General features: G+C 45.4%; 103 protein-coding genes and 1 pseudogene (1 of these 104 running past the window's edge). 45 read left to right on the forward strand and 59 right to left on the reverse strand.

Going from position 1 to position 115,343, the window contains the following annotated elements; genetic code table 11:
- The first annotated feature begins 316 nt into the window (after positions 1-316).
- Together ahpC and ahpF are read left to right on the forward strand one after the other, a co-directional pair.
- Positions 317-886: an alkyl hydroperoxide reductase subunit C gene (gene ahpC / locus GWI56_RS10145; protein ID WP_105250080.1), complete on the forward strand. Its 570-nt coding sequence runs from the start codon at positions 317-319 to the stop codon at positions 884-886.
- A 162-nt stretch (positions 887-1,048) separates the two neighbouring features.
- Positions 1,049-2,620, forward strand: coding sequence for an alkyl hydroperoxide reductase subunit F (gene ahpF, locus GWI56_RS10150; protein ID WP_198572824.1), 1,572 nt, complete (start codon positions 1,049-1,051; stop codon positions 2,618-2,620).
- 71 nt (positions 2,621-2,691) lie between these two features.
- On the opposite strand, the gene GWI56_RS10155 is transcribed toward ahpF, so the two are convergent.
- From GWI56_RS10155 to brnQ, 6 genes are all read right to left on the reverse strand, one after another.
- Entirely contained in the window at positions 2,692-3,132 is a 441-nt protein-coding gene (locus tag GWI56_RS10155) for a GNAT family N-acetyltransferase (RefSeq protein WP_198572825.1), read from the reverse strand.
- A gap of 34 nt (positions 3,133-3,166) precedes the next feature.
- The gene (locus tag GWI56_RS10160; RefSeq protein ID WP_198572826.1) at positions 3,167-3,496 is read right to left on the reverse strand and encodes a hypothetical protein; all 330 of its coding nucleotides are present in this window, start codon (positions 3,494-3,496) and stop codon (positions 3,167-3,169) included.
- A 23-nt stretch (positions 3,497-3,519) separates the two neighbouring features.
- Positions 3,520-5,244 carry a single-stranded-DNA-specific exonuclease RecJ gene (gene recJ, locus GWI56_RS10165; RefSeq protein WP_198572827.1) on the reverse strand — a complete coding sequence of 575 codons (1,725 nt, stop codon included), beginning with the start codon at positions 5,242-5,244 and terminating at the stop codon, positions 3,520-3,522.
- A gap of 94 nt (positions 5,245-5,338) precedes the next feature.
- The gene (gene dsbC / locus GWI56_RS10170) at positions 5,339-6,064 is read right to left on the reverse strand and encodes a bifunctional protein-disulfide isomerase/oxidoreductase DsbC (RefSeq protein WP_105250085.1); all 726 of its coding nucleotides are present in this window, start codon (positions 6,062-6,064) and stop codon (positions 5,339-5,341) included.
- A gap of 140 nt (positions 6,065-6,204) precedes the next feature.
- Positions 6,205-7,107 carry a site-specific tyrosine recombinase XerD gene (gene xerD, locus GWI56_RS10175; protein ID WP_105250086.1) on the reverse strand — a complete coding sequence of 301 codons (903 nt, stop codon included), beginning with the start codon at positions 7,105-7,107 and terminating at the stop codon, positions 6,205-6,207.
- 120 nt (positions 7,108-7,227) lie between these two features.
- Positions 7,228-8,640 (reverse strand): branched-chain amino acid transport system II carrier protein, encoded by a 1,413-nt coding sequence (gene brnQ, locus GWI56_RS10180; protein WP_168824874.1) that lies wholly within the window; start codon positions 8,638-8,640, stop codon positions 7,228-7,230.
- A 528-nt stretch (positions 8,641-9,168) separates the two neighbouring features.
- Here brnQ and GWI56_RS10185 point away from each other — a divergent pair.
- The 6 genes from GWI56_RS10185 (at position 9,169) to GWI56_RS10210 (ending at position 19,510) form a co-directional block, all read left to right on the forward strand.
- Entirely contained in the window at positions 9,169-9,885 is a 717-nt protein-coding gene (locus tag GWI56_RS10185) for a methyltransferase (protein ID WP_198572828.1), read from the forward strand.
- A 236-nt stretch (positions 9,886-10,121) separates the two neighbouring features.
- Positions 10,122-11,381 carry an ATP-dependent RNA helicase SrmB gene (gene srmB, locus GWI56_RS10190; RefSeq protein WP_105250089.1) on the forward strand — a complete coding sequence of 420 codons (1,260 nt, stop codon included), beginning with the start codon at positions 10,122-10,124 and terminating at the stop codon, positions 11,379-11,381.
- 362 nt (positions 11,382-11,743) lie between these two features.
- Positions 11,744-12,955: an efflux RND transporter periplasmic adaptor subunit gene (locus GWI56_RS10195; protein WP_028761617.1), complete on the forward strand. Its 1,212-nt coding sequence runs from the start codon at positions 11,744-11,746 to the stop codon at positions 12,953-12,955.
- Entirely contained in the window at positions 12,955-16,146 is a 3,192-nt protein-coding gene (locus tag GWI56_RS10200) for an efflux RND transporter permease subunit (protein WP_198572829.1), read from the forward strand. The genes GWI56_RS10195 and GWI56_RS10200 overlap by 1 nt, the downstream gene beginning before the upstream one ends.
- A gap of 228 nt (positions 16,147-16,374) precedes the next feature.
- The gene (locus GWI56_RS10205; protein WP_173497324.1) at positions 16,375-17,082 is read left to right on the forward strand and encodes a TatD family nuclease-associated radical SAM protein; all 708 of its coding nucleotides are present in this window, start codon (positions 16,375-16,377) and stop codon (positions 17,080-17,082) included.
- A 190-nt stretch (positions 17,083-17,272) separates the two neighbouring features.
- Positions 17,273-19,510, forward strand: coding sequence for a PAS domain-containing protein (locus GWI56_RS10210; protein ID WP_173497323.1), 2,238 nt, complete (start codon positions 17,273-17,275; stop codon positions 19,508-19,510).
- Here the strand turns inward: GWI56_RS10210 and GWI56_RS10215 are convergent.
- The 3 genes from GWI56_RS10215 to GWI56_RS10225 all read right to left on the reverse strand — a co-directional run bounded on the left by GWI56_RS10215 (position 19,491) and on the right by GWI56_RS10225 (position 22,286).
- Positions 19,491-20,894, reverse strand: a complete 1,404-nt coding sequence (locus GWI56_RS10215) for a hypothetical protein (protein ID WP_028761621.1) — start codon at positions 20,892-20,894, stop codon at positions 19,491-19,493. The two genes, GWI56_RS10210 and GWI56_RS10215, sit on opposite strands and share 20 nt — an antisense overlap.
- Before the next feature lie 95 nt (positions 20,895-20,989).
- Entirely contained in the window at positions 20,990-21,544 is a 555-nt protein-coding gene (locus GWI56_RS10220) for a hypothetical protein (RefSeq protein ID WP_113939813.1), read from the reverse strand.
- Positions 21,537-22,286, reverse strand: coding sequence for a helix-turn-helix domain-containing protein (locus GWI56_RS10225; RefSeq protein WP_105250092.1), 750 nt, complete (start codon positions 22,284-22,286; stop codon positions 21,537-21,539). Before GWI56_RS10225 ends, GWI56_RS10220 begins: the two co-directional genes overlap by 8 nt.
- A gap of 429 nt (positions 22,287-22,715) precedes the next feature.
- Between GWI56_RS10225 and GWI56_RS10230 the strand changes: the two genes are divergently transcribed.
- Together GWI56_RS10230 and GWI56_RS10235 are read left to right on the forward strand one after the other, a co-directional pair.
- Complete coding sequence (locus GWI56_RS10230; protein WP_168824862.1) at positions 22,716-23,537, forward strand: cytochrome C; 822 nt, start codon at positions 22,716-22,718, stop codon at positions 23,535-23,537.
- A 10-nt stretch (positions 23,538-23,547) separates the two neighbouring features.
- Positions 23,548-24,072: a hypothetical protein gene (locus GWI56_RS10235; RefSeq protein ID WP_131525106.1), complete on the forward strand. Its 525-nt coding sequence runs from the start codon at positions 23,548-23,550 to the stop codon at positions 24,070-24,072.
- A 193-nt stretch (positions 24,073-24,265) separates the two neighbouring features.
- Here GWI56_RS10235 and nhaD read toward each other — a convergent pair whose 3' ends face one another.
- The 6 genes from nhaD to tkt all read right to left on the reverse strand — a co-directional run bounded on the left by nhaD (position 24,266) and on the right by tkt (position 32,637).
- Positions 24,266-25,735 (reverse strand): sodium:proton antiporter NhaD, encoded by a 1,470-nt coding sequence (nhaD, locus tag GWI56_RS10240; RefSeq protein ID WP_198572830.1) that lies wholly within the window; start codon positions 25,733-25,735, stop codon positions 24,266-24,268.
- A gap of 232 nt (positions 25,736-25,967) precedes the next feature.
- Positions 25,968-26,705 (reverse strand): DUF481 domain-containing protein, encoded by a 738-nt coding sequence (locus GWI56_RS10245; protein WP_028761626.1) that lies wholly within the window; start codon positions 26,703-26,705, stop codon positions 25,968-25,970.
- Between the two features lie 205 nt (positions 26,706-26,910).
- On the reverse strand, positions 26,911-27,978 hold the full coding sequence (fba, locus tag GWI56_RS10250; RefSeq protein ID WP_028761627.1) for a class II fructose-bisphosphate aldolase: 1,068 nt from the start codon (positions 27,976-27,978) through the stop codon (positions 26,911-26,913).
- Between the two features lie 221 nt (positions 27,979-28,199).
- On the reverse strand, positions 28,200-29,375 hold the full coding sequence (locus tag GWI56_RS10255; protein ID WP_198572831.1) for a phosphoglycerate kinase: 1,176 nt from the start codon (positions 29,373-29,375) through the stop codon (positions 28,200-28,202).
- Positions 29,376-29,509: 134 nt separating this feature from the next.
- On the reverse strand, positions 29,510-30,526 hold the full coding sequence (gene epd, locus GWI56_RS10260) for an erythrose-4-phosphate dehydrogenase (RefSeq protein WP_105250098.1): 1,017 nt from the start codon (positions 30,524-30,526) through the stop codon (positions 29,510-29,512).
- A gap of 116 nt (positions 30,527-30,642) precedes the next feature.
- Entirely contained in the window at positions 30,643-32,637 is a 1,995-nt protein-coding gene (gene tkt / locus GWI56_RS10265; RefSeq protein ID WP_028761630.1) for a transketolase, read from the reverse strand.
- A 445-nt stretch (positions 32,638-33,082) separates the two neighbouring features.
- On the opposite strand from tkt, the gene metK reads away from it, so the two are divergent.
- From metK to GWI56_RS10280, 3 genes and pseudogenes are all read left to right on the forward strand, one after another.
- Positions 33,083-34,234: a methionine adenosyltransferase gene (gene metK / locus GWI56_RS10270; RefSeq protein ID WP_028761631.1), complete on the forward strand. Its 1,152-nt coding sequence runs from the start codon at positions 33,083-33,085 to the stop codon at positions 34,232-34,234.
- A gap of 142 nt (positions 34,235-34,376) precedes the next feature.
- Positions 34,377-34,862 carry a hypothetical protein gene (locus tag GWI56_RS10275; protein ID WP_198572832.1) on the forward strand — a complete coding sequence of 162 codons (486 nt, stop codon included), beginning with the start codon at positions 34,377-34,379 and terminating at the stop codon, positions 34,860-34,862.
- A gap of 77 nt (positions 34,863-34,939) precedes the next feature.
- A pseudogene (locus tag GWI56_RS10280) lies at positions 34,940-35,265 on the forward strand (transposase); the annotation flags it as partial.
- A gap of 123 nt (positions 35,266-35,388) precedes the next feature.
- Here GWI56_RS10280 and GWI56_RS10285 read toward each other — a convergent pair.
- Positions 35,389-37,803, reverse strand: coding sequence for a TonB-dependent receptor (locus GWI56_RS10285; protein ID WP_198572833.1), 2,415 nt, complete (start codon positions 37,801-37,803; stop codon positions 35,389-35,391).
- 158 nt (positions 37,804-37,961) lie between these two features.
- Here GWI56_RS10285 and GWI56_RS10290 point away from each other — a divergent pair, with 158 nt between their 5' ends.
- Complete coding sequence (locus GWI56_RS10290; protein WP_198572834.1) at positions 37,962-38,366, forward strand: GNAT family N-acetyltransferase; 405 nt, start codon at positions 37,962-37,964, stop codon at positions 38,364-38,366.
- A gap of 38 nt (positions 38,367-38,404) precedes the next feature.
- Here GWI56_RS10290 and GWI56_RS10295 read toward each other — a convergent pair whose 3' ends face one another.
- Together GWI56_RS10295 and GWI56_RS10300 are read right to left on the reverse strand one after the other, a co-directional pair.
- Complete coding sequence (locus tag GWI56_RS10295) at positions 38,405-38,755, reverse strand: hypothetical protein (protein ID WP_198572835.1); 351 nt, start codon at positions 38,753-38,755, stop codon at positions 38,405-38,407.
- A gap of 80 nt (positions 38,756-38,835) precedes the next feature.
- Positions 38,836-39,378, reverse strand: coding sequence for a GNAT family N-acetyltransferase (locus GWI56_RS10300; RefSeq protein WP_198572836.1), 543 nt, complete (start codon positions 39,376-39,378; stop codon positions 38,836-38,838).
- Positions 39,379-39,546: 168 nt separating this feature from the next.
- On the opposite strand from GWI56_RS10300, the gene GWI56_RS10305 reads away from it, so the two are divergent.
- Positions 39,547-40,563, forward strand: coding sequence for a GGDEF domain-containing protein (locus GWI56_RS10305; RefSeq protein WP_198572837.1), 1,017 nt, complete (start codon positions 39,547-39,549; stop codon positions 40,561-40,563).
- A gap of 36 nt (positions 40,564-40,599) precedes the next feature.
- On the opposite strand, the gene GWI56_RS10310 is transcribed toward GWI56_RS10305, so the two are convergent.
- Positions 40,600-40,830 carry a hypothetical protein gene (locus tag GWI56_RS10310; RefSeq protein ID WP_028759411.1) on the reverse strand — a complete coding sequence of 77 codons (231 nt, stop codon included), beginning with the start codon at positions 40,828-40,830 and terminating at the stop codon, positions 40,600-40,602.
- A gap of 71 nt (positions 40,831-40,901) precedes the next feature.
- On the opposite strand from GWI56_RS10310, the gene GWI56_RS10315 reads away from it, so the two are divergent.
- Positions 40,902-41,318 (forward strand): META domain-containing protein, encoded by a 417-nt coding sequence (locus GWI56_RS10315; RefSeq protein WP_198572838.1) that lies wholly within the window; start codon positions 40,902-40,904, stop codon positions 41,316-41,318.
- A gap of 73 nt (positions 41,319-41,391) precedes the next feature.
- Here GWI56_RS10315 and GWI56_RS10320 read toward each other — a convergent pair whose 3' ends face one another.
- Together GWI56_RS10320 and GWI56_RS10325 are read right to left on the reverse strand one after the other, a co-directional pair.
- Positions 41,392-42,726 (reverse strand): dicarboxylate/amino acid:cation symporter, encoded by a 1,335-nt coding sequence (locus GWI56_RS10320; protein ID WP_198572839.1) that lies wholly within the window; start codon positions 42,724-42,726, stop codon positions 41,392-41,394.
- Between the two features lie 209 nt (positions 42,727-42,935).
- Complete coding sequence (locus GWI56_RS10325; protein ID WP_113939800.1) at positions 42,936-43,232, reverse strand: hypothetical protein; 297 nt, start codon at positions 43,230-43,232, stop codon at positions 42,936-42,938.
- A gap of 213 nt (positions 43,233-43,445) precedes the next feature.
- Here GWI56_RS10325 and GWI56_RS10330 point away from each other — a divergent pair, with 213 nt between their 5' ends.
- Positions 43,446-43,889 carry a GNAT family N-acetyltransferase gene (locus GWI56_RS10330; RefSeq protein WP_028761639.1) on the forward strand — a complete coding sequence of 148 codons (444 nt, stop codon included), beginning with the start codon at positions 43,446-43,448 and terminating at the stop codon, positions 43,887-43,889.
- Between the two features lie 109 nt (positions 43,890-43,998).
- Here GWI56_RS10330 and GWI56_RS10335 read toward each other — a convergent pair whose 3' ends face one another.
- The gene (locus GWI56_RS10335; protein ID WP_028761640.1) at positions 43,999-45,294 is read right to left on the reverse strand and encodes an aromatic amino acid transport family protein; all 1,296 of its coding nucleotides are present in this window, start codon (positions 45,292-45,294) and stop codon (positions 43,999-44,001) included.
- A gap of 451 nt (positions 45,295-45,745) precedes the next feature.
- A complete protein-coding gene (locus GWI56_RS10340) occupies positions 45,746-48,310 on the reverse strand; it encodes an acylase (protein WP_198572840.1) in 2,565 nt (854 codons plus the stop codon).
- A gap of 258 nt (positions 48,311-48,568) precedes the next feature.
- Here GWI56_RS10340 and yjjX point away from each other — a divergent pair, with 258 nt between their 5' ends.
- The 3 genes from yjjX (at position 48,569) to GWI56_RS10355 (ending at position 52,884) form a co-directional block, all read left to right on the forward strand.
- Entirely contained in the window at positions 48,569-49,129 is a 561-nt protein-coding gene (gene yjjX / locus GWI56_RS10345) for an inosine/xanthosine triphosphatase (RefSeq protein ID WP_028761642.1), read from the forward strand.
- Between the two features lie 4 nt (positions 49,130-49,133).
- Positions 49,134-50,183: a bifunctional helix-turn-helix transcriptional regulator/GNAT family N-acetyltransferase gene (locus GWI56_RS10350; RefSeq protein WP_198572841.1), complete on the forward strand. Its 1,050-nt coding sequence runs from the start codon at positions 49,134-49,136 to the stop codon at positions 50,181-50,183.
- A gap of 238 nt (positions 50,184-50,421) precedes the next feature.
- Positions 50,422-52,884, forward strand: coding sequence for an ankyrin repeat domain-containing protein (locus tag GWI56_RS10355; RefSeq protein ID WP_198572842.1), 2,463 nt, complete (start codon positions 50,422-50,424; stop codon positions 52,882-52,884).
- A gap of 118 nt (positions 52,885-53,002) precedes the next feature.
- Here the strand turns inward: GWI56_RS10355 and GWI56_RS10360 are convergent, their stop codons facing one another.
- A complete protein-coding gene (locus GWI56_RS10360; RefSeq protein ID WP_198572843.1) occupies positions 53,003-54,205 on the reverse strand; it encodes a serine hydrolase domain-containing protein in 1,203 nt (400 codons plus the stop codon).
- A 252-nt stretch (positions 54,206-54,457) separates the two neighbouring features.
- Positions 54,458-54,775 carry a hypothetical protein gene (locus tag GWI56_RS10365; RefSeq protein WP_105250113.1) on the reverse strand — a complete coding sequence of 106 codons (318 nt, stop codon included), beginning with the start codon at positions 54,773-54,775 and terminating at the stop codon, positions 54,458-54,460.
- 166 nt (positions 54,776-54,941) lie between these two features.
- Between GWI56_RS10365 and GWI56_RS10370 the strand changes: the two genes are divergently transcribed.
- Entirely contained in the window at positions 54,942-55,259 is a 318-nt protein-coding gene (locus GWI56_RS10370; RefSeq protein WP_242068386.1) for an ankyrin repeat domain-containing protein, read from the forward strand.
- 119 nt (positions 55,260-55,378) lie between these two features.
- On the opposite strand, the gene nqrF is transcribed toward GWI56_RS10370, so the two are convergent.
- From nqrF to GWI56_RS10400, 6 genes are all read right to left on the reverse strand, one after another.
- A complete protein-coding gene (gene nqrF, locus GWI56_RS10375) occupies positions 55,379-56,596 on the reverse strand; it encodes an NADH:ubiquinone reductase (Na(+)-transporting) subunit F (protein WP_105250115.1) in 1,218 nt (405 codons plus the stop codon).
- A gap of 77 nt (positions 56,597-56,673) precedes the next feature.
- Positions 56,674-57,282, reverse strand: coding sequence for an NADH:ubiquinone reductase (Na(+)-transporting) subunit E (nqrE, locus tag GWI56_RS10380; RefSeq protein WP_105250116.1), 609 nt, complete (start codon positions 57,280-57,282; stop codon positions 56,674-56,676).
- 9 nt (positions 57,283-57,291) lie between these two features.
- Positions 57,292-57,912, reverse strand: coding sequence for an NADH:ubiquinone reductase (Na(+)-transporting) subunit D (locus tag GWI56_RS10385; RefSeq protein ID WP_028761892.1), 621 nt, complete (start codon positions 57,910-57,912; stop codon positions 57,292-57,294).
- On the reverse strand, positions 57,909-58,715 hold the full coding sequence (locus tag GWI56_RS10390; protein ID WP_131523704.1) for a Na(+)-translocating NADH-quinone reductase subunit C: 807 nt from the start codon (positions 58,713-58,715) through the stop codon (positions 57,909-57,911). The genes GWI56_RS10385 and GWI56_RS10390 overlap by 4 nt, the downstream gene beginning before the upstream one ends.
- A complete protein-coding gene (locus tag GWI56_RS10395) occupies positions 58,705-59,937 on the reverse strand; it encodes an NADH:ubiquinone reductase (Na(+)-transporting) subunit B (protein WP_198572845.1) in 1,233 nt (410 codons plus the stop codon). Before GWI56_RS10395 ends, GWI56_RS10390 begins: the two co-directional genes overlap by 11 nt.
- On the reverse strand, positions 59,937-61,310 hold the full coding sequence (locus tag GWI56_RS10400; protein ID WP_198572846.1) for a Na(+)-translocating NADH-quinone reductase subunit A: 1,374 nt from the start codon (positions 61,308-61,310) through the stop codon (positions 59,937-59,939). Before GWI56_RS10400 ends, GWI56_RS10395 begins: the two co-directional genes overlap by 1 nt.
- 454 nt (positions 61,311-61,764) lie before the next feature.
- Here GWI56_RS10400 and GWI56_RS10405 point away from each other — a divergent pair, with 454 nt between their 5' ends.
- The 4 genes from GWI56_RS10405 to GWI56_RS10420 all read left to right on the forward strand — a co-directional run bounded on the left by GWI56_RS10405 (position 61,765) and on the right by GWI56_RS10420 (position 64,827).
- Positions 61,765-62,805 (forward strand): NADP(H)-dependent aldo-keto reductase, encoded by a 1,041-nt coding sequence (locus GWI56_RS10405; RefSeq protein WP_105250120.1) that lies wholly within the window; start codon positions 61,765-61,767, stop codon positions 62,803-62,805.
- Positions 62,806-62,912: 107 nt separating this feature from the next.
- Positions 62,913-63,341: a hypothetical protein gene (locus GWI56_RS10410; protein WP_198572847.1), complete on the forward strand. Its 429-nt coding sequence runs from the start codon at positions 62,913-62,915 to the stop codon at positions 63,339-63,341.
- A gap of 232 nt (positions 63,342-63,573) precedes the next feature.
- Entirely contained in the window at positions 63,574-64,347 is a 774-nt protein-coding gene (ompV, locus tag GWI56_RS10415; RefSeq protein WP_198572848.1) for an outer membrane protein OmpV, read from the forward strand.
- Between the two features lie 21 nt (positions 64,348-64,368).
- Positions 64,369-64,827 (forward strand): hypothetical protein, encoded by a 459-nt coding sequence (locus GWI56_RS10420; protein WP_113939791.1) that lies wholly within the window; start codon positions 64,369-64,371, stop codon positions 64,825-64,827.
- Positions 64,828-65,088: 261 nt separating this feature from the next.
- On the opposite strand, the gene GWI56_RS10425 is transcribed toward GWI56_RS10420, so the two are convergent.
- From GWI56_RS10425 to GWI56_RS10445, 5 genes are all read right to left on the reverse strand, one after another.
- On the reverse strand, positions 65,089-66,381 hold the full coding sequence (locus tag GWI56_RS10425; protein WP_198572849.1) for an ATP-binding protein: 1,293 nt from the start codon (positions 66,379-66,381) through the stop codon (positions 65,089-65,091).
- Positions 66,378-67,082 (reverse strand): response regulator transcription factor, encoded by a 705-nt coding sequence (locus tag GWI56_RS10430; protein ID WP_105250123.1) that lies wholly within the window; start codon positions 67,080-67,082, stop codon positions 66,378-66,380. Before GWI56_RS10430 ends, GWI56_RS10425 begins: the two co-directional genes overlap by 4 nt.
- Position 67,083: 1 nt before the next feature.
- Entirely contained in the window at positions 67,084-67,473 is a 390-nt protein-coding gene (locus GWI56_RS10435) for a DUF3019 domain-containing protein (RefSeq protein ID WP_198572850.1), read from the reverse strand.
- A gap of 9 nt (positions 67,474-67,482) precedes the next feature.
- Complete coding sequence (locus GWI56_RS10440; protein ID WP_198572891.1) at positions 67,483-68,322, reverse strand: MipA/OmpV family protein; 840 nt, start codon at positions 68,320-68,322, stop codon at positions 67,483-67,485.
- A 280-nt stretch (positions 68,323-68,602) separates the two neighbouring features.
- On the reverse strand, positions 68,603-70,303 hold the full coding sequence (locus tag GWI56_RS10445) for a methyl-accepting chemotaxis protein (RefSeq protein ID WP_198572851.1): 1,701 nt from the start codon (positions 70,301-70,303) through the stop codon (positions 68,603-68,605).
- Positions 70,304-70,648: 345 nt separating this feature from the next.
- Between GWI56_RS10445 and GWI56_RS10450 the strand changes: the two genes are divergently transcribed.
- From GWI56_RS10450 to GWI56_RS10465, 4 genes are all read left to right on the forward strand, one after another.
- Positions 70,649-71,998: a cysteine desulfurase gene (locus GWI56_RS10450; RefSeq protein ID WP_198572852.1), complete on the forward strand. Its 1,350-nt coding sequence runs from the start codon at positions 70,649-70,651 to the stop codon at positions 71,996-71,998.
- A 69-nt stretch (positions 71,999-72,067) separates the two neighbouring features.
- Positions 72,068-72,514, forward strand: coding sequence for a SufE family protein (locus tag GWI56_RS10455; RefSeq protein ID WP_198572853.1), 447 nt, complete (start codon positions 72,068-72,070; stop codon positions 72,512-72,514).
- A gap of 176 nt (positions 72,515-72,690) precedes the next feature.
- Complete coding sequence (locus GWI56_RS10460; RefSeq protein ID WP_198572854.1) at positions 72,691-73,857, forward strand: membrane dipeptidase; 1,167 nt, start codon at positions 72,691-72,693, stop codon at positions 73,855-73,857.
- Between the two features lie 83 nt (positions 73,858-73,940).
- Positions 73,941-75,113 (forward strand): AAA family ATPase, encoded by a 1,173-nt coding sequence (locus tag GWI56_RS10465; protein ID WP_198572855.1) that lies wholly within the window; start codon positions 73,941-73,943, stop codon positions 75,111-75,113.
- Positions 75,114-75,132: 19 nt separating this feature from the next.
- Here the strand turns inward: GWI56_RS10465 and GWI56_RS10470 are convergent, their stop codons facing one another.
- On the reverse strand, positions 75,133-75,450 hold the full coding sequence (locus GWI56_RS10470; protein ID WP_198572856.1) for a cupin domain-containing protein: 318 nt from the start codon (positions 75,448-75,450) through the stop codon (positions 75,133-75,135).
- Between the two features lie 180 nt (positions 75,451-75,630).
- On the opposite strand from GWI56_RS10470, the gene GWI56_RS10475 reads away from it, so the two are divergent.
- Entirely contained in the window at positions 75,631-78,030 is a 2,400-nt protein-coding gene (locus GWI56_RS10475; RefSeq protein ID WP_198572857.1) for a toxin-antitoxin system YwqK family antitoxin, read from the forward strand.
- A gap of 143 nt (positions 78,031-78,173) precedes the next feature.
- On the opposite strand, the gene GWI56_RS10480 is transcribed toward GWI56_RS10475, so the two are convergent.
- Positions 78,174-78,548, reverse strand: a complete 375-nt coding sequence (locus GWI56_RS10480; RefSeq protein WP_105250128.1) for a PH domain-containing protein — start codon at positions 78,546-78,548, stop codon at positions 78,174-78,176.
- A gap of 201 nt (positions 78,549-78,749) precedes the next feature.
- Positions 78,750-80,666: a U32 family peptidase gene (locus GWI56_RS10485; RefSeq protein WP_113939781.1), complete on the reverse strand. Its 1,917-nt coding sequence runs from the start codon at positions 80,664-80,666 to the stop codon at positions 78,750-78,752.
- 202 nt (positions 80,667-80,868) lie between these two features.
- On the opposite strand from GWI56_RS10485, the gene rluA reads away from it, so the two are divergent.
- From rluA to GWI56_RS10500, 3 genes are all read left to right on the forward strand, one after another.
- Positions 80,869-81,546: a bifunctional tRNA pseudouridine(32) synthase/23S rRNA pseudouridine(746) synthase RluA gene (rluA, locus tag GWI56_RS10490; RefSeq protein ID WP_105250130.1), complete on the forward strand. Its 678-nt coding sequence runs from the start codon at positions 80,869-80,871 to the stop codon at positions 81,544-81,546.
- Positions 81,547-81,641: 95 nt separating this feature from the next.
- Positions 81,642-82,103: a transcriptional regulator AsnC gene (gene asnC, locus GWI56_RS10495; RefSeq protein WP_006080290.1), complete on the forward strand. Its 462-nt coding sequence runs from the start codon at positions 81,642-81,644 to the stop codon at positions 82,101-82,103.
- A gap of 206 nt (positions 82,104-82,309) precedes the next feature.
- Positions 82,310-86,170, forward strand: a complete 3,861-nt coding sequence (locus GWI56_RS10500) for a S8 family serine peptidase (protein ID WP_198572892.1) — start codon at positions 82,310-82,312, stop codon at positions 86,168-86,170.
- A 68-nt stretch (positions 86,171-86,238) separates the two neighbouring features.
- Here GWI56_RS10500 and GWI56_RS10505 read toward each other — a convergent pair whose 3' ends face one another.
- The 9 genes from GWI56_RS10505 to GWI56_RS10545 all read right to left on the reverse strand — a co-directional run bounded on the left by GWI56_RS10505 (position 86,239) and on the right by GWI56_RS10545 (position 94,532).
- The gene (locus GWI56_RS10505; protein WP_106651559.1) at positions 86,239-87,009 is read right to left on the reverse strand and encodes an ABC transporter permease; all 771 of its coding nucleotides are present in this window, start codon (positions 87,007-87,009) and stop codon (positions 86,239-86,241) included.
- Positions 87,006-87,944, reverse strand: a complete 939-nt coding sequence (locus GWI56_RS10510) for an ABC transporter ATP-binding protein (protein WP_198572858.1) — start codon at positions 87,942-87,944, stop codon at positions 87,006-87,008. The genes GWI56_RS10505 and GWI56_RS10510 overlap by 4 nt, the downstream gene beginning before the upstream one ends.
- 194 nt (positions 87,945-88,138) lie before the next feature.
- A complete protein-coding gene (gene hpt, locus GWI56_RS10515) occupies positions 88,139-88,669 on the reverse strand; it encodes a hypoxanthine phosphoribosyltransferase (protein ID WP_028761726.1) in 531 nt (176 codons plus the stop codon).
- Positions 88,670-88,676: 7 nt separating this feature from the next.
- Positions 88,677-89,336, reverse strand: coding sequence for a flavin prenyltransferase UbiX (locus GWI56_RS10520; protein ID WP_028761725.1), 660 nt, complete (start codon positions 89,334-89,336; stop codon positions 88,677-88,679).
- A 1-nt stretch (position 89,337) separates the two neighbouring features.
- A complete protein-coding gene (gene mpl / locus GWI56_RS10525; RefSeq protein WP_198572859.1) occupies positions 89,338-90,732 on the reverse strand; it encodes a UDP-N-acetylmuramate:L-alanyl-gamma-D-glutamyl-meso-diaminopimelate ligase in 1,395 nt (464 codons plus the stop codon).
- 198 nt (positions 90,733-90,930) lie between these two features.
- The gene (locus GWI56_RS10530) at positions 90,931-91,554 is read right to left on the reverse strand and encodes a hypothetical protein (RefSeq protein ID WP_006080282.1); all 624 of its coding nucleotides are present in this window, start codon (positions 91,552-91,554) and stop codon (positions 90,931-90,933) included.
- Between the two features lie 169 nt (positions 91,555-91,723).
- Entirely contained in the window at positions 91,724-92,590 is an 867-nt protein-coding gene (locus GWI56_RS10535) for a sterol desaturase family protein (protein ID WP_131523721.1), read from the reverse strand.
- A gap of 131 nt (positions 92,591-92,721) precedes the next feature.
- The gene (locus GWI56_RS10540; RefSeq protein WP_198572860.1) at positions 92,722-93,753 is read right to left on the reverse strand and encodes a DUF2804 domain-containing protein; all 1,032 of its coding nucleotides are present in this window, start codon (positions 93,751-93,753) and stop codon (positions 92,722-92,724) included.
- 215 nt (positions 93,754-93,968) lie between these two features.
- Positions 93,969-94,532: a porin family protein gene (locus GWI56_RS10545; protein ID WP_198572861.1), complete on the reverse strand. Its 564-nt coding sequence runs from the start codon at positions 94,530-94,532 to the stop codon at positions 93,969-93,971.
- Positions 94,533-94,720: 188 nt separating this feature from the next.
- Here GWI56_RS10545 and GWI56_RS10550 point away from each other — a divergent pair, with 188 nt between their 5' ends.
- The 4 genes from GWI56_RS10550 (at position 94,721) to GWI56_RS10565 (ending at position 97,996) form a co-directional block, all read left to right on the forward strand.
- On the forward strand, positions 94,721-95,287 hold the full coding sequence (locus GWI56_RS10550) for a YajG family lipoprotein (RefSeq protein ID WP_105250136.1): 567 nt from the start codon (positions 94,721-94,723) through the stop codon (positions 95,285-95,287).
- A gap of 29 nt (positions 95,288-95,316) precedes the next feature.
- On the forward strand, positions 95,317-95,901 hold the full coding sequence (locus GWI56_RS10555; RefSeq protein ID WP_028761870.1) for a peptidylprolyl isomerase: 585 nt from the start codon (positions 95,317-95,319) through the stop codon (positions 95,899-95,901).
- Positions 95,902-95,974: 73 nt separating this feature from the next.
- On the forward strand, positions 95,975-96,295 hold the full coding sequence (locus GWI56_RS10560; RefSeq protein ID WP_028761869.1) for a hypothetical protein: 321 nt from the start codon (positions 95,975-95,977) through the stop codon (positions 96,293-96,295).
- Positions 96,296-96,580: 285 nt separating this feature from the next.
- A complete protein-coding gene (locus GWI56_RS10565; RefSeq protein ID WP_105250137.1) occupies positions 96,581-97,996 on the forward strand; it encodes an MFS transporter in 1,416 nt (471 codons plus the stop codon).
- Between the two features lie 121 nt (positions 97,997-98,117).
- Here GWI56_RS10565 and GWI56_RS10570 read toward each other — a convergent pair whose 3' ends face one another.
- Positions 98,118-98,603, reverse strand: a complete 486-nt coding sequence (locus tag GWI56_RS10570) for a YajQ family cyclic di-GMP-binding protein (RefSeq protein WP_006080274.1) — start codon at positions 98,601-98,603, stop codon at positions 98,118-98,120.
- Positions 98,604-98,758: 155 nt separating this feature from the next.
- Between GWI56_RS10570 and GWI56_RS10575 the strand changes: the two genes are divergently transcribed.
- From GWI56_RS10575 to GWI56_RS10590, 4 genes are all read left to right on the forward strand, one after another.
- On the forward strand, positions 98,759-99,121 hold the full coding sequence (locus GWI56_RS10575) for a VanZ family protein (protein ID WP_105250138.1): 363 nt from the start codon (positions 98,759-98,761) through the stop codon (positions 99,119-99,121).
- Positions 99,122-99,171: 50 nt separating this feature from the next.
- Complete coding sequence (locus GWI56_RS10580) at positions 99,172-100,128, forward strand: 2-dehydropantoate 2-reductase (protein ID WP_198572862.1); 957 nt, start codon at positions 99,172-99,174, stop codon at positions 100,126-100,128.
- A 350-nt stretch (positions 100,129-100,478) separates the two neighbouring features.
- A complete protein-coding gene (locus GWI56_RS10585) occupies positions 100,479-100,817 on the forward strand; it encodes a P-II family nitrogen regulator (RefSeq protein ID WP_198572863.1) in 339 nt (112 codons plus the stop codon).
- On the forward strand, positions 100,814-102,127 hold the full coding sequence (locus GWI56_RS10590; RefSeq protein WP_198572864.1) for an ammonium transporter: 1,314 nt from the start codon (positions 100,814-100,816) through the stop codon (positions 102,125-102,127). Before GWI56_RS10585 ends, GWI56_RS10590 begins: the two co-directional genes overlap by 4 nt.
- Before the next feature lie 89 nt (positions 102,128-102,216).
- Here the strand turns inward: GWI56_RS10590 and GWI56_RS10595 are convergent, their stop codons facing one another.
- The 6 genes from GWI56_RS10595 to GWI56_RS10620 all read right to left on the reverse strand — a co-directional run bounded on the left by GWI56_RS10595 (position 102,217) and on the right by GWI56_RS10620 (position 108,453).
- Positions 102,217-103,737, reverse strand: a complete 1,521-nt coding sequence (locus tag GWI56_RS10595) for an EAL domain-containing protein (protein WP_198572865.1) — start codon at positions 103,735-103,737, stop codon at positions 102,217-102,219.
- A gap of 160 nt (positions 103,738-103,897) precedes the next feature.
- Positions 103,898-104,770, reverse strand: coding sequence for a DMT family transporter (locus GWI56_RS10600; protein WP_198572866.1), 873 nt, complete (start codon positions 104,768-104,770; stop codon positions 103,898-103,900).
- 188 nt (positions 104,771-104,958) lie between these two features.
- Positions 104,959-105,807 carry a 3-deoxy-8-phosphooctulonate synthase gene (gene kdsA / locus GWI56_RS10605; RefSeq protein WP_198572867.1) on the reverse strand — a complete coding sequence of 283 codons (849 nt, stop codon included), beginning with the start codon at positions 105,805-105,807 and terminating at the stop codon, positions 104,959-104,961.
- Between the two features lie 58 nt (positions 105,808-105,865).
- Positions 105,866-107,113: a DUF819 family protein gene (locus tag GWI56_RS10610; protein ID WP_105250145.1), complete on the reverse strand. Its 1,248-nt coding sequence runs from the start codon at positions 107,111-107,113 to the stop codon at positions 105,866-105,868.
- A 156-nt stretch (positions 107,114-107,269) separates the two neighbouring features.
- Positions 107,270-108,058: a tetratricopeptide repeat protein gene (locus GWI56_RS10615; protein ID WP_198572868.1), complete on the reverse strand. Its 789-nt coding sequence runs from the start codon at positions 108,056-108,058 to the stop codon at positions 107,270-107,272.
- Positions 108,058-108,453: a SirB2 family protein gene (locus tag GWI56_RS10620; RefSeq protein ID WP_006080263.1), complete on the reverse strand. Its 396-nt coding sequence runs from the start codon at positions 108,451-108,453 to the stop codon at positions 108,058-108,060. Before GWI56_RS10620 ends, GWI56_RS10615 begins: the two co-directional genes overlap by 1 nt.
- 119 nt (positions 108,454-108,572) lie before the next feature.
- On the opposite strand from GWI56_RS10620, the gene GWI56_RS10625 reads away from it, so the two are divergent.
- On the forward strand, positions 108,573-108,986 hold the full coding sequence (locus GWI56_RS10625) for a GNAT family N-acetyltransferase (RefSeq protein WP_198572869.1): 414 nt from the start codon (positions 108,573-108,575) through the stop codon (positions 108,984-108,986).
- Between the two features lie 202 nt (positions 108,987-109,188).
- On the opposite strand, the gene GWI56_RS10630 is transcribed toward GWI56_RS10625, so the two are convergent.
- On the reverse strand, positions 109,189-109,392 hold the full coding sequence (locus GWI56_RS10630) for a YheV family putative zinc ribbon protein (RefSeq protein WP_012088350.1): 204 nt from the start codon (positions 109,390-109,392) through the stop codon (positions 109,189-109,191).
- A 253-nt stretch (positions 109,393-109,645) separates the two neighbouring features.
- On the opposite strand from GWI56_RS10630, the gene GWI56_RS10635 reads away from it, so the two are divergent.
- Positions 109,646-111,559, forward strand: coding sequence for an ABC transporter ATP-binding protein (locus GWI56_RS10635; RefSeq protein ID WP_198572870.1), 1,914 nt, complete (start codon positions 109,646-109,648; stop codon positions 111,557-111,559).
- A 54-nt stretch (positions 111,560-111,613) separates the two neighbouring features.
- A complete protein-coding gene (locus GWI56_RS10640; protein WP_006082954.1) occupies positions 111,614-112,075 on the forward strand; it encodes a TIGR02444 family protein in 462 nt (153 codons plus the stop codon).
- 79 nt (positions 112,076-112,154) lie between these two features.
- On the opposite strand, the gene GWI56_RS10645 is transcribed toward GWI56_RS10640, so the two are convergent.
- From GWI56_RS10645 to GWI56_RS10655, 3 genes are all read right to left on the reverse strand, one after another.
- On the reverse strand, positions 112,155-112,565 hold the full coding sequence (locus GWI56_RS10645) for a GFA family protein (RefSeq protein WP_198572871.1): 411 nt from the start codon (positions 112,563-112,565) through the stop codon (positions 112,155-112,157).
- A gap of 51 nt (positions 112,566-112,616) precedes the next feature.
- Entirely contained in the window at positions 112,617-114,212 is a 1,596-nt protein-coding gene (locus tag GWI56_RS10650) for a GMC family oxidoreductase (RefSeq protein ID WP_198572872.1), read from the reverse strand.
- Positions 114,213-114,281: 69 nt separating this feature from the next.
- The gene (locus GWI56_RS10655) at positions 114,282-114,788 is read right to left on the reverse strand and encodes a TAT leader-containing periplasmic protein (RefSeq protein ID WP_105251529.1); all 507 of its coding nucleotides are present in this window, start codon (positions 114,786-114,788) and stop codon (positions 114,282-114,284) included.
- 188 nt (positions 114,789-114,976) lie between these two features.
- Here GWI56_RS10655 and GWI56_RS10660 point away from each other — a divergent pair, with 188 nt between their 5' ends.
- Positions 114,977-115,343, forward strand: partial view of a hydrolase gene (locus tag GWI56_RS10660; protein WP_198572873.1) — the 5' end (the start) only. The gene runs 677 nt beyond the window's last position; the window shows 367 of its 1,044 coding nt (coding positions 1-367); its start codon is at positions 114,977-114,979; its stop codon lies off the right edge, out of view.

Below are 115,343 nucleotides of genomic sequence, written 5' to 3' on the forward strand. Positions count from 1 at the left end.
ACCAAAGACCAAAGACCAAAGACCAAAGACCAAAGACCAAAGACCAAAGACCAAAGACCAAAGACCAAAGACCAAAGACCAAAGGCCAGCAGGCTAAACCCAAACTACACCCAGTCACGCCAAACCCGCAGCAGTCACAGAAAAACCGATTGAGTACGACCTAATCGCATCATCATTCTACTAAACCGATTAAGATAATAGTTTTTATCCGTTATCTTAATTTTAATCGAGTCGGTAATATGCTTCACATCGACAGGACGCAAGCAAATGTCCTCGTTATGAACTTAAGCCATCATCAACTAAATGGAAGCATAAAATGACTCAATCAATTATCAACAGCACAATCAAACCATTCAAAGCCACTGCATTCCACAATGGTGAGTTCGTTCCAGTAACTGAACAAGACCTGTTAGGTAAGTGGTCAGTCGTATTCTTCTACCCAGCAGATTTTACCTTTGTTTGCCCAACTGAATTAGGCGACATGGCGGATCACTACGAAAAACTGCAAGGTATGGGCGTTGAAGTTTACTCAGTATCAACTGACACACACTTCACTCACAAAGCATGGCATGACACGTCAGACACCATCAAGAAGATCAACTTCCCAATGCTGGCTGACCCAACAGGCACTATCAGCCGTAACTTCGGCGTGATGATTGAAGAAGACGGTTTAGCACTGCGTGGTACTTTCGTGATTAACCCAGAAGGCCAAATCAAGGTCAGCGAAGTTCACGATTTAGGCATCGGCCGTAGCGCTCAAGAGCTAGTTCGTAAAATTCAAGCTGCTCAATATGTTGCTACTCACGATGGCGAAGTTTGCCCAGCTAAATGGCAACCAGGTGACGAAACATTAGCACCGTCTTTAGACCTCGTTGGCAAAATCTAATTTAGTCTGCAAAGCGTCAACCCCGCCAGTCTAGCGTCCTAAGCTGATTGGCGTTACAGCCGACACAGTTGTAGCGCCACGCAGCAAAGGATTAAGCCCGCCCCTGCAAGGGCCTAGACTGGCCCCCTTTTTCTCCCTTTTACGCGATTTTGGAGTCATCACATGTTAGATGCGAATTTAAAAAATCAACTGCAAACCTATCTGCAAAACCTCAAGAGACCAGTTGAACTTGTCGTGTCTGCAGATGAGAGTAGAAAGTCTCAAGAATTAAAAAGCTTAGCGCAAGATATTGTCAGCCTATCTTCTCTGGTGAGCCTGAAAGAAGTTCAGGGCGAACGCATCCCGGCGATGACAGTGGTTAACCCAGAGCTTAATACGCAAATCAGCTTTGCTGGTCTGCCTATGGGTCACGAATTTACCTCACTCGTGCTGGCATTACTGCACACGGGTGGACACCCAATCAAACTCAGCGATGATATTATTGAGCAGATCCGCAATCTGCCAGGCAAATATGCCTTTGAAACTTACGTCTCACTGACCTGCCAAAACTGCCCAGACGTAGTACAGGCACTGAACATGATGGCGGCCATTAACCCGAATATCACCAACGTGATGATCGACGGTGCCCTGTTCCAAGAAGAAGTGACCAGCAAAAACATTATGGCTGTGCCTTCTGTCTACTTAAATGGCGAAGTGTTTGCAGCCGGCCGTATCAGCATTGGCGAGATCCTCAATAAACTGGATACCAATGCCGCAAGCCGTAAGGCCGATGAAATTAATGAAAAAGCGCCATTCGAAGTCTTAGTCGTTGGCGGCGGCCCAGCCGGCGCAGCAGCAGCCATTTATGCAGCACGTAAAGGACTTCGCACCGGTATTGTTGCCGACAAGTTTGGCGGACAAGTGGCTGAAACCGTCGGTATCGAGAACTTTATTTCGGTCAAAGCGACCGAAGGTCCAAAACTAGTGGCAAACCTTGAAGCCCATGTACGAGACTACGAAGTTGACATCATGGACAACCAAAAAGCTGTGTCGTTATCAACAGATGGCTTGTTCGAGCTTGAACTGGCAAGCGGCGCTAAATTACGTAGCCGTACCGTATTGTTAGCCACAGGTGCCCGCTGGCGTGAAATGAACGTCCCCGGCGAGAAAGAATACCGTGGCAAAGGCGTCGCATACTGCCCACATTGTGATGGCCCGTTATTTAAGGGCAAGCGTGTGGCGGTGATCGGCGGCGGTAACTCAGGTATCGAAGCGGCTATCGATCTTGCGAACATAGTAGAACATGTGACTGTGCTGGAATTTGATAAAACCCTGCGCGCTGACGATGTACTGCAACGTAAAGCGGCTTCTATGGGTAACATTAAAATCATTACCCAAGCTATGACCACTGAAGTCACTGGCGATGGTACTCGGGTTAATGGTCTGAACTACACAGACAGAACCACTGGCGAGAGTCACCATGTCGCACTTGCAGGTATCTTCGTGCAGATTGGGCTAGTACCGAATGCGGAATGGTTAAAGGGCACGATCGATTTAACCCCAAGGGGCGAGATCATAGTCGATGAGCGCGGACAAACCTCAGTCCCAGGTATTTTTGCCGCAGGTGATGTCACTAACTCACCTTTCAAGCAAATTATCATTGCCATGGGCAGCGGCGCGACCGCATCACTGGGTGCATTTGATTACTTAATTCGCCACAGCGATGAAGAAACCGCCGCGACCAAAGCAGCTTAAGGCTTAACTCGTCAACAGACATCAAAGCTAACGCAAAAAAATAGCCAGCATTTGCTGGCTATTTTTTTATGTTAACTAAGGCATTGATAAGGCTTAGCAGGCCTAATTTGCATGAGCATTTCAGGGATATCGACCGCTTTAAATCCAAACTGGGCGTAGAGTCCATGGGCATCGCGGGTGGCTAACATTATCCGTCTTAAACCTTGTAATTCAGGATGTTCAAGAATCGCTGTTATCATCAACTTACTTAAACCTAAGCCGCGGTGCGACTCAAGTACAAACACATCGGCAAGATAGGCAAAAGTGGCTTTATCTGTGATTAAGCGGCCAAAAGCCACTTGTTGATTGTCCTTATCAAATACCCCAAAACACAGGCTATTGGCTAACGCTTTTTGTAGCAGCGCCTTTGGCATGCCCTGCGCCCAATAACTATTACTAATAAAGCCATGGATAACCTCAAGATTCATTTCAGCTTGATCTGTACTGACTCTGTATCCTGTTTCCTGCTGCATTTTCCTTTCTCCGAAATTTTCCGTTAACGTCAGTTCAGATGTTATTGGCACTCATAAATATCATAAATGCCATCGCTAATAACACCACTTTAGCTAACGAATACAAAGCCCCCGCTAAAGTGCCACCGCCATGATAACTAAAGGCTAAATGGCGATTGATTTCATACTTAAAGGATTTAGCTAAATAACGGTAAGCGAGAAAGTAAAACAAGGAGGCTGCGGGCCAAATCCCCATAAGTAGCATTTGCCCCTGAGCCTTAGTGGTGAGTAAGGTTGAGATAAACGGTACACTTAAGCAGATAACATATATCCAAGCAAAACGCTTAAGTAGCTGGCGAATTTTTTTATCGGATAATGATTTCAACTTAACTCCTTGTCATCAGAAGCTTACATAGCTTCGATTTGCTCAATCATAAGTTGCAGCGAAAAATTGCCGCGATACTCATTCACATCGAGTTTATACACAATACGGGCATGATTAATCGTCGCATCTGGCCAAGTGTGCAAATCCACATTAAAGGCAATGGCATCGAGCATCACAGTGCCGCATTGGGTTTCGAGTACGAGCTTAAGGTGCCGCTCACCGACAAGACGTTGTTGCACTATCGTAAAGTAACCATCGAATAACGGCTCTTCGAAAGCTTGTCCCCAAGGCCCTGCATTGCGCAGTAACTGAGCCATTTCAAGATTCAACTCTGCGGGAGTGAGCTCGCCATCGGACCAAAGCTCACCCGTTAACAACTCAGGTTTAAGCTGCTCACGCACCGCATCATCATAGGCTTTGGCAAATGTCGCAAAACTGCCCGCTTTGAGCGATAAACCCGCCGCCATTGCATGACCACCAAATTTGATAATCAGTCCCGGATGGCGAGTGTTCACTAACTCCAATAAGTCGCGCATATGCAAGCCTTTGATCGAACGCGCCGAGCCTTTAATTTCACCATTGCCCGCATCGGCAAAGGCAATCACGGGTCTATGGTATTTGTCTTTAATGCGCGAGGCCAAAATCCCGATCACGCCTTGATGCCAATCCTCTTGAAATAAAGCAATCCCCCAAGGTAACTCGGCTTCGTTAAGCTTTAAGTGCTCTAGGCTTTTTAAGGCTTCCTGCTGCATGCCGACTTCCAGCTCACGACGTTCTTGATTCAATCCGTCAAGCTCTGCCGCCATGCGCCGTGCATACATCATGTCTTCGCAGAGTAAGGTTTCAACCCCAAGTGCCATTTCATCTAGTCGCCCTGCGGCATTCAGTCTAGGGCCCACGGCAAAACCAAAGTCAGATGCGACAATGCGCGCCGGATTTCGCTTCGCCACTTCAAGCAACGCAGTAATCCCCACACGGCAACGCCCGGCTCGCACGCGCTGCAAACCTGCTTCAACCAAAATACGATTATTGGCATCGAGTGACACCACATCGGCAACGGTGCCAAGGGCAACGATATCGAGTAATGTGCCTAAATTAGGCTCAGAAATACCATGGGTTTGATACCAGTTTCGCGTCCGTAATTCAGCCCTTAATGCGGTCATCAAATAAAAGGCCACGCCGACACCCGCTATCGATTTACTGGCAAATGGACAGCCCGGTTGGTTAGGGTTCACTATCGCATCGGCAGCGGGTAACTCATGGCCGGGTAAATGATGGTCGGTAATCACCACTTGCATACCAAAGGCTTTGGCCGCCGCAACACCGTCAATTGATGAAATACCATTATCAACTGTGATGAGTAGCTCAGCCTGTTTGGAAGCCGCAACTGCAACAATTTCAGGGCTTAAGCCGTAGCCGTAATCGAAGCGATTGGGGATCAAATAATCCACTCTCACCGAGCCCATCATCCGCAGCGCCAACATACACACACTGGTCGATGTGGCGCCGTCTGCGTCAAAGTCACCCACGATCAAAATCGACTTATTAGCCTGCATTGCATCGGCGATAAGCGCCGCGGCTTCGGGCAACCCTTTCATGGTTTCAGGTCTTAATAGACCCTTAAGGACAAGCTCGCATTCGTGGGTTAGCGCACCACGGCGAGCGTAAAGCTGTTTCAATAGCGGCGAAAGATGAGCGGGTAAATGGCTATCATCAACGGTTGGGCGACGGACTATCTTATGGATCAAGGGACTCAAACTCTCATGAAATCGTGGCAATAAGATAACAAAAAGGTGAGCCTTAAGCTCACCTTTCGTGGGATAAATTTTACATTTTAGGCTGTTACTGACGTGCCTCTAAGGTGCGTAATAAGTCTTCAGGCGGTTGATAACCAGGGATCATATTGCCATCTTCTAATACGATTGCAGGCGTACCATTAACACCAAAGGTTGTACCTAAAGCATATTGCTCAGCAATTTTAGCATCACATGTTGCCGCGGCAACTTTGCTGCCCGCTTTAGCATCAGTCATGGCTTTTAATGGATCTTTAGCACACCAGATAGCTTGCATCTCATCGGCATTAGCTGACGGCACACCCGCGCGCGGGAAGGCTAAGTAACGCACTGTAATACCAAGTTTATTGTAGTCAGACATTTGGCTATGCAATTTACGGCAATAACCACAGCTAACATCGGTAAATACAGTGACCACGTGTTTTTCGTTTTTCGCTTTATAGACAAGCATATTCTCTTCAAGCGGCTTCATCATTTCTAAACGCGGACCCGCTAATGCGGCTTCGGTTAAGTTTTTCATGCCCTTATCGATATCATACACACTACCGTGGAATAGTTTTGAACCATCACGGCTAATATAGAGCACGCCGCGGTTGGTCATAGCTTGATACAAGCCCTCAATTGGTGAGTCCTGCATAGAAATGACTTCAACATCTAACATCTCACCGAGTTTTTGCTTAATCGCAGCGGTATCGGGAGACGTCGCAGTGGCAGCGCTGGCAAGTGGTGCAACTAGGAGGGCAAAAACTAATGATAACGCTGGGGTCAACTTCATGGGACATCCTATAAATTGTGTCACTACAACGAGATATTGGGGCCGTTCTAACTCGAGATATTCAATAGACCCTGTATAGGGGCAAAAAGTTACAGACAAGCCGCGCGGAAAGCAAATTTATGCTGTAACTAAATCCTTTTTTAGCCTCTAGGATGATGCTGTTGATGCAATTCCTGCAATCTTGCCCGTGCGACATGGGTATAAATCTGCGTGGTCGATAAGTCGCTGTGACCTAATAACAGTTGGACAACCCGCAGATCGGCACCGTGATTGAGCAAATGAGTGGCAAAAGCATGTCGTAAAGTGTGCGGTGATAATGCAGTTTCAATCCCCGCACGCAGAGCATAAAGTTTAATCCGATGCCAAAAAGTTTGCCGCGTCATCATCTGCCCGCGTTTCGACGGAAATACCACATCAGATTGTTTATTACCGAGCAACTCTTGGCGAGCAAATTTCATGTAGCCCTCCACTTCGGTAATAGCCAATTCCCCCAGCGGCACAAGACGCTCTTTGCCACCCTTGCCCACAATACGTACTAAGCCTTGGCGCAAACTCATTTGCTCCATGGTCAAGCCGACAAGTTCACTCACCCTGAGGCCAGTTGCATACAAAAGCTCTAGCATTGCCTTGTCACGGCATTCGACGGCATCATCCACATTGGGCTCAGACAGTAAACGGTCAACCTGCGACTCACTCAGAGAATCCGGCAAATGACGCGTTAACTTAGGCGACTCGACTAAGGCCATAGGATCGGCTGAAATTTGCTTAGTCTGCACCAAATAAGTATAGAAACGCCGTAAGCTGCTGAGCAGCCGAGCGCTACTGGTACGCGCAAAATTCTGCTCAACTCTAAAGGCCAGATATGCCCTAACATCGGCCTGAGAAACCGCAAGTAACGTCACGCCTTGCTGACCTTGATAACGATCAAAATGGCGTAGATCGGTACGATAGGCCGATAGCGTGTTATCACTCAGTCCCTTGCTTGACCAAAGATCATCAAGAAAAGCATCGATAAGTGGATCTGGCATATAGGTTTTAGGCACAAATACTCCATAAAAAAACGGCGTAATCAAATGATACGCCGTTGATATTAATTTAAATATGTCTAAGCCTGCATAAGCTTAACTGAGTTAAGCATAAAGACGAGAACTCAAATGCAAAGCCTAGGCTGCAGCCGTTTGACCACGGCCACGACCGAATACTAAACACAGTGCAATCGTCGCAATGGTCGGCAATAACCAAGCCATACCTTCTTCATAGAGTGGCAGCTTAGATAACACTGGAGACATAACATTCACTATATGGATAAAAACCTGTGCTAAGCCATTCATGGCTTGACCATCAGCGTCAGTCAAACTTTTCGCAGCCACTTTAAGACCATCGAAGATGCCGAAAAACAGTGCCACGCTCAGTACTGCACGATGTGCAAACTGTGGATTCGCAAAATAAGCGGTCAGGAAAGTCACAACAACAAGAGCAATAGCCACAGGATAAATCGTCATTAATACGGGAATACTAATAGCAATCAACTGACTTAGGCCCACGTTCGCAATCACAGCGCATATCAAGCTTAAAAAGATCACGAGGAAACGGTAAGACAGTTTAGGCATCAGCTCATTAAAGAACTCAGAACACGCACTCACCAGCCCAACCGCAGTGGTTAAACAAGCTAAAGTCACGACTGATGACAACAAGACTGAGCCTAGTTCCCCAAACTCGCGGGTCACGTAATTTGTTAATATTTCGCCACCATTTTTAGTGCCGATAGCGATATCGCCGGCGGTTGCACCTAAAAAGAACAAGGACACATACACAAAAGTTAAACCAGCGGCGGCAATAAAGGCTGCACGGATTAGATACTTAGTTTGATCACTGGGTTGGTCAATGCCCTTTTTACGCAGGATATCAATAATCAACATACCAAACATCAAGGATGCTAACGTATCCATAGTGTTATAGCCTTCCAAAATACCTTTGGTCAGCGGATGCTGTTGGTAATCCCCCACAGCTTGGCCCACTTCGGATGCAGGTAAAAACAGCACGGAAACTGCTAATCCGACCAACAAAATCAATAAAATAGGTGTTAATACTTTACCTACGCTATCGAGCAACTTACCTGGGAAAAGCGCCAGCAACATAGTGACAGCGAAGAAACCTAATGTGTATAGCAGTTGCGTCAGGTTTAATTCTAAACTGCCCAGCAAAAACGTTGCCGTGGTGTCATCGATAAATGGCTTAGCGCCAATCTCGTAAGCCACTAATCCCGTACGCGGCGCAGCAAAAGCGGGGCCGATAATAATGTAAATCGCGACGGCCAATGTCGTTGCTGCAAATACTGGCAGCATAGCCATAACCTTACCTTGAGCCTTAGCGACAGCAATCAGTCCAACTAAAGGTAAACCTACGGCGGTAATCAAAAAACCCAACATGGCGAGGGGCATATTTTCGCCCGCTAACATACCCGCGAATGGTGGAAAAATTAGGTTTCCCGCACCTAAAAAGAACGCAAAGGTCATAAAACCTAAGCCTAATGTATCTCCGATACTCATCTGATTGTCTTGCACTGGAAGCCCCATCTTGTCTTATTGTTTTTTTACAAACTTAAGTGATTATGTGTCGATTAGCCATAGCTAAAACAAAGCCCATCCGGAGTGCAAATCTATGTTTACACAATTCCGTGGTAAATATGTTCGATATCTGCCGAGTTTATAAACGATGGCGAACGTTTATGTAGCCTAACTGACGACTAATTCACCAACAAACTCGTTTACCTATCCGTTAATCTTAAAAGTGATTAAAAATGGGGGCGAAACTAATACCAGACTTAAAGCATCAATACAAGACAACAAGTCCGTTCAGGCAAAAAAAACGAAATAATGCTAATTAACTGCTAATAAAAGGTTTCTAAGGCAATAAATTAAAGCGTTAATTAAGTGAAATCAGTATCACCACGTAAAATAGTAAATGATTTGGCGACACAAATTCATACAGCTAGGACAGATGCGACTGTTTAAAAACATTAGCTAAAAATGAGGGCTAGAATTAGAATATTGCGCGCCCAATATTGGGCCTAAATCACTTTAGAACGGCAAAATTAACTCCCCATGGCATTCACTTTTAAACAATTTCATATCGATGACATGAATTGCGGCATGGCCGTAGGCACAGACAGCGTCGTCCTTGGGGCATGGGCACAACTGACCACCGCGAAATCAATCTTAGATATAGGCGCAGGCAGCGGCTTACTCAGTTTAATGGCCGCTCAGCGCAGTCAAGCACATATCACCAGTGTCGAATTAGACACCAATGCCGCCCATGCTTGCCAACATAACTTCCACAATAGTCCTTGGGCTAATCGACTGACCTTAGTTAATTGCAGCATCCAAGACTTTTGCCAACAAACTGAGTATCAAGGGTATTTTGAACACATAATTTGTAATCCCCCCTATTTTGAGCAAGGCACGCAAGCGATACAATCCCAGCGCGCTATGGCCCGTCACACAGATAGCTTAAGCTTTACCGCACTACTCGATGCCATTCATGTGTGCCTAGCACCACAAGGAAAAGCAAGTCTCATATTACCAATGCAGTGTATGGCCCGTTTCGACGAAATCTTAGCGCACTCTCAGCTCAATTTGATTGAAATAACCAACCTTATCAGCATTGTAGGAAAAAGCGCTAATCGAGTACTCTGCGTACTCGCCCACAAGACTCATCCACAAATGGCTCCAAAGCTCAGTGATATCACTATTCGTGAACGTTCAGGCCAATACACACAAACCATGGTGCAATTGGTTCGAGATTTTTACCTTAAATACTGATATCGAGTCCAATCCTGACACATTAAGTAAAGCTATCTAAGTTTGGCAAATTTAACGAAAGGTCCAATTTCCCACAAATTAAATGCTAATACATTGACCTAAAAGTAATTAACTTATGCCAATTACCATAAAACTTTACTGACTCAGAAGATAAACACAGGAGATCTAGATAAGTTATTTAAGTTAACCGCCATAACCTTTATAATGCTTCGCTATTATCCGTCGAGACGCTGCGCATGCAATTTGAAGATTTCCAGCTTGACCCTAGCTTATTAGAGTCGCTTAATGCCATGGGGCATCATTCACCCACTACGATTCAGCAAGAAACGATTCCTTACGCCCTAGAGCAAAGAGATATTCTTGCGCGCGCCCCGACAGGAACAGGTAAAACAGCGAGCTTTTTACTGCCCTCGCTACAACATTTGATCGACTTCCCCCGTCGTTTTGCTGGACAAGCAAGAGTGCTAATCCTCACGCCAACCCGTGAGTTAGCCAGCCAAATCCACCGCTATGCGAGTCACCTAGCCACGGGCCAAGGTTTAGATATTGCTATCGTTACTGGCGGCGTTCCTTATGGACCACAGGAAGAAGCCTTAGCAGGCAACGTCGATATTCTGGTCGCGACCCCAGGCCGCCTGATGGAATATTTAGACAAAGGCAATTTCAACGCCCAAGAAGTCGATATCTTAATTATCGATGAAGCCGATCGCATGTTAGACATGGGCTTCTCTTCTGTGGTGCAAGCCATTGCTATTGAGGCCCAAGGCCGCAAGCAGAACATGCTGTTCTCTGCCACCTTAGAAGGCGGCGGTGTACAACGTTTTGCCCGTGAAGTGTTAAACGACCCGATTGAAATCGATGTTGAAGCCCCTCGCAGTGAAAAAGCCAAGATCCACCAATGGATCCACTTAGCCGATGATAAAGAGCATAAATTTGCGCTGTTGTGTCATCTGCTACGTCAAGAGGATGTCAAACGGACTATCGTATTTGTGAAAACCCGCGACATCGTTTCTAGCCTAGAAGGCCAGTTACTGAAAGTCGGTATTCCCTGCGCCTTTATGCGTGGCGATATGGAACAGAAGAAACGCTTCCAAGCCCTGAGTCGCTTTACTAAAGGTGAAGTCAATGTCTTGTTGGCGACCGATGTGGCTGCACGCGGTATCGATATCGACGATATCACCCATGTGATCAACTTCGATATGCCACGTTCTGCCGACACTTATATCCACCGCATTGGCCGTACTGGCCGCGCTGGCGCAAAAGGTACCGCGATTTCGCTTGCCGAAGCCCACGACATGCGTATCGTCGGTAAAATCGAGCGTTATATCGAGCAACCGTTGAAACGCCGCGTGATCGAAGAGCTGCGTCCAAAGAATAAAGAAGCGCGCACACCGGGTAAGAAAAAAGCCAAAGTGAAAGCGAAAGAAGCTGCGAAGAAAACGAGCAAGAAAGAAGCGGCAAAGAAAGCGAGTAAAATCGCCCGTAAGAAAAAGTAACACCCGCTTAAATTCACCAAACTAAAGCCGCTATATGCGGCTTTTTTATTACCAAAATATAACTTACATGGGTGATTTTACTAAAAATATCCTGCTATGTTTAATTATATAGAATGAAATGCGGCGAATTTAGAGCAGTTAACCCCAATGCGTATTCATTCTTATTTCAATATATTCCAATCACCTAACTGAACCTTTCATCACCTTTCTGCTCTAATTTTCGCCCAAATATCGATGCATGATGAGCATATCTGTCGCGGCATCACTTTTAGAAACATTTAATTTACAAAAATAAATTTATTGGTGTGGCCGACTCTGCTACTTTAACCCCATTACGCGATTAGCATGGATTTAACCATTATATGATGAAAACCCTACTGAGGAGACTGTCTCCTTTTCTTATTCTGCTGCTGTTTGTCTTTGGCGCAGCCTTATTAATGCAAACGAAGGAGGCGCCAGAACAAAAACCTGAAGAGATGCCCATTCCTATCGTTGATGTCACGCAAGTGACTCAGCAAACAGTATCGCTAAACTTACCTTCCTACGGCGTGGTTACCCCAAAGTATAAAACCCAACTCGTAACCGAAGTTCAAGGCAGAATGCTCACTATCTCCCCTCATTTTGTTGCAGGTGGCATAGTCATGAAAGGCGACCAATTAGCGCAAATCGAGCCCTCAGATTACGAGGCTGACTTAATGCAAGCCGAAGCGACGCTGGCCCAAGCCACCGCCGCACTGAACGAAGAAATAGCCCGTGGTGAAGTCGCTAAAATCGAATTCAAAGGCTACGACAAGGGCTTGCCCCCTGAGTTAGGTCTACGTATCCCGCAACTCAAAAAAGAACAAGCTAACGTAAAATATGCGCAGGCAGCACTGGCGCGTGCCCAACGTAACCTTGAGCGCACAGTTATTCGTGCGCCCTTTGACGGCATTATCAAAGTTAGAAATGTCGATTTAGGTCAATACGTTAGCTTAGGCACTAATCTAGGTGAGCTCTACGATACTCGCGTTGCCGAAATCCGCTTACCCATTTCTAATGATGATTTAGCCTATCTAGAGTCTGTCGATAATCCCGATACCCAAGTCACGCTTAGCGCCTCTTTGGCGGGCAAAGAAAATACTTGGGAAGGCAATATTATCCGCAGTGAAGGTGTTATCGATGCCGAAAATCGCATGGTGTATTTAGTCGCAGAAATCAAAGATCCCTATCTGCGCGCGAATAAAGTGCCAGGTAGCTTACCACTTAAATACGGTAGCTTCGTCAATGCAGTCATCAAGGGCCGCACTGTCGATGGCATAGTTAAATTACCCCGCCATGTGGTTCGTAACGACCAAGTCGCCCTAGTCAACGACAAAAATATCATTGAAATGCGCCAAGTAAATGTGGTTCGTAGTGATTTAGAAAATGTGTTCATCAAAGACAGTCTAAAAACGGGTGAACGCGTCGCTACGACCCACTTCAACAGTATGGCAAATGGGCAAATGGTCAAAATCTTAGGTGAAGCGGCATTGCCTACTGAGACACCAAAAGAAAATACTCCTGAATCGAGTCTTGCGGCCGCTGGAGTTAAATAATGGACACTCAAAAAGGGATCTTAGCTTGGTTCGCCCGCAACAGTGTGGCCGCGAACTTATTAATGTGTGTTCTACTCATCGGCGGCCTGTTCAGCAGTATTTTGATTAATAAAGAGGTTTTTCCTTCTTTCGAACTCAATTTATTAAATATTTCCGTCGCCTATCCAGGTGCGGCGCCACAGGAAATCGAAGAAGGCATCAACATCAAGATTGAAGAAGCCATCCAAGATATCAACGGCATCAAGAAAGTGACTTCTGTGGCTAGCGAAGGCGTTGGCTCGATTACCGTTGAAGTTGAAGACGGTTACGAAGTGCAGACCATTCTCGATGAAGCCAAACTGCGGTTAGATGCAATTTCAACCTTCCCAGTGAACATCGAAAAACCGAATATCTCTCAAATCAAACCTGAGAATAACGTCATTTGGGTGTCTGTTTATGGCGATATGACACTCCACGATATGAAAGAATTGGCTAAATCGGTTCGTGACGATTTAACCCAACTCCCCGCTGTAACCCGTGCGAAAGTCACAGGGGTGCGCGATTATGAAATCGGTATTGAAGTTTCTGAGAATAAGTTACGAGAGTACGGCTTGACCTTCTCACAAGTCGCATTAGCAGTGCAAAACTCCTCTTTAGACTTACCAGGTGGCTCTATTCGTGCTCAAGATGGCGATATTCTATTGCGCACCAAAGGCCAAGCCTACACGGGCGATGACTTTGCCAATATAGTCGTCACAACTCGCGCAGACGGTAGCCGCGTGATGCTGCCGCAAGTGGCGACCATCAAAGATGATTTTGAAGAACGTTTGGAATATACCCGCTTTAACGGCAAACCCGCTGCGATTATTGAAGTCACCAGCATTGATGATCAAAACGCCTTAGACATTGCAGACCAAGTTAAACAGTACGTAGAGCAGCGCCGCGCCACACTGCCAGCTAACGCTCAACTCGATACTTGGGGTGATATGACCCACTATCTCCAGGGCCGCTTAGACATGATGATGTCGAACATGTTTTACGGTGCCTTGTTGGTATTTATCATCTTAGCCATGTTCCTCGATCTGAAGTTAGCATTTTGGGTCATGATGGGAATACCCGTGTGTTTCCTCGGCACTATGTTGGTCATGCCGCTCGAACCTTTCTCGATGACGATCAACATGTTGACCCTATTCGCCTTTATCTTAGTGCTCGGAATAGTGGTGGATGATGCCATTGTCATCGGCGAGAGTGCCTACACAGAGGTCGAACGCCACGGTCACTCGGTTGAGAACGTGATCCGCGGTGCGCAAAAAGTGGCGATGCCCGCGACCTTCGGGGTATTAACCACAATTGCGGCATTTATTCCCATGTTAATGGTTTCTGGCCCTATGGGGATTATCTGGAAATCCATCGGTATGGTGGTCATCCTCTGTTTAGCCTTCTCACTGGTAGAGTCTAAGTTCATTCTGCCAGCGCATTTAGCGCACATGAAGTTTAAAAAACCTGGCGCACCAAAGGGATTCTTTGGCCACCTAAAAGCCAATTTTAACGACAGAGTGCAATACTTTATTCACCACAGTTATCGCAACTTCCTCGAGCGCTGTATCAAACACAGATACAACGTGGTCGCGGCCTTTATCGGTGTATTAATTTTGTCGATTGCCTTAGTCGCCAGTGGCAAAGTACGCTGGGTATTTTTCCCAGACATTCCCTCAGACTTTATTCAAGTTGAACTTGAGATGGATGAAGGCAGCTCCGAAGGTAACACCTTAAAAGTGGTACAGAGCATAGAAGAAGCCCTGTACAAGATGAACGAAAAAATGGAGAAAGATAACGGTTATCAAGTGGTGAAGCACAGCTTTATCAATATGAGCTCCCGTACCTCGGCCTTCATTTTTGCCGAACTGACGAAAGGTGAAGACCGGGAAGTCGATGGCGTGACGATTGCTGCCGCGTGGCGTGAACAATTGCCCGAGCTTTTGTCGGTTAAAAAACTCAGCTTTAACGCGAGCACCAACGATGCCGGTGGCGATATTTCCTTCAGATTGACCTCGAGTGACCTCGATGAGCTGTCCGCAGCCTCTAAAGAGTTGAAGCAAAAACTCGCCAGCTACGAAGGCGTGTACGATATTGCCGACAACTTTTCATCGGGCAGCCATGAAATTCGCCTGAAGATACGTCCAGAGGCAGAAGCCCTAGGCCTCACGCTTTCCGATTTAGCCCGCCAAGTGCGTTACGGTTTCTATGGTTATGAAGCCCAACGTATTTTACGTAATAAAGAAGAAATCAAGGTAATGGTGCGCTACCCATTAGAGCAACGTCGTACTGTGGGTTATCTTGAAAATATGCTGATCCGCACGCCAACGGGCACCTCGGTTCCCTTCTCGACCGTGGCACAAATTGAAAAAGGTGAATCCTACGCCTCAATTACCCGTGTTGACGGCAAGCGAGCGATTACCATCACGGCAAATGCTAACAAAAACATCGTTGAACCTTCAAAAGTAGTGCAAGAAATCCAAAAAGATTACCTGCCACAATTGCAGGCCAAGTACCCTAAAATCCAAACTGCACTGGACGGTGGCAGTTTGGATGAACAGAATGCCATGGTCGGTTTGATGCAAGGCTTCTTCTTTGCGCTGTTCACCATTTATGCTTTGATGGCCGTGCCACTTAAATCCTACAGTCAGCCGTTAATCATCATGTCTGTGATCCCCTTCGGGATTATCGGCGCCCTGTTTGGTCACTTAATTCAGGGACTCGCGATGAGTGTGTTAAGTCTCTGCGGCATAGTGGCATTAGCGGGAGTGGTGGTGAACGACTCCTTGATTTTGGTGGACTTTGTGAACCGTGCGCGGGAGCAAGGGCAGTCGGTCAGACAGGCGGCGGTCGATTCAGGCTGTTATCGTTTTAGGGCGATCATCCTGACGTCACTCACCACCTTCGTCGGCTTAGTGCCTATTATTCTCGAGCGTAGTTTGCAGGCGCAAATAGTGATCCCTATGGCGACATCCCTCGCCTTCGGTATCCTGTTCTCGACCCTTGTGACGCTAATTTTAGTGCCCTTGCTGTACATCATACTGGACGACGTTAAGCGCACTAGCAGCCGCTTCTTCAATTGGTGGTGGCAGCCTAAAAAAGACCATGAAGTGGACTTTACACCTGAGCATTTAGAGCCGCCAGTCCCCACTGACTATAAAAAAGACTATCTATAGGAAGTTAACTAGAAGCAGTTAATCAATATCTTGAACCTTAAAAAGAGAGCTTAGGCTCTCTTTTTAATCCTCAGTGCGAGTCAATAACCTCTCAATCATCTATGTCATTTTGAGTCTGCCGCGAGTGGCTTGAGCTTTCAAGTTGCGATCTAGTTGACAGTTATCGCATCAGGCTTTCGCTACACTGTGTTTAAGTCGTCAGCTATCGTTAGAATGAAACCCATCATTATGTCTGAGCATCTGCACAAGCAAAATATTGATAAACCACAAGTTGTCACCACAGAAACCCTAGCGAACGGTCACATAACAGATGAAGTTTGCACAAATGAAACCTGTGCGACTGAAACGCTTGTCTATGATATTCGTCGCAGTCGCTACCTTAATATTACGGGTCGCTGCACCCTGCGCTGCGCGTTTTGTCCAAAACATAATGGCAGTAAACAGATCCACGAATATCAACTGGCACTGTGTCACCAACCTAAGCCCGAAGAAATTATTCCACTGCTTGGCGATGTTAAAGACTTCGAAGAATATGTGTTTTGTGGCTATGGCGAACCAACCTTAAATCTTCCAACCTTGCTGGCGGTGGCGAAAGAAATTAAACAAAGAGGCGGGCGAGTACGCATTAATACCGATGGTTTAGGTAATTTAGTCCATAGGCGCAATATTTTGCCGGAACTAGCCAACTGCGTTGATAGTTTATCCATTTCCCTCAATGCGGATAATGAAGCCGCCTATATGGAACATTGTCGCCCCAAACTCGCTGGTTCCTATTCTGCCGTACATGCCTTCATCGCATTAGCGCCACACTATATTGAAACGGTACAAGTTTCGGCCATCGAAGGATTAGCGGGGGTTGATATCGACATCTGTCGTGAACAAGTTGAGTCCTACGGCTGCGAATTCAAGCATCGCATATTAGGCGCCTTAGGCTAAACGGCATTCTAATACAGCCAAAATCGACTCAAACACCCAAGCAGATAACACTGTCGATTACGTGAGTGGTACATGTGTGAATCGTCTTAACTTTTACTCAAGGAATCTTGCTGAGTAACTTGGCACTGTCGTAACAATTCTTTCGTGTTAACATAGCGAAATTAACAGTTCACCCACTCATAATCGGTTCATGCTGAAGAATAACCCAAGCACGTATCCCGCTGCGCCACTGCTCTCTTTAACCCAAGGGATCTATTGGTCGCATCAACGCTTACTCGCTATTGCAAGCCAGCTTTCTATGCTGGTGATTGGCATGATTATTTTAACTCACTTAATCATTACGTTAGGTGAACGACGCCTGCAAGAAGAGTGGGCAACGCAAAGATACAGTGAACTGCAAACCATAGGCTCATTGATCGCAGATAAAGTGTCTTTTCAGCAATTTCGAACCCAAATTTTCGCCAATGGGGAACTGCTAAAACAATACTTAAGCAATCCTACCGCCAAGCAACAACTTAAATTGCAGGAAAACTGGCAAGATCTAGTAAAACATATTCCTGAGTTACTCGGCATTGCACTGTACGATCCCCAAGGTAACTATAAATTCTCAACTCCCCCTAATTTCAATAAAGATGCCTTACCACCGACCTTACTTGGAGCGAGTCGGAGCATGGGTGGCAAAGAAGTTTATACCTCACCGCTGGAATTTGTTCCGATAGACGGCATGCTTGAACCTTATATGTATCAAATGGCGTGGCTCGAGAAGCCCGATCAGAGTTCTATCGGTTATCTGGTGACATACAACTCTATGGTAAAAATGCTGGAGGCCATAAAACCAGCCTTTTCGAGCAATAAATCCCCTATGTTAGTGCTGGATACTCAGGGATTACTCTATGCTGGCGCTAGCGATCTCGCCCCTCTAAGCAATATGCCAGAGACCTTAGGAGCAAGTTTAAGACAGAGCTATCCGGCCCTGTGGCGCGATATGTCCATGAGCAACTTTGGACAATTCCACGGTGAAGAAGCCACTTTTGTTTACCTTAAAATCGAACTTACAGCCCAACCTGAGACTCACAGAGAATATTTTTTACTCTCCTATGTGCGCAACTCAGACATAGCTGCTCGTTTCTCACAATGGCAAAACATTGTCATTGTGGCATCGTTAATATTAACGGTTTTAGCCGCTTGGGTTGTACTACTCAGCCACATGTATCGCTTACAACAGCGTTCACGCCAATACAGTATTGATGTTGCTAATGGCTTATTTAATAGTGACATCGGCTTTATGATGGTCAACGAAAATGCCAGAGTCATCAGCGCCAATACTAAAGCGGCACAAGCGACCTTAGTACCATTAGATGAGCTGACAGACCGAAGCCTACAGCGTACCTTATGCCTCGATGATAAAACCTACACGGAGTTAATGGAGCAGGTACATAAAACAGGTCAATGGTCTGGTGAAATCAGTCTAGACAGTATTGATGGCCCTACGTTACGCGTTCATATCCGCCAAGCACCAAGGGCGAGCCGAGGCTCACCACATCTATTAATCACCCTTGAGGACATCAGTGAGTTAATCAGCAGCAAACAAAATGCTTTTCTCAGTGAGCTTTTATGCGATAACACAGTCGCGACAGCCCTCACTGATGCTAACGGTAAACTGATTAAAATCAATCCTGTATTCGATGCGCTAATGCAACTCAATGGCGATTTAAATCAAGATTTAGCGTCATTACTCGCGAATGATTTAGGCAATCAATGGCAGAGGATCAGCGCTCAGATAGCCATGCAAGGTCAGTGGCAAGGGCAAATTCTATGCTCACCTAAGCAAGCGCATTCCAATTGTTTGCAAGCCACCTTGAAGGGTCATGTGGCCGCCGATGGTGAGATTGATTATATCGTCTGCACTTTAGAGCAAGCCGCCGAGCGTGGTCGAGGCACAGAGAAGCGTAACCTTGTGCCCCATCGCAGTACTATTCTGCTGAATTTGGCAGATTTAGAACGTTACTTTAACTCTCTGCCGCCACCAAGCCGTCTCAGCTCAAGCTTACTGTTAATGGATATCAATCCAGAGGGCATGCTAAGCCACATGAGTGATATCGACCAACTGGCAAATCGTCAGCAAGAAATAGAAGTGCAATTATTGCTTGAAATTCCAGCTAATTATCAAATTCTGCATTGGCAGCTAGGGAAGCTCATTGTGATGTTACCTGACACAGACGCCACCCATGCGCACAACTTTGCCCTCAATATGATGGAAAAACTCAATGGTAATGGCTTAGGGGAAGGTATTAGTATTGGTATTGCGGGTTATCAAGAAGGCCAGACATTAGAGCAATATTTGAATAATGCCGAAATCGCCCTAAAACGGGCGAAGCAAAATAACGATCAGAATATCGGTCAGGCCTTTACTCGTCATCAATCGTAGATTCGGGTGCATTAACGGAGTCAGGCAACTGACTCTGGGTAATTTCTATGATTGCCGAGCGGTTCATGGTGATTTTATAGCGAATATACTGCGGGGCTTCGCGCCCATCTCGCAACACTAAAATCAGGTTGACTTGATAGCGCCGCTCAACCGATTCATAACTAATTTTGCCTTCAACTTCCTTATAAATCTTCGCTTTACCCCGTTCTAAATAACGGGCAAAAGGCACTAAGCTAAAGCTCACTTGCTCTTGAATAGTCGAATATCCCGCTTGGAATTCACTCTGATTCACCTTAGTAGCGATTTTATAGTGCAGAATTTCCGCATCGACCTTATTTTGGCTATGTCTGTGCTTTAGAATGTCACTGACTTTTTCGGGTAGATCTTGCTGACGCATAAACTCAAGCCATACCAACTGCTTAGCGATAACCGCCTGACTCGTAGTATCCCGTAAAATGCGGCTCCAACGTGGTCGACCCCGCTGAATAAATCGCCACATGGCATTGCGCACATCGTCCTTAAAGATTTCCCTGAAACCATAGATCACAGCCAAAGTCAGCACTAGTGCAATAGTAAAACCACTAAAGGCGCCCTGCGCTTGAATTATCAACGCAGACACCACCAACATCACTAACGCGGTCGCCAGTCCTGTCGTAAACTTTTTAAGGCCAATCCCTAAAGGCTTTAACTCTTCTTTGAGTACCACCCCTTGTTGAATTAAACGGCGCAATAACAACATCTTATTAGAGATACGGTTAGGATCTTGCTTAGTTTGCGCTGAGTTGTACTTATGCTCATCACGATAGGCACATTCATTACGGCAGAGCGTGAGTACCCGCTCTAAAATATCGTTGAAATCACTGGTACGAGTTGCATAAGCGAGCACTTTGAGTAACTGCTGCTCACAAAACCAAGACAAGTAGTTATCAGCATTTTCAAAGTAAGATTTCCATTTGGGATCACCTGGTTCGTTACGACGAAACTTTTTCAGCAACTGGGCAATTTGTTCGCGTAATTCGTCGAGGGCAAAATAAAAATGGGTTACATCTGTGATTTGATTGAGTTCTTTAACATCGTTTTCAACCGCAACCGCAAACTGATAGGCGAAGAGATTTAGGTACAATCTGAATTCTTCAACAGTACGGCGATTTAAACTGGCAAAACGCCCCTGCACCAGAGGTAAGTGCAAGCCTTCTGAATAGTATGAGCGACGTCCAACTATTGAGCTGTAGTAGTACTCTTCTTCATTGAGCGTGCGCGAGCCTATGCCCATTTCCTTAGGTAAAAAGAAATAGAGATCAAGCTGACGATTATCGCCCTTTTCCATCTGATGGCTGAACTTAATCGACAGGGATTCTTCTTGCTTCACACGTATCTTAGACACAACACCCTTTTCATGAATCCCTCACTGGAGACTCACCACAGTAATCACAAATCAATGAGCACTAATCTTAACTGAAATAAACTCAAATTCACTGATTAAATTCGACTATTTACGATTCTGCATCCACAAATGGTATTGCTAGGCTGAAAAAGGACCACGGCATAATCTTTGGTGTCATCCATATCTAACACCTCGATACTGAGATTGTGCATTTCCGAGTCATTAAAATGTAAGCTGCTGATATAGGATAGATATTTCATATGTTCTGGCCAATTTTTTTGCTTTTCAATTTCAGATTCCGTTTTCGTTTTAACGGTAACTTTATAGGTCATGCTATTGGCCTCAATACTGTCGACTTTGCCTTGCATTAAAATATTGCCCGCACTCGTACCGTCAATATTAAAGTAACGATAATTGATCTGCGTATTGTCAGCGGCAATCAAAACATCCACGAGTAGGTAAAATTTACCGTCACTGCTAACACTCGAGCTGCCGCTGGGATTGGCACTAGAATGGCGGTCGAATAATTCAGAGCTGCAATTTAAAATCATCGTCTGATTGGTAGCCGACTGTTTGTATATCACACCGCAGGCCATAATCAATGCCGACAAGATAACAATATTAATCGTCCACTTTAGCCATTTAGCCACAGATGTTAACCTCCTGCAGCCAAGCAGCATCGATAAAGGTTTTCGGTCGAGTGAAATCACTGATTTTAATATTACGGATCACTGACTGACCGAGTTTTTCGCCTCGAAAAGTAATATTAAGCACTTGTTTATCATGGGACAAAGAAGCATAAACATCAGCCCAATCACTTTGACCGCAGGCGATTAATCCTGCACTTAAGCGCTCACCTAATTCGAAGAGTAAGGTGTTATTAGTATTGGAATCAGCAAATAAGTGTAATCGTACTTGCTGGCCTGAAGCCAAAGGTAATATTGAGGTCATAAGTGCTTGGGTTGGCTTGCTGTGATCCGTATGATTCAAATAAAACACCGAAAACGCTAACATAAACCCGAATAACACTAAGGCACTCCACAAAGGCACTGTGTGCAATCTGAGGTAATTAACACCTCTAAACTCAGTCCCATTAGATGGTTGGAGTAAATAACCTTGGCCTTTCACGGTTTCAATCAAGCCCTCATATTGAGGTCCAAGAAAGCTGCGAAGCATAAAAACAGCACGGGCCACAGAGGTATCAGTTAGCGGCGGATGTTTTCCATCCCCTGTCTTCAGCATGTGCTTAGAAACTAACTTACCTTGATGCTCAACAAGCAAATTAAGTACTTGTAACTCGGCTCGAGGAAGATGCCAAGATTCATCGCGAGACAACTCAATCAGTATGCCTCGTTCCCGATCAAACCTGCAGTCTCCCAATTGCATCAACATCCACTCAACTCCATAAAAACACAAAGTTAAGTCTATGCAAACTAACTAATGATTAATGTGATCTTGCTAACCCAAGTCAGCAAATAGTTAATTTTCGTGAGACAACCCCCAAGTTCAGCGCTATTAGGCAAAAACATGCGTTAACTCACAGGAATAAATGCCATTTAGCACATGGTAAATTCGGCATAAATTTACATAAATATAACAAACATCGGGACGATGAGCACTTTGCAATCTGTTTAGTTAATTAAAATGCATAATTTAAGTCGGTTAATCCTATTGTAGTGACGCTATTTACCGCTCATGTAAAAGGCAAATATCCTCCGGCGTAAATCACAATATTTATCTCAAGCATGCTTAGAATTTACGCCATCAATTTATCTTTAGCATTTGATAAATAGAAGTAATCCTACATAGAGGAAATACATAATGAGCATAAATAGACGTCAAGCATTAACCCGTATTATTGGTATTAGCACCGCTGCGGCAGGTGCAACCCTCATGGGAACATCGGTTCTCGCGGCAACGAATGCCGATGGTCAATATCAATTAGCGATAGGTGAGAAACTTAAATACGTTCCACTTGATGCAATGGCAACAGCAAAACTGGCCTATGAAACGGGTGGTGGTTGTATGCACCAAGTTTTTCATGCCGTTGTGACTATGCTAGCCCAATCTAATAGTGCCGATGCAGACAAGTTCAAAACAATTCCAACGGCATTAGCCGCCTATGGTTTTGCAGGGGTAACGGGTCAAGGCACGCTCTGCGGTAATCTTAATGCGATAGGCATGTTAGTGAATATTTTAGATGACATTAATGGTCACAATAACGCCGTGATAGCTAATACCTTCCGCTACTACGAAAATACAACGCTCCCTTTATCTTCACCTGAATTTGTTACTGGTATTGGCTCGACAGCAGAAAAAACGGCTCTTGTGGGCAGTTCATCAAAAGCCAAGAGCGTGTTATGTCACTCATCTATCAGTAACTGGTCAAAGGCTTCTGGCTTACCATTCGCGAAAAAAGGTGAACGCTGTTACCGCTTATCCGCGTCTATGGCTTATTACTTAGTCGATGTATTGAATCGTGCCTATCAAGGGGAGAATATCGGCGCCCTTGTTGGTAGTAAGCCAACACCAGATGCACAAGATTGCCAAACTTGTCACGGTAGTACTAGCACATTAGGCTCAGCGGCAAGTGTAAAAACAGACATGGAATGCACCACTTGCCATACAGGGCATTTCAATTAAGGAGACTGTGATGAAATACCCATTACTCACATTGACCCTCGCGACATTAATGCTCGTAGGATGTGGCAGTGACAGCAATAACACTGAGCCTGAAGATCCGCCGACACCGCCACCTCCCGTCGAAAATGCAATAAACATTGATGAAGCAACGCAGATAAATCTCAAGCTTGAGCAATTTGACTCGAGTACAGGGACAATTCAATTTTCACTGACGGATGCGCAACAAGAGGCGATCACTGCGGCTAAAACCTATGATATTTACTATTTTGGGTTCCCCGACAAAGCCAAGGAATCCTCGAATCCGAAGGCATGGAAACACTGGCATGTTACCCAAAATTATCGTTGCCAAAGTCTTGGAGAATGCAGCGGTAAATTAACCGAAGTCACAAGCGGTCAATACCAATTTGAGATAGCAGGCTTAGATTGGGCTCAGCAGGATCCAAGTGGTTCAGTGGCACAAATTAAAGTCGCGATTCAGATCTACGGCGCAAAAGCCAATAACGAGCTGGATTTAATTCAAGTGCTACCGCAATAATCCTTCCAATGACATATCCAAACAAATAGAGGCATCCATCGGATGCCTCTATTTTATTCATTGATATCTAGACGTTATGCGATTGAATTTTGTTAGATCGATGTTGTTCGCTAAATAATTCGCGATATTATCCGCTACAAAACGACTCATAAACGTCAATACAGCCCAAAAGGTGAATGAGCAGTACTTTTATTTAGAACATCGCAGCATTGAGCCACATATGTACTAAAATGCTCGCGATATAACCCAGCGCAATGACAGGTGTCCAACGCAAATGGGCACCAAAGGTGTAAATCCCCCTAGCTTGTCCCATTAACGCGACCCCTGCAGCACTGCCAATTGACAATAAACTGCCCCCAACTCCTGCGGTTAACGTTACCAGTAACCATTGGCCTAAGGCCATCTCAGGGTTCATCGTCAACACAGCAAACATCACCGGAATATTATCAACAACCGAAGACAACAGACCGATAGCCACGTTGGCATAGGTCGTATCCCAATTGGAATACAAAGCCTCAGATACTAAGCTCAAGTACCCCATAAAGCCAAGGCCACCCACACATAGCACTACACCATAAAAGAACAACAGGGTATCCCATTCAGCGCGGGAGATCCTGCTAAACACATCGAAGGGCACCACACTACCAAGTTGCTGAAGACGCTGCTCGTCCTGACGCAATTCAGCCTTTGCACGTTCGCGGGCAACGGAACGATTGAAGGTTTTACGCAGATAAAAACCAAAGAATTGTAAGAAACCTAATCCCGTCATCATACCCAATACAGGCGGCATACCTAAGAAGGAATGAGCACACACTGCCGTAGCGATTGTGAGTAAAAACAACCCAACAATTCGCTTAGCACCCGGCTTAGTATAAACATGCTCTTTTTCTGGCTCTGGCACAAAATGTGGGATAAACACACTCATAATGGCAGCGGGTAATGCAAAGTTCACTAAAGCAGGAATAAACAGATGGAAGAAATCGCTAAAGTGCACTAATCCTTTTTGCCACACCATTAAGGTCGTGATATCACCAAACGGGCTAAACGCGCCACCCGCATTAGCCGCAACAACAATGTTGATACAGGCTAGGGTGATAAACTTGCGTTGCCCTGCCCCCACTTTCATCACCACGGCACACATCAATAGTGCAGTCGTTAAATTATCTGCCACGGGTGAGATAAAGAACGCCATAAACCCCGTCAACCAAAATACGGTTCTTAGACTAAACCCACGGCCAACAAGCCAACCACGAATGGCATCAAACAAATTTCGCTCTTCCATAGCATTGATATAAGTCATTGCCACGAGTAAGAAGAGTAAAAGCTCTGCATATTCAAGCAAGTTATGTTTGAATGCCGCTTCCGACACTTCAGACATACCATTTTGTACATACACAAAACCTATCATGCCCCAGATAATCCCTGCCGCGACCAGCACAGGTTTCGACTTGCGTAAATGTAACGATTCCTCAGCCATCACCATTATGTATGCAAGTACAAACACAAAGACGGCAACATAACCCACACTCGAGGCGGTTAAATTAAGCCGTTCTATCCCTTCTGTCATAGCCCATGCTGCAGGTGAGAATCCGCTCAATATTGCAACGCAGAATAGACTCCAGAACGCCATTCCACTGCCTTTAAACAACCGCTGTAATTTCATTAAAGTTCATCTCTACGTAGGAAATTAGTCGAAAATTACCATAGCTTCGGCATAGTAAATGTTGATAAAACGCAACTTTCTATGCATTACCCTATAACCAAAGGCGTTTAAAACATTAATTTTTGTATAACTACAGCGATAACTAATAAAGAAACATTTAACTTAGTCTAAAAAGAGCCAATAAAAAAGCACCTCAAAGGTGCTTTTTAGTTTCTAAATCAGTGTCACAGCATTAGAAAGAATATAACAAGGTCATATTGGTTTCTGTATCTGTACTTTTCTTATTATCCAACGGCTCGCTGTTGTAGCGCACAATAATGGCAAACTTCATTGCTAATGCGCCGATAATATTCGCCGTTAACGAAGTTTCAGAACGGGCATCGAGCTTATCACCGTAATCGGCAACGAAACGTTGTTGGAATTTAGAGGTATCAGTGATTTCGGTTTCAAAGTTGATCACACCGTGAGCAACGACGCTGTCATTGGTGTCATGGCCTTCGATAAGTGCTTGTTCTGTATCAAGACGCTGATAGATATAACCTGGACCGACTTCGACATCTAAAAAGGTCTTACTAGTATCATAGAATCTATAACCATAACCCGCTGCGCCAGATAGCGTGTAATCATAACCTGTGAACGGATCAACTTCATAATTACCATTAGCAAACAAGTAGCTACGATCTGTCATCTTGTAGTTACCTTGTGCGCCCGCTAAATAGCGTTTAGCGGTAACAGAACCTGTATCCTCTTTATATAAACCTTCGAGTAAGTACTGATTCTCCCAATCGCCAAGCTCATGCTTAAGATTTAAACGTCCTTTGAATGATGAGGTTTCAGTGTTACCTGTGGTTAAGGTTGCACCAAGCTCAGCTTCACCTGCGAATGTCTCATCGCCTTTTACAAAATCGGCCCCAGCTGTCGCCATAAAAGGTGCAGTCATTAATAGTGCTGCGGTCAGTACTTTCTTCATGTTTATCCGTTCCTGTTCCGTTAAATCCAATCCCTATAAATATCTGTTCGTCCCAGCGATGCTGAATAAGCACATATTAATAAGGGTTAGTATTTTCCCCTGAAAATCTGCGCGATATTAACATTTACGATTAAAAAATGAAAATTGCAGCTATTTTAAGTATAAAAAAACCCGCTTTAGCGGGTTTTTATCTCAGCGATAACGCTTACATATTGATCTTAGGATCTAACGCGCCAGACTGATACGCTTTATACATTGCTTGTAAAGACAATGGCTTAATCTTAGATGCTTGACCTGCACAGCCGAAAGCTTCATAGCGAACCGTACAGATATCGGCCATGGCTTCCATTGATGCTTTCAGGAATTTACGTGGATCAAATTCACTTGGGTGTTCAGCTAAGAATTTACGAACAGCACCCGTTGATGCTAAACGTAAGTCGGTATCAATGTTGACTTTACGTACACCGTGTTTGATACCTTCTACGATTTCTTCTAATGGCACACCGTAGGTTTCTGGGATCTGACCACCATATTGGTTGATGATCTTTAGCCACTCTTGTGGCACAGAAGATGAACCGTGCATCACTAAGTGAGTGTTAGGAATACGCGCATGAATTTCTTTGATGCGGTCGATACGCAGTACATCGCCCGTCGGTTTACGACTGAACTTATATGCACCATGGCTAGTACCGATAGCAATCGCGAGTGCATCAACATGAGTATCGGCAACGAAACGCGCCGCTTCTTCAGGGCTAGTCAGCATTTGATCGTGACTTAAAATACCTGATGCACCAACACCATCTTCTTCGCCAGCTTGGCCAGTTTCTAAGCTGCCTAAACAGCCGATTTCACCTTCAACTGACACACCACACGCATGGGCAAATGCCACTGTACGACGGGTAACATCAACGTTGTACTCGTACGATGCAGGCGTTTTGCCGTCAGCCATCAAAGAGCCGTCCATCATGACGGATGACATGCCTAATTGGATAGAACGCTGACAAATATCAGGATCGGTACCGTGGTCTTGGTGAATACACACTGGAATATCTGGGTACTGCTCAAGAGCCGCTGCCATCAAATATTTTAAGAACTGTGGGCGAGCGTATTTACGCGCGCCAGCAGAAGCTTGCACTATCACAGGGCTGTCTGTTGCTTCAGCGGCCTGCATGATGGCACGCATCTGCTCTAAGTTGTTAACGTTAAACGCAGGCACACCGTATCCATGTTCTGCTGCGTGATCAAGTAGTTGTCGTAGGGAAATTAACGCCATTTTTTAACTCCAATAATAGGGTGATATCTATCACCGAGGTCGCTATCGTTTGGATGGATTTTTATACCCGCATTCAACTCTGTACCTTAAATAAACAACTTAAATTAAGTACCTTAGATGAATACGGGCGGTTTTTTTATAATTTTTTACTTTTATCAAAGCTTTGATGTTATCAGAGCTTATCGCGGCGTCTTATGCGCCGCGTTTTTTAAAACTTAATATTAAGCGCCGCGCTTTTCTAACATAGCCACAGCCGGTAATTCTTTACCTTCGAGGAACTCGAGGAAAGCACCGCCGCCAGTCGAAATGTAAGACACTTTATCGGCAATACCGTACTTATCAACCGCAGCCAAAGTGTCACCACCGCCTGCGATAGAGAAGGCTTTTGAATCAGCAATCGCTTGGGCGATACGCTTAGTACCTTCACCGAATTGGTCGAATTCGAACACGCCCACAGGGCCGTTCCACACGATAGTGCCAGCAGATTCGATGATTTTAGCCAGTGCTTCAGCGCTATCTGGACCAATATCGAAAATCATTTCGCCATCAGCGACTTCGCTAACCGATTTTAAAGTTGCCGCTGCTGTTGGGCTAAACTCGCCCGCAACGACCACATCGGTCGGCACAGGAATATCGGCGCCACGGCTCTTAGCATTAGCCACTAAACGCTTAGCTTCGTCGATCAAATCCGCTTCATACAGCGATTTACCGACATTGTAGCCCGCCGCCGCAATGAAAGTATTGGCAATACCGCCGCCAACCACTAACTGATCGACTATGCCTGAAAGACTTTCTAGCACGGTCAGCTTAGTCGACACTTTAGAGCCACCGACAATCGCCACCATAGGACGCGCAGGATTATCTAATGCCTTGCCTAAGGCATCTAATTCTTGTGCCAGTAATGGACCGGCACAAGCGATTGGGGCAAACATGCCCACGCCATGAGTCGATGCTTGGGCACGATGTGCAGTACCGAAGGCGTCCATCACATAGACATCACACAGCGCCGCCATTTTTTTCGATAAGGCTTCGTTGTTCTTACCTTCACCCACGTTGAAACGCACGTTTTCGAACACAACCACTTCACCCACGGCAACGTCAACGCCATCTAAATAGTCGGTCGCTAGACGCACAGGACAAGACAGGGCCTTTGCCAAATAATCGACCACAGGTTGCATAGAATATTCAGCATTGTATTCGCCTTCGCTCGGACGACCTAAATGCGACATCACCATCACAGCCGCACCTTTTTCAAGGGCCAACTCGATAGTTGGTAGAGAGGCGCGCAGACGTGCATCACTGGTGACGACGCCATTGCTGACAGGGACATTGAGATCTTCGCGGATAAGCACGCGCTTACCTTGTAGATCCAGATCTGACATATTGATAATTGCCATGGTAACGCTTCCTTTTATAATCAAAAAACAAACTGTTTCACACATAGCCGGTATGAATTGACTGCCGCTCGGCGCTCGACATCCCGTCGAATTGGCATAAATTCAGTGACCCACAAGTGAATAATCTACTTTTATCAGCCTCGCTTGGCCGCGATCATCGCCAAACTCGTATCTAACATACGATTGGCAAAACCCCACTCGTTATCGCACCACAGGAGTAACTTAACCAACTGACCGGCGCTCACGCGGGTCTGGGTACCGTCAACAATACTGGAGCGCGGATCATGGTTGAAATCACATGAGACTAAGGGCTCATCAGTATAGCCTAAGATGCCGTTAAATCGCCCATTGGCGGCTGATTCCAGCACCTGATTGACTGTGGCAATATCGACGGTTTTTTCTAAGGTCACGGACAAATCGATGGCGGTCACGTTGATTGTGGGCACGCGCACCGAAATCGCTTCAAACTTATTTTTCATGTGCGGCAAGATCCGCTCAATACCGCGGGCAAGCTTAGTGTCGACAGGAATAATCGATTGACCAGCAGCGCGGGTTCGACGCAAATCATCATGGTAAGCATCAATCACTTGCTGATCGTTCATCGCCGAATGGATAGTGGTAATGGCACCGCTTTTAACGCCAAAGTGGCGATCGAGCACATCGATCACAGGCACGATACAGTTAGTGGTGCAAGAAGCGTTGGAAACGACTGTGTGTTCGGCGCGGAGTAAATCGTGGTTTACACCATAGACAATCGTGCCATCGACATCGGCTGAGGATGGATGACTTATCAGCACTTGTTTAGCGCCGGCGTGAATATGGGCTTCGCAGCTTTGACGATCGACTAATACGCCTGTGGCTTCATAGACAATATCTATGTCCATCTCGTGCCAAGGGAGTTTTGCCGGATCGGGCTCGTGGAGAATTTTTATCGCATCGTCGCCAATCAGCATGTGATCATCGACGAGCTTCACTTTATGCGCAAACCGACCGTGGGTTGTGTCGTACTGGGTCAGATGAATAATGGCTTCAGGTTTAGCTAATTCATTAATCGCGACAATCTGCATTTGCTGCCGTTTTCCAGACTCATATAAAGCTCGGAGAATAGAGCGGCCGATACGGCCATAACCATTGATAGCGACTCGGATCATTGAGGTCTCAATTTCCTCTTAATACAAAAACGGCCTGCAAACGATTGCAGGCCGCATTATACAGATTAACACTTAAAAAGTTTAACCTTTTGTATTGAATCTAATCCCTTGAGCGATTAGCCCAATGATTTTGCAGCATTCAGCACATTTTCAACGGTGAAACCGAAGTGATTCAATAGCACGTTACCCGGCGCTGACTCACCAAAAGTGGTCATGCCAACAACTGTGCCTTCAAACCCGACGTACTTGTACCAGAAATCGGTATGCGCCGCTTCAATAGCCACACGTTTAGTCACAGCACGTGGTAATACAGATTCTTTATAAGCAGCATCTTGCTTATCGAACTCAGTCGTCGATGGCATAGAAACTACGCGAACGTGTTTACCTTGCTCAGTCAGTGCAGCGGCTGCATCCATTGCCAATTGTACTTCGCTACCAGTTGCGATCAGGATCAGTTCTGGTGTACCCGCACAGTCTTGCAGTACATAAGCACCTTTAGCCACATTAGCTAATTGCTCAGCGGTACGCGCTTGAGCTTTCAGGTTTTGACGGCTGAAGATCAGTGACGTAGGTGCATTACGGCGCTCAATCGCAGCTTTCCAAGAAACTGCCGTTTCTGCCGCATCACATGGACGCCATACGGCCATATTTGGCGTCATACGCAGGTTAGCTAATTGCTCAACTGGTTGATGCGTTGGGCCATCTTCACCTTGACCGATAGAGTCATGGGTATAAACGAAGATGTTTTGAATACCCATCAGCGCCGACATACGGACTGCGTTACGAGCATATTCCATGAACATCATGAAAGTTGCGCCGTAGTTGATGAAACCACCATGCAGCGAAGCACCGTTCATAATGCCGCTCATGCCGAATTCACGCACGCCGTAGTAAATGTAGTTACCAGCTGGATCGTCTTGAATACCTTTAGAACCTGACCACAGTGTCAAGTTAGAACCCGCTAAGTCAGCAGAGCCGCCTAACAGTTCAGGCAACATAGCGCCAAATGCACCGATGGCATTTTGTGAGGCTTTACGGCTCGCAATACCTTCGGCTTTGTCCTGTGATGCTTGCACGAATGCCTGCGCTTTTTCTTCGAAATCAGCCGGTAATTCACCTTTCAGAACGCGACGCTCATATTCAGCAGCCAGTTCTGGGTGAGCTGCGCGATAAGCTGCAAACTTCTCGTTCCACGCTGCTTCACGGGCAGCACCGGCTTCTTTGGCATCCCAACCCGCATAAACGTCAGCAGGGATTTCAAATGGTGCATGTGGCCAGCCAAGGAATTCACGGGCTGCTGCGATTTCCGCATCGCCTAGTGGTGCGCCGTGGCAATCGTGGCTGCCTGATTTGTTAGGTGAACCAAAACCGATAATGGTTTTGCAGCAAATCATGGTTGGTTTATCAGTCACCGCTTTCGCCGCTTCGATAGCAGCACGGATTGCCGCGCTATCGTGACCATCAACACCGGCAATCACATGCCAGCCGTAAGCTTCAAAACGCTTTGGCGTATCATCGGTGAACCAGCCTTCAACATGGCCATCGATAGAAATACCGTTGTCATCCCAAAATGCGACCAGTTTACCTAAACCTAAAGTACCGGCTAATGAACAGGCTTCGTGGGAAATACCTTCCATCAAACAGCCATCGCCGAGGAAGCAGTAAGTATAGTGATCAACGATATCGTGACCATCACGGTTAAACTGTGCCGCTAAGGTTTTCTCAGCAATCGCCATACCGACAGCGTTGCTGATGCCCGCACCGAGTGGACCCGTTGTGGTTTCAACACCTGGGGTGTAACCGTATTCTGGGTGACCCGGTGTTTTAGAATGCAATTGACGGAACTGTTTTAGCTCTTCAATTGGTAATTCATAACCAGTCAGGTGAAGTAAAGAGTAGATCAGCATTGAACCGTGACCGTTAGAGAGGATAAAACGATCTCTATCTACCCATTTCGGATTGTTCGGGTTGTGCTTAAGGAAATCATTCCACAGCACTTCAGCAATATCTGCCATACCCATTGGGGCGCCGGGATGGCCTGAATTTGCTTTTTGAACTGCATCCATACTTAACGCACGGATTGCGTTTGCGAGTACTTTACGGGAAGACATGCTCTCTCCTGCTTGTTTGTGGGGTCTAGCGGGCAATTTGGATGCATATTTTCCCCTACATGCCAGTGTGACGCAAACTAAAATTGCCATTCACTCAGCAAAAGATGGCCGAATATGTACCCAAACAACCTGAAGATGCAGGATTCAGGTAGCTTGAGTATATAAGTCGCAGAAACAACCCTGTCACTTTGCTGGCGTTTACTTGAGAGGACATAGCAAGGATCACTTGTAATGGAGAAATAAATTTCTCAAAAACATAGCAAACTTAATACTATGAAATATAAGAAAAATAACCTATTTATGACTGAGCGTAGTCGTTTTCAGGTCACAATCTGAGAGGATTTTTTATTATCGGGGGTGATCGGCAATCGGATTTAAACTAAAATAGCCGTCTAGATGTAGATGCTTCTACACGTTTGAATGCTAACGACGAGATTTTCCTACTATGGCAAAGCACTTGTTTACTTCTGAGTCGGTCTCAGAAGGTCATCCCGATAAGATTGCAGATCAGATTTCTGATGCTGTGCTAGATGCAATTCTGGCTCAAGATCCAAAAGCACGCGTAGCGTGTGAAACTTATGTCAAAACCGGCATGGTATTAGTAGGTGGTGAAGTCACTACCTCTGCCTGGGTTGATATTGAAGAAATCACCCGTAAAACGGTGCGTGAAATTGGTTATACCCATTCAGATATGGGGTTTGATGCAGACTCGTGCGCAGTATTAAACGCCATTGGTAAGCAATCACCCGACATTAATCAAGGTGTAGACCGCGCAGACCCTGCAGAGCAAGGTGCTGGCGATCAAGGGTTAATGTTTGGCTATGCCAACAACGAAACCGACATTCTGATGCCTGCACCTATCACCTATGCCCACGCATTAGTGAAACGTCAGTCTGAAGTCCGTAAAAATGGCACGCTACCTTGGTTACGCCCAGATGCGAAAAGCCAAGTCACTTTTGCCTATGATGATGGCAAAATTGTCGGTATCGATGCAGTTGTGTTATCGACTCAACACAGAGATGACGTTTCACAAGCCGACTTAATTGAAGGTGTGATGGAAACCATCATCAAGCCAGTATTACCAGCTCAATGGTTAAACAAAGATACTAAGTTCTTTATCAACCCAACTGGCCGTTTTGTTATCGGTGGTCCAGTAGGTGATTGTGGCTTAACGGGTCGTAAGATCATCGTTGACACTTACGGCGGCATGGCCCGTCATGGTGGTGGCGCATTCTCTGGTAAAGATCCATCAAAAGTGGATCGTAGCGCGGCATATGCTGCCCGTTATGTAGCAAAAAACATAGTTGCAGCAGGTCTTGCTGATCGCTGTGAAATCCAAGTGTCTTACGCTATTGGTGTGGCAGAGCCTACCTCTATCAGCATCGAGACCTTCGGTACAGGTAAGGTGTCTGAAGAAGTGCTGATCAAGTTAGTACGTCAACACTTTGAACTGCGCCCATACGGTTTAACGGCCATGCTAGATTTAGCACGTCCAATTTATCAAGCGACCGCCGCTTATGGCCACTTTGGTCGCAGCGAATTCCCATGGGAAGCGACTGATAAAGCCGAAATATTGCGCGCTGACGCGGGTCTATAGTCTTAATTCATTTCAATTTTTACACTTAAGACCCATGAAAAACCGCTACCCAGCGGTTTTTTTATGTCTGACATTTAGTTAGATTACAAATATGGCAAAATAAAAGCAGCATATACACAGACCATTAGAGTGCACAGACCCCATGACCGATAACGCCATCTTATTACAGCAACTTCAATCTTGTGCATGGGCAGCCAACGTAGGTCTGCCAGAGGAAACAGCAAAGACATACGGTACATTAGAGGAGATCGCCGCTTTTCTTGAATCCGATCCTGAAGCCTTTTTTGAAACACCTTACGAAATCCAATATGAAAGCCTGTGTGTAACTGATCATGACTTGGCAAATTCGTTAAAAACAAAGGCAGTAGTAAATGATGTACATGCTTGGATTTCTGACAGCGAAGTCGATGAAATTTCTAAGTCAGCTTACCTCTCCACTTGGAAAATTATTCCCGTTGCAGAAATATGCGCGCTGACATCCGATGACGCTAATACGCTCGCAACACTGCTCCTAGCTGACGTTAAACTTTCAGCCTTTACGAATGAACGCCTATCTTGGTATCTCTGTGGAAGAATACCCTTTGGTTATATTGGTACTTATCCAAACGGACAATGGCTCATTCTGTAGCCTTATACGCTAGCACCTTTAATTTTTCTGACTTCATCTAGGGTCTATTGAGCTTTCGAGGATGATTTTTAGGCAGCATGCCAATACTGATGCTACCCAATGCACGCTGGGAAACACTATTTAATTTAATGAAAAGCACAGGCCGTGTTTATGATAAACCTGAACATAGACAAACATTCGAAGGCATTCTTTACCACCTTCTAACAGGTATCCCTTGGCAAGATTTACCCAAAGAGTTGAGCCATTGGAGTACGGTCTTTAGACGGTTTTATTTATGGTCTAAAAAGACATTCAGGCCTATTTATTCAAAGCTTTAGCGAAAATGGCCGACACGGAATGGGTCTTTATTGATGGCTCGATAGTGCGGACTCACCAGCACAGTGCAGGTGCACTGAGTAATGAGTAATGAGTAATGAGAGTTACCCTATTGTTTAATTGGTAGTGGATACTTTTATCAAACGGGTAACTCTCATTTTTATCTATCGCCCATGAATATCAAATAATAACTAATGCACAGAGTATTCGTTTAGAAACGTACATTCATACCAACCCAGAAGTTACGGGCCTTATCTTTGTTATTGAAATCATCAACGTAAGATGCTGTGTATCCGTTTTGGCCATTATCGTCAGAGACACAAGTTGTGCTAGTGTCACTACATTCGGTGAAGACAATATCGTATGAAGTAAAATCTTTATCAAACAAGTTATTTACTCGCATGTTGAAGGTGACAAACTCACTCGCCTGATAAGAACCACCAAGATGGAACACGTTATAACCCTTATAGTAGAGTGCAGCATCATTAATGATATCCCAAGAGCGATAACGTTTAGCACGGTATTCTGAGGTCAAGAATACGTTAAATGAGTCGGTCAACTCCCATTTTAATGTCGCGTTTGCCATATGCTTGGCACTGTTGCCGAGTGGACGGCCTTGCTCTGCACCGCTTTTCTGCTCGCTATCTGTGTAGGTATAATTAGCATTTAACGTTAAGGCATCTAGAATTTCCCAACGTCCCGCGAGCTCAGCACCTTGAATAGTAACTTTATCTATGTTGACTGTTTTGCTACTGACTGCATAACCTAAATCAGCATATTCACCCGCATCGGAACATTCTATGCTCGTACCTTTACCACAGGGTTGTGAAGCAATCTTATCGTCAAAGTCATTTTTAAAGATAGTGGCGTTAAAATTATGGCCATCGGGATGAGACCAATACAGGGCGACTTCGCTGGACACACTGGTTTCAGCTTCGAGATCTGGGTTACCAAATTGCGGTGAGGTTCCTTGGCCACCAAAGCCAACGACACCATCATACAATTGTGTGGTTTTAGGTGTTTTAAAACCTGTGCTCACCCCACCTTTTACTGTCCACTCATTATTAATGGTGTAAACACCGTATAGACGTGGGCTGAGTTGGTTGCCAAATATTTCATGATCATCATGACGTAAACCCGCAGTAACAGATAAATCAGAAGTCATGCTCCATGTATCTTCAGCAAAAACAGACCACATATTATGTTCTTGTACTGCGCCCGGCGTACCTTCTTCCATACCAAATACACCGTCTTTCAACTCACCACGAATCACCTGTGCGCCCGTCACTGCGACATGATTTCCAGCAGCTTCAAATGGAATATCGAGTTTCATATCAAGCGTATATTGATTACTTGCCATTTCGCGTTTAGGTCTAGGCAAGAAAGTGGATTCAGCAATCGCTTTACGTTCGGCTTCAGTCATGCCGGTGTAATCCCCTTTACCATCAATCATCTGCAGTAGTAATACTCGCTCAGCAGTGGTAAATGGCAGTGTGCGGCCATTATTTTGTGTGTCGACATAGGATAGTGACACAAAGCTTGTACCAAAATCCCAAGCACCTTCATGGGTTAACGCCCAAGCATCACGGGTAAATTTTTGAGTCTCGCTGTAACCCGCTCGTGGATTTGAGCGTCTTGCCCATTCACCACCACTGGCTAGACAAGCAGCCTCACGGGAACCTACGCCGCCTTTGCAGAAGTTACTGGCAATCCAGAGACTATCGATATTATCAACAGTACCAAGCGGATACTCTCGTTCACCGTTATCATTGATCAGTGGCGTATTATCATAATCTTGAGATGAGGAATCTAAATCAAACCAAATTTTGTGATGTTCATTTAGTGTCCAACTTAAACTCCCACCTAACATATGATTTTCGTTATCGACGGTTTTACCGCCACCACCAAAACCGAGTGAACGAGTGCGTACTTCTCCATTGGGATAATCTACTGGTGCATACTCTGGTGTAGACCCCATTCGATCATAAATACTGCCATGAATAGATAACCCAAGAACGCCTTTAATGAGGGGACCCATCACGCTGAAATCGGTAGTGATATCTTCGCCATAGGCATCATTGGTTTGATGAGTTCGGCTGTGAGTGATAGAGCCAGACCATTCGTCGCCCACTTTTTTAGTGATGATGTTCACCACACCACCTAGAGCATCTGCACCGTATAACGTTGATGCTGGCCCACGAATAACTTCAATTCGATCAATAGCATCAAGTGGTGGTACATGACCAAATTGATTGCCACCAAAACTGTTTGGATAAATATCACCATGGTTATTCTGACGCTTACCATCGACAAGGATTAAGGTATAGTCAGATCCCATACCGCGTAGACTGATGGTACCTTGCCCTGTTTTATCACGGGTTTCACCAATATCAACCCCTTCCAAGTCACGCACTGCATCTAGGAGAGTGGTATAAGGTTTTATCATCAAATCTTCTTGGGTGATAACAGAAATACTGGCAGGTGCATCAACCAATTTCTGTTCATATCCAGAGGCAGTAACAACCATAACTTCCATTTTTCTGTCGGGAGCCTCTTCGGCTTGGACAAAATTACCCGCAAATACAGCGGTAATGGCAACTGCCAAGCAAGTTTGACGAAATAACATAAACCTCTCCTGTTTAGTAAACTTAGTTTACAAATGTAACCCATAAATGATTTCGCGAATGATAATGATTAACATTAGTGAGATCAATCAAAAGTTGAATGCAACAGAAATAACATTTACGTTTATAAAGTAATCACATTCAAGAAAGAGTTTTTGACATGAACTTTGAAGTTATTAGTGAAGAAAATACCGCGATTGTGGATGCGCTGGTAGACGGCGTTCGGCAATATAATGCTGGGCTCTTAGGACCCGAGAAATCAGTACCTTTGACTGTCATTGCACGTGATGAAGCTGGCAAGTTGATTGGTGGTGTGAGTGGCCGGACTATCTATAAAAACTTCTTAATCAATGTTGTCTGGGTTGATGACCAAACCAGAGGCACTGGGCTTGGGCATAAACTGATGGCACTTGCCGAAGCTGAGGCGAAACAGCGGGGTTGCTTGGTAGCTCAAGTGGATACCTTATCGATTCAAGCACCTGTGTTTTATGAAAAACAAGGGTTTGAGATCATAGGCACTGTCACCACTGACCCTCAGCGCATCTTTCTGATGAAGAAGTATTGATCAAAAAAGCGATTGAGAAACGGACTGAATTAACACACTCAGCAATGATCGAAATGGGCATTTTGCATGCAGAGTAGACCGATCTGCTCTTGGGATAAAATGGCGCACTCCAACGCCTTTTTTGTATTCGCGCGGCTGACTTGCGCATCGCTCAGTTGCGTTATCGTCGCCGAATAGGCATTGATTCGGCCACAATCGAGCCAAATATCTCCCACTTGTACCCAATAATGTTGCAATGCACCTAAGTCAGATAAAAACTCGACTTCAAATCCCCTCGCCTCATACTCATAGTGAGCGCATTCAGATAAGACTAACCTCAAGCTGTCCCAAGCCGATAAATTGACCTTGGCATAAGTCGCTAATAATGACTCAACAAATTGTACATTCATGTATTTATCTCCGTTATTTAACCTGAACTCGGGTTATTTACACAGTAGAGATTGAATCCTTAATTTCTATCATCGAACAACTAAGCTTGGGTCTTTGCCGCCATTAAATAATAATCCCTTGCAGAAACGGTGAAAAAATCCACAACCTGCATGTGCGCTTTACCCGAGTGAGCGGCAAAGGAACGTTCATTATCTTCAGCAATAAAGGTCAACATATAGCTAAAATGCGGAGCAACTTGGCGACGAATTTCACGGACTAATGCCTCGAAAATCCCTTGCCCACGGTAGGCTTGCTGCACCCAAATCGGCCCGTATTGGCAAGAATTGGCCTTAGTTAATTTAGGTCCATCCCAATCGAGTTGCCCCAAACGATTCAACAAAGTGCGGTAAATGGGCCAATGTTCGAAAAATCCCCAACGGCCTGCAATTACGTAACCGACGATCTGCTGCTCAACCTGCGCCACCACGACCCAATGGTGCTGCACTAATTCGCTCAATTCACTGTGGGAAAAAGCTTGCCCTTGTAACCCCATACTGGCGGAAGCTAATTCATCATTAAGATGTTTTTTCTCTAGCATCGCTAATAAATCAACATCTTGAGGTAAGGCTAGTCTAATTTTCACAGTATTCTCACAGCATTATTTCGGCTTTGGGCCCAATTTCAGCCCGCCAGTATACTCGGTTGGGTTAATAGGCACAGCAAGAACAAGGTATTATTTAGTGCCTTGATTTGCTAAATCCCCTTTTATTTCCCAAACTTAATGAATATTTAGCCCTAGTTAGGCGTTTGTATGTTGCCCGAAACCATTAATCCCAACTTGAGTTTACTTGATAGCGACAATCAACAAGTGAATCTTACTCGCTGGATGCACCAATGTGAGCTAATCAACAGCTATTACAACGCTAACACGGTTTTTATATTCCAAAAGACCAGCGCAGGATTTGAGATCATTGTCAGTGCAATCACTGAAACACCGCAATTTACCGCAGGCACTTTATATCCACCAGAACTCGAACTCTTCAAACAGATACAAAACAGCCAACCTGATGGTTTATATCAAAACCTCGGCAGCTTTATGTTGGATGATTTACCAAGGGATTTTGATGGTATTCAGCATATTCTCTCACGTCCTATCGCTTGGCCGGATGGTAGCCAATTTGGTGCCCTGTGTGTACTCAACCCGCATATAACAGAGCCACTAGTCAATGCCGCTATGCTCGAACCGTTTCAGATATTGCTGCAACAGGAATTATCTCTGCTGTGCCAGAACCATCGCATTGAATCCCTTTCGATGCGCGATCAAGAAACCGGCATGCTCAATCATTATGGTTTTTTGATGATGGCGCCAAGACAGCTCAATTTAGGTCGCCGCTTTGGTGCCCATGCAGGCATCATCTTCTTTGAATTATTAAGTCCGGATAAAGCGCCAGTCCCGCTTGAGGATAATCATCACAGGCTGTTGGGTAAGTTAATTCAAGATACGATAAGAACCGCTGACGTTGCCGCCCATTACAACTGCACTCAATTTGTGGTACTGGCCTTTGTCGATGGTGAACGGGATATTCAACATATTATGAAGCGGGTTGAAAAACTGCTTGAACAGCAAAATCATCTACTTAGACTCGATGCGAGCTACAGTTTTTTCACCCCGGAATCCAGCGCCAAACTCGCGCCCATGATGGAACTCGCGCGGGGTAAACTCGATTCTATGCGCCCAGCCATGCCTGAGATTGAAGACTCGCCAATTAAGCCCGCCATAGACTCAAGCTTGTACGATAATCCCGCCGCAGATTCGGCAGAGCTTTGATTTAATGAAATTTAGGCTTAATTAGGCAGTACAAAATTACTTGGAATGCTCATCTTGGCGCTTCGCCCATTGGATAAACAGCACCACAGGATAGGGCGACATTAAGACCAACCCTAAACCAATCAGACTTGAGATCAATAACATGCCGCTTATCTCTAGACTCCATTGCGTCAACATATAAAACCCAAGTCCACAAACTAGCATCAATACACCTAACCAATGTAAAAACTTCAACAAATTCAGAGTACTTTTAAATGAGCCTGTCATATAAACCCCTTTAGATCTTACGAAAAACTTGTCACACTATGGCCATAATCATGGAAAAAGGAACCGCAACGATGTTAAAACAAACATTCATCTTAGGTGCATTACTCTTAGGCATCACCGCCTGCCAAAGTGCCGATATAGCCCCAAATGATACCATTCCATTAGAAGGCCGCTGGCACATTGAAATGGTCCAAGGCCAACCGACTATCGATTACAGCCCAGCGCAAATCACCTTTGAGGCCGAAGGTAAATTACATGGCAACAACAGCTGCAATAACTTTTTCGGTCAATATACTCAGCAAGGCGAAGAGCTTAAGCTATCTCCTGCCGGTAGCACAATGAAAGCCTGCGTGGATGCCCTAATGCAGCAAGAGCACAAAGTGATGCAATCTATGCCATTAGTTACCAAAGCAAAATTAGTGCAAGGCCGACTTACCTTACTTAACAGCGACGACAAGCCAGTGTTAGTGTTAAGCCAAATGAAGTAACCATAAAACTTGTCAGCATAAAAAAACCGCCAATGGCGGTTTTTTTAGTTAACGAACCAGCAATAAAAGCTCCCTATGCTTTGACACTCTTAGCCGCTGCAATTTCGAGGGCGATATTCTGTTCGGCTATTACGGCGCTTTGATCTATGTCGGCATTATAATGCGCCATATCCAACTCATCTTCAGACTTTGCAATGACAGTCGTCGCCACTAAGTCACCGGAGACGTTTACCACAGTACGCACCATATCTAAAATACGGTCAATCCCCGCAATCAATGCCACCCCTTCTAAGGGAAGCCCTACGGTTGTGAGTACTAAAGTCAACATCACTAAACCCGCACCGGGCACACCCGCAGTACCAATAGAGGCCAACGTCGCCGTTAAAATAATGGTGAGATAATCGACGACAGTCAGGTCGATACCAAACGCCTGTGCCACAAACAGTACTGTGACCCCTTGGTATAACGCTGTGCCATCCATATTGATTGTGGTGCCTAGCGGTAACACGAAGCTAGAGATCTTCTTATGAACTCCCAAATTTTCACTCGCACACTTCATACTCACAGGGAGCGTGCCTGCAGAGCTCGACGTGGTAAACGCCACTAACATGGCATTGCTAATCCCTTTAAAAAACTGCAGCGGGCTTAACTTCGCAAATCCGCGCAGTAACAAACTATAGAATCCAATCACATGAATAATACAGCCAAGGTACACAGCAATAATGACTTTGATCAGTGGCCAGAGCATATCAATCCCATACTCCCCCGCTACCCAAGCCATTAGACCAAATACACCGTAGGGTGCGAGCTTCATCACCATGTCGGCCATTTTATACATGGCCTCAGCTAAACTTTCGAACACTTTAATTGCAGGTTTTCCATGCTCGCCAATCAGCACTAAGGCGATACCTAAAACAATCGCAAATACTATAACTTGCAAAATTTGCCCGCTTGCTAAAGCCGCAATAGGGTTCGTCGGTACTATGTCGATCAAAGTATCGACTAAAGAAGGTATTTCTTTGGCAGTTTGAGCCGCGCCATCTGCCAATGACAAACCTAAACCAGCACCGGGTTGAAGAACATAACCGACAATTAAACCGATAGTGATCGCGATAGCCGTGGTAAAGAGATAAAACGCAAAAGATTTAAAACCAATACGCCCCATCTTGTTCGTATCTTGCATCGAAGTGACGCCTACAATCAGTGAGCAAAACACCAATGGCACAATCAACATCTTAATGGAATTAACAAACAAGGTGCCTATCGGTTTTAAGTGAGTCGCTTGCTCGCCGAAGATGATGCCCACTAAAATACCTAGCACCATACCGATAACAATTTGCAGCCACAGCGGCACTGACATCCAGCGAGACCAAACACGGCCTAATGCTGACGACTTTTGTTTTGTCATATTGATAACCTTGAATTCGAAACTATGATGGGGCAAAGACCAAAACTAGCGCGCTAGTTTCTCAGTCTAAATGGGGCAATCGCCGAGTCTAGCAGAGGGGTTTTAATCGAGGGATGATCTGGGTCACGTTGAGCTAAACCGCCTTAAAATCAGTAATATTAACCAAACCAACTTTGTTAAATTGGCCGCTGAGATGTTAGTTTTCCTGCTTAAGCATCAAAATATTCTGTGACTTTTTTTGGTGCTATTTGCTGACGATAAAGCGACGCAGGCGGTTGCTCACGCTCAATCAAATAACTCCAATAATCGTCATCAAAACCACTGAAAATAAAGTCGGACTTACCGTTAGCTTTTAAGACCAACCACCACCAAACTAAACCCCATAAACCGAAGCTCAACAGCGTTAAAATAAAATGCAGACGATGATTTATCTGTTCATCAGCAGCAATATCATAGACGGGTAAAATCTTAAGTTTATAGCGGCGAGTAGACTTAATAAATCCCATCATTAACTCACTTAGTTCAGCGAAAGGACACTAGAGATAAGCCTAGCAGATAAGACTTTAGTCGTACAAATATCCACAGCAATAAATAATATCAGTGCCTAACCTGCCACTGCCAAACTCGTTATCCCTCGTCGTTCCATGCTAAAGTGAATCACAAAATGTTGTTTACTAAACAAGAGCGGTATTGCCAAATAACCGCCTAGGAGTTGTAGTATGTTGATTCGTAAAGCTAAGGCTCAAGACCTGATCGCCTTAGTGCAGTTTAATCAGGCCATGGCCCAAGAAACCGAAGGCCTAGCCTTAGATGAAGCGACACTGACTCGAGGTGTGGGCACGCTACTTGAGAGCCCGCAAAAAGGGTTTTACCTGGTCGCTGAAATCGCAGGTGAGCTAGTCGGCTCGCTCATGGTGACATTTGAATGGAGCGATTGGCGTGCGAAGGATTATTACTGGATCCAGAGTGTGTATATTCGCCCGCAAAATCGTCGCCAAGGCATCTATGCCAAACTCTACAGCGAAGTCAAACAACTGGCCGAAGCCAATGGTGGTGCCGCCAGCTTCCGTTTATATGTCGAGCAAGAAAACCTCGCCGCACAGCAGACCTATCAAGCGTTAGGGATGAAGCAGAGTTACTACTTAATGTACGAAGAAAAATAAGCGATTCAAATCTTATACGTAATAAAAAAGGATCGGGCCAATGGCACGATCCTTTTCTTTTTACGACTCACGATTCACATTCAAACCGCGTTCCTACTAAGATTAAAACTTAACGAAAGAAGCCAAACAGAATAGCCGTCATTGCCAATAAACCCGCTATAACCACGAAGATATTGCTGATGCGACCACGGTGTGCTTTTAATGCTGGCACTTTGTATACAGCGTACATAGGCATCAAGTACAGGATAGCCGCGATAATTGGGCCACCTAAAGCTTCAATCATATTCAAAATACTTGGGTTTTTGATTGCCACGGCCCAAATCGTCACAAACATAAACACCAGAATAAATTTGTTGATTTTTTGCTCTGAAATGCCTTTTTTATTCGTGTCTAACTGCTTAACAATAATCCCCTTCATGCCTTCTGTCGCGCCCATGTAATGGCCAAAGAAAGAAGACACAATCGCGATAAAGGCGATTAATGGACCAAAGTAGCTCACAAAACCACTTGAATGCACGTTAGCGAGATAAGACAAAATCGGCAGATTCTGAGCTTTCGCTTCGGCCAATTGTGCTGGCGATAATGACAGCACACAAGAGAACACAAACAACATCACAAAGCCCACTAACATCATGGAAGTATTACGTAAAATAACATCAGCTTTGCGAGAAGCATTCGCGCCATGGTCACGTTTCAATGACACAGAAAACTGTGAAATCGCTGGAGAATGGTTAAAGGCAAACACTAAAACTGGAATCGTTAACCAAACTGTGCCTAAAAATGCACCCGCCTCTGGTACAACGAGTAAAGCATCCATTTTCCATTCAGGGATCAGGTAGATAGACATAAAGGCCAAAATACCCACCAGCGGATACACCAGCAATTGTGTCACTTTGAGCATGAATTTCTCACCTGCGACCATTACAGCCATCATACCGAGGATCAATACACCCGATAGAATGAAGCGTGGTGGCGATGCCATGCCTAACTGATTGACGATAAAGCTATCAACAGTGTTGGTAATACCTACACCGTAAATTAATACAATCGGATAGATAGCAAAGAAATACAGTACGGTAATGGCTTTACCCGCGCCAACACCAAAATGCTCTTCAACTACTTGAGTAATGTCGCTACCAGGAATGCTTGATGAACAAACAAAACGAGATAAACCACGGTGGGCAAGATAGGTCATAGGACCAATGATCACTGCCATTAACACAAGAGGCCAAAAGCCGCCCATGCCCGCATTGATAGGTAAAAATAAAATTCCAGCGCCAACGGCAGTGCCGAACAAACTCAACATCCAAGTCGTGTCTTGGCGAGTCCAAGGTAAGTGTTTCGTTGAATCTAGATTCTGTGTGCTTTGAGGTGTTCCAAGAACACTGGTCGCATCTTTTTGCATATAAAAGTTACCTTACGGTGTGACTAGCATAATAAATTCGAGCTAAGGATAACCAAAAAAAGCCCATAAAAGTTGATCTGACACGGCTTTATGTAAGGGAATTTCATAATAAACTGATATTGAGATCTAGATCGCTGATTTAATGTAATAAGTTTTCAATACAGCATCAAAACATATACATAAAAAGCCACTTAAAAATACAAGATATTCACCTCAAGCCAAATCCAGTGACATTGCATAAGCGCCGAGAAAAACAGCTAATCGGGCATATGTCACAAAAATCAACAAAACGAGACGCGTCACTGCACGCTCGAACCTAAGGTAGATCGAGATCACAGTCGTTAATGTTAAATTTTTACAAATCGCTATCAGTCGTAAACACGCATAAAAAACGGCTCATCCAGATTCAACTCCGAAGTGAGCCGCTAACGATTAAAGCGCAAAATCTGACTTATGGTTTTTGTAGTGTCAGCTCAGTCGTCGACACTACAGCAGGTGCTATGTCAGCCTCTTTGAACAACAAAGGACGGAAGCTTTTAGCACTCGAGTACAAGATACTTTGATCAGCAAACGCAGGCGTTAAGATATTACTCGACTCAGAGTAAGTTAAAATCCCCCGCGCCACAGGCCCCTCGTCGGTAAAGTTCACCGCCATCATCCAACTTGACCCGTAACGCACTTGATATCCTTTCGCCGTTAAGCCAGAACTCATCGCCTTGCCTGTGACCACATCCATCACAGCGGCGTATTTGTGCTGCGGGATCAAAGTGTCATCACCCGACAAACTGGTTGAAAACACGTTGAATCCACCTTCAGCATTATGGCTACCCGGCCAAGGTAAACGCGACCCACTTGGCGTTCCATCTGGCAGAGATTTCTCCACAAATTGCACATCCCCTAATGGCGCATCTAAGGCAAAGCCTGCGGCCTCAAGGTTAAGCGCACTGTGAGCCAAGGCCTTTAAGGCACTGCCATCCGTAGTCAAGGTTTTAGGTGTCGTTGCCGCATTAGCGGGATCGAATCCTTGGGTCAACATGGTTGTTTGGCTGAATAGATGGGCAAATTCACGTAGTAAAGCACCACCTTTACTGTCGTTATCTTGCTTACCGTTCCACGCCTTTAATGCCGCACAAGCCGAAGAGATATCCTTAGATAAACTCGCCGACACCACCACAGGTGTACTGCCTTGGGCATCACACTGGGCAATCAAGTCAGGCAGCACTAACTCGGCGAGATAACTGCGATTCGACAGCACAGCCGCTTCGAGTTCTTCCAAGCTGAACTTGCCATCAGCCCCCGCGGCGTCCTGCATTAAACTCAAGCCCATCCGTGTACGTAGTGATAGCTGTCCGGCCTCTGCGCCGTACATAGGCGAGAAGTAAGTCAGCGGTTCATTCAAGTTGGTCGACCAAAAGGAGTCATTGGAGTTTTGCACAAAGTCGCTGCGCTCAAGCTTGGGCGCACGTTTATAGGGCGTTGGACCATCGAAGCTAAACAGTGAAGTATTGCCGGGTAAAATCGTAAATCCGGCCTTAGCCTTAGCCGCTTTAATATCCGGTGAGGTTTTTAACAACACAACTGCCGATTCGGATAATCCTGGCACAGTTGAGTCGTCGATATAAAAAGCATTGCCCTCTTTATCGGCGTACATAGTGTTATTGAAGATGACGCCATCGTAGTCCTTAAATGCCTGTTGGAACTCTTCTTTGTTCGTCGCCATGTTCATGGCTAACCAATGGTCAACAGGGTCCATAGTGCCCATATTGGCATCTTGGATCATAAAGGCACTGCCATCATCCCAACCAAAAGGCGCTAAAGCGGGAGGAGCTTCGACCATAGGGCCTTTGGCCGTAGTATAAATATCTTTCTCGGCGACCAGCATGCCCGCAGGACCTGCATTCACTAGAACCGATACTGTCTCTTTGGTGATCGGCATAGGTTTACCATCAAACAAATACTGCATCCGATCACCTGAGACTAACTCAAGGTTATACATCACAAAATGCTCAGCGGTAGAGAAGGTATGAGTCCAAGCAAGATCTTTATTGAAACCAATATTAATCGGTCCAGGCATACCCACTAACGAGCCGCCCATCATATCTAAATGCCCTGGGATCGTAATATGGGATTGCCAAAAGCGCAGGTTACCCGTATGCGGGAAATGCGGATTACCTAGCACCATGCCCTTACCATTTTCAGTTTTATCCTTGCCTAAACCCCAACCATTTGAACCTAAATCGCGGGGATTGGTTTCTGGTGTCGTGATACGAGCCGCGCGGGCAATCAACTTAGACTGCATATCGGCCACAAACGCAGTTTGGTCTTGGCTAGGCGCGGGCCCAACGATACGCGGCATGTATTCCTGTGCATCTCCTGGGTTAGCGTAAAAAATCAGATCGAGAAAGTTAGCTGCGCCCGGTAATAAGGCGATAGAAAACAAATAAGTCACCACATCTTCTGGCAATATGGGTTTCACCCAAGGTTGACCACCACAGAAAGGTTCTGCCGTTTGTGTGCTCGCTTCGACATCAGCAAGATATTGGTTATAACCAGAGGTAAAACCTTGGATAAGTGCCCGAGAGTTTTCACTAAATTTCGGCCATTTTTCTTCGGCTTGTGCTCTGATCTTTAGCGCTTTATAGGCAAAATCTGAGATAAGGTTACCGTTATCTTCCGCCGTGGGTTGACCCGTAGTGAAGTCAATCGACGCATGGGGTCCAAAGTACATAGAACGCTGTGAGTTCGCCTTGATAAAACCATCGGCTAATACACATAAGTTGTCCTGTGCCTGCGCATAACCGCTACCAAAACCTAAACTTTCTAAGTTGTCAGCTTGGATATGCGGCACGCCATAGGTCGTACGGCGAATACTGGCTTTGAGTAAACCATTGGGGGCAAAAGTTTGCAGTTGAGTTTCAGGTTCGGTAGGCGTAGTGCTATCTTCGCTATCGTTACAGCCGGTCAGTATTACACCGCAGGCCATTCCCATAGCAATCACGAGTTTGTTGAATTTCATTATTATTATCTCTTGGTTTTGGTTCCTTCAATGACATAGCCTTACTGCCTATTCCAGCCCAAATTACTGAAGGAGCAATAGTTGCATGTCGCTTCCTAGTCCCTAAGGCTGGCTATTGCCTCCCCTACTGTTGGCTTTTTTACTGAGCTTCGCCGACGACTGTGGCAGAATAGAAAACCCAAACGCTTAGACACCTCAGACCATTTAAGCAATGATTCAAACGAGCGTCCACATTAAAATCCAAAATAAATAACTTATATGCAACAAAACATTATTAAGATAAAAGTGGGTTCTAAAAACCCAGTAAAAATCAATGCGGCAACTAACGCCATGGCACAGCTGTTCCCTGAGAGCATCATAGAAGCCAGCGGTATGGATGCCCCTTCTGGTGTTGCGGCGCAGCCAATGACAGATCTCGACACTCGCCAAGGGGCGATCAATCGGGTGCGCTATTGTCAACAGCAGGACCCGCAAGAGACTAAAGCCGACTACTATTTTGCGATGGAAGGCGGTGTCGATTGTTTCGACTTTGGTCCTGCCACATTCGCTTATATCGCTATTGGCCATAAAGACCAGCTTGCCATTGGCCGCAGTGCGATTTTACCTTTACCAATGCAAGTTTATCGGGCATTAGAAGCGGGGGAAGAACTCGGGGATGTCATGGATAGGTTGTTCAATACAATCAATATTAAGCAAAAAGGCGGTGCCATAGGTTTACTCACCCACGGCCATGCGACCCGTGAAAGTAATTACACCCAAGCGATTATTCTCGCCATGGCGCCATTATTGAATCCTGATATTTACACAGTAGATTGTTAGTAATATGTTGCAAGAGGAATTAAAGCCCGCTAACTTAGTTGTGACATGCAACCAAACCTATTCGACTATGGCTCAAACAGACGCACCATTGGCTCAAGATCCCGCGAAGCCTGTGACTCAAACTAAGCAAACGACTGAGTCAGGCTCATCCGCCCAACTCAGGCATTTGTCTCGCTATCTGGTGAGAAATTTAGGCATGCTCAACGCCGCCTTTGGGGATTTACCCCTTTCGCCCGTGCAAGCCCATGCCCTGTTTGAAATAGGCAAGCAGCCCCTGACCATCAAAGAGCTTGCCTGCAAACTTAGCATAGATAAGTCCAATGCGAGCCGCGCTATCAAGCATTTGATCGATAAACATCTTGCCCAGAGTCAGGTACACCCACGGGACAGTCGCTGCTTAGTTGTGCAACTGACACCTGCGGGTAAGAAGTTACTCGTTAAATTGGATACTCAACAAAATCAATTGTTCCAAGGGATCTTAGCCCAACTGACTCCATTGCAAACTTCACAAATCGAAGAGGCCCTCGTGTTATATAACCAAGCCGTACATAACGCCAAGCAGCAAAGTGGTTGCCACATTCGCCAAGCCACAGCCCAAGATGATGCCGCAATTGCCAAAGTCATCCGCGATGTTTCGGCCGAATACGGCTTAACCGCGGATAAAGGCTATAGCGTGGCGGACCCGACCTTAGATTGCCTAAGCCAGATTTACTCCCAAGCGGGCGCCAACTATTGGATTATTGAATTAGAGGGCCGCATTTTAGGCGGCGCCGGTATTGCGCCTTTAGCTAACAATGATGGCGTCTGCGAACTGCAAAAAATGTACTTTATGCCAGAAATCCGCGGCAAAGGACTCGCAACACGCGTAGCGTTAATGGCACTCGATTTCGCCCGCGAAACGGGTTATCAAAGCTGCTATTTAGAAACCACCGCTGTACTAAATGAAGCCGTAAAACTCTATGAGAAATTAGGCTTTGTACATCTGTCAGCTCCCCTAGGGAACACAGGCCACGACGCCTGCGAAATGCCGATGCAGCTAGATCTTAATCAATAGGATATGAAGCAGAATTCCAATCAAAGTAACAATGCCAAACAGCCATGATTAAACTTGTTTGGCATTATCAATTTATATCAGCAAATGTTATTCAGCAAGATGATTTTAATTATCAGTCTTAGGGCATAGTTTTTCTTAACTTAAATGCATTAAAATATGGCAATTTACCTCACTCAATTTTTAATAAATTGAAAGGCGTTTGATACCATTTTGTTAACGGCATTAAATAGGGAACATTATGCTCAGTTGGATTTTTAGTGATAAGAAACTCACACTTCGGGAAATATGCCTAGATAACACGCTTTCGACCTCGGCTAAAATAAAGAAAGTTGATCAATTTCTTGCCGATAGTGGAGATCTCAACTTTATTGATCTCAATATTTCGCCCTGCAATATATTAGTTCCCCTATCTTGCAGTCCTCAGTCCGATTTAGTGCTTATAAAATACTTGCTCAGCCAAGGCGCTAAAATTGAATGTAATGGTTTCAGTGCCTTGCATTCGGCTATTGAATATAACAACTCAGAACTCGTTACCCTATACCTAGACTCTAGTGCCAATCTTTACTTTCAAAATCAATATAATAATTGCTGGCTCAACTATCTATTTCATCCTAATCCACAATATATCTATCAAGACCATCAACGTAGAGACATGATCGATCTTCTACTTGCAGCTAACTTAGATATCAATAAACCGGTGAGTTTCTGGACCAATGGTGAATTAAATCACCCGCTAGAAATATTATATGATGAACGCAATAGAGATCTGTTCCTGCATATCATTAATAAAGATATCCCATTAGACATTGGCAAATTAAGCCTAATTGAAAACATTATTTCTTCGAGCGAATTTTGGGGGATTGAAGCCTTTGCTCCTTTAGTAAAATGCTTTCCTGAATATAAAAAGTCCCGTTATATTATGGCAAATGACAGTAGCTTCTGGGACGATGCCAATTTACTCGAGCTTTGTGTTTATGCTAAATCACAAGAATATACTGAATATCTGCTAGACCATTATCCGCAGCTCAAAGCCGACTCCCACGCCAAAAGTTTAGTCTATGCGGCATTGACCTCAGAATTTGACCTTAGGATTATCGAAAAACTAATTAAGGCCACCGTCGATATTAATCGCATCTATAGGATGACTCCGCCCGAGGCCGACCATTCCCCCTTGCTCAACCAATATCTTGATCTCGCTAAATTTACCGATGTAAACAAACGGAGTTACATCTATCAAGCCCTTGAACTCTTGCTCAAATATGGCGCTAATCCTAATGCCGAATTTGTGAATACGGGTAAAGCCTATGAGATGTTAGTCTGGTCGAACTTACGACTACTGATTTATCCAATGGTCGAAACCAAAACCTTTTTGCCCGAGTTCCTCGAGCTGTTCCTGCAATATGGTATGGATATCAATAAAAAATTTGGTGCGGTGGATGAACCGACCTTACTCACCCTATGCCAGCGTGGTTCAGGTAAAGAAGATCAAGCCACACTTATCCAAGTGATGGAATATCTGCTCACCAAGGGGCTGGATTTAAGCCTCACCAATATCTATAACACTAACTATGTGTCTGCGGCAGCCATCTCCTGTCGAAGCCAACTACTTGAATGGCTTATTAACCAAGGCGGGGATATTTTTACCCATTGCGGTCACGATAACTCGCCCATTCTACACAAGGCGATTTCGACCTACTGGTGGGATGAAATTACCGGCCCTATGCGGCGAAAAACCGTAGAACTCTTACTGCGCCATGGAGCAAAGTTAAAAGAATTCTCAGTAGATGAGCAATTTACGCCATTAATGTGCGCCAGTTACTACGGCGCACAGTCCTGCGTAGAGGCGCTACTCGAACATGGCGCCAACCCCAATGCCATCAATGCCGAAGACACCACGCCAGCCCTTTGCGCTGTGATAGGCGGTAGTTCAATCGAGTTCCCCCGCTTTGAATCAACGGCGGTACGGATCTTAAGACTTTTGCAGCAATATGGCGCCGACTTAACCGTGACCAATAGCTTCGGCAATAGCCCGCTAATAGCGGCTATTGAGCAAGAATATAAAGAGATTTTCGAAGCGCTGCTGCAAATAGCCTCCTACAGTGAAACTCAGCTTGAGAAAGCACTCAGCAAAGCCCTGCCGCAAAGCTATTTCCAGCGCCGCCTGCTACAAACACTGGGGCGCGAGATACCGCCAGCCCCCACAACCATAGCCCACAATCGCGCAATACCAGCAACAGCTTCGAGCAATGCCGATCCTATGACGGCCAAACCGCAAGCATCTGAGGTGAATGTAATACCTGCCCCCGTCAAGCAAACCAAATTAGAGGTGAGTAATGCGGCGGCAAATCGAGATCAAATCCCAACGCTATTCGATCTCAAAACCAAAGTGCAGAGCTTTTTTAAACTGATCGCCACCGATCCGACGATCACAGTTGAGCAACTCAATTCAGTGAGAGTCCTTATTGATCAATTGATAGAAAAGCTCGACAACTTTAGCTTTTTCCGCAATCAAGCGACAAAGACCGAATTTGAGGAAGGTGTTCAGGAATATATCGATGAAACCGTCGAAGAAATTAACGGAATTATCGAAGATGATTATCCAGCGCTTACCGAAGCCTTAGTCGATTCCGTTTGGACGATTTTGCAGTACTTTAGGGTTGAGATTGATATCGAGACCGCACTTAGAAAGCGCTTTTGGTAACGATTAGCACCTTAACTGCCAACGAGTACCAAGCATAAAGCCCTAACTTTGGGGCTTTATGCTTTCGAGACTCACACCATCTGACTTAGCCGCCTATTAGCCAACATAATGGAGAGACTTAAGGCTTAACATTAGACGCTTTAACAAGCAGTAACTGGCTACGAATGATTTGACGTATCTGATTATGCAGTTCAAATACTCGAGCGCGATCATTAAGATTTAGCGATAGATTTTCCTGCATCACCAGATCCAAATTAAATTCGGGATAATGCAGTGTCATCGACATATAACCAGATAAATAGCCCGTGTGACTGTATTCGACGAGGCCATCGTCCTTATTGATCCTCACCCCATAGCCATAGCGCATATTCGGCCATAAGAATTGGATCTCGGTATACGCCATAGTCATACGTTGATAACTCTCTGCGCTCATCAACTTGCCAGAATGTAATAGATGCTGAAAGGCGGCATAAGCTGGCGCTGAAGCAATTAATCCCCCTGCGGGCAACAAAGCTTCATCAAGCACTAAGTCAGCAGGGGCAATCACCTCGCTTTCCTGTAAACCTACGGCGAGTGAAGGCACTTTGGCGTGAATCGCCTCAATACTGCCAAGCTCAGCACTCAAGCCATTAAGCTGGTATCGCGTTGCAAACTGCGCCACTTGCTCGGCAAAGGATAGATGATTGACCTTCTCAAGCACTTGCCCTAAAAGTGAATAACCGAAGTTGGAGTATTCAAATTTGCTTCCCGGCTCGAATCGATTGGCCTTACCCAGTTTATCGACGCCCGATGTATGAGTCAGCAGTTGGTGTAGCGTAATCCGCTCATCATATCGACTGGTATTCAATGCATCCGCACTTGGATTTACACCTGCATCCATGCCTTTTAGCGCCTTATTCTTCCCTTCAGCATCACCAAAAAGATAATGATTAAGCGTTTGAGTTAAATCAAGTTTCCCCGCATCGAGTGCCTGCAATATCAAGGTTGCAGTAATCTGCTTAGAGAGCGATGCCATCACAAAGCGCGAATCTTGACTAATACCTTCACCCTTTTGCAGTTCAAGCTGCGGCTTGCCCTGCTCAAGCAGGATAACACTACCACTAAATGGCTGCGGCGAATCCTTTATCGCGGTTTGGATTAAGGTCTTGATCTCCGCCACCTTCGATACTGAAGATGCGGTTTGGCTTTCAACAGCAATAGAGTTACTGCCTTGCCCGATTTGCTCTTGTTCAGCACCTGTTTCTAATAACAGACCAAAACTATTGGCACTTGGGAATAATAAAAAACCAGTCAACAGGGTACTGATGACACTCAAACGCATGGGTTATCCTTAACGTAATTAACAAATAATGCTGCCTGCTAGAAAAAAGCAAGCTTATCACAAGCGCTTTTTATGGATAATACAATTTAATCTTTACAATTGAATTATAAAGGAAATATTCCATATAAAAATGACACAACAAAGTGATACCTAGGGCGACGAAGCTAATCCGAGCCGTATAAACCAAGTGGTAGTCTGCCCCAGTTTGTAGACTGAATATCTCAAGTTGAAGCTAATACACATTCAAAATGGCTATAAAACGACAATAGTAATAATTATCGCACCTAACATATATAAGCCTGCAGAAAGTGATATCGATTTTAGCGGGCTAAACTCCTCAACTTCCAACGTCTGTATATCTTCAATTTTGACTAGTTGCCCTTCTCCCTCGATCTGCTGTTCCGTTGCACTTTCGACTTGAAACTCCATTTGTTCGCCAGATATTGTGGTGACTTTGACCTTTTCACCTATGTAGCTGGATACCGATTGAGAATCCAATTTAACTTCATTGAGTGAAGAGCATGCGCTGAGGGAGAAACAGATAAGTGATACTACTGCTAACTTTTTCAAACAAGCCTCCTATCCTACAACTATTACATCCATGATAAGTTATACCTGTAGACATAAGCATTTAGGTATAAGCTATTCAGCTTACGGAGTTTCGCCCACAAGTTAAAGAAACCTAGGCTAAATCCACTTAAATTAAATCCTTTGGATGAGGTTAAATAGCGATCAAATGAGCACTGAACTCATCGATGCGGTTAAAGCCAAAGATACGCTTGCTGTTAAGCGCATTATTGCAAATGACGCTAATCTTGAAGGCGTGGACAATGGCGGGATGACGGCACTCTTGCATGCCTGTGAGTTGCAGTCTTTTGAACTGCTCAAATTATTGGTGGATGCGGGGGCCAATGTGAATCATCCAAACTCGCAGGGGTATCATCCGCTCGATATTGCTTACTGGCACGGTGAGTTTCGCATGGGATGCTATACCGCTGAGAGTGAGCGCATGGTGAGCTATTTAACCCGCCACGGCGGCAAATCCTTTAGCTAGGTGAGGTGCTAAATAGCATCAAAATGCGAAAGCTAAAAACTGCGAAATGATAAAAAGCCCTATAAACAAAAATCGCGTTAAGCTGGGCCTAACGCGATTTTTTATTACTCACTTACAACCTAATCACCAAAGTCATCGAGTAGGATGTTTTCTGGTTCAACGCCTAGACTTTCAAGCATCTTAATCACTGAAGAGTTCATGATTGGAGGACCACACATGTAGTACTCGCAATCTTCTGGTGCCTTATGATTTTTAAGATAATTCTCATAAATCACATTATGGATAAAGCCAGTGTAGCCAGTCCAATTATCCTCAGGCAATGGCTCAGATAACGCCACATGCCAAACGAAGTTGTCATTTTCGGCCGCTAGGGCATCGAAATCCGCTTGGTAAAACACTTCACGGGTCGAACGAGCACCGTACCAGAAGCTCATTTTACGTGTGGTTTTCTTACTCTTAAGCTGATCGAAAATGTGTGAACGCATAGGTGCCATGCCAGCACCGCCGCCGATAAACACCATTTCTGCATCGGTTTCCTTCACAAAGAACTCACCGAATGGCCCAGAAATGGTCACTGTATCGCCCGCTTTCAGGTTGAAAATGTAAGATGACATCTTGCCCGCTGGCACATTGGCCGATGGCGGCGTCGCAATCCGCACGTTCAGCATAATGCGACCCTTTTCATCGGGATAGTTGGCCATAGAGTAAGCGCGCAACACTTCTTCATTAACGGTAGAGACAATGTCAAACAGGCCGTATTTGTCCCAATCGCCACGGTATTTTTCAGGAATATCAAAGTCAGCGTATTTCACCACATGGGCTGGCGCTTCAATTTGAATATAACCCCCCGCTTTAAAGCGAACATCTTCACCTTCGGGTAACTCAAGCAATAACTCCTTGATAAAAGTCGCCTTGTTATCATTAGAGATCACCTGACATTGCCACTTCTTCACCCCAAAGATTTCTTCGTCGAGCTCAAGTTCCATATCGGTTTTCACTGAGACTTGGCAGGCGAGACGACAACCTTCTTTAGCCTCTTTCTTGGTGATATGGCCCATTTCAGTCGGCAGAATGTCACCGCCGCCCGATTTGATTTTCACTCGGCACTGACCACAGGTTCCGCCGCCACCACAGGCAGACGGAATAAAAATACTCTGACTCGCCAAAGCGCCGAGTAACTTGTCACCCGCGGCAACTTGAATGCTTTTTTCGGCATCTTCGTTGATGCTGATTGTCACTTCACCCGTAGCCACTAATTTCTTTTTGGCGATTAGAATCACTATCACCAATAGACAGACCACTAGCGTGAACATGCCTATGCCAATTGCCATTTCCATCGTATTACCCTTTTCTAGCTCTTTTCTAAAAAGAATCTGGTTTCACTTTCTCAATTCTTGGCTCGCCTACTGTAGCTTTACAGCGAGATCCCTGAGAAAGACATAAAGCCCAGCGCCATCAAGCCTGTAGTAATAAAGGTGATACCAATACCTTGTAAGCCTTCGGGAATCGCGTTGAATTTCATTCTTTCGCGCAGTCCCGCCAGCAGTACAATCGCCACTGCCCAACCAAGACCCGAGCCCATCGCAAACACCACTGACTCACCGAAGTTGTAATCACGGTTCGCCATAAAGATCACCCCAGCAAAAATCGCGCAGTTCACTGTGAGCAAAGGTAAGAAGATCCCAAGGGAGTCATACAGACTAGGAATGTACTTATCCAAAAACATTTCAAGGATTTGCACTAACGCCGCAATCACACCAATGAAAGTGATCAGTTGCAGGTAACTTAAATCGATACCGGGTAATCCCGCCCAAGACAGAGCGCCAGGTGCGAGCACTTTGACGTAAATCAGCTGGTTTAACGGCACGGCTAAGGTCATCACCACAATCACAGCGACACCTAGACCAAAGGCGGTTGACACCTTTTTAGACACGGCCAAGAAAGTACACATGCCCAAGAAGAACGACAGCGCCATGTTGTCGATAAAAGTGGCCTGCAAAAATAGATTTATATAGTGTTCCATATCTGCTCCTTAACCCCGTTTCCGCTGGATCACATTGATAGTCCAGATCAACACACCAATCAGGAAGAAGGCGCTCGGTGGTAACTTGAACATCTCGTTTGGCAAGTACCAGCCGCCATTTTCGATCGTGGTGAACACAGGGTGACCGAATAAATTACCCGTCCCTAACAGCTCGCGTACAAAGGCGACGCTGATCAAAATCAAGCCATAACCTGTCGCATTACCAAGCGCATCGACGACCGCTAAATGCGGTGGATACTTCATGGCGAAGGCTTCTGCGCGGCCCATGATGATACAGTTAGTGATAATTAACCCAACGAATACAGAAAGTTGCTTAGATAACTCATAGGCTACATCCTGCAGAACCATGTCGACGATAATCACCAAGGAGGCGATAACCGTCATCTGCGCGATAATCCGCACACTGGTCGGGATAAAGTTACGGATGGCAGAGATAATCAGGTTAGAAAACACCAACACAAAGGTCACTGCCAGTGTCATCACCACAGCGGTTTGCATTGAGTTACTGACCGCCAGTGCCGAACATACGCCCAGCACTTGCATTGCGACGGGGTTATTGGCAAACACTGGCCCCGTTAACATGTCACGCATGGATAAAGTGTTGCTCATTTTGCCTCTCCCAACTCACCTTGCAATTCACCCTGCGCTGCCGACGCTTTCAGCTGGTTGAAGAAGGTTTGAAAACCTTCAACGCCAAACCAAAACTCCATTGCGCGCTGCACGCCGCGGCCCGTCATGGTCGCGCCACTCACCGCATCCACACCGTGAAGATCGCCTTCTTTAACGCCACCCTTTACAAGACGTATCGCAAATTTGCCTTTTTCATCAAATAATTGCTTACCCTTCCACAACGATAACCAATGGGGATCGGTCACAAAGTCGCCGATACCAGGGGTTTCACCGTGTTCGTACACGACTAGCCCTTTAATGGTGTTGAAATCGGGTTCAACCGCCACATAACCGTAGATCATCGACCACAGACCTTTACCGTAGAAAGGCACAACCACGCTGTCTAACTTGCCGTTGGCATCGAGCACTTTAAACACGCGGGCATCGTTCGCACGGGTTTTAATCTTGGCAATATCTTTTTTCGGCGCACTTGAAGTCTCAGGATTAATTGCCGCCATACGCTCATCGAAATCGAGGACGTTAGCGTCTGAGTCCACCTTACCTGTGTCTAGGTTGATCAATAATGGCTTAACCGATTTAGCGAAAATCTCTCTAAACTCATTGCCCTGACCTAAGTTCACATCGGCGGCCATCAACACATAGCGCTGCACTTCGTCACGTTTTTTGGCGACTTTACGTTCTTTCAATATGCCTGCTGTGCCTGTGATCATAAAAGAGCACAGGAGGCAGAGCGTGATGGTGAAGATCATGGTCCCCACCACAGTATCTTTCTTAAATACCATGACGTTTTAATCTCCGTTTGATGTTGGCGCGGGCCACCAGATAATCGAACAGCGGCGCCCAAAGGTTGGCGAACAGAATGGCTAACATCACGCCCTCAGGCATTTTGGGGTTAGCGACACGGATAAGCACAGTCATAAAACCAATCAAAGCACCGTAGGCAAACTTGCCTTGGCGAGTGTACGAAGTGGTCACAGGATCGGTGGCCATAAACATCATTGCTAGCGCAAAACCGCCAGTGACAAGATGCCAAGTCCACGGCATTGCCATCATTTGATTGCTGCTAGAACCGATGTAATTACACAGCGTTGCTGTCGCTATCATGCCCAGCAACACACCGAGCACAATGCGCCAATCCGCTAAGCGGCTGATCAGCAATAATGAACCGCCGATCAAAATCGCTAAGGTGCTGGTTTCGCCAATCGCGCCCACGGTAAAGCCAAAAAAGTTGTTCCACCAGTTAGGATCGCTAAAGGCGCTAAACCAAGAGTAATCGGCAAAACTCAACTTGCCCGCTGCGGTTTGTGCCAGCGCTGTTGCACCAGAGAAACCATCAACGGCAACGAGCTGTTTAATGGTTGAAACTTCAGATGGATAGGCGAAGTAGATAAAAGCCAAGCCCGCCAGCGCAGGGTTAAGGAAGTTATATCCCATGCCACCAAACAGCTCTTTAGCCACGACCACACCAAAGGAAATCCCCATGGCCACCAACCACAACGGTGTTGATACTGGCAAGATTAAGGTAAACAGCAGGGCCGTCACGAAGAAGCCTTCGTGCAACTCTTGACCACGAACCCGCGCAAACACCACTTCCCAAAATAAACTGGTGAGCAGTGCTGTCAGGTAAATCGGCAGATAAAAACTAAGACCATAGAGGAATAAACCTAATATCCCAGTGTCTTGGCTAAGGCTGCCAAACAGGGTATTAAAGATTTCTAACTTCCAAATTTCTGGCATCGATAATCCGCCCGCGAGCGCAAGCTGTGCCTGTAGGCCAATGTTATATAGACCGAATAAAATGGCGGGCAGTAAACACAAACCGACTAGCGTCATGGTACGTTTCACGTCAATCGCGTCACGCACATGCACTTGGCCCTTAGTGCTACGACCATTGGCAATGACGAGTGAGCGCAAAAAGCCCTTCATCGACTTACCCGTTGCGTAGTACTCTTGTTGTAAATCAGAGGCGTCCTGTAAATCAGGTTTTTTCACTTGTTTGGTCATTAACCTTCCCTCTCAATAACATCTAGACAGGCACGTAATTCTTTACCAAAGTCATATTTGCCGGGACATACGAAGGTACACAGCGCCAGATCTTCTTCATCTAACTCCAATGCACCTAAGGCTTGCGCCTCGTCGGTATCACGCACCACTAAGTCTCGAACAAGCAAGGTGGGTAAAATATCCAGTGGCATCACGCGATCTAACTGACCAAAAGCCATCATGGCGCGAGCTGAACCGCCCTGATGAGTCGTAAACTCGAACAATTTAGTCGCACCAAACAGACGTGATGTTACAGCACGAGTGATGGAGAATTTGTCAGAACCTCCGCGCACCCAAGGGAGAACATGGTGCTGCGAATCTTCGCTCAACACTGACACTTGGTTGTGGAATCGGCCTAAAAAGTCATGTACGCCCGCCGCGGTATGGCCAGATAACACAGATCCCGATACCACGCGGTTATGGCCAGGTTTGATTTCATCACTCACTAAGGCACTTAGCTCAGCGCCCAATTGAGTGCGCAGTAAACGCGGGTTCAGCACGCTCGGGCCACCTAAGGCGACGATGCGGTCGGTATACAACTCACCGGTTTGGAATAACTTGCCATACGCAATCACATCTTGATAACCGATATGCCATACCTGACGTTCTAAACTCACTGGCAAGGTAAAGTGAATATGAGTGCCCACTAAACCCGCAGGATGAACACCATCAAAGCGGCGCACCTCAAGTTGTGGTAATGCTTCTTTAACAATCGCTTCGCCCTTATCCTGGCACAGGTAAACCTTACCTTCGGTTAAACGGCTCAACACCAGCAAGCCAGCTTTAAAAGCCTCGGTTTGCTCGGCGATAATCAAACGGGGATCAGCGGCCAGTGGATTAGTATCGATAGCGGTGACGAAAATACCTGCTGGCGTGCTATCCAGCGCAGGCACGCGCGAGAAAGGCCGAGTACGCAGGGCCGTCCATAGACCACTCTTCACCAACTGGTCTTGAACGGTTGGTCGAGGGAGAGCGGCAATGTCTTGATGGATATCGAAAGAAATCTGCCCATCGCGGTTTTCACCGTCATCACAACGAATGACGACTGATTGTAGAATTCGACGCTCGCCGCGGTTAATCGCTACGACTTGGCCACTAGAGGGTGCAGTGAACAACACACCCGGTGTTTTTTTGTCTTCAAATAGGGCTTGGCCCTTTTGAACAAAATCACCCTCTTCGACCAACATCGTCGGCTTAAGCCCAACGAATTCTTCTCCCAGAACAGCCACTTGGGATGGCTTAGCACCGAGTTCAATGACCTGTCGCGGTTCACCAACAATCGGCAAGTCGAGGCCTTTTTTGATCGTTACAATTTGGTTTGAAAAATCTGCCATCACAAATATCAACCATGAAGAATTTTTAGATAAATTTAGGGTAGAGATTTGTTAACGCAGATTCCGATATTGGCGTCACATTCCGCTGCAAATTCGTAAGTTAGATACGTAAATTTACGCAATTTTGTGACACAGATTCACATCCTTACTTACTGTAATCTGCAAATGTAGTTTTATAACAATTTACTCATAAATACGTCATTACTGATTTAGTAGTACCTAAGGTTTACAAAAATAAGCAAAAATCTCCATTTCAGTGCAGTAAAGCGCTAAAACCGCTAAAAGAGCAACTCAGCGAACAAACTTCAACCAATGGCATGCCTCAAAATGGGGCAGGATGGCTAAACTTGCTGGCTATTTTTAGCGCACTAACATTTCAACCTATGGTTTAACCTTTGCTTTACAGCAAAAGCTTGGTAGCCTCAAACTAAGAGAGTTTCCGTAGGAGAAATAGATGGAATACAGACGCATACCGCATTCTAATCTTGAGGTCAGTAAAATTTGTTTGGGCACTATGACTTGGGGCGAACAAAATACCCAAGCCGAAGCGTTTGCACAGCTGGACTACGCCATAGGCAATGGCATCAACTTTATCGATACGGCGGAAATGTATCCCGTACCACCTAAGCCGGAGACCCAAGGGGAAACCGAGCGTATCCTAGGGCAATATATTAAGGCCCGCGGTAACCGAGACGACTTAGTGATCGCCACTAAAATTGCCGCACCGGGGGGTAAAAGTGATTACATTCGCAAAAATATGGCGCTGGACTGGAACAACATCCACCAAGCGGTCGATGCATCTTTAGCACGCCTCCAAATAGACACTATCGACCTTTATCAAATCCATTGGCCTGACCGTAATACCAATTTCTTTGGTGAACTGTTTTACGATCAACAAGAGCATGAACATCAAACACCGATACTTGAAACCCTAGAAGCGCTCGCCGAAGTGATCCGCCAAGGTAAAGTGCGCTATATCGGGGTGTCGAACGAAACGCCTTGGGGCTTGATGAAATACCTGCAACTCGCCGAAAAACATGGCTTGCCGCGTATTGTGAGTGTGCAAAATCCCTATAACTTGCTTAATCGCAGTTTCGAAGTCGGCATGAGCGAAATCAGTCACCGCGAAAACTTGCCATTACTGGCCTATTCGCCACTGGCCTTTGGTGCCTTGACGGGAAAATATTGCAACGACCAATGGCCTGAAGGCGCGCGCCTGACCTTGTTTAAGCGTTTCGCCCGCTATACAGGTTCGCAAATGGCTCTGGAGGCTACAAAAGCCTATGTCGATTTGGCCCGCGAGTTCAAACTCACGCCCGCACAAATGGCGTTAGCTTTTGTTAACTCACGTAAGTTTGTCGGCTCCAATATCATAGGCGCCACCGACTTATATCAACTGAAAGAAAACATCGACAGTTTAAAAGTCACCTTATCGCCAGAGCTATTAGTGCGATTAAACCAACTGTCCGATCAATTTAGATTACCTTGTCCTTAGTCGATAATCGGGTTAAATAGTGGAACTATGGCATCAGGTAAATGCACCTGATGCCATAGGCTTTTCAGCGGTAGAATCACACCTCAATTGATTAAATGGACCTTATCATGTTCTATATACTTTTTTGGCTAATGCTATGTTTTGTCACTGCAATTATAGCTTCCAGTAAAAACAGAACAGCCGTTTTATGGTTCTTTATCTCATTTATTGTGAGTCCATTGATTGGCATTATTTGCGTTGCTTGTATGCCTGCAATCACGAAAAATGAGGCTCAAGCACACACAAATGAAAATGTTCAAGAAGATAAATCACTTTATCGTGACTGCCCAGAATGCGCTGAAGAAATAAAATGCGCAGCCCGAAGGTGTAAACATTGTGGCTCAGAGGTAGTTCCGCAGGAAATCCCCCAAGTAGAACATGCTGCAATCTTAGATGAAAATGCTGACGGTCAGCCATGCAGTATCTGTAAAAGTAGAAGAACGCATGACCTATATAACGGTGTCGCTATTTGTAATCAGTGTAAAGTTTGGAATTAGTCTGCTACGTGGTTAATTCGATGACCTAATAGCATCAAGAAACGCTCTTGATGCTATCAATTTTAAAAATTAATAATCTTAAAACCTTATTACAAACCTAATCCCTCCTCGTTTAATAAGAGATTCCCCTCCTTTCAAACCTTATCTAGGTTACATTCGGATACAGAGTCCTTTTAAGAAGTGAAATATAGTGGCATCACAGTCACTAGACAGATGTCTTAAGGATAAAAAAATGAAAAAACTTTGCTTTGTAATCACAAGTGTTTTGATGTCAAGCCACGCTCTTGCTGAAAGCAATACCTACATTCGTAACGGTAATATCTATAGTCATCAAGATCAGTTCTTTGCTGGCGCAGGTGTTGCTACTGGTAGTCAGTTTTATAAGGGTCAAGATCACCAGACAGGTGCCTATCTCAATGGCGGCTACCACGGTCAGGACTTCAACGCCGATCTGTCCGGCATCAACTACCGCTTTTTAGGCACGAACGATAGTGCCGTTAATTTCAGTATCTTTGCCGTTGCTAATCCTGGCTTTGATGCCGATGATGCGGATATTTTAACGGGCATGAAGGATCGCAAATTCAGTGGCGATCTGGGTTTAAACGCCGACATTCATTTAGGAAATGGCACGCTATCGACCAAATTCCAACACGATGTCACCAATATTTATGATGGTTTTCAGGCTGATATCACCTATTACCATCCAATAAATGTAGGCTTCGGTGATCTGGTGCCTTATGCAGGTGTGCACTACTTCAGTAAAGACTTCACAAACTACTACACAGGTGTGACGTCATCTGAAGCTACAGCGCAGCGCCCTGCTTATCAAGCCGACGGCACCTTTGCATATAAGCTAGGCTACGCTTTGGTTATTCCAGTCACTAAGCATTTAGATATTACTCAAGCCACAGGTTACTCGCACATAGGTGCCAACATGGCAGACTCTCCGCTAATAGACAGTAACAACCAGTGGGTTACTACCCTTGGCGTGAACTATAGCTTCTAAACAACCTGACGAGACAAGACCATGACACTTATCAGAAAAACGTTTTTATGTGCTGGATTAGCTCTGATGCTTTCAGCTTGTGCCACTTCCTACGATACCGAAAAGCAATTTTGGTCTTTCGGTAAAGGATTTGAAACCGCACAGATTGCACCCGATAGCTGGCAGATAAGCTTTGTTGGCAATACCAACACTGACCGCGCATTGGCCCGAAAGTACGTCATGCGTAAGTCAGCAGAGTTATGCAAACAAGCGGGTTATAGCTACTTCACTTTTACTCACGAACAAACCGATCGTGATGCAATTGGCCAGTTTGGAGTAGGAGCGAGCGCGAGTAAGGATATCTTGTGGGGGAGTTCGACGATGAATCAAGAAACCTCTGTCATGGTCGAAGTCACAGGTTTACATAGCAAGCCAGAAAATGCGAGTTCCCGCATCTATGAAACAGATTACATACTTAACAATGTCAATGTGAAAAGTTAATTGCTCATCAAAAATGCACCAGTCTAGATTCTCATTAGGTATCAAGGCTGGTGCGTTTTATTTATAAATCCCCCCTGTTCAGCACCAATTCGTTAGGCACTCATTCGTATAGTGAGTTGAGTCATTCCGCCTCGGTCTCTAAATCAACACAACAGATTAGATGACGCAGATTTAGCCGCATTGCTCGCTTCAGCTCATGTTAAAGAAACAGACAAAAACGACTCAAACCTCGCATTACACCAATCGTATTAAACCCCAACTTTAAACTTCAGCCTTGAATTTTAGTGACATGCGAGCCCCACCCAAGTCAGGAGCACGGCCAATACGTAATGGGGAACCCATCCAACAACCAATTCTATCGACAATCGCCAGACCCATGCCATGACCGGAATTTCCGCGGCTATGCTGACCACGCACAAAAGGTTTAATCACTTGAGCAGATTCCTGTTCATCTATGCCAGGGCCATCATCGTCAACGTGTAACCACGCAATCCCATCTTCCAATGCCAACATCAACCGGATATTGGCACGGCCAAAACGCAGCGCATTACTGAGCAAGTTATTCACCTGCATTGACAAGTACTTAGGATCTGTTTTGATGATCAACGGTATTGGGCAGGTGATGAGTTCCACTGAAAACCCTGAGTATACTTGGCCTTGATACTTTTCCAGCAACCAAGTATTAAGCTCAATAGGTTGCCAATCAGGTTGGATATTCGCCTCATCGAGGCGGGCATAGCTGAGCAGTGTCATGACCAACTCTTCCATAGTGTCCAGATCGCGGTTCAATCGCTGAAAATACTTCACCCTAAGTTGTTCGCTTTGGGTTTCTTCTAACGCCGCGATACCAAATCGCAGCCGCGCAATCGGAGTTTTTAAATCATGGGAAACTGCCCGACTAAGCAATTTATTGTCATCGATTAATTGCTGGATGCGATCTGCCATACGATTGAATTCACTTTCTATTGTGCCTATGTAGGACGCTTTACTGACCACAATTCGCTGCTGTAATTCTCCCATACCAAATGCTTGAGTCACCTTACTGAGATTAACCAATTGGCGGATTAAAGGAGACACCCACACCAACAAAATCACCACCACACCGCCATAAAAAAGCATGGTATACAGCTTATTCGCGTTAAAACTCACATCGGCTGGCGTCACTATCTGGGTATTGATATTCAGCACCTGACCCGTTTTAGGCAATAAATAGTGCAAAGAGATGCCATCATCGGACTCCAACAGTAATGATTCCCCTGAATAAAACTCTGTTTTTAGGGCTGAGGGTAAGACAAAATCCGCTTCATTCACCAAAGACAATTGATCTGCATTTCGCTGATTCCAGTTGTCTATAAACGCATGATTGGGGGCGGGATCGTTATCTAACGTTTGCGCCAGTGAACCGCCCAGCAGTTTTAATGCCGCGAGGTGAGTTGCTGGGCTAGGCGTTTCATTATCAGGATCAATAAGTGTTGCAAACTCACTTATCGACCAGCCTAGGCTGGCAATGGCCACCAGCACGACCAGCACCAGAGAAGTCATTAACTTCTTCATAAAGCTTGCTCGGCCTCATCGCGGCAAAACAAATATCCCTTGCCACGAATGGTTTTGACTTTATAGGGCTGACTCAACGCTTCCTGCAACTTCTTGCGTAAGCGCGATATGCGAATATCCACCGAGCGGTCTAGGCCATCGTATTCAATGCCCCGCAGTTGAGCCACCAATTCATTGCGGCTCACTATCGTACCCGCCTTCAATGCCAGCAGCCACAAGACATCAAACTCATTGGCATTCAAATCCAGCGGCTGTTTATCAATGGTGACTGATTTTGCCGTCGCATTTAACACTAAAGAATCAAACACTAATTGCTGCTTTTGCTCCTCATCACTCACTCGGCGTAACAGGGCCTTTATCCGCGCTAACAGCACCTGTGGTCGAATCGGCTTAGTGAGGTAATCATCAGCCCCAGCATCTAACCCGCGGATTTCATCGCCGTCCTCAACGCAAGCCGTCATAAATAAAATGGGCCCAGTATAAAATGCCCTGGCCTCCTTACACACATCGAAGCCATTCTTAACGGGCATCATCACGTCGAGTAGCACTAAGTCAGGCATCTCATCGGCTATCATCTCTAAGGCAAAATCACCTTGGCTAGCCACTGTGACTCCGTAACCGTGATCCAGTAAATAATCACTGATCCACTCTGCCAGTGAGGTATCGTCCTCTACGACTAAGATATGCTTTGCAACTGACATATTAGAATAACCTCCAACCGGACTGACTCTGTTTAGGGGCCTTATAAACCCATGTCACGACCACTTTAACTTGCGCGAGCGGTTGCACATCATCATTACGGATAAGACTAAAAGTCGCCGTTTTATCCCCTTCAAAACTATATTGATATTCTTGCAAAGCTTTGCCAGTCCAACAGGTTAACTGGTGCTGACGGTCAGTCAGTATGAGGCAGTATTCGCCGCTCGCGGGTGTCTGCCATCGGAACAATACATCTTGATAGCAAGTCTGCCCTTTATGCAGTGCAATGCAGCGTTCTGGGGTTGCGGTAAAAATAACGGCATCATCCTGACTCCAAGCCAAAAAAGGCGCGCTCAGCATCACTACCGCTAACAATGGATAAAATCGATTCATGCCCTCCTCCTAAAACACATAGCTAAGAGAAGCATTAAAATACGATGTATAACTCGCTTGATTGAAGGGACTGTCGGTCACTTCTTGGGATAACACATTGAAGCGATACATGGCCCGAAAGACAAAATTTTCACTCAACGGATAGGCAACCCCTAACTCCATGCCGTAACTGAAAGAGCTATCCGGCCGATACTCAGGAAAGCGTTCAGTGGCTTCTTCCTTACTGATCCCAAAAAGATAGCGATTCAAGGTGGCAGATGAGTAACCTACGCTCCCCAATACGTGAAAATTCCAATTACGAACCTGCCAGGACTTACCCAATCTGGCAGAACTTTGAATACCTTGATCATCATAATAATCAGATACTAACCTATACTGAAAAACATAGTTATCGCCCCAATAACGTGTGGCACGAAAACCGGCACCAACATAGAGAGAATCTTCCGATAGTAGATAAGCATTGCGGCCAGCTTCATCCAGCGTACTGGGATCCACATCAGGACGGGACCAAGAACCTTGTAAGTTAGCCAATAGCAGTTCTAATGACCAATCCTCTGAACTCCAAAGATTAAATCCCAGATTAATGCCATCTTGAGATTGATGGATCATCTCAACAAACAGCCCTTTGTACTGGTACATGCCACTGACTAACAGCGACAACTGTGCAGAACCAGAATCCGTTTGCCGAACATCGACTTGATTAATCCCGTAAACACTCATGCCCAACTCAAAATCACCGCCGTCAGCAAGGCGATTAGCTCCTCCAGTAACACTGCTCGCAATATCTGATGCTGCAGCGGTTCTAGGAAGAATGCTCAGCGTTAACACAAGAAGCCAAAGAATACGCATGCCCATTTAATTCACATTTTTAGTCGTTATTTAGCGCTACATATTACAACAGTTTGTTGCAAGTCACTGCACAACCAGTATCATTTTTACGGCAATTGTGTGTCGGATAACAAGATAGACCTATATCCTCAAACAACTTGAATCCTGCATCTTCAAATTGTTTGAGGATATACTCACCTCACATTGAGTTAAGGCACAAATGAGGCTCAAGCTAAGATGAAGTGGCGCAGTTAAGTTAACCGCTGTCGTCGTTAGCACACTGAATTATAGGCTAATACATTTAAACAACTCGCACCTTAAACTGCTGCATCGTTTCCCTCAATGAATTAGCCTGCTTAGACAGTGACTCACTGGCTTTCGCGGTTTCGTTAGCGCTGCTGAGTACCAACTCACCCGAATCACGAATCGCATTAATGCGCTCACTAATATCTTCGGCGGTCACTGCTTGCTCCTCACTGGCGGTCGCGACTTGAGTATTAGCCTGAGTCAGTTCAGTCAACGCATCTAAAATCTCAAATAAGTGCTGCTTGGCTTGATTAACGAGCAGTGATGACTCACTGATTTGCTTATCGTTATTGGCGAAGGATTCGACTGAGGATTTGGCATCTTTCACGAGTGTTTGGATAAGATCGCTGATCTCCTGCGTGGCCGTTTGACTGCGCGTTGCCAGCGCCCGCACTTCTTCGGCAACGACAGCAAAACCACGACCTTGATCTCCAGCCCGCGCCGCTTCAATCGATGCATTCAAAGCTAATAAGTTCGTCTGCCCAGCTATCGCATCGACCACAGAAACAAAGTTGAGGATTTTTCCCGTACTCGCCTGAACCTGTTGAATAAGTTGATTTGAATACTGGGCGCTGGCAACCAACTGCTTCGAGATTTTTTCGCTCGCATCGACAACTTCACAACTTTCTTTCACTTTATGCTCGGCTTGTCCCGCTGAATACGAAGCGGTTTCTGCACTACTCGCCACTTCAGTGATCGTTGCTGCCATTTGGGTCATAGAGGCGGCGACTTGGTCAGTGTTATCCTGCTGCCTCAACATAGCCTCACGATTATTCTCGGCCACCGCATTAAGCTCAGTCACCATAGAGGCAATTTCTTCACTTCGAGCAATCACTTGGCCAACAGTTTTACTTAAGGTCCACGCCATTTGATTCATACTGATGGTAAGTTCACCTAATTCATCCTTGGAATCGACACGTAACTCTTGGTTAAAGTTGCCCTTTTCCATCATGGCGGCAGAATTACGTAACCGATTGATAGATTTGACCATGTATTGACTGCAAGCAATACCAATCAATAATCCTATGACTAAAGACACTATCGAAATAATCGTTAAGCCATAAATCGCCCTAAGCTCTTCTTCCTCAGTCACAGAAACCGCAGTTTGGGTCATTTGCTCTAAACGCTCAACGAATTGCCTCAGCTCAGCATTAAACTCGTTTTGCGCAATCTCTAAAGATTCAACCCTCTTAGCCAAGGCTGCAGGTTCTTCTTTTTGCTGTATTCCAGTAATCACAGTGGCAAGCAGGGCTTCATAATTACCAAAACGTTGAATAATAGTGCCAATCTCTTGATTTAACTGCTGAGTTTTTTCATGTAATTGCGGATTTACAGCCTCTTTTAATGCCTCATTGAGCATAGACTGAGTCGAGAGTAACTCCTTGCTAATGTCTTCATTGTGCTTGATAACATCCGCAATAAAAGCCACTAAAATTTGCTGGCTCGATGCGGTTTCAACATCCGCGGCACGAAACGCTTTTTCTAGAATGACAGAGCTTTCAAGCTGCTTAATGGTGATGTCAGTCGATAGCCTGACTAATGGAATATTCTCTTCTGCAATTCCATGAATTTCCTCCGATACACGCTGCATCTTCAACAGACTAAATCCAGACAAAATCAAGATCAGCACTAACATCACCCCAACGAGGGCGATCATCTTATGTTTAATCCGTAAGTCTTTTAAAAGCTTCACCATAAAACTACTCTCCAGCAAACACTGACAACGAAGGACGTCCAATTTAGGATAGTCGGAGTTTTAACTTTCGGTGGATGAATTAAGCGTAAAGTATTAGCTGAATTTAAAAGAGAAACTTAAACATTAGAAAAATCGCATCATAGCTAAGCTCAATGATACGTTAGAGTCAAAAACCGTTTAAGGCGTGCAAAATATCTATTAGGCAACAGTTTGACAGACCTTGGTGAAATTAGGCGTTCAATAACACTGTCCGATACCAACGCCTCAACAAACCGCTAAAACTTGCATTCACATGGCAGATCACAGAAGATCCCTTGGCCTTTTTCATTGCCCTTAGCCTCACACATGACTCAACCTGCATCGCCTACGCCAAATACTGTGACTAACACAGCGACGAATACAATGGCTGACATTGAAACATCCCATGCCTCGGCGAATGCTATGCCTGATACCACAGTGACACTTGGCTCATCTGAGGCATATCAGCAAAATGCTCAGATTCGGTCGCAATTCCCAGCGTTAAATCAACTGCTTGATGTCTATCCCTTGTGTTATCTCGACACCGCAGCCACCAGCCAGAAGCCGCAAATGGTGTTAGATGCGATGGCAAAGTTTTACGCTAATGACAATGCGAATGTACACCGTGCTGCACATCAGTTATCAGCGCGTTCGACCTTAAGCTATGAGAAAGTGCGCGATCAGTTGCAGCAATTTTTGAAGGCAAAACGCCGCGAAGAAATCATTTTTACCCACGGCACCACAGAATCAATCAACTTAGTCGCCTTTGGGCTGACTACCCAATTAAGCGCTGGCGATGTGATATTAATCGACGCCGCCGCTCACCACGCCAATATCGTGCCTTGGCAGGAACTGGCGAAACGCACAGGGGCAATCATTAAACCAATCCCGCTCTGTCAGGATTGCCGCTTAGATATCAACGCCTATAAAACCTTGCTCGAGTTAAAGCCTAAAATCGTCGCCCTGTGCCATGTTTCCAACGCCCTAGGTACAGTCAATCCCGTGGCTCAGCTAGTGCAGTTAGCGAAAAAACAAGGTGCTATCACCTTAGTTGATGGTGCGCAGGCAGTGGCGCATTTAACGCTGGATGTGACTGAAATCGATTGTGATTTTTACGTCTTCTCGGGGCATAAAATGTATGGTCCCACTGGTGTTGGTGTACTTTACGGCCGTTTCGACGCGTTAGATAATCTCGCGCCACTATTAACTGGCGGCGAGATGATTAAACGCGTGAGCTTTGAGGCGACAGAATTTGGCAGCCTGCCGAACCGCTTAGAAGCGGGCACGCCGCCGATTGCTGAAGTCATAGGTTTGGGCGCGGCCATTACATTTTTACAAACCGAGCTCATGCCGCAGGTTCAAGTTTATGAAGCAGAACTAATTAACTATTTACAAAGCCAATTGCGCGCGCTCGGTGAAGTGCATTTATACGGCGCCTTTGATGACAATATCGGTGTAGTCGCGTTTAATCTTGCCGGTGAACATCACCAAGATATAGGCATTTTACTGGACCAACAAGGGGTTGCCGTTCGTTGTGGCCATCATTGTGCCATGCCATTAATGCAGAGCCTGAATCTTAAGGGCTGTTGCCGTGCCTCTATCGGTATCTACACCAATAAAGACGATATCGACCGCTTTATTGCCGCGTTAGCCTCGGTAAAAGACTTGCTGTTGTAATCCAGCATTTAGCCACTGCTCTACCCAACTCATACGATGCTCAAAATAAGTTAGACAGGATTTCGCCCTATGACAGATTCAATCATGCCTATGCCAAATGAGGCCGATTTTCACTATTTAGTGCAAGATGCCGAAACCTTACTGGCGCGTTTTACCAATGCCCCTAACTGGCAGGAAAGATATCGCCAAATTATGTTGTTAGGGAAAGACTTACCAAGCTTAAGCCCTGAGCTTCGCATCGAGACCGCTCAAGTAAAAGGCTGCGAGAGTGATGCGTGGATTTACCATCTAGAACAGGCTGGCAAACACTATTATTTAGCCGACAGCGATGCCCGCATCGTTAAGGGATTGATCGGATTATTACTTGGTGCCTGCCATGGCAAAAGCCGCGCTGAAATCCAAGCATTTGATCCTACAGCTTACTTCAAACAATTGGGCCTAGAAGGTCAGCTCAGCCCATCGCGCACCAACGGCCTTAACTCACTGGCAAAAGCAATGGTTGAAGCCACTCGATAATCATAACCCGAGGGTTTTCATTTACTGCGACAAGCGATAATTGAAACCACTCGGCAACAACAAATAATCACAACTCTAGCTCAGGGGCAAAGGCCAAAAAAGGGATTTAATCAAAGACTTCTACGCCCTAAAAAGGTATAAAGAAGTTACATTTGCGTTATTGATAGGAACCGAGCATGCCCATCAAGGCAGTCAATTACTACCGTCGTACACTCCTTAAAGGTCTTGGCGCAGCAACTCTGTTAAGCCCACTCGCCAGTTTACCTAGCTTTGCCGCCGCACAGAGGCGGATATATGTCGATGGTTTATCTTTCCTTCCCGATGACTTAAGTGATGTAACCGCCGCTAAACTTGATGCCTATCTTTGCGATATTTCGGCTATTGAGACCATAGAACAAGCCGATGGCACTCAAAACTACAAACGCACCTATAAAGCTTGCATGGAAAGCATTAAGCAGGCCGCTAAACGGGTGAGCGATCATCCCGATATTTTACTGCAAGGTCTGAGGGGGAGAGATATTCAACGTGCCCGCGACAGCCAGCGCACTGCGGTATACTTTCAAATCCAAGGCGCAGATTGTGTCGAAGAAGACAGTGAAGCTAACCAGTGGGCGCGGGTAGATGAGTTTCATCAACAAGGGCTACGCGTACTGCAACTCACCCACCATTACGGCAATACCTTTGCCGGTGGCGCCTTAGATAATGATGCCAGTGGCGGACTCAATAAACCACTCACGGCCCACGGGCACGAGCTTATCGCCAAACTCAATCACGCCAATATCTTAGTCGATGTGAGTCACTCCAGCGCTCAAACCGCTTTAGATGTCGCAAAAATCACTAAATCACCCATAGTGCAAAGCCACGGCGCAGCGCGCGGTATAGTAAACCATGCCCGTTGTTCCCCCGATGAAGTGATCCGCGCCATCGGCGATAGCGGCGGCGTATTCGGCGTATTTATGATGAGTTTCTGGCTCACCAATAATGCCGTGCCCACGATTGATGATTATATTCGACAACTGGAATACGTTATGCGTGTTGGTGGAGTGGACTGCGTGGCAATCGCGAATGACTTCCCGCTCCGAGGCCAAGAAAACCTACTGGCACTCGGCAATGACAACGCCAAAGGCATTAAAGAATATCAAGAATGGTGGTACAGCCTGAGGGCGAAAGGCGTGCTAGGTTTTGATGCAGAGCCCAGACACGTAGTGATCCCCGAGCTGAATCATATCGATCGCATGAGCCGTATCGACGATGCCTTAGCCAAGGCGCGCTTTAAATCTACTGACCGCGACCGTTTTATGGGTGGTAACTGGCAAAGAGTGCTCAACAAAGTGCTACTGTAAATGCCATTGTTTTATCGTCATGTTTAATTTACTTTGTCGATAAATTTACTGACTTATCAGCTCATTTCAGTCTTGGATATTCTATGCTGACCACACTCGCTATTTTCAATTATCGCTCTCTGCGTGAAATCGTCTTGCCCCTAGGGCAACTCAATTTGATCACAGGGGCGAATGGCAGTGGTAAATCGAATCTATACAAGGCACTACGTTTACTCGCACAAACGGCGCAAGGCGGCGTTGTCAATGCTTTAGCCCAAGAAGGCGGACTCGACTCCAGCTTTTGGGCGGGACCAGAAAACCCCACCAAAAGTATGCTAGCGGGCGACACAGCCATTGAAGCCACCGTCAGGCAAGCGCCAAAACGCCTAAAGCTTGGATTTGCTGGCGAAAATTTTAGCTATCTTATTGAACTCGGTTTACCCAAACCCGACGCCACCACGCTGTTTGGCTTAGATCCACAAATCAAGCGCGAAGCCATTTGGAACGGCCCTAAGTATCGACCCTCAACGGTATTGGTTGAGCGCCGTGGTCCTATGGTGAAGAGTCGCACTGCTGACGGACAAGGCTGGATAACCTTAGGCGCACACCTGCAAACCGGCGACAGTATTTTTACGGAACTTGCCGATCCAGAGCGCAGCCCTGAAGTGCTCAAGCTTCGCGATAGTATCCGCGCATGGCGTTTTTACGATCACTTCAGAACCGATGCAGAAGCGCCAGCCCGTCGTCCACAATTAGGTACAGCCACGCCAGTATTGCACCACGATGGGCGCGACCTTGCATCAGCAATTCAAACCATTTTTGAGATAGGTGATAAAGCGGCTTTTGATCATGCGGTGAGCGATGCGTTTCCCGGTGCTAAAGTTCGCATTGAACCCCAAGCAGGCGGTATTTTAGTACTCGCATTTCATCAAAATGGCTTATTAAGGCCACTCAATACCAGTGAATTGTCGGATGGCACCTTGCGTTATTTGCTATTAATTGCCGCCCTACTCACCCCAAGGCCGCCAGAGCTTATGGTGCTAAACGAGCCAGAAACTAGCCTACATCCCGACTTATTACCTGCGCTTGCACGCTTAATCGCTAAGGTATCGGAAGAGTGCCAGTTGTGGGTGGTTTCCCATGCTAATCGGCTTATTAATGCCTTAAGTCAATTTGAACACTGCAATACCTTAGCCTTAGACAAAACCTTAGGCCAAACGCAGATCCAAGGCCAAGACTTACTCAATACGCCCAGTTGGCTATGGCAGAATCGTTAACCTGTAGCCTTAACCCTAATCAATCGTAAAATACCGCGAGCCATAGGGTTTCTGAACTTATAGAAGTCGAAGCGACTCGATGTTTTTGATGGGGCGGAATCGTTAAGTAATCTCCAGGGGTTAGCGTAACGGGTTCACCTTGTTCAAATTCAAGCGTCGCCTCGCCTTTGAGCAGCATCACCCATTCATGTTGAGTTTGATCGTACCATTGAGCTTCGAGCGTAGCTTGCCCATTGGAAACGATACGTTCTACGGTCACAGTGTCATTACCCGCCAGTTTTTCAAACACTTCGGCCGATAAATCTGTGGGTAATTTTGCAAAAAAGTTATCAAGCATTTTGTCTTTATTCCTCTGCTTTTATTAATGTGCCACTCTGATTAAACGGTATTTGGAGCAATCAAGCATTGAGAAACGAATCCATAAACCGCTATGATATGCGCACAGAAATACTCAGTTACCATGAGTATTCCTCAGATAAGCTTATTGTTTTACATATGGATATGGAGATTTCCCCCAATGTCGTTGTTTCGCGCACTCAAAGCCAAGTTATTTCCCTCAAACCAAACTAGCCGCGATCCAAAAGACATTCATCTTCAAACTGAATCACAAACACTCAGCCAAGAACAAGATTTAACGCAGGAGCCGTCAGTCGCTGCGCCGCTATTCCAGCGCCACTTCAGCTTAAAAATTCATGCGACAAAGGCAGACGCGACTTCTTGCGAAGAAAATGCCAACCACGGCTTAACTCTCTATCACTACGATACGCCCCAAGTCATAGAACTCTTGGGCTGGGAAAACGCCAATGAATGCTGCGACTTCCACCATACCGAATTCGACCGCCTCGAAATCAGCAATCAATTCCCTTTCCCCAAGCAGCACTTTTGGCTCGACCAGGTAAAAGTGTGCAGTATCACCCCCAAAAAGAACAGCCAAATAAAGGCGTTGTGGCAAGTTGAGCTTAACAATCTCGATGCATTATTGATAAGCCACTTTACCCTCGATGCTGACAATATAGTGCAAGGCGATATTCAAGATTACGCCAGCCTAACAGGCCAACTGCACCGCACTTTTCACCAACTCAATACTGAAGATGGTGCGGGTATACTTAGAATCATCACCCAAAGCCCAGGGCTTACCCAAGCCGTCGATTCAAACTATTTTGGCGAACGTAATGGCGTGACCCGTCAATTCAATGCCCTAGGTACCCTGTTATTTGAAGGCAACTTTATTAATGATCAGCAACTTGGAACACAAACGTGGTACGACCATGAGGGCAAGATCAATCAAATAGAAGATCGCCATCCCCAAGGTCAATTTATTCAATACTTTTATGGCAATGGTCAGCTTAAAGAAACCGCCGAACAAGATAGCAATGGATATTATATCAATACGTTAACTCGCTACTATGAATCTGGACAAATACAGCTGATCCGGCCCTTAGTGCAAGATGTTATCCACGGAATTGAAAAACAATATTACCCTGATGGTTCACTAGAAGCTGAAAGATATTACAACCAAGGCTATGAATATGAAGCCGTTTGGTATCATCCCAATGGAGCGATTAAACAAAAAGTGTTTAACGATGTGACGGGCAAAGTCATTGAAGAGTTTTACGACTCAGGTAAGCCTGCATGGCGTGAACCCTTCAATACCGAAGGCCAATTACATGGCGAACATGTAAAATGGTATCCCAATGGTCAACTTGAAGAAAAAATCTATTTTGAGGATGGTAAAGAACAAGGCATGGCCCTTTGGTATCATGACAATGGTCAACTCGCCCTTGAGATCTATCTTGAAAAGGGACTCAGGGAAGGTCTATTTAGAAGCTATTATAAAAGTGGCGTGCTTTCGGCCGAAGGCCAATATAAAAATAACCTCTCGGTAGCCCCTTTTATTGAATACCACGAAAACCAGCAAATTCAGATGTACTTACCGCACACACAGGGCAACCGTGATGGCACTGCTCGCTGGTTTTATGAAGATGGCACGATACGCACGATCTCTGAATATGAAGTTCGTGATGGTCAAGGCTACCTCAAAGAGTCCAGCTTTTATAATAACAAAGGGATCCTCGAATCCTATCAGAGTCACTCGAATACCCGCTGCGGCTATAATCTTGATAATAATCAAAGGGAATACTATCAAGAAGGTATTGCCGATACTCACATCGAATATTATGAAGATGGTGCCATTCGCTGGTTACTCACCCGTACGCAAGGGGATTTATTTAGCTCTAAATCCTTATCCCCTCAAGGTTTAATTTTAGAAACTGGCACAATCCAAATTACTAATGGTCGTTACCTCGATATCGGCCATTGGCAACGTTTTACGCCCCAAGGAAAAGTGTACCGCGAAGCCTGGCTAGATGAACAAGGCCAACTGATAGAAAGCCGTCACTACTTTGATTTTCATGAAAATATAGCAACTCAGGAAGATGAAGAACCTGAATGGGATAGCCCAGAAAATCCTAGTTATGATTATGATGAAGACGATGCTGATGGGCAAAGTAACGGACCAAATAACCGTACGGATAACAGCGAACATCATGCTAGCAATAGTAGAAATAACGCATATTTATCTCGTCAGAAGTATCACGCACCCAATGGCAATACCACGACAAAACAGCGAGAAGATAAAACAATAGCAGTAGATGTCGCCGCTCACACCGAAGAACCCATATTGGCTTATCATTTAAAATTTGATGATGAAAGCAAACTTTATGCAATGAAACGCTATCATCCCAATCGCCAGATTGCCGAAGAAGGTAATTTACAAATTCAGGGACAAGAGCAATTCTGGGTCGGCATCCACAATCAATACGATGAGCAAGGCAAACTCAAGCTTTCCGAAACCTATACTATGGCGGGCGAACCGATAGAGCACTCCACTAGCACAAGTAGGATAGTGTTAAATTAATCAAGCAGATTTGAATCACACTCGATAACGAGGATAGGTAAGCCCAGATAAAACTTGGCTTACCTTACTCACATTAACCGTCAGCTTGCGATAACAATTCCAAGCTTGATAGCACTAAATGAATCTAAGTCGCAGCACTAAAACTAAAGTGCAAAAGTGGCAATAGTCTTTTGAATACCCACAACATCCGTGCCACGCTTGAGCTCTTTTACTAAAGGTTCGCTCTGGCCTGAAATCCAAATTTTAAGCTCGGCATCCATATCAAAATGCCCTGTCGTTTCCACTTCAAAATGGGTAATGGATTTATAAGGTATTGAATGGTAAGTAACCTTCTTGCCTGTAAGTCCCTGCTTATCAATTAAGATCAGGCGTTTATTGGTGAAAATAAACAAATCACGGATCACTTTGTAGGCGAGTTTTAATTCTTCTTGAATGCCCATGATAGGCCTTAATTCCTCGGCTAATTCCTGTAAATCAACCTCAGCAGCATTACCGAGTAAACCGTCTAACAATCCCATTTTAACATCCCTTATTATTAATATTATTTTCAATAAGATATCTGCTCATTACCGCATGTGCAATATAGGGCTTTGATGAAAATATGGGAGTGGCGATGGTGAGAGCAACATCAATGATAAGTAGGCTGTTATAGGCGCGCAGATGCAAGCTGAATAGGTGCTAGGAGCATTGCACTCGGGCAATGCTCCTAATGACAAATATTAAAGGTGCTTCTGGCCTCGCACTTGACGGTTTTCACCGACCACCATCATTTCGCATTTAGGGCAGTCGAATACCAACTTGAGCACATCGTTACCGATTTCAAGCACCATAGGATCGGCCTTGATGCCAGGCACTTCCTTCGGACACAGATTGAAGTTAAACCGCAGACAATGCTTAGTGATCATCAATGGCACGTCTTCAGTGACGCCGTTTTTCTCATAGGTATCTTGGATCTCAATCACGCCGTGACGTTGATAAAAATCCTTAGCTTTTTCGTTAGCAACATTACCTAAGTAACTCAAATGCTTGACGGGATAGACTGCATCTTGGTTATGTTTCCACGGCAGTGGACGCACATAACCTTGTACACGGGCAGCCTCTAAGGCGGCCACGCCATCACGACGCAGGCCATTTAACACTGATGCGGGCAAGAACCAAGCTTGGGCCGTATCGATACTGATGCTACGGGCAACAAAGTCGGTACTGCCTAGCTTACCCAGTTGAGTACGGGTATTTTGTAAGGTCTTATCGACATCAGTCGCAGGCGTCTTCTCGACTGTTAAATTGACTGTGGCGGTTAGGCCATAGATATCCGTCAAGGTCAGCGCCAGTCCATCTTGGGTGTCGCTCAACCGTAAATCGACGCCGATAATCCGCTTAGAAGATTCTTTCGATAGCAGGGCTTCGAAGGCTTGGTTATGGTTACGATATAAAGTCATGCCGACCTTTAAATCCTTTGGCACCTGCAATATATGCAGTTTTAACCCTTCGGCACGGTTAACCCGCAGGCCTTGCAGCTTGTCATCGGATTGTTTTGCCATGGCAAAATTCGCGGGGAAAAACGCTAAGCCATCGCCGTTATTAAACTCATGGGTCGAGCTCACTTGGATAAAGTCTTTACCTATGCTAACCACTTTACCGACTTCTTCGCCTATGTATTTGGGCGAGCGAAAATCTTTAATTCCTTGGCTACGTTCGTTAACAAAGTAATCTGTACTGCCACGGTTAAAGGTCTTTTCAGGATCAGGGGTAAAACTATGTTCGCAGCGGCCGTGGGATGAAGCCTTAAACTCAGGGCGACGCGCCATAATCGCATCCAGCTTTTGGCGATAATGCGCGGTGACGTTTTTAACGTAACTTAAATCCTTTAAGCGACCTTCAATCTTAAACGAGCGAATGCCCGCATCGATTAGTGCCTCAAGGTTTTCGGTTTGGTTGTTGTCTTTTAAAGACAATAAGTGTTCGTTCTGCGCTAACACATCGCCTTGACGTGTTTTAAGATTGCCCGGCAGACGGCACATTTGCGAGCATTCACCGCGGTTAGCACTGCGGTTACTAAAGGAATGACTCAAGTTACACAAACCACTGTAAGCCACACACAAAGCACCGTGGATAAAGAATTCGAGCTGCATATTAGTATGCGCGGCGACATCACGGATTTGGCTTAAGCCCAATTCACGGGCGAGCACCACCTGAGAAAAACCAACTTGCTCTAAAAACGCCACTTTTTCTGGACTGCGGTTATCCATTTGGGTACTGGCATGCAGGGCAATCGGCGGCAAATTGAGCTGTAATACGCCCATGTCCTGCACAATCAGCGCGTCAGCTCCCGCTTCGTACAATTGCCAAATAAGTTTTTCGGCGTCGGCCAGTTCGTTATCCATCAAAATGGTATTGAGGGCGACAAATACCTGAGCATGGTATTGGTGAGCATAAGTGCACAGGCGCGCGATATCTTCAACACTGTTACCCGCCGTTGCCCGCGCACCAAATGCAGGACCACCTATATATACCGCATCGGCACCATGGCGTATGGCTTCGATACCGTAGTCAGCATTTTTTGCAGGCGCCAATAACTCAAGACGGTTATGGACGTGAGAAAGATTCTCGGGAGTGTATATCTCTGGCTGGCTCATGGCTTCACAGACTCAAAATGATCATTAACGAAAAGGACGGGAGTATAACAAAAACTCAAATACAGCTCTATCAGCAAATCATCAACTAATCCGCTTTACTTTTGTCAGCAAGGATAATGGCACAGCCGATCTTTTGGCCACGCACTTGCGCCCTCAAGCCGAGCAGAGTATCTTTGCCCCGCATTGACCAATAGGCACTATAATGACTGATTTTATTTACCAACCACCTACAACTCCTTGGCTCGACATTCTTTATCAAGATAAAGACATTATCGTCATCAACAAACCTTCAGGATTGTTGTCTGTGCCCGGTCGCGACCCCGCCCATTACGACAGTGTCTATGCTCGAGTAAAAGCTGAGCATCCCCATTGCCAAATCGTCCATCGCCTCGATATGGCGACCTCAGGCGTGATCGTTGTCGCCCTTATTCGTAGCGCCGAGCGGGAATTAAAACGTCAGTTCCACGATAGAGAAACCAGTAAGACCTATTATGCAAGGGTCGCAGGCCATTTCAAAAATGACACTGGCAGCGTTGATTATCCACTGATCTGCGACTGGCCAAATCGCCCTAAACAGAAAGTCGATCATCTTGTTGGCAAACCGTCTTTGACTCACTACCAAGTAATGAGCCGCGCCAAACGCTCAACGCTGGTTAAACTGATGCCAATCACAGGCCGCTCACACCAATTACGGGTGCATATGATGGCGCTAGGACATCCGATTTTAGGCGATGGTTTTTATGCCGACTCACTGGCAAAATCCTTAGCGCCTCGACTATTACTACATGCAGCAGAGCTCACCATCAAACATCCCTACTCGGGTGTCAGTATGACTTTTAGCGCAAAAGTCCCTTTTTGTGAGCCTTTGGGCGAACAATGATCACTAAAATCAAATAATACGGGCAAAATCGGTAGCAATTCCCCATAAAAAAACGTAACTTTATGACAATTCACTACGTTATAGAGAGTTTATTTATGGATACCGCATTTCAGCGCGATCAACTCGATAATCATATCCTCGAAGCCCTAATGCAGGATGCCCGCACACCCTTTGCCGAACTCGCTAAACGCTTTAGCGTGAGCGCCGGCACTATCCATGTTCGGGTAGAAAAAATGAAGCAAGCGGGGATCATTACAGGTGCGCAGATCACGGTAAACCCTAAAGCCTTAGGCTATGACGTTTGCTGTTTTATCGGTATCAACCTTAAAAGTGCTGGCGATTACCCCGCAGCTATCGCCAAACTCAACGCTCTCGAAGAAGTCGTCGAAGCCTATTACACCACAGGCAACTACAGTATTTTCGTCAAGGTCATGTGCCAATCCATCGACGGCTTGCAACACGTGCTCATCAATCGCATCCAATCTATCGATGAAATCCAGTCGACGGAAACCTTGATCAGCCTACAAAACCCAATCGTCAGAGCGGTTAAACCTTAAACAGGAAAAACAGCAAACACCTACAAACAACATAACAAATACCAAAGTGTGATTAACATCTTTTTTACCGCAAAAGTGTTAACCATACGATACTTTTGTGTTACAACTTCATTGCTACCGCCAAAGAGCGCAGCAGAAACTATAACAATTCAGCTACAGGCACGTTTAATAAAGTGCTGAAAGCATTAATTGACAAGGAAGAAGTTGTGAAGACAAAACTATCGATCGCTATCTCCGCTGCACTACTCTCAAGCGCAGCTATTGCTAACAGTGAATTTACATTTAAACCTTACTCACCCGAGATCACATCTCACGATAAATTTAGCAAACCTAAAGTGGCAACAACAAATTTAGGTGCACCACAACGTTTTATTGTTGAAATGGAATCTCCTGCACTCGCTAAATACCAAGGTGGTATTGGCTCGTTTGCTGCAACAGCTTCAGCAAAAGAAGGTCAAAAAATTAACGTACAGTCAGCTGAAGTAAAAAGCTACGCCAATCATCTTACAAAAGAGCAGAACAATTTTTCTTCTGCTCTAGCTAAAACAGTACCTAATGCAAAAATAGAACGCCATTTTCAAACATTATTTAATGGTGTCACTGTTGTTGGCCAAGGATTAACCGCTGAAAAACTGGCTCAAATGCCAGGTGTTAAATCAGTCTATCCAGAAACCATGTATGAAATAAACATGGATGCTTCTCACCAAGTTATTAATTCCCAAGCAATGTGGGAAGCCGTTTCTGGGATGGAAAATGCAGGTAAAGGAATTAAAGTCGCAATCATTGATGGTGGCATTCGTCCTGAAAACCCCATGTTTACTGACGCTGGCTTTACTGCACCAAGTGGAAATTTACCATCGGATGACTATTGCTCGACTGTTGATGCATCTTTCTGTAATAACAAACTAATCGTTGCGCGTTGGTCACAACCTACATTCCCTGTTTGCGCTGATGAATACATGAGTCCACTCGGTTTTGGTGGCCATGGTACTCACGTAGCAGGAACCGCCGTTGGCAATAAAGTATCAACAACCTTCAAAGAAATCCCTGTTGAGTTATCAGGCGTTGCTCCAGCTGCATACTTAATGGTTTATAAAGCTCTTTATAGTAAAGCTGACTGTACTGGTGGTAGTGGTTCAAACATCATGTTAATGGAAGCCTTAGAACATGCTGTTAATGATGGCGCAGATGTAATCAACAACTCATGGGGGGGGAGTGCTGGTAGTGATCCAGCTAGCAGCCCATACAAAACCATGTTTGAAGCTGCAGAAGCTGCGGGTGTTGTTGTAGTTAGTGCTGCCGGTAACGATGGTAATGGTCCTCAAACTATCGGCTGCCCTGCTTGTATTGAATCAGGAATAACTGTTGCTAACACTACAACAGGGCGTTTTTTCGCTAATAGCTTTAATATCGGTGGTGGTGATTTACTTGCTGTCCCAAGTTCTGATGCTGTGCTTTCAGAAGATATTACCGCTCCAGTTATTGCGGCCGTTAATTTAGATGCTGAAAATGCCAATGGTTGTGATGCCTTTGCTGCGGATTCGTTCAAAGATGGCATTGCATTGATTTCTCGCGGAACATGTAACTTCTCATTAAAAGCCACAAACGCAAAAGCTGCAGGCGCTAAAGCCCTTGTAGTTTATAACAATGCGGCAGGTGCACCAACGACTATGTCTATGCCTGGTGAACCATTCCCTGCTGTCATGATTACGAAAGATGCAGGTTTAGCCGTAATTGAAGCCATGGGAGATGCTGCAACAACAGGTACAATAATTGCTAAAACTAAACGTATCATGGTTTCTGAACTTGCTGATAACCTAAATAGCACCAGTTCACGCGGTCCTAATGGCAACCAAAATATTCTTAAACCGGATATAGCAGCACCTGGTACCAACATTCTATCAGCCTTTTCTCCTGATGATGGTGGTGAAGACTTCAATATGATCTCTGGCACCAGTATGGCAAGCCCTCATGTTGCAGGTGCGGCAGCTCTTATGAGCCAACTGCACCCAGAGTGGAGCGCAAATGATATAAAAACGGCTCTCACTTCTACGGCTAAATATGAAGACATTCTCGATGATGATGCAACAACCCCAGCAACTCCATTTGACATGGGTGCAGGTCGCATGGATTTAGATGCTGCAGCCAAGGCAGTATTAACCTTTGACAAACCTTCAATTGCTTCAGACTCTTGCGTTGGTCCATGCACCTTCACTCGTACTGTCTATAACAAAAGCGATGCAACGACATCTTGGAGCTTATCAACTTCATCAGATAGCACAGGCATCACAGTATCCCCCTCTACCTTAGAACTTGCCGCAGGAGCCTCTGCCACGTTTACTGTAACCGTTGACTCAACTTTCGCTGAATATGGCGAGTGGATCTTCGGAAACATATTAATCAACAGCACGGAAGGGTTACAAAATGCTCATTTACCTCTAGCTGTTTTAGCTAAAGAATCAAGTAATGCATCCTTAATTTCTACACTAACAACCAAAACAGATATTACTGCGAGTGATGTGATCCCATTGGTTGCAACTGTGAACAATAATGTATTTGCAAATACAGTCACAGTGACAGCGCAAGCGCCTAAAGGTACTAAACTAACCTCAAAAGATGATGTAAAAGTCACTTTAGCAGGTGCAACACAAAATGGATTGCAGGTAAATGAAGATTTAGGGGTTGTCACATGGGTAGGCCAACTAGATTTACCTAAAATGGCAACAACCAAAGGTGCTCAAAGATTTCCAAGTATCGTTGGCTTAGGTGTTGTCCCCGTTACTTGCCCTGAAGGCTGTGATGAACAAGCCTTTACTTTTACAGTTCCAAGCTTTAAATACAACGGTGTGAGCTACAGCAAAATAACAATCTCAGACAATGGGTTAGCGATTGTTGGCGGCGGAAGTGCAAGTGGTACTTTTGCAAATAAACAATTACCAGATGGTAGTAACCCAAATAATATCCTTGCTCCATTCTGGTCTGATTTCGACTTATCAGATAAGTCTGTCGGCGATACTGGTGGTGGTGATTTAGCCGTTGGTGTATTCACTGATGGCGCTGGGGTGAAATGGTTAGCTTTAGAGTGGAATAAGGGCAAACTCTATGGCGATACATCAGGTAACGCTTATACATTTAGTATTTGGATTAGGACAGGTGATACTGAAGAGGTTGTCTTTAACTATATCAATATTCCAAATATACCTGCAAACGTCACTATTGGTGCAGAGAACGTAGGCGGTACTATTGGGACGACTTATAACTTTAATGGTACAGGTGGCAGCATTGCAACTGGTGATGCACTAACCTTAAAAAATACAACAGCAGGAAATGTCACTATTAACTATGATGTTAAAGCAACAACTCTCAATGTTGGACAAGCCGATGTAATTGAAACCAACGAAGAAGCTTTAGTCTCAATTGATGTCTTACAAAATGATACCAAACCAGATATGAAAGTTGCTCGAGTATCAATTACAGGTGATGGCATTACGGCAAACGCCCAACGCATTATTGATATCATGCCAAAAGGTGCATTAGGCAGCTTAGCTATTGTACAAGCACCTTCACACGGCACTGCTTCAATCAATTCCGCTGGTGGAATTGATTACACTCCAGCGAAAGATTATTTCGGTTCAGATATGCTTAGCTATACATCTGCAGACGAAGATGGCAATACTGGCGAAGCTACCACCGTAACGATCGACGTAAAAAATGTGAATGATGCTCCAGTTGTTGCACCACAGCCTCAAAGCGGTGTTGCAGGAAATGCAATCACACTAAAACCCAATCCGTTAGACGTTGATGGAGATGTTTTAAGTTATGTTTGGGCTCAAACAGGAGGAAAGACCTTAGAATTTACTCCAACAAACGAAAACATAACTGTTACTCCATCTGAAGCAGGAACTTACACGTTTACCGTAATAGCGAATGACGGAAAGCTCCAAAGTAATCCAGGAGAACTAGTACTAACAGTTAAAAGTAAACCTGATAGTTCAGGTGGCGGTGCTCTAGGTTGGCTAACCGCCTTGTTGTTACCTCTAGCGGCAATGCGTCGTCGTATGAAGTAACGAGAAGTTAAACAGTAAAAAGGGAGCCTTAATGGCTCCCTTTTTTAATATGCTCTCAATAAATATGTTTACGAACGTAACCCTATTCCGCGCGAGACTAAGTAATACGCTAAGGTCCACAGGGCGACACAGAAACCGATCATAATGGCAATGGATAGTGGCACGCTGATGTCGGCGAAGCCTAAAAAGCCATAGCGGAACACGTTGATCATATAAACCACAGGGTTGAGTGCCGACACGCCTTGCCAGAAAGGGGGCAAGAGTGACAGGGAGTAAAATACGCCGCCAAGGTAGGTTAATGGGGTAAGCACAAAGGTAGGGATGATACTGATGTCGTCGAAACTTTTAGCAAAAACAGCGTTAATCAAGCCACCTAAGGAGAATAGCACTGAGGTTAAAAATACCGTCATGACCACTAAGCCGGCATGATGCAAGCTAATGTCCACGAAGAACATGGCCACAAGCGTCACTATTAGGCCGACACATAAACCGCGCGCCACACCGCCGCCAACGTAGCCTGCAATCAACACATAATGGGGCACAGGTGCCACCATCAGCTCTTCCAAATTGCGTTGAAACTTGGCACTGTAAAATGAGCTAGCAACATTCGAGTAAGAGTTAGTGATCACCGACATCATGATCAAACCTGGGGCGATAAACTCCATATAAGATACGCCGCCCATCTCTCCAATTCGGCTGCCGACTAAGTTACCAAAAATCAAAAAATACAAGGTCATGGTAATCGCTGGCGGGACTAAGGTCTGGACCCAAATTCGCGTAAAACGATTGATTTCTTTGCTTAAGATGCTTTTAAAGGCAATAAAGTAGAGCTTATTCATGCTGAGGCTCCCTGAGTTTTCTTCACCAATTCGACGAAGAGTTCTTCTAAACGATTAGACTTGTTGCGCATCGATAGCACTTCTATATTGGCCGCACTTAATTGGCTAAAGACATCGTTGAGATTATGCTCTTTCACCACATCCACCTCTAAAGTATGAGGGTCGGTTAAGCGGCAAGTCATGCCATCGAGTACGGGTGCAGTAGCTGTATCCCTACGCAAATCAAGAATAAACGTCTCCATATTCAGCTTACTCAGTAGCGCCTTCATGCTAGTGCATTCCACTAAAATACCTTTATCAATAATGCCGATATTACGGCAAAGCATTTCCGCTTCTTCGAGGTAATGGGTCGTTAGGATGATCGTCACGCCCTGCTGATTAATTTGTTTGAGAAACTCCCACATAGAGCGGCGTAGTTCAATATCCACACCTGCGGTAGGTTCATCTAAAATCAATAATTTAGGTTCGTGCATCAGGGCGCGAGCAATCATTAACCGTCGCTTCATGCCACCAGATAATTCCCGCGAAGGGCTATTGCGCTTTTCCCACAAATCCAGTTGGCTTAAATATTTTTTGGCACGCTCAAGGGCAACCGGTTTTGGCACACCATAGTAACCCGCTTGATTCACCACGATTTGCAGCACAGTTTCAAACTGGTTGAAGTTAAACTCTTGCGGCACTAAACCAATGCAGAGTTTGGCGTGTTCTAGCTGCTTATCGATATCATAATCAAAGACTTTGACCGTGCCTGAACTCTTCTGCACTAAGGAGCTGATAATACCAATCGTAGTGGATTTACCCGCACCATTGGGGCCGAGCAAGGCAAAGAAATCCCCTTGATTGACGGTGAGGCTGATGCCTTTGACCGCTTCGACGCCGCCTTTATAGGTTTTTTTAAGCCCTTCGAGTACTAGAGCATGGGTAATATTCGCCATATTTGTACCGATCCTTACACATTAGAAAGTAATAAGATGGTGCTAAAAAACACAATTACAATGATGGGTTGCAGAACTAACGCAAAAAGTTAGCTAATTGATTGAAAAACCAATCTTTAATGATTCAATTATTTATATTGCCGCAAAAAGCAAAACTCCCGCCTGCTGCGGGAGTTTTAAACTGTATCGGACACTTAATCGAGTGGTACGACTTTGGCGATATAAGGTAGATTGCGATACTGCTCGGCATAATCAATACCATAACCTACGATAAACTCATCAGGAATAGTAAAACCGATAAAATCGACCTTCACATCTACTTCACGACGCTCAGGTTTATCCAGCAAGGTGCACAGTGCAAGACTCTTAGGCTCCCGCAGTAACAACATCTCGCGCACTTTGCTTAAGGTGTTACCTGAGTCAATCAAGTCTTCCACAATCAATACATCGCGACCGGCGATATCTGATTGCACATCTTTCAGCACTTTCACATCCCGTGAGCTGGTCATAGTATTGCCATAACTGGAAACCGACATAAAATCGATTTCAACATGACCTTTAATGCGGCGACATAGGTCAGCCATAAAGACCACTGAGCCTTTTAACAAGCCTACCATCAGCAGACGTTCACTGTGGGCATAATGGGCATTGATTAGCTCGGCCATTTGATCCAATTTCTGGCTTATCTCTTCAGCAGAGATCATCACTTCGGTGGTGTGTTTCATATAAGTCTCAATTGTCGAGGTCGCGGTTAGACTGTTTGTCATAACCCCAGCGACTCGTTAATGCATGGTCAACGCCCAAATGATCGAGAATTCGAGCGACCATGAAGTCTACCAGATCTTCTACCGATTTGGGATTGTGATAAAAGCCGGGTGCAGCGGGCATAATGGTCGCGCCGAGGCGAGAAAGGCTTAGCATATGCTCTAAGTGTATGGCACTAAAAGGAGTTTCCCTCGGTACTAGGATAAGTTGGCCGCGCTCTTTAATCACCACATCGGCGGCGCGTTCGAGTAAATTATTACTCATTCCGGTAGCAACTGCCGCTAACGTCCCCGTAGAGCAAGGACAAATCACCATTTGTTTAGGTGCAGCGCTACCCGATGCAGGCGGCGAAAACCACTCATCTTTGCCTAATACCACTAACTCGCCAGCAATAATCACGCCTTTTTCGTGCAGCAAAGCCAACAGCTGGGCATGGGCTTTGTCACTGTTGGCGCTTAACTGTAAGCCGTGTTCCGTCGCCAATACCACTCGAGCGGCACTGGAGATCATCAAAAACACTTGATATCCCGATACCAACAGACACTCGAGTAACTTAAGCCCATAGGGAGCACCCGAGGCGCCCGTCCAAGCTAAGCTAATCGCCTTAGTCGACTTTGCGTAGGCCATCTTAGCTAACCTGCTCTACAGTTGAAGCCTGTTCTAATGCGGCCAGCAGCTTCTTATGTAACCCACCAAAACCACCGTTACTCATCACCACTATGGTGTCGCCTGCTTTGGCGGTTGCTGCGACTTTCGCGACCACATCATCAATTTGATGTAACACAGTCACAGGGATCACCGCCGCTTCCATAGCTTCTTTCATATTCCAGTCGATGGTATCGGCTTGATATAAAAAGGCTTCGTCGGCTTGCATCATAGAAAAAGCTAAAGTGTCTTTATGGACACCGCTCTTCATGGTATTTGAGCGCGGCTCGAGTACCACAGTAATCTTGCTCTGCCCAACCTTAGCCCGCATGCCTTTTAATGTGGTCGCAATGGCCGTCGGATGGTGGGCAAAATCGTCATATACGCTCACACCGTTAACGGTTCCGAGTAATTCGAGTCGACGCTTAGGTGGCATAAACTTAGCTAAAGCTTCAATTGCAGCACTCGGCTTAACGCCCACGTGACGTGCGGCAGCAATGGCCATCATGGCGTTTTCAATATTGTGTTGACCAATCAAATCCCATTCGAGAATACCTTGGGACTCGCCATCAAAAAATACTTCAAAGCGATGGCAATCATCACTTAACGCTTTGCCATACCAACCGCTGGTCGATTCGGCTAAATGATAGGTTTCTTGCTCACTCCAACAACCCATATCAATCGTTTGCTTAACGGCATGGGAATCGGCGGGCCAAATGATCTTGCCTTCACCAGGAACGGTGCGAACTAAGTGGTTGAACTGCTTTTGAATCGCAGCCAGATCGGCAAAAATATCGGCATGATCGAACTCAAGATTGTTGATCACTAAGGTACGTGGATGATAATGCACGAATTTCGAACGTTTATCGAAGAAGGCACTGTCGTATTCGTCGGCCTCAACGACAAAGAAAGCGGTCTTGCCTAAACGTGCCGACACACCAAAGTTTTGCGGTACGCCACCGATTAAGAACCCAGGCTCATAACCACAATCATCTAAAATCCAGGCTAACATGCTAGATGTCGAGGTTTTACCGTGAGTGCCAGACACTGCCAGCACCCAACGCTCAGGCAAAATATGATCGGCTAAAAACTGCGGGCCAGAGGTATAAGGGATGCCAATGTTCAACACGGCTTCCACACAAGGATTACCCCGGCTCATGGCATTACCAATGACAACTAAGTCAGGATAGTGCCCTGCTTCACCCAGCTGGCTAGGATCAAAACCTTGAATAAGCTCAATACCTTGGTCCTCTAGTTGCGTGCTCATAGGAGGATAGACATTGGCATCCGAGCCCGTCACTCTGTGCCCTTTTGCCCTAGCCAATAACGCTAGACCACCCATGAAGGTTCCACAAATTCCTAAAATATGTACGTGCATACCGCTCGCTCTGATGTGTTGAATTCACCGCCATTCTAATCCATCGAGCGACAGATTGGCAGGTAACAATCAGGGAAAAGCACAGCAATCACAAATGACAGTTTCAAAATCAGTAGATTTCACATTTGAGCTGCAGAACTAAGATTTTTAGATAACAGGTCAACTAACACAAGGCCGAAAACTGTCGCAATGCAGGTACTAACGTAAGTCACGGTAGAGCTGAGCGTGCTGGCTACGGTGCCGACTAAATAAGAATTGACGTAACGCTTCACGCTCTTCAGTTTCGGCCTGAAACTTAACAAAGGCCAGACCTTTCTCGCTACGAATAGGCTCGATATCGACGCGCATAGTCTCGCCATTGGGCAATTGTAATTGCAGATCTTTACTGCCTAACAATTGCTTAAATTGCTGCTGTGATTTAGCACGGATGGCCATGCCAGAACTGGATAACGAGGCAACAGACCATTGCTCACCTTGATCGTGGTCGAATATCCACACATCATCGGCTTGAGTTAACCGCCAACTGCGCTCCACTCCCGAGGCATCGAGAACCTCAGGCACACCTAAAGTGGGTTGAAACTGACCAAAGTCATCCACTTTCATCAGTAGCGGAAACCAGAGTTTATAGGGCCCGACTTCGGCCAATAAAGTGAGTTTTGCCTTGCCGAGAATCGAGGCAATAACTTGCGGCACTTCAGTTGTGACTGTGAGCACGTGATTGACCAGGGGATCGTTAGTCAAGGCAGTGCCCACACGAGTCGGCGAAAAAAGTTCGCTAAAACAAGCAAGCTCCTCCGCGGATAATCGAGGTTCATCCATCATGATACGTCCTCCCAAGTTAAATTCCTTACCCCAAAAAGTACCACCAAAGTATGAGATTGTACATTTTTACACCAAAACAGTGGCAAAAAACGGAATATAGGCTAGCAAGGCTAAATTCAAGACTCTATTAGCCATTTGCGCTATTTAACTTGGAAAATGCAGTGGATTGTTATTCCTCGCTTTTTAAACTGCTGGAAGGCGGAGCAAACAAGATACGTAGTCGTTGTTTAACACTCAAACCTGTCGCTGTGACCTCTGCAAACATGTCTCGCCATTCACTAAAAGTCACTTTAAAGGGATTAAAACTATTCACTGGCTTAGTGATGCCGTAAATCACAGTCTCCACTTCGGGCTCAAAGGTACCAAACAGCTTGTCCCAAATAATCAGCACGCCAGCATAGTTTTTATCTATATATTGGGGATTACGACCGTGGTGCACCCTGTGGTGAGACGGGGTGTTGAAAACCCATTCCAGCGGTCCGAGTGATTTAATCGCTTGGGTATGCACAAAAAATTGCAATCCCAGATTGAGTAATACCACAAACACCACCCAGTTTGGATCGAAACCTATGACCACCAGCGGTAACCAAAATACCCACATGCCTGCAAAGGGATACATTAAACTCTGACGAAACGCAGTGCTAAAATTCATATTCTCAGAGCTATGGTGCACCACGTGAGCCGCCCACATCCAGCGGACTCTGTGGCTCGCCCTGTGGAACCAGTAATAACAAAAGTCCTGCGCGACCATCAAGGCAATAAAGCTCAATGGGCCCATTTCAATATCGAATAACTTCCAACCAAAAATCGCCAAATACAGCTTAGCGATCAGCAAACCAGTGAGCAGATCGGCACCTTGGTGCATGGCCGCGAGGCTGAAATTACACAGCACTTCTTGGCCGCGATAACGTGCACTTAACGGTAGCTTTTGTCTTTTATCGCCAAAGTACCATTCCAGCAAAATACACACGAAAAACAAAGGTGCAAGCACCAGCAGTAACAATTCTGGGTGCTGGATCAGCGAGGCGATATCCATATAAGATCATCCTGTTCTATTTTTATTTTATGATTATTTTTATTGTTACTTTTATAAAAACTCTGACTACATTCTATAAACCGCATTCAACGCCACAACGCAGGCAGCTGCGATCCGTTAGTCGCCGTTAGCTACCAGCGAGCATAGTGATCTTCGGCGAGTCCCAGAACATTATTTAACTGGTAACTGTGCCCTTGATTATCGGTAATCGTGCCACTGAAATGACCGATGAATTGGCGGAAATTACTCTTAAGCAAGAGCAAATTACGCTTTTCACTGCGACAATTGCGCGCCGCAAACTGCAAATCCACTTGGCCATTTTGACTGTGGACTCGCCAAACCTCGGCGCCGAGCGTGGCATGGCGATCAAACTCAAATTGCACTGGTCCGAGTAAATGACGCTCACCATTAATCCAGAAGACATTTTCAGTAGCGCCAGTTTCATTGACACCCGCCGCTAAATTAAGCCCCATTATGCCCTCATGGATCCGCGCGTTGATCGACGCCCAGCGCCAACTGGTATCACGGCGCATGTAACCCGCTGAAAAGTCATAGCCTGCTAAAGCTTGATTCAGCGGCTGCGGCTCATGACCCACAGTCAAACTACCTTTAACGGTCAAACCATTATGCTTTTGTGTGTAAGTCCAGCCGTTGTATCCAGTAGGACTACACATAGCCATAGGCAAACTTAAGGGGGCTGAGTGTAAAGTCACATCGGCTTGAATATTTTTAGTATCAATCACTAACCGCCAACCGCCCTCTACAATCTCAAAGCTTAACTGCGCCCCTTTACGGCCAATACTACTTCGGCCCTCGGCGGGCGATGGCGTCATCTGATAGCCAAACCTCAAAGGTTTTAACCAATCAAGCTGGGTGAGTGTGTTGGTTTTTATGTCGTATAAATAACAAAAAGCACTGCCGACGTAGGCAATATCGGCAAGCGCGATGCCTAGGACATAACGCGGCGTGACCAAAGAGACAAACTGAAATTGTTTATAATCGAAATGCTTAGCCCACGCTGAAGCAGGTTTATCCATAGTATCGAAATAGGCAAAGTCCGCTAAACCTAAGGTTTTGACTATGCCATCGAAATGACCGAAATGGGGTAACCCCTTCGGATTGATCAGGTTATCTGGGGCGATTTGCGTTGCTATCGTTAACATGACTAAGCCTTACAAAAAAGACGCGGGAGCATCTATGCTCTCTCATTCTAAACATCGAATTTTTACTCTAACCTGTCCCCCATTGCATTAAAAGAGTGCAAGGACAAAAGGTTGTCATTTTGTTGCCAGCCAGTATTCGGTTTAATGTTTTAAATTCCTTGTTTGTAAAACGATTAAAGCGCCTAAAGGCGCTTTAATCGTTGGATAAGGAAAGATTAGAATCGGTAACTAATACCAAAGTTGATCCCCTGTAATTCAAGCTCTTTCATCGGGATATATTGGTATTCCAAATTCAAACCAAATCCTGACTTAAATCGATATTGCCAGCCTGCGGCGCCATAAAAACCGACATCATCCGAGTCCATATCCTGTTTATCTATCTCATAGCTGACTTGAGTGTAAGCAGCGCCTAATTTGGCATACAGGCTGTTACCACGAGACAAAGCATACTCACCGTAAGCGGCGGTTCTAACACCTTGGTAACGTAAATCTTTTATCTCACTGATGACGCTAACAAGCGCACTCGCCACCCCACCTGAACCCGCTAAATAACCCGCCTCAAACCCAAAATGCTCGTTGAGCATATAGCGGTAATATAAGTCGCTGGTTAAGGTGTCACCCGCATCATATTTACCGTTCTTAGTTTCAAACTCTTGGGTACCGTAACCTAAACTACCACCCAGTATATGGGCAGAATCGCCCGCGAGCGCATTGAAGCTCATCATGCCTGACGCCAGCATCAGGCCAACAAATAACGAAGTGAATGATATTTTTTCCATATTTAACCTGCCTTCCATGCCTTGTAACTATGCGAATAAATGATGTGAATGCACAGAAAACACGGATGTGAATAATGAGCACAAGATATTAGCAATAAAAGCTGTACCTCAACTGAATCACGGTGTTCTGTGGCATCAAAAGTGATTTCTGGTATGCTGTAGCCACTTTTACTTGTACGAGAGATCCCATGAAACGGCTATTACTGACCTTGACTTTCCCCCTGCTGTTCGCGGGCTGTGCCAGCCAAAATCCGACTCATATGGCTTTCAGCCCTCAAGTGCCCAATATCAGCCAACAAACGGCGCAACTTGTACCTATCGCTCTTGAAACGGTAGATACACGCACAGTCGATTATGTTGCTCGTTTTATTGAAGAAGGGACAAAAACACGTTTAGTTGGCCCGAGCGAACCGCCTAAACTGTTACTCGATGAAGTATTCCGCGCAGGTTTTGCTCAAGCGGGCTACCAAATCGACCCAAGCGCAACTAATTCAGTGCAAATTCAATTAGAAGAATTGCAAATGGATATCACTAAAAAGACCTTTGGCTATGAGGCAAAACACAGTGTGTTAATCGCAGTTCAAGCCAAAAATTCCACCCAAGAGCTGGTAAAACGCTATAAAGCCAAAGGCACTTTAAAAGGTCCTTTAACGCCCGATTTTGCAACCTTAGAACTGGATATGAACAAATTACTCGGCCAACTTACCGGCGAGATTCTAAACGATCCTGAGCTTAATCAGTTTCTACAAAAATAACAGCGTCAGTTTATTATAAGGAAATCAATATGCTCCGTTGGATATCAGCCCTCTTACTCATCTTTATGAGTCATCATAGCCTCGCACTCGACATTCAGGCCGATACCTTGTATCCCAGAGTCGAATTTGATACTAGCTTAGGCAAAATAGTGGTCGAGCTAGATAGAACTCGTGCACCAATCACTGTCGATAACTTTTTAACTCATGTCGTTAAAGGCGAATACGACAACACAATATTTCACCGCGTGATCAGTGACTTTGTGGTGCAAGGCGGCGGACTCACCCCCAAGTATGAAGAGCTCCCCGAGGGTAAGCCGATAGTCAACGAATCAGGAAATGGCCTAACAAATAGCATGGGCACTATCGCCATGGCACGTGAAAACGAGCCGCACTCAGCCACTCGTCAGTTCTACTTTAACGTAGCCGACAACACTAAACTCGATCCCTCTAAACGTCGTTGGGGTTATGCCGTATTTGGTGAAGTGATTGAAGGTAAAACCGTCCTCGAAGCTATGGCTGTCGTTGAGACAGGAACTAACACTAAGCTCAATTGGCCCGATGTTCCTGTTACCCCTATCATATTGAAAAAAGCCAAATTATTACCAAAACAGTAATCAAAATATAATTTCGAGCAAAAGCGCTAATTTTGCATCTATACTGTGATAGTAAACAGAAAGGAGGCAAACGATGACGGCAACTGAGTTCATCGATAATAAAGCGCCCCAACTCGCCTTCTATGGAAAAGCGTTTTTGAGTGAAGAACTCGACTTCCATGAAGTGCAACTTTACTTATGGGACACGTTAGAAGAATGGCAGCAACTGAATTCGACTGGCGAAGCGCAAACGGAAACTGAAAAAGTGTTTTGGCACTTGCTCCACAGCTTTAACAGGTGGCCTGACTGTGTGATCCGCGGTAATCAATATCTGCGTAAGCAAGTAAATGATTGCTGTGACTACCTGAGTTTAGGCGGCCGAGTGCCGCAGGGATGCATCGGGATAAGACCTTAAGTTCAGCATTCCTATCGATAAAAAATGGCCTGTAATAGGGCCTTTTTTATTTCATAAACCAATTCCTCGTGTGTACATTATTACGCTCTCCTTACTCTAGCAAGATCTATGCTAACGATAAAGATAAGCGGTAAACTTTTAGCTACAAGCAGTTAACTCCCGAGCCATATTCAACCATCTTATTGTGCTAAACGGGACTCCAAAGTAAAAGGAATACCATTAGCCCTTGAACCCTATGGCACCTTACCCGTAAGCTAAGCAGATTAAACACTTAGACTCATGCCTATGTCCGCAACAGGTTTTATTCAACGTACACTCGATGCCCTCAGTGTCTATTATCACAAGCGGGTTTTGATCCTGTTATTACTGGGTTTTTCTGCTGGTCTACCATTAATGCTGGTATTTTCAACGTTATCCTTTTGGTTGCGTGAAGCTGGTGTTGATCGCACGTCAATCGGTTATTTCAGCTGGATAGCCTTAGCCTATGCGTTTAAATGGGCTTGGTCACCCTTAGTCGATCGGCTTTCATTGCCGCTGCTAACTCGATTTCTAGGCCGCCGCCGTAGCTGGATGCTGTTCGCTCAGTTGTTATTGGTTGGTGCCATCTTAGGCATGTCTTTTAGTGACCCTCTCAAAGATCTCGAGCGCTTGGCACTGTTCGCGTTAATGGTCGCCTTTGCCTCAGCCACCCAAGATATTGTTATTGATGCCTTTCGGATTGAATCAGCCCCAGAAAAGATGCAAGCCGCATTAGCAGCGGCCTATCAAGTGGGTTATCGGAGCGCCATGATTATCGCCACCGCAGGTGCTCTCACCATAGCGGCTTGGGTTGAACCCGGTAACACGGCATACAACTTAGTGGCATGGCAAACTTCTTACCTGATTATGGCAGGATTGATGTCTGTTGGGATTTTGACCACGCTTTTTAGCCGAGAACCCGAAGTCGATACCCGCGCCGCCGATGCCACTGAATTAGCGCTAAAACAACGCTTAAGTGCACGTTATCCTAGAATTATCGCAGCGGGCATATCTTGGGTATATACGGCCAGTATTTTACCCTTTATCGACTTTTTCAAACGCTATGGCCGCAGTGCTATCCTCATCTTATTACTGATTTCTTGCTACCGGATCTCGGATATTGTGATGGGGATTATGGCGAACGTCTTTTATGTGGACATGGGATTCACTAAGGAAGAAATTGCCTATTTAAGTAAAATCTATGGCCTGATCATGACCTTAGTCGGCGCAGCCTTTGGCGGCGTTCTGTTAGCTCGCTTCGGAACTATGAAAATCCTTTTCCTCGGTGCCTTACTGGTTGCCGTAACCAATCTGCTATTCGCGTGGCAGGCAGTGATTGGCTACAACGTGCCCTTTTTAACCTTTGCTATTTCAGTGGATAACTTCAGCGCTGGGATAGCCACGGCGGCATTTATTGCCTATCTCTCGAGTCTCACTAGCAACGGCTACAGTGCAACGCAATATGCCTTACTGTCTTCGATTATGTTGCTTTTCCCTAAATTTATCGCGGGCTTCTCGGGCGCTTATGTCGACGCATTTGGTTATGTGAACTTCTTTGTCGCCGCCAGTGTTATTGGCTTTCCGGTATTGTTTTTGGTTGTCTTAGTCAACAAGTATGCGCCGCATCCAAGTACATCATTAATGGATGATTCGTCAAAAAGTGCACCAACAAAATCGGATTAAGGTCTCATAGCACTTATGCCATCAATATAAAAAAGCCCTCACACCTTAGTGTGAGGGCTTTTACATTTAAAGACGAAATGGCAAACGCGATACTGCATCACGTTAAACCAATTCTGCTCGATTAATCTTTAAAGTTATCAAATTGGAAAGGCTGGCCTAACTCAGACTCACGTGCCAACGCCATGACAGCTTGTAAATCGTCACGTTTTTTACCTGTAACTCGTACTTTCTCGCCCTGAATAGACGCTTGCACTTTAAGTTTGCTGTCTTTAATTAGCTTGACCAGTTTTTTAGCAATTAAGGTTTCTATACCTTCTTTAAACTTCACTTTTAGGGAGAAGGTTTTACCGCTGTGGATGGCTTTCTCATCGACTTCCATCGAAGACGGATCCACATTACGTTTGCTCAGTTGCATACGTAAAATGTCCACTAATTGTTGGCATTGGAAGTCATCTTCAGCGGTTAACGTGACCACATGGTCCTTATATTCCACGTCAGCCGTTTTACCGCGAAAATCGAAACGTGTCGCCAGCTCACGCTTAGTATTATCAACCGCATTACGCAGTTCAACTTCATTCACTTCTGACACAATATCCATTGAAGGCATAGTTTTTATGTCCCATATCAAATTAATATGCAGCTAGTTTACCCACACACAGGCCTAAGTTGAAGGTAAAGCCTAGAATAAAAGCGTAATCATGGGTGACTTTAGCCACACATTTTCCTATCATTGCCCCACTCTAAGCTAATACAAACATATTTGTGATAACTAAAAATACCCTATTTAAGCTGGCTTTAGCCGTAGCCTTTGTCGTGATCAGTTATCTGGTATTTTCCAGACCAACCTATTCGCAAAGTATTCCGAATATCGACAAGGTAGGCCATCTTGGGAGCTTTTTTTGCCTCTCCTATCTCACCTATCTTGCTTTCAAACCTAAGTGGTATTGGTTATCTCTCACACTGGCAAGCTACGCCATTTTAATTGAGTTGGTGCAATCACGTTTGCCCTACCGTAGCGCTTCTGTGGGTGATGTTATTGCCGACTTTTCGGGTATTGCACTGTTTTACTTTTGCAATTGGGCCTATGGCAAATACTTCCGCGCAGCGCAATTACGAGAAGATTAACTCAGGTGCTTCAAACTGGTGCTGATGACAGATACCTTAAGGCTACAGATATGACTCATGCTGTGAATATAAATCGCGTGGTGGATATTGCGATTTTAGGTGCTGGTGCCGTTGGGCAGCTTATTTGCCACCAACTGACTACAGCGGGCATGAGTGTTGGTCTTATCGGCCGCGATTCAATTGCATCGATACAGCAGACACTTAGCGTCACTCCATTAGCGCTGGCCAATGATAATCAACAGAAAACACACGCACTCCAGTATTCTGTGCCTATCTTAGCGGCCAATGCGCTCGATAATATCCGCCTCGTGATTGTCTGCGTCAAAGCCTATCAAGTGCTCGATGCACTTTTGCCCTTACTTAACCAACTGCCCAGACAATGCCACATTTTGTTGTTACACAATGGAATGGGACCTCATTTAGCCCTAGCGCCGCTAATTGATGCGCAAGCTGATGGCAGAGGGCTAAGCCTAGGGACAACTTCCCAAGGGGTGTTACGTCAAGCCAGTTGGCAAATTAGGCAAACTGGACAAGGGCTAACTCAATTTGGGCATTTTGCAGGTACAGAGCTCACTGAGCATTATCGCAATGCTTTACTGACGGCTATCCCCAACAGTGAATGGGTGGATGCCATTGTGCCTTGTCTATGGCAGAAACTCGCCGTTAATGCAGCGATTAATCCGCTTACAGCACTATATCAATGTCCTAATGGCACACTCGCCGAGCCAGATTTTAGTGACATGATTAAAGGCATTCTCGACGAGTTAGTCACGGTTGCCACACTCGAGGGCGTGCATCTCGATAAACAATTGTTACACGACAGGGTCTATCAGGTGATCCGCCTCACTGCGGGGAATTTCTCATCGATGCACCAAGATATTGCACACCAAAGACGAACTGAAATAGACCAAATTAATGGTTATATCTGTGAGCGTGCACAAGCGCACGGTTTAAGTGCACCAGTTAATGCTGACCTCTGGGCGCGCGTCAAACAGCTAGAAGCTTAAGCAAGAAAACTCACATAACAAAACTAAATATAACATTATGTTTAATTGATATAATTTTTAATTTTTTGCTACATCCCCACTTTTTATTTACCGCATTAAAACGCGAATTCCCCTAGTGCCATACTCACTCGGCTTTTGCCGCACTCATGCTAGTCAAGCAAATTTACCTTGCACCAACTATACGCACCAAATCAGGGCAGATTAACTTTGCTTTGCACCGTTTTACATCAAAACTTTAAGCTATTTCGGTGCATTTCAATGTTAACGCAATGATAACAAATGCTTTGTCTATATGGCCTAATTCCTGCTTTACTCCAATAAATTGAGTCTGCAGCTTGTTGGAGAGAAAATTGAAACTGGTCACCGCAATCATTAAACCATTCAAATTAGACGATGTACGTGAAGCTTTAACTCAGCTCAGCGTCCATGGCATGACAGTCACTGAAGTACGCGGTTTTGGCCGCCAAAAGGGCCATACAGAATTGTATCGTGGTGCTGAATATGCAGTGGACTTTTTACCTAAGATTAAACTCGAAATTGCCATTCATTCCGATCAAGAAGATGCCGTTATTGATGCCATTATTGCTGCAGCCCATACGGGCAAAGTGGGTGATGGCAAAATCTTTGTGACTTCGTTAGAACAAGTGGTGCGCATTCGCACTTCGGAAGAAGGAGTTGATGCCTTATGATGCTAGTGAGCTTCAGACTCAGTATTAAATACCTATTGATATTATTCAGTATATTGACGATGAACGCCGTCGCCGATGATGGTCAATTTAGCGCTGCAAATACAGCGTGGATTTTAAGCTCATCCGCATTAGTGTTGTTGATGACCCTGCCAGGATTAGCCTTGTTTTACGGCGGTTTAGTTCGCAGTAAAAACGTGCTTTCAATATTGATGCAATGCTTCTCTATTGCCGCCCTAGTGTCAGTTTTATGGTTCGGGCTAGGTTATTCACTCGCATTCGACACAGGTAACAGTTTCATCGGTGGCTTAGACAAAGCACTACTGTCAGGTATTGGTCGCGATAGTCTTAGCGGGGATATTCCCGAGCCGCTGTTTATGCTATTTCAAATGACCTTTGCCATCATAACGCCAGCTTTAATCATCGGTGGTTTTGCCGAGCGAATGAAGTTTTCAGCTGTGCTTATCTTTTCAGGTGCTTGGTTATTACTGGTTTATGCGCCGATCACCCACTGGGTTTGGGGCGGTGGCTGGTTAGCACAGCTAGGACTGTATGATTTCGCAGGCGGAACCGTGGTGCATATCACCGCAGGGGTTGCTGCGCTCGTGGCCGCTAAAGTGCTAGGTCCACGCAAAGGATTTTTAAACTCGGCCATTATGCCGCACAACCTGACGATGACTGTCACAGGTGCGGGCATGCTGTGGGTGGGTTGGTTCGGTTTTAACGGCGGCAGTGCGCTAGGCGCTAACGGCACCGCAGCCATGGCGATTCTAGCCACTCATCTCGCCGCTTCTATGGGCGCGATGACATGGGCGGCAATTGAGTGGATTAAGTTTGGTAAACCCAGCGCCCTTGGCATAGTCACAGGCATGGTAGCGGGCTTAGGCACTATCACTCCCGCCTCTGGTTATGTTGGCCCAGCAGGCGCCTTAGTCATAGGTTTACTCGGTGGAATCGTGTGTTTTTACTCAACTGTTTATATCAAACAGAAACTTAAAATCGATGACTCCTTAGACGTTTTCCCCGTGCACGGTGTCGGCGGTATTCTTGGTACCCTTTTGGCAGGAGTATTTAGCTCGACCCAATTAGGCGTCTTTAGCGGCTACGGTTTTGCGGCAGTGAACGACACTATGATAGACCAACTTGGGGTACAGATTATCGGGGTTGTGGCGACATTCACTTATACTGCAGTGGTCACTTGGTTGCTGTTTGTGATCATCCGTAAGCTACTTGGCGGCCTTCGCGTCAGCACAGAACAAGAAGTTAACGGCTTAGATTTATCGGAACACGAAGAAACGGGTTATAGCCTTTAATCAGAACCTCGAGCCAGAACCTTTAGTTAAGACAGTTGAATAGCCATAAGGGCACCAAGGCGCCCTTATGGCAGACTTACATCATGATGCTACTTTTTGAAATGTTCGACTAACCATAACTTTAAATCCGCCAGCTTCATCGGCTTAGCAAAGAGATAACCTTGTAAAAAATGGACTTGGCGACTGGTCAAATAGTCCGCCTGCTCCTGCGTTTCAACCCCTTCAGCCACCACCACATAATTCATCTTATGGGAGAGTTCAATAATGGTATCGAGTACGTGGGAAGTCACGGAGTCCTGCCCTATGGTATCGATGAAGCATTTATCGATTTTCAAGTAATCCAATGGCATGGTTTGTAACAAAGATAAGGTTGTTTGCCCAGTACCAAAGTCATCGATAGCCACTAAAATCCCCAACTGGCGTAAGCTTTCAATGCGCTGGCAAATATCCGGCGTTAATAATTGCCGTTCGGTGATTTCGATTAAAGGCTTAACACCAATACGAGCCAAAGAATCCCGCAGATGAATAAATTTCGACTCGATATCATCTTGGGTAAAATGCTCTGGCGCCACGTTGAACGCGACTCTAAAGCCCGATTCAACCTTCATATTAGCAAAATCTTTTAATGCCTTTTCGAAGATATAATTGGTCAATGGAACAATCAACTTGCTCTCTTCGGCGATAGGAATAAACAAATCAGGCCGTACTAAGCCCATTTGTGGGTGCTGCCAACGCACTAATGCCTCGACTCCTTTGGCCTTACCGTCCTCAGCACAGATCACAGGTTGATAAACCAAAAAGAACTCTTCGTTCTCTATCCCGCTACGAATATCATCAGCAAGGGAGTGACGAGATAACCGTGAATAGAGCACAAACAAGATAGAACCCGTAATCAAAATAATGCTAAAGGGTAATGAGATAGCAAAAAATATCCAAAAAAAATGCCTAAAAAAAGCAGGTGACATTTCTAGTAACACTGAAAAATTGTGCTCATCAGAATCTAAAGTCATTACCTCATTTTTTATAAATCCGAGTGACTCTGGAATCGTTTTTCCATTGATGGATAAAGCGACATTGATAACTGCGCTGGGAAACACATCGGGCTGTACAAAGGAATCTACTAAATATTTCCCTTCAATGATCACAGCGGCGCCGTGTTTAGATTTAGGGTCCCATTTAGATGACACTATCGCGGGCACCTCAGGCATAAAAGGCGTGCCCGCAATAATAAACTGATTAGATATTTCAAGATTTTCGGTAACACTAACAATGCTCAGGGGAATATCAATATCACCGGTTTTAGATGAGCAATAAACGCGTTGTGAATCAAATATTAAAGCCGAACGAAAGTAAGGTTGGAACAACATATAGTTGTATAACTCTTGACACTCAGAATCCTTCAATGCCAATGCATAATGGCTGATTTCATCGGCATGTGAGATCAAAGTATCTATGTGATCTACATACATCCCCCCCACACCTTTGACTTTATCTTCAACAAAATACAGTGCAGAGAGATAACTTGCGACAGCAGCAATTCCAATTGGAAACAATATGACTGCCAACCATTGCCATAATGGCAGATTTAATTTTGCTAACTTTTTTCGCATATATCCTTAACTCACACAGCGCTCGGTTAAAAATGGTATCAAAATCTATGGAGCAAGACGTGTGTATATTTGTATCTCAGCGAATGTTTGCTTGATATAAACACACTGAATCGAGTTCTATTTTAGTCTAAAAAACCAGCATACCTTCTATTAATTTAGTCTATTCCCACATCACCAAAATAGCGGCGATAGCGATCAAGACTAACCCTAGCATATCTTTTATCTTTACTTTTTCCTTCAGCCAAAAGGTGGCAATCAAGATCATAAAGAAAACTTCAACTTGACCTAAGGTTTTAACATAGGGCACAGCCTGCAACGACATAGCACTAAACCAACCGATAGAACCTAAACAACTGGCGGTACTGGTGAGTAAGGTTAGCTTAGGTCGCTGCCATAACGCGGCCAGTGTTGATTTATCCTTAAGTAACAGATAACTGACTAACACTAAGGTCTGTAGACTAATCACGAATAACAGCACCCAAGCAGCGCTATGGGGGAAACCCACATTCAAACATAAACTCGCTTCTCGTACCCAAAGCGATGTCAGCGCAAACGAAGTACCGCAAGCCAAACCAATCAATACCGTATTGAGCGACAAGCTTCGCAGGCCTTGCTTGGCACTCATGAGAAAAATTGCCACACCACCCAACAACACTCCCGACCAACCTAAAAGGGATAAATGCGTCCCAAAAAACACTGTGCCTAAGATCGCCGCGACCACGGCTTCACTCTTGGCTAGCCCAGCACCAACGGCAAAGTTCTGTTGCTTGAACAATTTCACCATCAAGCCCGTCGCGAGGATTTGCATCGCCGATGCTCCGAGAATAAAACCGATAAAACGGTCGCTAAAATCGGGGATTCCGATATCCTGCCAAAGATATAAGCTCGCCAGATACACGGCGGCAATCGGCCCAGCCCAAATAAAACGCGCTAAGGTCACGCCCGCAACACTCACTTCTTTACTCAGCTGGCTTTGAAACGCATTACGCCAAGCCTGCATAAATGCCGCCAGCAAAGTTAGTAAGATCCACATAAAGGTATTCCGTAAAGAATCTGGTCAGCTATAAAAACAAGATTGTTAGGCAAAGCCCATCATAAAACATTAATGTTTCAGATAGCTACGGGGCTATACCAATCACATTCCTCAACTGAAAAACAAAAGCCCCGAACGAGTCGAGGCTTTGGGATTAAGTCACTAATTCATTAAGTCTTAGCTTGCGATTACTTGCTGGTATCGATGGGATCGAAAGACTTAACCAAATCATCGATTGCTTTCATCTGCTTCAGATAATTTTCTAACTGATGCAAAGGCAGCGCACATGGGCCGTCGCACTTAGCGTTATCAGGATCGGGATGGGCTTCTATGAATAGACCCGCTAAACCTAGCGCCATACCGCTGCGCGCTAACTCGGTCGCTTGAGCACGACGCCCGCCCGCAGAATCGGCACGGCCACCAGGGCGCTGCAGCGCATGGGTCGCATCGAAAATGACAGGGTAACCAGATTGTTTCATCTCATCCATGCCCAACATATCAACGACTAAGTTGTTATAGCCGAAGCTTGAACCACGTTCACACAGGATGATCTCGTCATTACCCGCTTCGTTAAACTTAGTGATGATGTGGCGCATTTCGTGCGGCGCTAAAAACTGTGGCTTTTTCACGTTAATGATAGCGCCGGTTTTTGCCATAGCGACAACCAGATCTGTCTGACGGGCTAGAAATGCAGGTAACTGAATAATATCAACTACTTCTGCCACTGGCGCACACTGATGCACTTCATGCACGTCGGTGATCAAAGGTAAATTAAAGGTCTTTTTAATCTCTTCAAAAATCTTTAAGCCTTCCTCCATACCTGGACCGCGGTAAGAGTTGATCGAAGAACGATTCGCCTTATCAAAAGACGCCTTAAATATATAAGGGATCCCCAGCTTTTGAGTCACTTTGGCGTAGGTTTCAGCAATCGACATAGCGAGATCGCGAGACTCAAGCACGTTCATGCCACCAAACAACACGAAAGGTTTATCGTTGGCAATCTCGATTGAACCTAGGTTTATGATTTTATTACTCATCGCAACTTCTCTCTAAAATGCTGGAACCTTTCCCAGCGGTGAATAGGAGCTAAGGCGGTTATACCGCAACTAACTGTAAAATTTGACCACAAATCCATGCCATATAGGTTCCTAACGCATAACCTAATACGGCTAACAGTACGCCCACTGGTGCTAAAGCGGGGTGAAATGCCGCCGCAACTACAGGGGCTGACGCAGCGCCACCCACATTAGCTTGGCTGCCTACGGCCATATAAAATAACGGGGCTTTAATCAGCTTAGCCACCAATAACATAAAGCTTGCGTGAACTATCATCCACACAATACCAATTAAAAAGTACAATGGCGTATCGAGCACCTTACTCACATCCATATGTAGACCAATGGTCGCAACTAAGATGTAAAGGAAGGCTGAAGCCACTTTTGATGCCCCCGCCGCCTCTAAATGACGCACTGGGCTGAATGACATCGCCAAACCAATCGTTGTGACTATCACCACTAACCAGAAGAATTTAGAGGTTAAACTGTAATCTGCGGTCCAAGGATAGTTCACTTCAAAAAATGGCCCCAGAAAATCAGCGGCGATATGAGCAATACCTGTGATACCAAAGCCTACAGCGACAATCAGCATAAGATCACGCAGATTAGGAATGCGTGCATTTTCAGCGTGATACTTTTCAACTTTATCTTTTAACGCTTCAATTGCAGAAGTATCCGCACCGGTTTTAGCATCGATCTCTTTCGCTTTTGAGGCCAGAAACAGCAGCACTGCCATCCAAATATTGGCGACTATCACATCGACTGTCACCATCACAGAGAAAATATTACCGCCCACGTCATAAATCTCTTTCATTGCAGCTTGGTTTGCGCCCCCACCAATCCAGCTCCCCGCTAAGGTCGTCATACCACGCCATACCGCATCGGGGCCATCGACCCCAATTAAAGAAGGTTCAATAACCGACACCAGCAACAAGGCGATAGGGCCGCCGATAACGATACCGACAGTGCCGGTTAAAAACATGATCAAAGCTTTCGGCCCTAAACTTAAAATAGCTTTTAAATCAACGCTTAAAATCAATAAGACTAAACAAGCTGGCAGCAAATAACGGGATGCCACAAAATACAGTTGTGAGGTATTACCATCGATTACCCCAAAGGTATTCAATAACGATGGCAAGAAATAGCACAATAAAAGGGCGGGAATAAAACGATAAAACTTCTGCCAAAAAGGATGACTACTGCTACTGGTATAAAATACAAAACCTAGAATTGTCGCGAGTATTCCTAACGCCGTGGCATCATTCGTCACTAAAGCCGTGCTTGTCATGCTAATTTCTCCCTGTCGATACAGTTATTATTTTTATTAGAGACTTAACTTTTAAGTCCCTGGGTCAAACTTCCATCTGCCCAGTGTTATTATTTTTGCGGATTGAATTCGTTAATAAAAGTTGAATAAATAAGAAGAGCCCCGAAAGGCTCTGCTTTAGTGATAAACCTCGGCGTGTTCGTTTAATTCTTTGAGCTGCATCTTCACTATCTCGATCACGGGATCGTGAGGACTATTATCAACAAAATGCTGCAGATCGGCAGCGGCCACATTAATACAACCCAACTGCTGTGCAATAAATGCCCGCTCACGATTCAAATGCACATCGTCAACATGCCATTGCAACAGCAGACTGCAACACTCCATCGCTGCCTCAAATTGATGCGACACTATGCAACCCGCCTTAAGCTCATGCAGCATACGCGTCAGCAGTTTTTTCACCGTTGCAGGCTTTAAGTAACTCGTCTTAAGCTCAGCAGCATTACCTAACTCGCCGCGCACTAACACGTGCAACTGGTGACGGGTGAGTTCCTTGCCCGTTAAAGGATCCAAATAACTCACTTCACCGCCAATCTTACAACGCAACACCGTATTGCCAGGTAGCAATATGGGTTCGAGTTCAAGATCTAACTGCTTCGCCAGCAACATCAATACCGTCGCCAGCGTTGTACTATTACCTTGGCGACTAATTAAGCAAGTACCTAAATCTGCCGCCTCTGTACTGAAGTAGTTCTCACGAACACAAAAACCTAAATCCTCGTAAAACCAATGCAACAGCGCATTAAAACGCTGTTGTTGATCAACCAAGTAATGACTTAATACGGCTCCCGCCATTTCAAACCAAGCCCATTTAGCGGCTTCAAGTTTAGAAAATCCAAGGTGCGCACCTACATCCAATGCCGACTCGGGCAATGAAATGCCATCTTGCAGAGTGTAGTTACCCATTAACCCAATAATACCGCTTGTTTAAAATGAGCCAATTTAGCAGCATAAACCAACCAACCTATCGCGCCTAAGTAAGCAAACACTTTGAACAATTTGTTTCTGTTTGCTTTTATAGCAATGGCGCCTAGGACAATGTAAGCAACTACAGCACCGATTTTTTCGGTCATCCAAGGATCCACAAAAGGAAATTGCTGGATCATAAAACACAAAGTTAAGCCCGACAGCAATAGGAAAGTGTCGATAACATGGGGCGCTATCTTGAGCAGCTTCTTCTCCATCAGAGCCGATTGGCGCAGATGCAGGACAAAGCGCACGGTAAGCAGTAACACGCTCAACGCGATAAAGGTAAAATGCAGATGTTTAACCGCAGGATATAGACTGTAAAAAGTTTCCATTACGATACTTATGGCCAGTGACAAAGGCGCTAGTTTACCCTAATCCTTGGCGGCATACCAATGCCTATCAGCCTAGATATTCAGAGCTAACATCATAAAAAATCAAACGAGAAGTGACGATGAATTTAAGCTTAATTAACGATGAATCAACCGAGTTCGCCGACGCTGTAAAACAAAAAATTGTCGAGTTCAACCAAGTCCAATGGCAGGGGCTTAGCCGTAAAAATCTCGGACTCAAACTACAGGACTCCGAAGGTAAACTGTTAGCAGGGATCAGCGGTAAAACCTTCGGCAATTGGTTGTTAATCGATTATCTGTGGGTCGATGATTCTTTAAGACACCAAAGTATCGGCACGCACTTATTGTTAGCCGCAGAAAGCCAAGCAAAAGAACGCGGCTGCCAATTTGCCCTACTCGATACCTTAGATTTTCAAGCTAAGCCCTTTTATGAGCGCCACGACTATCGCGTGCAGTGGATACAACCAGCCTACCCAGAAACCGGCAGTAAATTCTTTATGGTAAAAGTCTTGTGATGTTTAAGGTAAGCGGTCATAACCGTACCCAATGCTTAGGCTACCATTTCTGATATCTAACTCAGACCGTTTCAATGAACTTGAGCTAATTGCGAGTGGTTAATGATTTGCGCACCTTTTACTCGCAAAGCTACAAACGGAAAAATAAGACATAGGACAGGCGTCCTCAGCCGAAGCAACCCAATTGAATTAAATCTTCAACCTAATCCGGTTTAAACACGCCGATCACAGCACCGGTGGCTTTTTCTGTGACCTTTTCATCGGTTTGCTGTTCACGGTAATCACACTCTGTGCATTCAACGGTTTCGATGCCGTTTTCCTTGTAGAGTAAAATGCTGTCTTTGGCGCTGCATTTTGGGCACTTAGCACCGGCTACGAAACGCTTTTTGATTTTAGTGTTTGTCATAATAGATAAAGGACCAGATAGCAGGGCCAAGGGACTCGGCCGAAGAAATTGCCGCTATTTTGCCACACTGATGATTGAATGCCAGTGTTACCTGAAAGTATGAGGCCTTAAGCCAATGTGATGCGATTCGCTCAAGATCGTCCTGAAAAGTCGAATAATTGTCCTAGTTATCGGGTCAGGCTGTGGTTTGAAACTGGGTTGTACGCTATTATCTGTGCCCTGACGAATTCACGTTCTAACCAAGTTGTAGTTAATGATCAGCATCAACCAAGCGCAATTAATCCGTGGCAGCAAAACCCTGCTAGATGAGACCTCTCTCACGATTTATCCCGGCCATAAGGTCGGTTTAGTCGGTGCTAACGGCACAGGCAAATCCTCACTGCTCGCATTAATTTTAGGTCACTTAAGCCTAGATAAAGGTGAATTTAGTCTGCCTTCTGGCTGGCAAATTGCCACTGTGGCCCAAGAAACCCCTGCGCTCGACGTCTCGGCACTGGAATATGTGATCGATGGCGATAGCGAATATCGTCAATTAGAAGCCCTATTACACAAGGCCCAAGAAGATAACGACGGCAATGCCATCGCACTCTTACACGGCAAAATCGACGCTATCGGTGGTTATGCGATTCATTCGCGCGCGGGTTCATTGTTAGCGGGTCTGGGCTTTAGTGAAGCCGAGCAAAGCAATCCAGTGAAAAGCTTTTCGGGTGGTTGGCGTATGCGCCTCAACTTAGCCCAAGCGCTACTGTGCCGCTCTGACTTATTGCTCCTCGACGAACCAACCAACCACTTAGACTTAGATACCATGTACTGGCTCGAAGGTTGGATTAAGTCCTATCAAGGCACGCTGATTTTAATCAGCCATGATAGGGACTTTATCGATGAAATCGTTGATGAAATCGTCCACGTTGAAAATCAAAAACTCAATTTCTACAAAGGCAATTACAGTGCCTTTGAGCGCATTCGTGCCGAACGTATGTCGCAACAACAGGTTGCCTTTGAACGCCAACAAAAAGAACGTGCACACATGCAGTCCTTCGTTGACCGTTTCCGTTACAAGGCAAGTAAAGCCAAACAAGCGCAGAGCCGCTTAAAGGCACTAGAGCGCATGACTGAGTTGTTGCCGTCTCAAGCCGATAGCCCCTTTTATATGGAGTTTCGTGCCCCTGAAGCCCTGCCCAATCCGCTGATTAAGATGGAGCAAGTCGCAATAGGCTATGGCGACAAACCCATCCTGAGCAAGGTGCATTTAAACTTAGTACCGGGGGCGCGCATTGGTTTACTCGGCCGTAACGGCGCGGGTAAATCGACATTAATCAAGTTGTTATCGGGTCAATTATCGCCAATGACAGGTTTGTATGAACCTAATCCCGGCGTTAATATTGGCTACTTTGCCCAGCATCAAATCGAATTTTTACGCCTCGACGACACGCCGATGCAGCATTTAGTACGTCTGGCACCCAATGCCAGAGAGCAAGAGTTGCGTAACTTCTTAGGCGGTTTTGGCTTTAATGGCGATATGGCGCTCTCACCTGTACGCCCCTTTTCTGGCGGCGAGAAAGCCCGTTTAGTGTTGGCGCTATTAGTTTGGCAACGCCCTAACCTATTGCTCCTCGATGAACCCACCAACCATTTAGACTTAGAGATGCGCCACGCCCTGACAATGGCACTGCAAACCTTTGAAGGTGCTATGGTTGTCGTCTCGCATGATAGGCATTTACTGCGTTTAACCTGTAGTGATTATTATCTGGTCGATCAAGGTGAAGTACGCGCCTTCGACGGCGACTTAGACGATTATCACCAATGGTTGCTCGATGCGGCGAAAGCCAACTCGAATCAAAACAGCACCAGCGACGAGATCAAACCTGCCGCCGATAAAAAACAGCAAAAACGCCTCGAGGCCGAGATCCGCCAAAAGGTATCGCCGCTCAAGCGCAAACAAACTAAGTTAGAAACCGAGCAACAAAAGCTGAGCGAACGCCTCGCCGAGCTAGAGCACTTGCTGGCAGATAGCGAATTGTATGATCAAGATAACAAAGCCAAGCTAACCTCGGTATTAACCGAGCGAACGAGCTTGACGCAAACCTTAGAAGACAGTGAAATGCAATGGCTCGAGTTGCAAGAAGAGATAGATGCAATGGAGCAAGAGGTCATGGAGCAACAATAACTCCAGCGTTCTTTTACATAAAAGTCAGTAGCAGCGGCAATACAAGGAAATAGTATGGCGGTTTTAACCCAGTTCGACAGTCAACTCTGGCAATGGTGTGATATGAGCTATGCGCAAAACAAAGCGCTCTGTCTCGAATTGCAAAATAGCTGTCAGGTGAACGTCAATCTACTGCTACTGGCACAATATTTAGATATCACTATGGATGTGTCTGGGCCGCAGCAATACAGCACGGACCAATGGCAAGCACTGATGAATGCTGTAGGTGAATGGGATGAAAGGTTTCTCACGCCCTATCGCAAATTACGTAAACTCGCTAAATCCAGCCTGAATGAGCAAGAGTATCAGCAGATGCTCGCTGTTGAGCTGATGATGGAACGTAAAGCGCAGCGAACCATCTTGAATAAACTCAATGAACTCAGCCCAAACGGCCAAGCGACAAATCTAGTGAGCTACTTAAGCCTGTTTGGACTCAGTGACATTGACGCCAACGAAATCGGCCTCATTGCGCCCTGATCTAAGTTAATCAAGTTAAAACAAGCTCAACCATGTTAGCTCAAACTCAATCAAATTAACGCTATGATCATCTGAGCCGCTAACAGCTGCGGCCTTGCGGATAGCGTTCACAGTCATCCTCGATCACCAACCAGTTCAGCTGACTCTCAGTATAAATATGGTACTTAGGCTGAACTTGATTAGCATCGTCCAGACTCGCTATGCTCAAGGTCGAATAATCAGGATATTGAGTATGTCGGTAAGTTAACGATGTACCGCATTGGTCACAAAATCCACGGCGAATAAACTCGGACGATGCAAACTCAGTCACCTGACCTTTAAGCCAAATCACTTGGCTGAGTTTAAAATCCATCCAAGCCCCAAATGCAGATCCCGTGCTTTTTTGGCATGAACGGCAGTGGCAATAATCCGCATCAAAGGGTTCACCTTCAATCAGATAACGAATCGCGCCGCATAAGCAACCACCTTCCCGTAATATGTTTTCAGACATTCACACCCCATCAAGCTTTATCAAGCTAAGCTGCATTTTGATAAGATAACATCAGGCTTTACCGTCAGTGAGCTTTTGCGCAAGTGCGGTGGCATTACGCGCCGTGATGCCATAAATCGACAGCTGCGGGTTAGCGCCAAGGCTGGTCGGGAAGATAGAGCCATCCATTACAGATAAATTTTCTAAATAGTGCGACTGACCATAACTGTTGACCATAGAAAGCTTTTCATCTTCGCCGAAGGGACAACCGCCCATCACATGGGCCGATGCAACGATAGTGCGCAGTGGCGCGAGTGACATCTGCGCAATGCTTTCTTTGGCGTCTTTCCACGAGGATAAGTAAGGCATGCCATCGCTGATCGGCAACACTTTTAAGGCGCCAGCCGAGAATTGTAACTCCGCCATACTGGCAAAAGCGCGTCTCGCGGCCCGCCAAAAGGCATCGGTCAGCGGATAATCTAAAGCAAAACCCTTATCCGTTAAGTGTACTTCACCGCCTTGACTGTCGGGATGATAGCCATCGCGGATCAAAGCGATAGTCACTTGCAACTGATTGAATTGTGACATTAACTCAGCATGACTTGTACCATAACCTAAGGTTTTAGAGGCAATTAAAATCGGATGCACCGGCGGCACTTCGAGTTTATAACCCAGCTCACCATCGGCGCCATTGTTCCACACAAATTCATCGGAATAGATAGATTGCGGCGCACCGCTATGGCCATTGATCGAATCGGCAAATACGCCGCCGGATAACAAAGTAGGATGTAAAAAGGTGCGTTTACCCAAAAGTTGGTGGGGATCGGGCACTTGCGAACGCATCAAAATCGTCGGTGTATGGATAGCACCTGCACTCAAAATATAATGTTTAGCCTTAAATAACAGCTCAACGTCAGTGGGTCGTAAATTCACATCCAACGCCTGCGCCTTTAACGCAAACACTTGACCATTATGGTGCTCAATCTTAGTCACTTTAGCGCGACTGATCAGCTGCGCGCCTTTCTCAAGTGCCGCGGGAATCGTGGTGACTAGCATAGATTGCTTCGCATTGACCGGACAACCCATGCCGCAATAGCCGGTATTCCAGCAACCCGCCACATTGCGTTTAATCACAGTGTATTCCCAGCCAAGATTGATACAACCTTGCTTCAGGGCGGCATTATTGCGATTAGGCTCATAATTCCATTCATGAATGTTGAGCCGTTGTTCCATTTGCTCAAACCAAGGGTCTAAGCTCTCGCGATTGAGCCCAGCAACCGATTTATGTTGCGCCCAAAAGGCTAACGCCTCGGTCGGCGTGCGAATAGAAGTGGTCCAGTTAACTGTGGTTGAGCCACCGACTGCGCGGCCTTGAAAAATGCCAATCGCCTTATCGGCGGTTTTCATCGCCGCAGCTTGTTGATACAAGTTGGGGTAAGCGACTCGCTCTTCCATATTAAAATCGCTGGAGGATTTTAGCGGTCCCGCCTCAATCATGATCACGCTCAGCCCTGCTTGGGTGAGGATTTCAGCCGTCACACCGCCGCCAGCACCTGTGCCGACAATAATCACATCGGCTTCAAACTGCTGGTTTTCTTGCAATTGGCTCGCATCAGTGTGCAACCAACCAGAGTTTAAACCATTCACTATAGGATCTATGATTGCCAACTTGAGTGCTCCACTGTCGCGGGTAAAATGCTTATTATTCGGCGTTTGATTAGGTTAAAAATGGACTCGCTATTTGAACAGTTCAGGCTTGGCATAATGCAGGCGGCTCCAGTGCTCAGGACAAGCGTAGTAACTTGCCATCACTAATTCCCGCAATCCGAGATAAGCCGTTTGTAACAAAGCAAAATAACTGTGGCGCCAAGTTTCTAACATATCAGTTAACTCGGCGGGAGAGCGCATCAATAGCGGTGTCATACTCGAAGTGAGTACCAGTAAACCAAGACGATTTTCGAGCATATCGAGCAGCTCAAATAACTCGGTCTGCTGCTCATCGGGTAACACAGCAATCGACTGTTTGATGGCATCTAAAGTGCGGTTTTGTGCCGCCAACTTATGGATGGCCACATCAGGCAAGGCGCCGTCGAGCATCACAGGCAAAAGCACGCTAAACAACAAACGATAATCTTTGCCTTCGCTATCCTCGGGCAAACTAAACTCAGGAGAATAGAGATTAACCCCTAAGGCTAACGCCGCCGTACCGGCAAACGCGCCCATTATAAAGGTTCGTCGCTTCATCTCTATCTCCTAATTATCAACCTAAATGTCGGCCTAAATATCAGCATAAAAAACAATTGTGCTACAATGGCCGCGAGTTTATACCCAAGCGACCTCAAAATACGAATTTCAGCATTTTGAGTTGGTTTGGGTATAAATTAAACACACGTTTTAATTTTCAGCAATAGCCGATACCAAGATAAACATCTATGCCAAATTCCTTTATGCCACCTTGGTGGGCCAAGAGCCCCCATATACAAACGATTTTACCCGTATTCACTAAAGTGGCCAAACCAGCATTACAGCGGCAGCGCTTAGAGTTACCCGATGGCGATTTTATCGATTTAGATTGGCAGGATGTTCCACAGTCTGGCAAACCGATCGTGGTGATCATCCACGGCTTAGAAGGAAGTGCTCAATCCCATTATGCGCGGCGGATACTGCAAGCCTGTAAGGAACAGCAACTAGCTGCCGTCGTGCATCATCACAGAAGTTGTTCGGGTGAGGCCAATCGCCTCGCCCGCAGTTATCACAGTGGCGATACGGACGATTTACAGTTTAGTCTATCGACACTGA

The organism is Shewanella sp. DW31, assembly GCF_015767295.1.
GTDB lineage: Bacteria > Pseudomonadota > Gammaproteobacteria > Enterobacterales > Shewanellaceae > Shewanella > Shewanella oncorhynchi.

Bases quoted from the DNA above. Each gene is read 5' to 3' on its own strand.
- ahpC (WP_105250080.1), top strand. From the start codon at position 317: ATGACTCAATCAATTATCAACAGCACAATCAAACCATTCAAAGCCACT.
- ahpF (WP_198572824.1), top strand. From the start codon at position 1,049: ATGTTAGATGCGAATTTAAAAAATCAACTGCAAACCTATCTGCAAAAC.
- GWI56_RS10155 (WP_198572825.1), bottom strand. From the start codon at position 3,132: ATGCAGCAGGAAACAGGATACAGAGTCAGTACAGATCAAGCTGAAATG.
- dsbC (WP_105250085.1), bottom strand. From the start codon at position 6,064: ATGAAGTTGACCCCAGCGTTATCATTAGTTTTTGCCCTCCTAGTTGCA.
- brnQ (WP_168824874.1), bottom strand. From the start codon at position 8,640: ATGGGGCTTCCAGTGCAAGACAATCAGATGAGTATCGGAGATACATTA.
- GWI56_RS10185 (WP_198572828.1), top strand. From the start codon at position 9,169: ATGGCATTCACTTTTAAACAATTTCATATCGATGACATGAATTGCGGC.
- srmB (WP_105250089.1), top strand. From the start codon at position 10,122: ATGCAATTTGAAGATTTCCAGCTTGACCCTAGCTTATTAGAGTCGCTT.
- GWI56_RS10195 (WP_028761617.1), top strand. From the start codon at position 11,744: ATGATGAAAACCCTACTGAGGAGACTGTCTCCTTTTCTTATTCTGCTG.
- GWI56_RS10200 (WP_198572829.1), top strand. From the start codon at position 12,955: ATGGACACTCAAAAAGGGATCTTAGCTTGGTTCGCCCGCAACAGTGTG.
- GWI56_RS10205 (WP_173497324.1), top strand. From the start codon at position 16,375: ATGTCTGAGCATCTGCACAAGCAAAATATTGATAAACCACAAGTTGTC.
- GWI56_RS10210 (WP_173497323.1), top strand. From the start codon at position 17,273: ATGCTGAAGAATAACCCAAGCACGTATCCCGCTGCGCCACTGCTCTCT.
- GWI56_RS10225 (WP_105250092.1), bottom strand. From the start codon at position 22,286: ATGTTGATGCAATTGGGAGACTGCAGGTTTGATCGGGAACGAGGCATA.
- GWI56_RS10230 (WP_168824862.1), top strand. From the start codon at position 22,716: ATGAGCATAAATAGACGTCAAGCATTAACCCGTATTATTGGTATTAGC.
- GWI56_RS10235 (WP_131525106.1), top strand. From the start codon at position 23,548: ATGAAATACCCATTACTCACATTGACCCTCGCGACATTAATGCTCGTA.
- nhaD (WP_198572830.1), bottom strand. From the start codon at position 25,735: ATGAAATTACAGCGGTTGTTTAAAGGCAGTGGAATGGCGTTCTGGAGT.
- GWI56_RS10245 (WP_028761626.1), bottom strand. From the start codon at position 26,705: ATGAAGAAAGTACTGACCGCAGCACTATTAATGACTGCACCTTTTATG.
- fba (WP_028761627.1), bottom strand. From the start codon at position 27,978: ATGGCGTTAATTTCCCTACGACAACTACTTGATCACGCAGCAGAACAT.
- GWI56_RS10255 (WP_198572831.1), bottom strand. From the start codon at position 29,375: ATGGCAATTATCAATATGTCAGATCTGGATCTACAAGGTAAGCGCGTG.
- epd (WP_105250098.1), bottom strand. From the start codon at position 30,526: ATGATCCGAGTCGCTATCAATGGTTATGGCCGTATCGGCCGCTCTATT.
- tkt (WP_028761630.1), bottom strand. From the start codon at position 32,637: ATGTCTTCCCGTAAAGTACTCGCAAACGCAATCCGTGCGTTAAGTATG.
- metK (WP_028761631.1), top strand. From the start codon at position 33,083: ATGGCAAAGCACTTGTTTACTTCTGAGTCGGTCTCAGAAGGTCATCCC.
- GWI56_RS10275 (WP_198572832.1), top strand. From the start codon at position 34,377: ATGACCGATAACGCCATCTTATTACAGCAACTTCAATCTTGTGCATGG.
- GWI56_RS10285 (WP_198572833.1), bottom strand. From the start codon at position 37,803: ATGTTATTTCGTCAAACTTGCTTGGCAGTTGCCATTACCGCTGTATTT.
- GWI56_RS10290 (WP_198572834.1), top strand. From the start codon at position 37,962: ATGAACTTTGAAGTTATTAGTGAAGAAAATACCGCGATTGTGGATGCG.
- GWI56_RS10295 (WP_198572835.1), bottom strand. From the start codon at position 38,755: ATGAATGTACAATTTGTTGAGTCATTATTAGCGACTTATGCCAAGGTC.
- GWI56_RS10305 (WP_198572837.1), top strand. From the start codon at position 39,547: ATGTTGCCCGAAACCATTAATCCCAACTTGAGTTTACTTGATAGCGAC.
- GWI56_RS10310 (WP_028759411.1), bottom strand. From the start codon at position 40,830: ATGACAGGCTCATTTAAAAGTACTCTGAATTTGTTGAAGTTTTTACAT.
- GWI56_RS10315 (WP_198572838.1), top strand. From the start codon at position 40,902: ATGTTAAAACAAACATTCATCTTAGGTGCATTACTCTTAGGCATCACC.
- GWI56_RS10320 (WP_198572839.1), bottom strand. From the start codon at position 42,726: ATGACAAAACAAAAGTCGTCAGCATTAGGCCGTGTTTGGTCTCGCTGG.
- GWI56_RS10325 (WP_113939800.1), bottom strand. From the start codon at position 43,232: ATGGGATTTATTAAGTCTACTCGCCGCTATAAACTTAAGATTTTACCC.
- GWI56_RS10330 (WP_028761639.1), top strand. From the start codon at position 43,446: ATGTTGATTCGTAAAGCTAAGGCTCAAGACCTGATCGCCTTAGTGCAG.
- GWI56_RS10335 (WP_028761640.1), bottom strand. From the start codon at position 45,294: ATGCAAAAAGATGCGACCAGTGTTCTTGGAACACCTCAAAGCACACAG.
- GWI56_RS10340 (WP_198572840.1), bottom strand. From the start codon at position 48,310: ATGAAATTCAACAAACTCGTGATTGCTATGGGAATGGCCTGCGGTGTA.
- yjjX (WP_028761642.1), top strand. From the start codon at position 48,569: ATGCAACAAAACATTATTAAGATAAAAGTGGGTTCTAAAAACCCAGTA.
- GWI56_RS10350 (WP_198572841.1), top strand. From the start codon at position 49,134: ATGTTGCAAGAGGAATTAAAGCCCGCTAACTTAGTTGTGACATGCAAC.
- GWI56_RS10355 (WP_198572842.1), top strand. From the start codon at position 50,422: ATGCTCAGTTGGATTTTTAGTGATAAGAAACTCACACTTCGGGAAATA.
- GWI56_RS10360 (WP_198572843.1), bottom strand. From the start codon at position 54,205: ATGCGTTTGAGTGTCATCAGTACCCTGTTGACTGGTTTTTTATTATTC.
- GWI56_RS10370 (WP_242068386.1), top strand. From the start codon at position 54,942: ATGAGCACTGAACTCATCGATGCGGTTAAAGCCAAAGATACGCTTGCT.
- nqrF (WP_105250115.1), bottom strand. From the start codon at position 56,596: ATGGAAATGGCAATTGGCATAGGCATGTTCACGCTAGTGGTCTGTCTA.
- nqrE (WP_105250116.1), bottom strand. From the start codon at position 57,282: ATGGAACACTATATAAATCTATTTTTGCAGGCCACTTTTATCGACAAC.
- GWI56_RS10385 (WP_028761892.1), bottom strand. From the start codon at position 57,912: ATGAGCAACACTTTATCCATGCGTGACATGTTAACGGGGCCAGTGTTT.
- GWI56_RS10390 (WP_131523704.1), bottom strand. From the start codon at position 58,715: ATGGTATTTAAGAAAGATACTGTGGTGGGGACCATGATCTTCACCATC.
- GWI56_RS10395 (WP_198572845.1), bottom strand. From the start codon at position 59,937: ATGACCAAACAAGTGAAAAAACCTGATTTACAGGACGCCTCTGATTTA.
- GWI56_RS10400 (WP_198572846.1), bottom strand. From the start codon at position 61,310: ATGGCAGATTTTTCAAACCAAATTGTAACGATCAAAAAAGGCCTCGAC.
- GWI56_RS10405 (WP_105250120.1), top strand. From the start codon at position 61,765: ATGGAATACAGACGCATACCGCATTCTAATCTTGAGGTCAGTAAAATT.
- GWI56_RS10410 (WP_198572847.1), top strand. From the start codon at position 62,913: ATGTTCTATATACTTTTTTGGCTAATGCTATGTTTTGTCACTGCAATT.
- ompV (WP_198572848.1), top strand. From the start codon at position 63,574: ATGAAAAAACTTTGCTTTGTAATCACAAGTGTTTTGATGTCAAGCCAC.
- GWI56_RS10420 (WP_113939791.1), top strand. From the start codon at position 64,369: ATGACACTTATCAGAAAAACGTTTTTATGTGCTGGATTAGCTCTGATG.
- GWI56_RS10425 (WP_198572849.1), bottom strand. From the start codon at position 66,381: ATGAAGAAGTTAATGACTTCTCTGGTGCTGGTCGTGCTGGTGGCCATT.
- GWI56_RS10430 (WP_105250123.1), bottom strand. From the start codon at position 67,082: ATGTCAGTTGCAAAGCATATCTTAGTCGTAGAGGACGATACCTCACTG.
- GWI56_RS10435 (WP_198572850.1), bottom strand. From the start codon at position 67,473: ATGAATCGATTTTATCCATTGTTAGCGGTAGTGATGCTGAGCGCGCCT.
- GWI56_RS10440 (WP_198572891.1), bottom strand. From the start codon at position 68,322: ATGCGTATTCTTTGGCTTCTTGTGTTAACGCTGAGCATTCTTCCTAGA.
- GWI56_RS10445 (WP_198572851.1), bottom strand. From the start codon at position 70,303: ATGGTGAAGCTTTTAAAAGACTTACGGATTAAACATAAGATGATCGCC.
- GWI56_RS10450 (WP_198572852.1), top strand. From the start codon at position 70,649: ATGACTCAACCTGCATCGCCTACGCCAAATACTGTGACTAACACAGCG.
- GWI56_RS10455 (WP_198572853.1), top strand. From the start codon at position 72,068: ATGACAGATTCAATCATGCCTATGCCAAATGAGGCCGATTTTCACTAT.
- GWI56_RS10460 (WP_198572854.1), top strand. From the start codon at position 72,691: ATGCCCATCAAGGCAGTCAATTACTACCGTCGTACACTCCTTAAAGGT.
- GWI56_RS10465 (WP_198572855.1), top strand. From the start codon at position 73,941: ATGCTGACCACACTCGCTATTTTCAATTATCGCTCTCTGCGTGAAATC.
- GWI56_RS10470 (WP_198572856.1), bottom strand. From the start codon at position 75,450: ATGCTTGATAACTTTTTTGCAAAATTACCCACAGATTTATCGGCCGAA.
- GWI56_RS10475 (WP_198572857.1), top strand. From the start codon at position 75,631: ATGTCGTTGTTTCGCGCACTCAAAGCCAAGTTATTTCCCTCAAACCAA.
- GWI56_RS10480 (WP_105250128.1), bottom strand. From the start codon at position 78,548: ATGGGATTGTTAGACGGTTTACTCGGTAATGCTGCTGAGGTTGATTTA.
- GWI56_RS10485 (WP_113939781.1), bottom strand. From the start codon at position 80,666: ATGAGCCAGCCAGAGATATACACTCCCGAGAATCTTTCTCACGTCCAT.
- rluA (WP_105250130.1), top strand. From the start codon at position 80,869: ATGACTGATTTTATTTACCAACCACCTACAACTCCTTGGCTCGACATT.
- asnC (WP_006080290.1), top strand. From the start codon at position 81,642: ATGGATACCGCATTTCAGCGCGATCAACTCGATAATCATATCCTCGAA.
- GWI56_RS10505 (WP_106651559.1), bottom strand. From the start codon at position 87,009: ATGAATAAGCTCTACTTTATTGCCTTTAAAAGCATCTTAAGCAAAGAA.
- GWI56_RS10510 (WP_198572858.1), bottom strand. From the start codon at position 87,944: ATGGCGAATATTACCCATGCTCTAGTACTCGAAGGGCTTAAAAAAACC.
- hpt (WP_028761726.1), bottom strand. From the start codon at position 88,669: ATGAAACACACCACCGAAGTGATGATCTCTGCTGAAGAGATAAGCCAG.
- GWI56_RS10520 (WP_028761725.1), bottom strand. From the start codon at position 89,336: ATGGCCTACGCAAAGTCGACTAAGGCGATTAGCTTAGCTTGGACGGGC.
- mpl (WP_198572859.1), bottom strand. From the start codon at position 90,732: ATGCACGTACATATTTTAGGAATTTGTGGAACCTTCATGGGTGGTCTA.
- GWI56_RS10530 (WP_006080282.1), bottom strand. From the start codon at position 91,554: ATGATGGATGAACCTCGATTATCCGCGGAGGAGCTTGCTTGTTTTAGC.
- GWI56_RS10535 (WP_131523721.1), bottom strand. From the start codon at position 92,590: ATGGATATCGCCTCGCTGATCCAGCACCCAGAATTGTTACTGCTGGTG.
- GWI56_RS10540 (WP_198572860.1), bottom strand. From the start codon at position 93,753: ATGTTAACGATAGCAACGCAAATCGCCCCAGATAACCTGATCAATCCG.
- GWI56_RS10545 (WP_198572861.1), bottom strand. From the start codon at position 94,532: ATGGAAAAAATATCATTCACTTCGTTATTTGTTGGCCTGATGCTGGCG.
- GWI56_RS10550 (WP_105250136.1), top strand. From the start codon at position 94,721: ATGAAACGGCTATTACTGACCTTGACTTTCCCCCTGCTGTTCGCGGGC.
- GWI56_RS10555 (WP_028761870.1), top strand. From the start codon at position 95,317: ATGCTCCGTTGGATATCAGCCCTCTTACTCATCTTTATGAGTCATCAT.
- GWI56_RS10560 (WP_028761869.1), top strand. From the start codon at position 95,975: ATGACGGCAACTGAGTTCATCGATAATAAAGCGCCCCAACTCGCCTTC.
- GWI56_RS10565 (WP_105250137.1), top strand. From the start codon at position 96,581: ATGTCCGCAACAGGTTTTATTCAACGTACACTCGATGCCCTCAGTGTC.
- GWI56_RS10570 (WP_006080274.1), bottom strand. From the start codon at position 98,603: ATGCCTTCAATGGATATTGTGTCAGAAGTGAATGAAGTTGAACTGCGT.
- GWI56_RS10580 (WP_198572862.1), top strand. From the start codon at position 99,172: ATGACTCATGCTGTGAATATAAATCGCGTGGTGGATATTGCGATTTTA.
- GWI56_RS10590 (WP_198572864.1), top strand. From the start codon at position 100,814: ATGATGCTAGTGAGCTTCAGACTCAGTATTAAATACCTATTGATATTA.
- GWI56_RS10595 (WP_198572865.1), bottom strand. From the start codon at position 103,737: ATGCGAAAAAAGTTAGCAAAATTAAATCTGCCATTATGGCAATGGTTG.
- GWI56_RS10600 (WP_198572866.1), bottom strand. From the start codon at position 104,770: ATGTGGATCTTACTAACTTTGCTGGCGGCATTTATGCAGGCTTGGCGT.
- kdsA (WP_198572867.1), bottom strand. From the start codon at position 105,807: ATGAGTAATAAAATCATAAACCTAGGTTCAATCGAGATTGCCAACGAT.
- GWI56_RS10610 (WP_105250145.1), bottom strand. From the start codon at position 107,113: ATGACAAGCACGGCTTTAGTGACGAATGATGCCACGGCGTTAGGAATA.
- GWI56_RS10615 (WP_198572868.1), bottom strand. From the start codon at position 108,058: ATGGGTAACTACACTCTGCAAGATGGCATTTCATTGCCCGAGTCGGCA.
- GWI56_RS10620 (WP_006080263.1), bottom strand. From the start codon at position 108,453: ATGGAAACTTTTTACAGTCTATATCCTGCGGTTAAACATCTGCATTTT.
- GWI56_RS10625 (WP_198572869.1), top strand. From the start codon at position 108,573: ATGAATTTAAGCTTAATTAACGATGAATCAACCGAGTTCGCCGACGCT.
- GWI56_RS10630 (WP_012088350.1), bottom strand. From the start codon at position 109,392: ATGACAAACACTAAAATCAAAAAGCGTTTCGTAGCCGGTGCTAAGTGC.
- GWI56_RS10635 (WP_198572870.1), top strand. From the start codon at position 109,646: ATGATCAGCATCAACCAAGCGCAATTAATCCGTGGCAGCAAAACCCTG.
- GWI56_RS10640 (WP_006082954.1), top strand. From the start codon at position 111,614: ATGGCGGTTTTAACCCAGTTCGACAGTCAACTCTGGCAATGGTGTGAT.
- GWI56_RS10645 (WP_198572871.1), bottom strand. From the start codon at position 112,565: ATGTCTGAAAACATATTACGGGAAGGTGGTTGCTTATGCGGCGCGATT.
- GWI56_RS10655 (WP_105251529.1), bottom strand. From the start codon at position 114,788: ATGAAGCGACGAACCTTTATAATGGGCGCGTTTGCCGGTACGGCGGCG.